The sequence below is a fragment of the Streptomyces hoynatensis genome, from assembly GCF_003626535.1.
In the GTDB taxonomy this organism is placed as follows: domain Bacteria; phylum Actinomycetota; class Actinomycetes; order Streptomycetales; family Streptomycetaceae; genus Streptomyces; species Streptomyces hoynatensis.
This window is the reverse complement of the sequence record NZ_RBAL01000023.1, coordinates 1-95,955: the sequence shown is the minus strand read 5'-3', so window position 1 is coordinate 95,955 and position 95,955 is coordinate 1. Positions and strand designations below refer to the sequence as shown.

Genomic DNA, 95,955 nt, shown 5'->3' with positions numbered 1-95,955 from the left:
CGTCCAGGCCATCATCGCCCTCGCACGCCGACGGGCGAGCGTCCTGTGGGTCCTCCTGCGCGACAACCGGGTATTCACCCCCGCCCCGCCAGTCACGCAGGCGGCTTGACTTCATCATTGAGACTCCCGGTGGGTCGGTGCGGCCGTCGGGACGGCGCCCCGCGCGCGGGGACATGCGAAAGGGCCGTCCGTCCGAACGGCCCGGTGCCTGCGTGAAGGGTGGCCGCTCCTACGTGGAGCGCCACCAGCCCCTGCCCGAGGGGGAGGTCCCCGAGGCGGTCTCCGGGCGGAGCGCCGCGGGAATCCCCGGGAGGAACGCCGAGGCCACCGCCGGGGGAACCGGCGCGGCGAGCGGCGAAAGGGACATGCCCCCATCGTAGCGCCGGGCCACGGCCGGCCGAGCGGGGCGGACGGGCCCGCCCCGCACCGGCGGGCGGATGCCGCCGGGGCCCGCACGCCCGGCGGCCTCCCCGGCGGCCATTCCCGCGCGTGCGGCGGCTACTTCACGGTCAGCGGCAGCAGCTTCTTCCCGGTGGGCCCGATCTGGATGTGGGTGTCGAGCTGCGGGCACACCCCGCAGTCGAAGCAGGGGGACCAGCGGCAGTCCTCGACCTCCGTCTCGTCGAGGGCGTCCTGCCAGTCCTCCCACAGCCAGTCCTTGTCGAGCCCCGAGTCGAGGTGGTCCCAGGGCAGGACCTCCTCGTAGCCGCGCTCGCGGGTGGTGTACCAGTCCACGTCCACGCCCTGCGGCGGCAGGACCGCCTCCGCGCAGCGCATCCACTGCTCGTAGGAGAAGAACTCCCGCCAGCCGTCGAAGCGGCCGCCCGCCTCGTAGACCGCGCGGATCACCGCGCCGACCCGCCGGTCCCCCCGCGAGAGCAGGCCCTCGACGATGCCCGGCTTGCCGTCGTGGTACCGGAAGCCGATGGAGCGGCCGTAGCGCTTGTCCTCCCGGATCCGGTCGCGCAGCTTGGCCAGCCGGGCGTCGGTCTCCTCGGCCGACAGCTGCGGCGCCCACTGGAAGGGGGTGTGCGGCTTGGGCACGAAGCCGCCGATGGAGACGGTGCAGCGGATGTCGCCCGAGCCGGAGACCTCGCGGCCCTTGGCGATCACCTTGGTGGCCATGTCGGCGATCTGCAGGACGTCCTCGTCGGTCTCGGTGGGCAGGCCGCACATGAAGTACAGCTTCACCTGCCGCCAGCCGTTGCCGTAGGCGGTGGCCACGGTCCGGATCAGGTCCTCCTCGGTGACCATCTTGTTGATCACCTTGCGGATGCGCTCGCTGCCGCCCTCGGGGGCGAAGGTGAGGCCGGAGCGGCGGCCGTTGCGCGTCAGCTCGTTGGCCAGGTCGATGTTGAACGCGTCGACCCGGGTGGAGGGCAGCGAGAGGCCGATCTTGTCCTCCTCGTAGCGGTCGGCGAGGCCCTTGGTGATCTCGCCGATCTCGCTGTGGTCGGCCGAGGAGAGGGACAGCAGGCCCACCTCCTCGAAGCCGGTGGCGGCCAGGCCCCGGTCCACCATCTCGCCGATGCCGGTGATCGAACGCTCGCGGACCGGGCGGGTGATCATGCCGGCCTGGCAGAAGCGGCAGCCGCGGGTGCAGCCGCGGAAGATCTCCACGGACATCCGCTCGTGGACGGTCTCGGCCAGCGGCACGAGCGGCTGCTTCGGGTAGGGCCACTGGTCCAGGTCCATGACGGTGTGCTTGGTGACCCGCCAGGGCACGCCGGAGCGGTTGGGCACGACGCGCGAGATGCGCCCGTCGGGCAGGTACTCGACGTCGTAGAAGCCGGGGACGTAGACGCCGCCGGTCCTGGCCAGGCGCAGCAGGAGCTCGGTCCTGCCGCCGGGGCGGCCCTCCCGCTTCCAGGCGCGGACGATGCCGGAGATGTCGAGCACCGCCTGCTCCCCGTCGCCGATCACGGCGCAGTCCACGAACTCGGCGATCGGCTCCGGGTTGAAGGCGGCGTGGCCGCCGGCCACCACGACGGGGTGCTCCTCGGTCCGGTCGGCGGCGCGCAGCGGGATGCCGGCCAGGTCGAGGGCGGCGAGCAGGTTGGTGTAGCCGAGTTCGGTGGCGAAGGAGACGCCGAGCAGGTCGAAGGCGCCGACGGGGCGGTGCGCGTCGACGGTGAACTGCGGGACGCCGTGCTCGCGCATCAGGGCTTCCAGGTCGGGCCAGACGCTGTAGGTGCGCTCGGCGAGGATGCCCTCCCGCTCGTTCAGCACCTCGTAGAGGATCATGACGCCCTGGTTGGGCAGGCCGACCTCGTAGGCGTCCGGGTACATCAGGGCCCACCTGACGTCGCAGGAGTCCCAGTCCTTGACGGTGGAGTTGAGCTCCCCGCCGACGTACTGGATCGGCTTCTGGACGTGCGGGAGCAGGGCCTCCAGGCGCGGGAAGACCGACTCGACAGGCATGTGTGCGCCTTCCGGGACGTATGCGGGTTCTTGCGGTGCTGGACTCCTCAGTGTATGGCGCGTGGCCGCGTCACCCATCCGGGGCCGTATTCAGGCGGAAAGCGAGCGTTTCAGGCGTATCGACTGGAGCAGGCCGATGGCGATCCAGGTGGCGAACATGGCGGTGCCGCCGTAGGAGAGGAACGGCAGCGGGATGCCGGCCACCGGCATGATGCCCAGCGCCATGCCGATGTTCTCGAAGCACTGGAAGGAGAGCCAGGCGACGATCCCCGCGGCGATGATCGTGCTGTAGAGGTCGCTCGACCCGCGGGCGATGCGCAGCGCGCGCCACAGCACCAGGGCGATGAGCAGGATGATGCCCCCGGCGCCGACGAAGCCGAGCTCCTCGCCGGCCACCGTGAAGATGAAGTCGGTGTGCTGCTCGGGCACGAACTGGCCGGTGGTCTGGGTGCCGTGGAAGAGGCCCTTCCCGTACAGGCCGCCCGAGCCGATGGCGATCCTGGCCTGGTTGGTGTTGTAGCCGACGCCCGAGGGGTCGAGCGAGGGGTTGACGAAGGCGCCGAACCGGTCGAGCTGGTACTCGTCGAGGACGCCGAGCGCCCAGACGAGGACGGCGCCCACGACGCCGGCCAGCATCAGGCCGAGGGACCAGCGCAGCGGGGTACCCGAGGCGAGGAGGATGCCGAGGACGATGAAGCTCAGCACCATGGCCATGCCCATGTCGTCGACGACGACCACGCAGAGCGGGGCGCCCGCCAGCGCGAGGGCCTGGAGGATCGCCCGGGTGCCCGGGTACTCGCGGTCCCCGGCGTCCACCTGGTCGGCGAGGATCATCGCCATGCCGAGCACGATCGCGACCTTCGCGAACTCCCCCGGCTGCAGCGTGTACCCGCCGATGGAGAGCCAGGCCCGCTGCCCGTTGATCTCGGTGCCCAGGGGGGTGAACACCAGGGCCATCGCGGCGAGCGACAGGACGTAGACCACGGGCACGGCGCTGCGCAGCCTGTGGTGGCCGAGCCACATGATCAGCACGGCGAGCGCCAGGCCGATGGCGACGTTGACGATCTGCCGGACGAGGAAGAACTCCGGGTCGCCGCCGGTGATGTCGGTCCGGTTGCGGGTGGCGGAGTAGATGAGGACCGTGCCGAGCCCTGACAGGGCGAGGGCCGCGACCATGAGGACCCAGTCGATGCGCCTGGCCACGGAGTCCTTGGCGAGCAGCCGCCGCACGGCCCCGCGGCGCGGGGCGAGGCTGCCGACGGTCAGGGTGTGGACGCTCACCGCGGCACCCCTCCCCCGGCGTGCCGCGGCGCGGGTGCTATCCGGGACCTCCCGCGCGGCCCGGTGCCCGTCACTCGTCCTCCTCGCGGGGCGGGACGATGGTGCCGTTCTCGTCGATGCGCGGCAGGTCCCGGTTGGGCTCGGGCAGCAGCGCGGCGTCCTCGTCGATGCTGCCGTCCGGCTGCACCCCGTAGATCGCCTCCCAGATGTGCCGGACCGCCTCACCCGAGGCGCCGGAGCCGGTGCCCGCCTGGGAGATGGTCATGACGACGGTGTAGTCGTCGGTGTAGGTGGCGAGCCAGGAGGTGGTCTGCTGGTCGCCCGAGGCCTCGGCGGTTCCCGTCTTGCCGTGCAGCTCGATGTCGTTCTGCGGCCAGCCGGCGAACTTCCAGGCGGCCGAGCCGCGGGTGATGACCCCGGCGGTGGCGTCCCGCAGGTCCTGGATCAGCTCGGCGTCGTCGGGGAGCTGCCCGGTGGCCTGGGGCTGGAAGTCCTCGAGCACGGTGCCGTCGGCGGCGATGACGGCCCGCCCGACCTGCGGCTGGTACAGGGTGCCGCCGTTGCCGAGGGCGGCGTAGATCCTGGCCAGCTGGATCGGGGTGACCAGCACGTCGCCCTGCCCGATGGAGAAGTTGAGCATGTCACCGGCGCGCATGTCGGCGCCGTCGGTGCAGTTCTCGCGGGCGACCCTGGCCGCGTAGTCCTCGCGGTCGGAGTCGGCGATCTCGCACCAGGCGTCGCGGTTCTCCTCCCAGTACTCCTGCTTCCACTGCCGGTCGGGGATGCGCCCGGCGGCCTCGTTGGGGAGGTCGATGCCGGTGGTCTCGCCCAGCCCGAACTCGTGGGCCGTGCGGAACATCCAGTCGTCGGGGTGGTCCACGGGGTGCGTGCCGCCGTCGGCCTGCCACTCGCGGTGGGCGAGGCCGTAGAAGACGGTGTTGCAGGAGACCTCGATGGCGCGGCCCATGGTGATCGGGCCGTACGCCTGGGACTCGTAGTTGTCGAAGGTCTGGCTGCCGATGGTGTACGAGGAGGAGCAGTCGTAGGAGCCGTCGAAGTCGTAGCCGGCGTTGACCGCGGCCGAGGCGGTGACCACCTTGAAGGTGGAGCCGGGCGGGCCCTGGCCCTGGATGGCCCGGTTCAGCAGCGGGTCGTCGGAGTCCTCCGCGGTGAGCGCCTGGTAGTCCTCGGTGGAGATGCCGCCGACCCACACGTTCGGGTCGTAGTCCGGGGCGGAGGCCATCGCGACCACGCGGCCCGTGTCGTTCTCCAGCACGACCGCGGCACCCGCGTTGGCCTCGTAGTCGCGGCCCGAGATGCTGTCGTACTGCTGGCGGGCGGTCTCCATGGCGGTGGCGAGCTGGTCCTCCACGACGGACTGCACGCGGGTGTCGATCGTGGTGACGAGGTTGGCCCCGGCCTGGGCCGCCTCCCGCTCGTGCTGGCCGAGCACCCGGCCGAACTTGTCGACCTCGTACTGGGTGACGCCGGCCTGGCCGCGCAGGTAGCTGTCGTAGGTGCGCTCCAGGCCCGAGCGGCCGATCTGGTCGGAGGTCAGCAGCGGGTTGTCGGTGTCCTCGGACTCGGCGACCTCGTCGTCGGTGACCGGGGAGAGGTAGCCGAGGACCTGGGCGGTGCGGGCGCCGTCGGGCGAGGGGTAGCGGCGCACGGCCGTCGGCTCGGCGCTGATGCCGGGGAACTCCTCGGCGCGCTCGCGGATCTGGAGCGCCTGCTGGGAGGTGGCCTCGTCGGTGATCGGGATCGGCTGGTACGGCGAGCCGTTCCAGCAGGGCTGCGGGGTCTCGGCGTCGCACAGCCGGACCCGGTTGGCCACGTCCTCCTCGGACATGCCGAGCAATTCGGCCACCTTGGCCAGCACCTCGGCCCCGTCGTCGGGGAGGCGGCTGAGCTTGGTGCGGTCGGCCGTCACCACGAGGCGCGTCTCGTTGTCGGCGATCGGCACGCCGCGGGCGTCGAGGATCGCCCCGCGCACGGCGGGCTGGACGACCTGCTGCATGTGGTTGCCGGCGGCCTCCGCGGCGAACTCGTCGCCCTGGCGGATCTGCAGGTACCACAGCCGGCCGCCCAGGGTGAGCAGCAGGGAGAAGACCAGTATCTGGATGACCACGAGCCGGATGGTGATCCGGGAGGTCCGCCCCGTCTCCGGGATGTTGGTCACAGGCGCTTGACCCCCTTGATCCGGCCGGCCCTGTTGCGCGCGGACCGGCTGAGCAGTGTGGAGCGTTGCCCGCCGAACCTGCCGCCCTTGCCGTACCGGCTGCGGCGCGGGCTCCTGGGGCCGAGCAGGCCGGAGCCCGCCCCGGCCAGCCAGCCCGTGGCGGACTCGGCGGAGCTGCCGCCGGAGCCGCTCTCGGCGGCCAGCGGGTCGCTCTCCAGCCGCCGGGCCAGGGCCATCATCAGCGGGACGGTGAACGGGGCGAGCAGCAGGTCGTAGATGGTGGCGGTGACGAGCAGGTGGGTGAGCCCGACGTGGCGGGCCGCGGTGTCGCCGACGAGGGCGCCGACGCCCGCGTACAGCAGCGTGGAACTGGCCGCGCCGACCGCGACGACCAGCATCGGCACGGTGGCCGAGCGGTGCTGGCCGCCCTCGGGCCTGGTGAGCCCGGCGGCGTAGCCGACCAGGCACAGCACCAGCGCGTAACGGCCCACGGCGTGGTCGGCGGGCGGGGCCAGGTCGGCGAGCAGCCCGGCGCCGAAGCCGACCAGGCAGCCGCTGACGTGGCCGTAGACCAGGGCGAGGGCGAGGACGGTGAGCAGCAGCAGGTCGGGCACGGCGCCCGGCAGCTGGAGCCTGGCGAGCACGCTGACCTGGACGACCAGCGCGAGGGCGACGAGGAGGGTCGCCAGCACAGTGCGGTACACGCGCATCGGTCACTCCAAGGTGGCTTGGTCGTTCTCGTCCTGGCCCGCGGCCCCTTCGCCGGGCGTGCCGCCTCCCGTGCCGGGGTCGCGCCCGGCGTCCACCGCGTCCCGCCGGTCGAGGGGCGGGACGGTGGACGTTCCGGTGTCGGCCGCCGCGTCCCCGGTGCCGTCCCGGTCCTGCGTCCCGTCGGCGTCCGCGGTGTCCCCGGCGTCGCGCTCCCCGCCGGTCTCCCCGGCGTCCTCGTCCGCGTCGGCGCCGGCGTCCTCGTCAGCGTCCGTGCGGTCCCGGTCGGCGTCGCCCGACGCGTTCTCGGGCCGGGGCGGCAGCACGGAGTCCCGCGGGTTCTCGCGGGGCGGCTCGACGACGACGCCGACGAGGTCGAGCTGCGTGAAGGCGACGTACGGGCGGACCTGGACGGTGCGGGTGAGGTCGCCGTTCGCCCGCTCCACGTTGACGACCTCGCCGACCGGAACGCCGGGCACGAAGGGCTTGTTGCCCGAGGAGCCGAAGGTGACCATGCGGTCGCCGACCTTCACGTCCGCCTGCTGGTTGAGCAGCTGGACGTCGAGTTCGTTGTCGCCGCGGCCGGTGGCGAAGCCGAGCTCCTCGCTGCCCTCGAGGCGGGTGCCGACGGTGAAGCTCGGGTCGTTCGCCAGCAGCACGGTGGCCGTGCTGTCGCCGACGGTGGTGACCCGGCCGACCAGCCCGTCGCCGTTGAGCACGGTCATGTCGCGGGTGAGGCCGTCCTCGCGGCCGGCGTCGATGGTGACCGTCCAGGAGAAGCCCTGGGCGGCGCCGATGCCGATGACCTGGGCGCCGACGATGCCGTACTGCCCGGCACCGGCCGTGCGCAGCAGGTCGTCGAGCTGCTCGAGACGCGAGTCGCGGAAGGACTCGCTGCCCAGGCGCTGCCTCAGTTCGGCGTTCTCGTGCTCGAGTTCCGAGATGCGGTCGTGCCGCTCTCCCGAGTCCCTGATCGCGGCGATGGCGTTGGCCACCGGGTCCACCGCGCCGGCCACGCCCTCCTCGATCGGCCCGAAGAGGGAGGCGGCCGCCTCTCGCGAGCCGTTGAGCGGGGAGTCGTCCCCGCCACGGATGTCCATGGTGATCAACGCGAAGGCGACGCAGACCAAAAGGACGAGAAGCAGCCGGCTCTCTCGGGTGTCCCTCACTGGCGGCGGCCGTGCCTTTCTGGATGGGTCCTTGCTTCTGTGTCGGGGTCCGCAGGGCTGCGCCGTGCGGGGCCCTGGGGGCGGCGGTCCACCGCGCCCGGACCTGGGTGCTCGCGGCGAACCGCCGCGGCCTCAGGCCACGCTCACCGCCGCGGCTGGGCGTCGAGCACCTGTTGCAGGGCCTCGAACTCCTCGACGCACTTGCCCGAGCCGAGCGCGACCGAGTCCAGCGGGTCCTCCGCAATGTGGATGGGCATGCCGGTCTCCCGGCGCAGCCGCTCGTCGAGGCCGCGCAGCAGGGCGCCGCCGCCGGTGAGGACGATGCCGCGGTCCATCACGTCGCCCGAGAGCTCGGGCGGGCACTTGTCCAGCGTGGTCTTGACGGCGTCCACGATCGCGTTGACCGGTTCCTCCATCGCCTTGCGGACCTCGGCCGAGGAGATCACCACGGTCTTGGGCAGGCCGCTGACGAGGTCACGCCCGCGGATCTCGGTGTGCTCGTCCGCGTCCATGTCGTAGGCGGAGCCAATGGTGATCTTGATGCTCTCGGCCGTGCGCTCGCCGAGGAGCAGGCTGTACTCCTTCTTGATGTGCTGGATGATCGCGTTGTCCAGCTCGTCCCCGGCCACGCGGATCGACTGGGCGGTCACGATGCCGCCGAGCGAGATGACGGCGACCTCGGTGGTGCCGCCGCCGATGTCGACCACCATGTTCCCCGTCGCCTCGTGCACGGGGAGCCCGGAGCCGATCGCGGCCGCCATCGGCTCCTCGATGATGTGCACCTGCCGGGCGCCGGCCTGCGTGGAGGCCTCGATGACCGCGCGCCGCTCCACCCCGGTGATGCCCGAGGGCACGCAGACGACCACCCGGGGGCGGGCGAGATAACGCCGCTTGTGAATTTTGAGAATGAAGTAGCGGAGCATCCGCTCGGTGATCTCGAAGTCGGCGATGACCCCGTCCTTCAGCGGACGGACCGCGACGATGTTGCCCGGGGTGCGGCCGATCATCTTCTTCGCCTCGGCGCCGACCGCGAGAATGCCACCGGTGTTGGTGTTGATGGCGACGACCGATGGTTCGTTGAGGACAATCCCTCGACCCCTGACGTACACCAGCGTGTTGGCCGTCCCGAGGTCGACTGCCATGTCACGGCCGATGAACGACATATTGTTCGCCATAGGGATACATCTGGCCTTCCAGCTGGAGCGATTTGTGCGGGAGGTCGGCGGAGGGTGCGATGAACGAGGCGCCTGGAGTCCCTCCCGCTGGACGGGGCGGGCCACCGGGCAAGTGGGGATGCCATCGTATCCACGGCCGGTCGAACACGGAGCGCCGGAGCGCCGCTTTCGCCATTGTCGGCGGAACCCGGCCGACCCTCCATCATGGTGACGTGGCAAACGGGGGACGGGTTCCGCACGATCGACTGTACATACCGCAAAGGGCTCACGCATTCGGGCGGGCCCGCGTGTCCTGACGGCGCGTCAACCCCACTCAGGCGTGTTCGGGAAAGAAGATCTTCAGCTCCCGTTCCGCGGACTCCTCGGAATCCGAGGCGTGAATCAGGTTCTCCCGGACGGTCGTCCCGAAGTCGCCGCGGATGGAGCCGGGGCCGGCCTCGATCGGGTCGGTCTTGCCGGCGAGGGCGCGCATCCCCGCGATCACCCGCTCGCCGCTGACGAGGAGCACCACGCTCGGCCCCGAGGACATGAACTCGATCAGCGGCTCGTAGAACGGCCGCCCGGCGTGCTCCGCGTAGTGGGTCTCCAGCGTGGCCCGGTCCAGGGTGCGCAGCTCCATGGCGCTGATCGTCCAGCCCGCCTTGCGCTCGATGCGGGCGAGGATCTTCCCGACGAGTCCTCTGCCGACCGCGTCCGGCTTCAGAAGGACTACAGTGCGCTGGCTCATGGAGGCGGCTCCTGCGGTGAACGTTGCTGGCGGATGACGGGCGTCACCGGGGTGACGGACTGCCGAACGGGGGGACGCGTCGAGGACCACCGGCCGGCGGGCGCCGCCGTCGCGCCACAAGAAAGGCGAAACGACGGGGGGTCAGCAACATTACCCGGACCGCCGGGGCCCACGTCGCCCGCCCCTCACAACTCGCGGCGACGCCTGAACGACGGCCGCACGGCGCCCGGGTGACGTCCGGGCGAACCCGCCGCCCGCCCTGGAGGGCCGGCCGCGTTCCGCCGGGCCGCCGCCTCAGGAGGGCGCGGAGGAGGGAGCGGCGGCGGCGCGGGCCGCGCGTATCTCGTCGATCTGCCGCCCGAAGTGCACCGAGGCCCACCACAGCCCGGCGAAGACGGCGCCGAGCCCGAACATCACCGGCAGCACGAAACCGGCGGCCACCAGCGCCACCTGCAGCGCCCAGCCGAGCGGCACGCCCACGCGCCGCCCCACCAGGCCGCACAGCAGCAGGCACAGGGCCATGGCCACCCCGCTCACCCACCAGACGGTGCCGGCCGAAAGCCCGTCGGACAGGCGCATCGTGGCCAGCCCGGCCAGGCCGATCACCACGAACTCGCCCGCGAGCGTGCTCGCGCAGAGCGTGCGCATCAGCGTCCACCCCCGAGCAGCAGCCTGGCCTCGCCGACCGTGATCACCGAGCCGGTGACCAGCACCCCGGCCCCGGCGTACTCGTCCTCCTCCTCGGCCAGCGAGATCGCCGCCTCGATGGCGTCGTCGAGCCGCGGCTCCACCTGCACCCGCTCCTCGCCGAACACCTCGACGGCCAGCGCGGCCAGCCGGTCCACGTCCATCGCCCGGTGGCTCGTGTTCCGGGTGACGACCAGCTCGGTGAGGACCGGCTCGAAGGCTTCGAGCATGCCGCGCACGTCCTTGCCCTGGCTGGCGCCGATCACCCCGACGAGGCGGCTGAAGCCGAACGCCTCGGTGACGGCCGCGGCCGTGGCCTGGGCGCCGCCCGGGTTGTGCGCGGCGTCCAGGAGGACGGTCGGGCTGGAGCGGACCACCTCGAGGCGGCCGGGGGAGGTCACCGAGGCGAAGGCGCCCCGCACCACCTCGGGGTCGAGCGGGCGGGCCGGTCTGCCGTCGCCGACGCCGAAGAAGGACTCGACGGCGGCCAGGGCGACCGCCGCGTTGTGCGCCATGTGCTCGCCGTAGAGCGGCAGGAACACGTCCTCGTAGTCGCCGCCGAGGCCGCGCAGCGTCAGCAGCTGGCCGCCGACCGCCACCTCGCGGGAGAGCACGCCGAACTCCAGGCCCTCCCTGGCGACCGTGGCGTCCACCTCGACGGCCCGCCTCAGCACGACGGAGGCCGCGTCGATCTGCTGCTGCGCCAGCACCACCCGGGCGCCCTGCTTGATGATTCCCGACTTCTCCACCGCGATCTCGGCGGGCGTGCCGCCGAGCCGCTCGGTGTGGTCGAGGCTGATCGGGGTGAGCACGGCCACCTGGCCGTCGATCACGTTCGTCGCGTCCCAGGTGCCGCCCATGCCGACCTCGACGACCGCCACGTCCACCGGGGCGTCGGCGAAGGCCGCGTACGCCATGCCCGTCAGCACCTCGAAGAAGGACAGCCGGTACTGCTCCCTGGAGTCGACCAGCTCGACGTAGGGCTTGATGTCCTCGTAGGCCGCCACGAAGCGCTCGGCGGGGATCGGGGCGCCGTCCAGGCTGATCCGCTCGGTGATGGACTGCACGTGCGGGCTGCTGAAGCGGCCGGTGCGCAGCTCGAAGGCGCCGAGCAGCGTCTCGATCATGCGGGCGGTGCTCGTCTTCCCGTTGGTCCCCGTGATGTGGATCGACGGGTAGCCGCGCTGCGGCTCGCCGAGCACGTCCATCAGCGCCCTGATGCGGACCACCGAGGGGTCGAGCTTCGTCTCCGGCCAGCGCTTGGCGAGCTCGGTCTCCACCTCGCGCAGCGCCCGGTCCACCTCCGGGTCCTCGGGCCTGCCCGGCAGGTCGCCGCCGCGCGGCGGGCCCGACTGGGCGCGCAGCGTGCGGCTTCCGGCCTCGATCACGGCGAGGTCGGGGTCGCGGTCGCGCTCCTCGGCGACGATCTCGTCGAACGCCTCGTCGGAGCCGCCGCCCGGCGAGCCGGCGGAGGAGGCGCCGGACGGGTCGCCGGACGAGTGCGCGTCGTACGGGTCGGGGGAGCCGGAGGGGGGGCGGTCGTTCACACCCCCAGTCTACGGAGCGCCGCCGACAGCCCCACCGCGGCCGCCGCCCGGGACCCGCCCCGGGGCGGCGGCGCGGCGGGCGCCCTACGGCAGCCTGGCGAGCTGGGTGCGGATGCGGGAGATGTCCTCCTCGGCCGCGGCCCGCCTGGTCCTGATCTTCTCGACCACGTGGTCGGGCGCCTTGGCGAGGAAGCTCTCGTTGCCGAGCTTGCCCGAGGTCTGGGCCAGCTCCTTCTCGGCCGCGGCCAGGTCCTTCTGCAGCCGCTTGCGCTCGGCCTCGAAGTCGATGGCGCCCGAGAGGTCGAGGGCGACGGTCGCCCCGGCGACCGGCAGGGTCGCGGTGGCGGAGAAGCCCTCGCCGGCCGGCTGGAGGCGCAGCAGGGAGCGGATGGCCTCCTCGTGCGCCCCGAGGGAGGTGCCCGCGAGGTCGAGGGTGGCCGGCACCCGCTGGCCCGGCTGGAGGCCCTGGTCGGCGCGGAATCTGCGGACCTCGGTGACCAGCTGCCTGACGGCGGCGATCTCCTCCTCGGCGGCCGCGTCCCGGAAGCCGGAGTCGCGCGGCCAGTCGGCGACGACCAGGGACTCGCCGCCGGTCAGCGTCGTCCACAGCTCCTCGGTGACGAAGGGCATCACCGGGTGCAGCAGCCGCAGGGTGACGTCGAGGACCTCGCCGAGCACCCGGCGGGTGACCTCGGCGGACCTGCCGCCGGCCGCCGAGCCGGCGAAGACCGACTTGGACAGCTCGACGTACCAGTCGAAGACCTCGTCCCAGGCGAAGTGGAAGAGCGCGTCGCTGACCTTGGCGAACTGGTAGTCGTCGTAGTACGTGTCGGTCTCGGAGATCACCGAGTTCAGCCGGGAGAGGACCCAGCGGTCGGTGGCCGACATCTCCTCGGGCCCCGGCAGCGGGCCGCGGACCGTGGCGCCGTTGAGGAGGGCGAAGCGGGTGGCGTTCCAGATCTTGTTGGCGAAGTTGCGCGAGGCCTGCACCCAGTCCTCGCCGATGGGGATGTCGACCCCCGGGTTGGCGCCGCGGGCCAGGGTGAAGCGGACCGCGTCGGCGCCGTAGGCGTCCATCCACTCCAGGGGGTCCACGACGTTCCCGAAGGACCGGGACATCTTCTTGCCGTACTGGTCGCGGACCATGCCGTGCAGCGCGATGGTGCGGAAGGGCGGCTCCCCCTCCATCGCGTACAGGCCGAACATCATCATCCTGGCGACCCAGAAGAAGAGGATGTCGTAGCCGGTGACCATGACGGTGTTCGGATAGAACTTCGCCAGGCTCTCGGTCTGTTCCGGCCAGCCGAGGGTGGAGAACGGCCACAGGGCCGAGGAGAACCAGGTGTCGAGGACGTCGGTCTCCTGGTGCCAGCCCTCGCCCGCCGGCGGCTGCTCGTCCGGCCCGACGCAGACGGTCTCCCCGTCCGGCCCGTACCAGACGGGGATGCGGTGCCCCCACCACAACTGCCGGGAGATGCACCAGTCGTGCATGTTGTCCACCCACTCGAAGTAGCGGGAGGACATCTCCTTGGGGTGGATGGTGACCCGGCCGTCGCGGACGGCGTCGCCCGCGGCCTTGGCCAGCGGCGCGACCTTCACCCACCACTGCATCGACAGGCGCGGCTCGATGGTCGTGCCGCAGCGGGAGCAGTGGCCGACCGAGTGCCGGTAGGGGCGGGTCTCGGCGACGACGCGGCCCTCGGCGCGCAGCGCGGCGACCACGGCGGAACGCGCCTCGAGGCGGTCCAGGCCCTGGAAGGGGCCGTGCGCGGTGATCACCGCGTTCTCGTCCATGATCGTCAGCTGGGGCAGGCCGTGCCTGCGGCCGATCTCGAAGTCGTTCGGGTCGTGGGCCGGGGTGACCTTGACCGCGCCGGTGCCGAACTCCGGGTCGACGTGCGGGTCGGCGACGACCGGGATGGTGCGGTCGGTCAGCGGCAGCGCGATCTGCCGGCCGACGAGGTGGGTGTAGCGCGGGTCGTCGGGGTGGACGGCGACCGCGGTGTCGCCCAGCATCGTCTCGGCCCGGGTGGTGGCGACGACCACGGAGTCCTCGCCCTCGCCGTACCTCAGCGAGACCAGCTCGCCGTCGTCCTCCTGGTACTCGACCTCGATGTCGGAGATCGCGGTCAGGCAGCGCGGGCACCAGTTGATGATGCGCTCGGCCCGGTAGATCAGGCCCTCTTCGTAGAGCCGCTTGAAGATCGTCTGGACGGCCCGGGACAGGCCCTCGTCCATCGTGAAGCGGTCGCGGGACCAGGCCACGCCGTCGCCGAGGCGCCGCATCTGCCCGGCGATCTGGCCGCCCGACTCCGCCTTCCAGCGCCACACGCGCGCGACGAACGCCTCCCGGCCCAGGTCGTGGCGGGACTTGCCCTCCTTGGCGAGCTGCCGCTCGACCGCGTTCTGCGTGGCGATGCCCGCGTGGTCCATGCCCGGCTGCCACAGCGTCTCGTAACCCTGCATGCGCTTGCGGCGGGTGAGGCCGTCGATCAGCGTGTGCTCCAGGGCGTGGCCGAGGTGCAGGTTGCCGTACACGTTCGGCGGGGGGATGACGATGGCGTACGGCTCCTTGGCGCTGCCGGCGTCCGCCTCGAAGTAACCGCGCTCTACCCAGCGCTCGTACAGCCGCTCCTCTACGTCGGCCGGCGTGTACTGCGTCGGCAGATCGGCTGGGGCGCTGTCTGACCCGTGCGTGGGCGGCTGAGTGTTCTCGGTCACGGCGCTCAGTCTAAAGGCGGAATGTCATGGGTTCGAATCCGTTCCCGGGGGCGCCTGGCCGCCCGGCGGCCCGGTCCGAAAGGATGTGCCAAAGCCCCCGAACCAGCCGCCTCCCGAGGAGTGGTGTCATGAGCAACGACCAGCCAGGTCCCTACGGGCAGCAGCCTCCCCCCGGACCGCCGCCGGGCGGGCCCGGCCCCTACGGCCCGCCGCAGGGGCAGCAGCCGGGCGGGCCGAGCCCCTACGCGCCGCAGGGCGGCGCCCCCGGCGGCTCCGGCTTCGGGCCGCCGGCCCAGGGCGGCGCCTCGCCCGCGCCCGCCGGCGCCTGGGGGCCGCAGCCCCACGGGCAGCCCCCGGCGCAGCCGCCCGCAGGGCCGCCCGCACCGCCCCAGGGCGGCGGCGGGGGCGGAGGAGGCCGCAGGACGGGCATCGTGGTGGCCGCGGTGGTGGCGCTCGCCGCCGTGGTGGGAGGCGCGATCTTCCTCCTCGGCGGAGACGGCGACGACGAGGAGAGCGGCGCGAACGGCGACGCCGGGACGCCCGGCGGCGGCTCCGCAGGCTCCTACACCCTGGTACTGCCCGAGACCTCGGGCGACTTCACGCTGGCCGAGCCGGCGCAGAACGTCTCCGACCTCGACCCCGAGGAGCTGGCGGCGCTGGGGCTCGCCGACGCCAACGGAACAAGCGGCACCTATCTGGGCGGCGTCACCCCCGAGGAGGCCGCGCAGCTGAGCGGCCCCCAGGATCTGGGCGACAGGCAGCTCACCTCGATGAACGTCATCGGCCTGTGGGGCGAGGTCGGCGACCCGGAGAGCGCCATGGACGCGGCCTTCGCCTACGGCGCCGAGCAGGCCCTCTCCCAGCAGAGCGGCCTGGCGCTCCAGGGCGAGCCCCAGCGGGTCACTCCCGACGGGCTGCCGGACGGCGTGGTGATGCAGTGCCAGCTGGCCGCGGGGCAGAACCAGGGCGTCGACATCACGGTTCCGATCTGCGCCTGGGCCGACAGCAGCACGATGGCCCTGACCGTCAGCCTCAGGCAGACCGCCGAGGGCCCCACCCCGGTGGACATGGAGGAGGCGGCGGCCGCCACGGCGCAGCTGCGCGCCGACTCCCTCCAGGAGGCGGGGCAGTAGGCCGTCGCCGGGGGCGGCGGCAGGCGCCGGGGCCCGGACGGATCGCCGTCCGGGCCCCGGGGCCGTGAAGGGAAGCGCGGGCGGCGCTCAGGCCGTCTTCTCGTGCGGCGGCGCGGTGGTGCCGCGCTGCTTGGCCAGCCGGGAACGCGGCACGAGCGTCGGGTTGACGTTGGAGCGGACGACGTCCTCGGTGATGACGACCTGGCCCACGTCCTGCCGGGAGGGCACCTCGTACATCACGGACATGAGGACCTCCTCCATGATGGCGCGCAGGCCGCGGGCGCCAGTGCGGCGCAGGATCGCCTGGTCGGCGATGGCCTCCAGCGCCGGAAGGTCGAACTCCAGCTCGACGCCGTCGAGTTCGAAGAGCCGCTGATACTGCTTCACCAGCGCGTTCCGCGGCTCGACGAGGATGCGGAGCAGGGCCTCGCGGTCCAGGTTGTGCACCGAGGTGATGACCGGGAGCCGGCCGATGAACTCGGGGATCATGCCGTACTTCACCAGGTCCTCGGGCAGCACGTCCGCGAGCAGCGCCGCGCTGTCCCGGTCGTGCTTGGAGCGGATGTCGGCGCCGAAGCCGATGCCGCGGGCGCCCGATCTGGCCCGGATGATGTCGTCGAGCCCGGCGAAGGCGCCGCCCACGATGAACAGCACGTTCGACGTGTCGATCTGGAGGAACTCCTGGTGGGGGTGCTTGCGCCCGCCCTGCGGCGGCACCGCGGCCGTGGTGCCCTCCAGGATCTTCAGCAGGGCCTGCTGGACGCCCTCCCCGGAGACGTCCCTGGTGATCGACGGGTTCTCGCTCTTGCGGGCGACCTTGTCGATCTCGTCGATGTAGATGATCCCCTGCTCGGCCTTCTTGATGTCGTAGTCGGCCGCCTGGATCAGCTTCAGCAGGATGTTCTCCACGTCCTCGCCGACGTAGCCCGCCTCGGTGAGGGCGGTGGCGTCGGTGATGGCGAACGGGACGTTGAGCATCCTCGCGAGGGTCTGGGCGAGCAGGGTCTTGCCCGAGCCCGTCGGGCCGAGGAGCAGGATGTTCGACTTCGCGATCTCGATGTCCTCGTCGCGGGAGGCGCCCTCCGCCTCGTTCGCGCGCACCCGCTTGTAGTGGTTGTAGACGGCCACCGAGAGCGCCTTCTTGGCGTCCTCCTGGCCCACCACGTAGCTCTCGAGGAAGTCGTAGATCTCACGCGGCTTCGGGAGCTCGTTCAGCTCCGAGTCCGGTGACTCCGCAAGCTCTTCCTCGATGATCTCGTTGCACAGGTCGATGCACTCGTCGCAGATGTAGACCCCCGGCCCCGCGATGAGCTTCTTCACCTGTTTCTGGCTTTTGCCGCAGAACGAGCACTTGAGCAGATCGCCGCCATCACCGATGCGTGCCACGAGGTGCTTCCCCTTCGCCTGCGCACCGCCGGGAGACGATGCGCTCATGCTTGCTGAAGACGACGGTACCCTGTCGCCCCGGCGGAATGGCCCCCCTTGACGGGAATCCCCCTGTGCGGGGCCTTCCCGTCAAAAGGGGACGGCCAGTCGTTGTCCTGATGTGTGGTGCCGGTCGCCTGTGTGGGCGTTGTCGTGCAGTGCTGCCGAGTGGTGCCGAGTGGTGCTCGCGCGCGGTGGCGCGGGTGCCGCGGCCGTGCCCGGGCGGTGCCGGGCGCGGCGCCGCGGGCCGCCGCGGGCTGCGGCGGCGGCCTCAGACGGCGGTCGTCGAACGGGTCGTGATGATCTGGTCCACCAGGCCGTAGTCGACGGCCTCCTCGGCCGTGAGGATCTTGTCGCGCTCGATGTCGTCGCGGATCTGCTCGATCGGCTTGGTGGAGTGCTTGGCGAGCATCTCCTCCAGCTGAGTGCGCATCCGCTGGACCTCGCGCGCGGCGATCTCCAGGTCGGACACCTGGCCGCGGCCGGTCTCCGAGTACGGCTGGTGGATGAGGACCCGCGCGTTCGGCAGGGCCATGCGCTTGCCGCGGGTGCCCGCCGCGAGCAGCACGGCCGCCGCCGAGGCCGCCTGGCCCATGCAGACGGTCTGGATCTCCGGCTTGACGAACTCCATCGTGTCGTAGATGGCCGTCAGCGCGGTGAACGAGCCGCCCGGGCTGTTGATGTAGATCTGGATGTCCCGGTCGGGGTCCATCGACTCCAGGCAGAGCAGCTGGGCCATCACGTCGTTGGCGGAGGCGTCGTCGATCTGCACCCCGAGGAAGATCACCCGCTCCTCGAAGAGCTTCGCGTACGGGTCGTACTCGCGCACGCCCTGGGAGGTCCGCTCGATGAAGCGCGGGACGATGTAGCGGGACTCGGCCGGGAGCCGGTCGTAGAGGCCGGAGCCGGGGAAACTGTTCATCAGGTGTCTAACCGCCTTGGGTCTTGGCTGCGATCGGGGCTGGGTGCCGGCGGGGCGCGGCTACGCGCCGGTGCCGCCGCCGCCCGCGATGTCCGCCGCGCTGGTGATGACACGGTCGAGCAGGCCGTAGTCCCTGGCCTCCTCGGCGGAGAACCAGCGGTCCCGGTCGGCGTCCCGCTCCCACTGCTCCTCGCTGACGCCCGAGTGCTGGGCGGACAGCTTGGCCATCTTGCGCTTGGTCCGCAGCAGCTGCTCGGCGTGGATCTTGATGTCGGTGGCGGACCCGGCCAGGCCCGCGGACGGCTGGTGGATGAGGATCTCCGCGTTGGGCAGCGCGTAGCGCTTGCCGGGGGCACCCGCCGTCAGCAGGAACTGGCCCATCGACGCGGCCAGGCCCATGGCGATCGTCACCACGTCGTTCTTCACGTACTGCATGGTGTCGTAGATCGCCATGCCTGCCGTGATCGAACCGCCCGGGCTGTTGATGTAGAGGAAGATGTCCTTGTCCGGGTCGGCCGCCAGGAGGAGGAGCTGCGCCGTGATCCGGTTGGCGATGTCGTCGTCCACCGGCTGACCGAGGAAGATGATCCGCTCGCTGAGCAGCCGGTTGTAGACCTGATCACCGAGGCTGCCGGTCACCGGCTCCGCCATGGCGGAAGGCATCGAGAGCGTCACGTACGTACCCACCTGCTCATTCCGGACGGCCCCGGGCCTCGCGCCCGGCGGCCGTCGCTTGACATCTGCGTTGTACCTACGGACCCTAACGCGGCGTGCCGACAGACCCATCCCGACCAGGGAACTGTTCGCTGTGAGCGCAGGGTCAGGGCCGGGTGGCGCGCGGGGCCGGACGTCCCACGTCCGGCCCCCGGCTGCTCCCGCTCAGTCCTCGGTCCTGCCCTCGGCGCCGGCGGCCTCGCCGCCCGCCTCCCCGGCCGCGGCCTCGGCGTTCCCGGCGGCCTCGTCGCTCTCGGTGGACTCGGCGGCGGCCTCCGTGGCCTCCTCCGCCGCCTCTTCCTCGTCCTCGTCGAGGCGGACCGGCTCGCCGTTGGAGTCCTTGACGGTGACGGACTCGACGACGGCGGCGAGGGCCTTGCCCCGGGTGACCTCGCCGACCAGCATCGGGACCTGGCCGCCCTCGACGACGGCCTTCGCGAACTGGTCGGGGCTCATGCCCGAGGTCTGGGCGCGGCGCATGAGGTGCTCGGTGAGCTCCTCCTGGCTGACGTTGACCTTCTCCTGCTTGGCGACCTCTTCGAGCACGAACTGGGTGCGGATGCCCTTCTCGGCCTGCTCCTTCAGCTCGGCGTCGAACTCCTCGGCCGTCTTCTCCTGGAGCTTGAGGTAGCCCTCCAGGTCCATGCCGAGCTGGGGGAGCTGGTGGTGCTCCAGGTTGTGCTTGCGGGTCTCGATCTCGTCCGCGAGCAGCTTCTGCGGGATCGGCACCTCGACCAGCTCCAGGAGGGCGTCGAGCACCTTCTCCTGGGCCTCGGTGGCCTGCTGGTACTTGCGCTCGTCGATCAGCCGCCTGCGGCTGTCGGCGCGCAGCTCGTCCAAGGTGTCGAACTCGCTCGCGAGCTGGGCGAAGTCGTCGTCCAGCTCGGGGAGTTCACGAGCCGAGACGGTCTCGACCGAGACGGTGACCTCGGCCTCGCGGCCGGCGGCCGAGCCGCCCTTCAGCTCGCTGGTGAACGTCGCGGTGCCGCCGGCCTCAAGGCCGGTGACCGCCTCGTCGAGCCCGTCGAGCATCTGGCCGGAGCCGATCGTGTAGTTCACGCCCTGGGCGACGCCGTCCTCCAGGACCTCGCCGTCGACCTTGGCCTCAAGCCCGATCTTCACCACGTCGCCCTCGGCGGCCGGGCGCTCGACGACCGTGGTGGAGGCGAAGCGCTCGCGCAGCCGCTCGACGGCCTGGTCCACGTCCTCGTCGCCGACCTCGACGGCGTCCACGGTGACCTCGATCCCCGAGTAGTCGGGGATCGTGATCTCGGGCCGGATGTCGACCTCGGCGGTGAACGTCAGCAGCTCGTTGTCCCGCAGTTCGGTGATGTCCACCTCGGGCTGCCCGAGCGGGCTGATCTCACCCTCGGTGACGGCCTCGGAGTAGAACTTCGGGAGCGCGTCGTTGACCGCCTCCTCCAGGACCGTGCCGCGCCCGAACCGCTGGTCGATGATGCGGGCCGGGATCTTCCCCTTGCGGAAGCCGGGCACCTGGACCTGCTGGTTGATCTTGCGGTACGCCGCGTCGAGGCTGGGCTTGAGCTCCTCGAAGGGCACCTCGACAGTGAGCCGAACCCGGGTGGGGTTCAGAGTCTCCACGGCGCTCTTCACGGTCGGTCTCCTTGGGGCTGACATCGGGTTGTTGCGAGGTGTTCCTGGGGGCGCCCCGCAAGCGGGCAGACCACAGGCGCGCAGGCCACTCAAATACTACGCGGTCCGCCGCGCGGTCCCGGACGTGGTCGGGGTGGCCGGATTCGAACCGACGGCCTTCCGCTCCCAAAGCGGACGCGCTACCAAGCTGCGCCACACCCCGTCCTGGCTCACGACGCGACACGTAGCGTACAGCGCCGCGCGCGATCCGGGCGGCGCCGGGTCCACGCCCGCCCGGGGCACCGGCCGCCGCCGGCGTCGAGCCGGGCCGGGGCGGCCGGGGGGAGCATGCGCGGCGGTGAGGAGCGGCGGGGAACGGCGGGGAACGGCGGGGAACGAGGAGGGGGTGGAGCGGTGTGGGAGGGGAACGGGAGCGGAGCCGAGGGCAGTGCGGGGGCCGGACGTCGCCGCCCGCGGCGGTGCGCCGCGGCGCTGCTACGATGCAGTGCGTGCCGGCCGCCGGTCATTCCGTCGGCCCCGGTGGCCTCTCGGCCCTCCGGCTCGCGGGCGTAGCTCAATGGTAGAGCCCTGGTCTTCCAAACCAGCTACGCGGGTTCGATTCCCGTCGCCCGCTCCACTGCTGTTCTTTCCGGGCTTTCCGGGTCTTCCTGGGTCTTTCCGGGCTTCCCTGTCGTCCCGGTTCGGCAGCCGGCTCCGCCGGGGCTTCCCGGCTCTTCCCCTGCGCGGCCCCCACGCACGCGGGCCGGGAGGCGCGCCTCCCCCTCGCGGCGCCCGGCCGGATCTCTCCGCCGCCGCCACGTCTCGCGGCAGCCCTCGCACGCCCGGCTCGCGCGCGGCATTGCGCGCTCCAGGGCGCGGGCGCGCCCTGGAGCCGGCCTGGGCCCCGGCGGCGGCCATACGCAGGGGGCATCGCCGCGCGCCGTGCACCGGCCGTGCGGCGGTCTCGCCCGTCGGCCGACCGCGTGCCGGAGGGGCTCCGGCACGCACCGGCGGGCGCGGGGTCGTGGCCTCCCGCGGGCCGGGGGCGGCCCGCATGTGCCGGTTCTACCGATTTCAGCCGTTACGGGTTGTCCGTGTTGTTGATGGAGTCGTCGACGTCGTTGATGCCGTCGCTCACCGACTGGAGGAAGTCGTTTATGGGGTCGGCGGCGCCGGTCGAGGCGAGCGAGAAGCCGAAGAGGATCGCGACGATCGCGGGGCCCCACCTTATGACGCCACCACGGACCATGAAGAACATGATCACGCCGAACAGGAGGGCCAGCGAGAACGAGATAACCACAACTGATCACACCTTACGGAAGGTTCGCCTCTGCTCCATCAGGGGCTTGACCACGGCCGCCGCACCCCCGCAGAGACCATCGTGCCATCAACTACGGGGGACGGGGAGAGCGGTGACGCTCCGTCCGGATGCGCAGGTGGGCGCTCCCCCATCTCCCGCGCCGGGCCGGACAGTTACCCGCCCGTTAGGCGGCGTGACCGTTCGCGGGCACAATTCACGGGTCCCGGCGGGACGGCGACGATAAAGGTCACAGGTCACACCGGGAGAATCCTTTTACCAAGGAATGGGCGCGAGTTGACCACAACGCGCCCCAGGTGATACGCCCCTTTCATGAGGGGCAAACCACATGATTCGGGACAGTTGTGGGCCCCATTCCGCGGGACCTCGGGTCGTCCACGCCCGCGTTCCCCCACGTCGCAATGGGCCTTGGGGCCGTCTCGAATAGCGCCCGGACATAACGGAGGCGGAATTTACGGATGGCACCGGCGCGTACTATCGTGCGCACAATGTTGCACGTCCGTAATCAAGAGGCCCCCCCGTCCGCGGCGCGGGGGACAGCGGCCGACCCCCCACCGGCAGTCACGGACGGTTCGGCCCAGCTGACGCCGAAGCCGCGCGACCCCTTCTTCGACAACGCCAAGTACCTGGCGATCGTCCTGGTCGCCCTCGGGCACGCCTGGTCCCCGATGCGCGGCGACTCCCAGACGGCGGCGGCGCTGTACCTGTTCGTCTACGCCTTCCACATGCCGGCGTTCATCCTCATCGCCGGGTACTTCTCCCGCGGCTTCACGGGCCGCCCCGACCAGCTCAGGCGGCTCATCACCGGCATCGGGGCGCCCTACCTGGTGTTCGAGGTGCTCTACGTCCTCTTCAAGCGCTGGGGCGACGCGGACCCGGACTACCCGCTCAGCGTGCTCGACCCCTTCTACGTCACCTGGTTCCTGGTCGCGCTCTTCGTGTGGCGGCTCACCGCGCCGGTGTGGCGCATCGTCCGCCGGCCGCTGCCGGTGGCGCTCGGGATCGCCGCGGTGGGGTCCGTGTCCCCGCACATCGGGAGCGACCTCAACCTGCAGCGCATCCTGCAACTGCTGCCGTACTTCGTGCTCGGCCTGCAGCTGCGCCGGGAGCACTTCGAACTGGTGCGCCGCCCCGGGGCACGGGTGGCGGCGGCCGTGCTGCTGCCGGTGGCGCTCGGCCTGGCGTACTGGGCGGCCCCGCACGTCGACGCGGGCTGGTTCTACCGGACCAGCAGCGCCCAGGAGATGGGCGCCGAGCCGTGGGCCGGCGTGCTGCTGAGCCTGGCGCTGTTCGGCTGCGGCCTGCTGCTGACGGCCTGCTTCCTGGCTCTGGTGCCCGGCCGCCGGATGTGGTTCACCGCCCTGGGGGCCGGGACCATCTACGGCTACCTGCTGCACGGCTTCTTCATCCAGGGCTCGCGCTGGTGGGGCTGGTACGAGGCGCCGGGCGCCGACTCCCCGGGCGGCCGGGTGGTGATCACGCTGATCGCCGCGGTGCTGATGACGGCCCTGTGCACCGGGCCGGTCCGGCGGGTCTTCCACTACCTGGTGGAGCCGCGGATGGACTGGGCCTTCACGCACGAGGCGACGCGGGTGGGGCAGCCCGCCGGGCAGGGGCGGGCCGGGTGAGGGCCGCCCCCCGCCCCCGCCGCTCAGAGGCCCGCCGCGCCGTGGCCGGTCAGGTACGCCTCCGGGTCGAGGTCGGAGCCGTAGCCGGGGTGTGACCTGACCTCGAAGTGCAGGTGTGGCCCCGTGCTGTTGCCGGTGTTGCCCGAGTCGCCGAGCACCGTGTCCGCGGTGACCCCCTCTCCCTCCGCGACGCCGATCCGTGACAGGTGGGCGTACAGCGTGTAGGTGCCGTCCTCCATCCGCAGCAGCACGGCCTTGCCGTAGTCGCCGGCGGGCCCGGCCTGTTCGACGACGCCGGGGCCCGCGGCGTGCACCGGGGTGCCGGCCGGGGCGGCGAAGTCCACGCCCGTGTGGTGGCCCGCGGCCCAGGAGCCCGGGGTGCCGTACGCGGCGGAGACCGGGAAGCCGGTCACCGGGGCGCGCCAGGCCCCGGGCCCGGTGACCGGCGCGTCCCAGGGGGTTCCCGCGGCCGGATCGCCGGGCCGGAACCCGCAGCCTGCCCCCTCCGCTGCGGCCTCGCCTGCGGGCGGGAGCGCGGCGAACCAGGGGGGCGCCTCCCACGTGGGGAGCGGCGTGAGCGGCGGCGGTGCGCCCGCCGCGGGCGCCGGGGGCGGGCCCGCCGCCCCCTCCTCCGCCGCCCCCTCCTCCAGCGGCCCTTCCTCCGGCGCGCATCCCGGGTCCGCGGCGGGCGGGGGGAGCGGCGGGGGGTTCCCCGGCGGGGTGGGGGGCGCGGGCGGGCCGAGCAGGCCGAGCGGGTCCGTCGGGTCGAACTCCCCGTCCGGGACGGCGAACGCGCCGGGCGGGGCCACGGGTCCCGGCGGGGCGAACAGGTCGAACGGGCCGGGCGGCACGGCGGCGAGGGCCCCTTCCGCCGGGTCGCCCGGGCCGGCGGGGGCGGGCGGGGCGGCCGCCTCCCAAGGGCCGGGCGGCTGGGGGGCCTCCTCGGGTCCGGCCGGTTCGAAGGGGGCGAGCGGATCGGCCGGAGCGAGCGGATCGGCCGGGGCGAACCGGTTGAACGGAGCCGGTGGCGCGGGGAGTTGATGCGTTGGAGGTCCGAAGGGGCGCGCGAGGGCAGGCCATGCGCCGTTCGGGCCGTGCCCAAGCGGCCCCGGCGGCCCCGGCGGTGCCTGCGCCACGGGGGTGCCGGCCGTCGCGGGGGCGGGCGCCGGTTCCGGGGAGGCGGCGGAGGCGGGGGGCAGGGCGGCGGGTCGCGTTATGAGGAGGGCGGCCAGGAGCGGGGCGCCCACCAGGGACAGGGGCGGGGGAAGGGCGGTCATGCCACCGAGCCAAGGCCACCGGGCGCCGCCCCGCATCCGGCGCCGCGGCCGGCGGGCCGCCGATCGGCCCAGCCGGGCGGCGCCGCGGCGGCGCCCCGCGGCCGGGGCGAAGGCGGCCGGGCCTGCACGGGGGCGCGCGGCGCGCGGGCCACGCCCGGCGAAGGCGATCCGCCCCCTGCGGGTGATCACCCCGGCCGCCCGCCGCGCGTCGGCCCAGGCCGCCCTCCGCGTCACTCCCGGCCGATGAGCAGCAGCGCGCGGTCGTCGTTGACGTCCTTGGCGACCGCCTCGATCAGGTGCCAGGCGGCCCCGCGGAAGCCGGTGGCCACGTAGCGGTCCGCCTCGCCGGTGAGCCGGTCGATCCCCTCGGACAGGTCGCGGCCCGACCGCTCGACCAGGCCGTCGGTGAAGAGCATCAGCACGTCGCCTGGCCGCAGCGTGCCCTTGGCCGGGTGGAACTCGGCGCCGTCGTAGACGCCGAGCAGCGGGCCCACCGCGGCGATCTCCTGCCAGCGGCCGGCGCCCGCGTTGAACTGGACCCCGGGCAGGTGGCCCGCGGACAGCAGCTCGTAGTCGCCGGTGTCCAGGTCGAGCACGAGGTGCACGGCCGTCGCGAAGCCCTCGTCCCAACTCTGCCGCAGCAGGTAGCCGTTGGCGGCGGGCAGGAAGGCGTGCGGCGGGAGGGAGCCGAGGAGGCCGCCGAAGGCGCCGGAGAGCAGCAGCGACCTGGAGGCGGCGTCCATGCCCTTGCCCGAGACGTCGGCGAGCACCACCTCCAGGGTGCGGCGGCCGGGGCCGGTCCTGGTGGCGACCACGAAGTCGCCGGAGAACGACTGCCCGCCGGCCGGGCGCAGCGACATGTCCCGGTGCCAGCCGCGCGGCAGGGGCGGCAGCGCGCTCTGCGCCCTGATGCGCTCGCGCAGGTCGAAGAGCATCGTGCCGCCGCGCCGCCAGGGCACGCCGACGCGGCTGCGGAACTGGGCTATCAGCAGGCCGCTGAGGGCGACGCTCGCGACGACCAGGATGCTGCCGGGGGTGACCGGGTCGGCGACCCTGCCGTCGGCGTCCACGATCACGGTCTCCAGCACGAGCGCCGTGGCCACCACCGCGTACAGGCCGAGGAGGCTGGCCGGGCGGAGCAGCAGGCCGCCGGCGACCAGCGAAAGCACCAGCGACTCGGGCGGGCACCAGTCGGGCCAGGCCACGGTGGCGCCGCCGAACAGCGGCACGGTCAGCAGCAGGGCGGCGAAGGCCAGCCAGTCCGAGCCGTCGCCGCGGAAGTAGTCCACGGCGGAACGGCGCAGGCCGGTGCGGGCGCGGTGCACGGCCTTGCGCGCCCGGTGCCACCGGTCCGCCCTGGGTGCCGTGCTAGTGCCGCGTGCCATGACCTGGGACCCTATCCACCCGTTCGGCGGCGCGTCGAACCCCCGCCGCGCCCCGCGGGGGGCAGGCGTGCGGCAAGGCGCCGAAATTGCGTCGCTCGCGCGGGTGTGCCCTGGTAGTGCTGTGTGCATGACGATCGAATTGCGGGAACTCGGCGAGTCCGACCTCCAGGCGTGGTACCGCGCGGTGGAATGGGCCTTCGGCGGCGTGCTGGAGTCCGAGGAAGAGCGGGCCCTGTGGCGGGAGTTGATCCAGCCGGAGCGGTCGATCGCGGTCTGGGACGCCGACCGGATCGTCGGCTCGGCCAGCGCCTTCCCGCTGCGGATCAACCTGCCGGGCGGGAGGCCGGCGCCCGCGGCGGGGGTGACGATGGTCCACGTCGCGGCCACCCACCGCAGGCGGGGAATCCTGCGGCAGCTGATGCGGCGGGAACTTGACGACTGCCGCGAGCGCGGCGAGCCGCTGGCGGTGCTGACCGCCTCCGAGGCGGGGATCTACGGCCGCTTCGGCTACGGCACGGCGGCGCACGCCCTGCAGGCGGACATCGAGACGGTCCACGTGACCGTCGCGGAGCCGCCGGGGACGGACGGGCTGCGGCTGCGGGTGGAGGAGCCGGCGGCGGTGCTTGACCGCTGCGAGGAGCTGTACGCGCGGCTGGTGCCGGGGCGGCCGGGGATGGTGCACCGGGACACGCGCTGGGCGCGGCTGATGGTGCTCGACCCGCCGGGCGAGCGGGAGGGCGCCTCCGCGCTGCGCTGCGTGCTGGCCGAGCGGGACGGCGAACTCGCCGGGTACGCCCGCTTCGCCCTGAAGCCCTCCTGGGAGGAGACGGTGCCGAAGGGGCGGGTGCTGGTGCGGCACCTGGACGCGGCCGATCCGGCGGCGTACGCGGCGCTGTTGCGCTACCTGTGCGGCATCGACCTGATGGCGACGGTGTCCCTGCGGAACCGGCCGGTGGACGACCCGCTGCTGAGCCTGGTCTCCGACCCGCGCCGCTGCCGCCCGCGGCTGGTGGACCGGCTGCACCTGCGGCTGGTGGACGTCGGCGCGGCCCTGGCCGCCCGGGCCTATGCCGCCGAGGTGGACGTCGTGCTTGAGGTCGCCGACGAGTTCTGCCCGTGGAACGCGGGGCGGTGGCGGCTGTGCGGCGGGCCCAAGGGGGCGGTGTGCGAGCGGACCGGGGACGCGCCGGACCTGCGGGTCTCGGTCCGGGCCCTGGGCGCCGCCCATCTCGGCGGCACCTCGCTTGCGGCGCTGGCGGCGGCCGGGCAGGTGTCCGAGGTGCGGAAGGGCACGCTCGCGCCCGCCGCCACCGCGTTCGGCAGCCCGGTGGCTCCCTGGCTGCCCTTCGGCTTCTGACGCCGCCGCCCACGCTCGCATCAGCACCCCGCCCTCACCGCCCCGACACGCCCCTGGTGAGGCCAGAGCATACGGTCAGCGGCCGACAAACGCGCCAACTCAGCGTGATTCGGCGGAAGTTCGTTTGCCGGGGCGGCTGTTGGGCGCGCCCTGGGCCCCGGGCGGCTGACAGGCGGGGCACCAGAAGAGGTTGCGGGCGGCGAGGGTGGCGGTGCGCACCTCGGTGCCGCACACCAGGCAGGGCTGCCCGGCCCTGCGGTAGACGTAGACCTCCCCGCCGTGGTCGTCCACGCGGGGCGGGCGGCCCATGGCCTCGGGGGTGTGCTCGGGCCTGACGGTGTCGATGCGGTTGTGCCTGGCGCCCTCGCGCATCAGGGCGGCGAGGTCGGCCCAGAGGGCCTCCCAGGCGGCGCGGCCGAGGGCGCGGCCGGGGAGGTAGGGGTCGATGCCCTGCCGGAAGAGGACCTCGGCCCGGTACACGTTGCCGGCCCCCGCGATCACCTTCTGGTCCATCAGCAGGGCGGCGAGGCTGGTGCGGGCGGCGGCGAGGCGGCGCCAGGCGCGTTCCGGGTCGGCGTCGGGGCGCAGCGGGTCGGGGCCGAGCCTGGCGGCGATGGCGAGCCGCTCCTCCTCGGCGACGAGGGCGCAGGCGTTCGGGCCGCGCAACTCGGCGTAGCCCTCGGCGCTCGCGAGCCTGAGCCTGACCTGGCCCACCGGGGCGGGCGCGGTGCCGCTGCCGAAGGCGACCTTGCCGTACAGGCCGAGGTGGATGTGGACCCAGCCGGTGGCCGCCGGGTCGCCGAAGCCGAGGAACAGGTGCTTGCCGTGTGCCTGGGCGGCCGTCAGGGGCAGCCCGTCGAGGAGGGCGGCGCCCTCGGCGAACCTGCCCTGGGGGCTGTCCACCCGCACCGGCCGGCCGCCGCCGAAGGCGGCCTCGAACCGCGCCGCCAGGTGGTGGATGGTGTGGCCTTCCGGCATCCCGCGGTCAGTTCCCGTCGGGCAGCGGGGGCAGGATGCCCTCGGTCTCGTAGGCGGTGAGCATGTCGATGCGGCGGCTGTGCCGCCCGGCCCCCGAGTAGGCGGTGGTGAGGAAGACCGCGACGAAGGAGGTGGCCTCGTCGGTGCTGTGCATGCGGGCGCCGACGCTGAGCACGTTGGCGTCGTTGTGCTCGCGGCCGAGGCGCGCGGTCTCCTCGCTCCAGGCGAGTGCGCAGCGCACGCCCTTGACCTTGTTGGCCGCGATGGCCTCGCCGTTGCCCGAGCCGCCGATGACGACGCCGAGCGCACCGGGGTCGGCCGCGGTGCGCTCGGCGGCGCGCAGGCAGAAGGGCGGGTAGTCGTCGTCCGCGTCGAAGGCGTGCGGGCCGCAGTCGACCGGCTCGTGGCCGTGGCCGGAGAGCCAGTCGATCAGGTGGGCCTTGAGTTCGTAACCGGCGTGGTCGGAACCGAGGTAGACGCGCATGCCCCCGAGTCTGTCATGCGGCTTTTTCTCAGGCCCGCCCGGCCAGGCGCCAGGCGGCGGGCAGGGCGCCCATGGCGAGGGCGGCCTTGAGGGCGTCGCCGAACAGGAAGGGCGTCAGGCCCGCGTCCACGGCGGCCGCGGCCGACATGCCGGTGTCCAGGGCGAGGTAGGTCACGCCGAAGGCGTAGATGACGGCGGTGCCCACGGCCATGGTGCCGACGGTGCGCAGGGCGGTGCGGTCGCCGCCGCGGCGGGCGAGGGCGCCGACGAGGGCCGCGGCCACGGTCATGCCGATGACGTAGCCGAAGGAGGGGGCGCCCGAGCCGGAGGAGCCCTCGGCGAACCAGGGCGCGCCGGCGACCCCGGCCAGCGTGTACAGCAGCATCGACAGCAGGCCGCGGCCGGTGCCGAGCGAGGCGCCGACGAGCAGGGCGGCGAAGGTCTGCCCGGTGACGGGGACCGGGGAGCCGGGGACGGGGAGGGACAGCTGGGCGGCCGCGCCGGTCAGCGCGGCTCCGCCGACGATCAGCGCGGCGTCCCGCACCCGGGCCCTCGGCAGGGTGGCGGCGGGCACGAGGTCGGCGAGAACGGCGGTGCTCATGAGGCAACTCCCTGGCGTGACGAGGCGTTTTGGCCGGCTCCTCGACGTTAGCCGACCCGCCGCCGCCTCCGGCCGTGACGTTCGCGACATGCCCGGGTCCCGCCGGGCCGCCCGCGGGGCCGCCCGCGGAGCGGGGCGGCGCGGGGCAGGCGCGGCTTGTTGCTGATAGCGTGTTATTGCAATCGACTCGCAATTAGTGGAGATGGGCAACGGCATGGCGACGCACCCCACGTACACCCTCCCCGAGCTCCCCTACGACTACGCGGCGCTGGAGCCGGTGATCAGCGGGGAGATCATCGAGCTGCACCACGACAAGCACCACGCGGGCTACGTGAAGGGGGCGAACGACACCCTGGAGCAGCTGGCGCAGGCGCGGGAGAAGGACGCCTGGGCGGCGATCAACGGCCTGGAGAAGAACCTGGCCTTCCACCTCTCCGGCCACATCCTGCACTCGATCTACTGGGGCAACATGAGCGGCGACGGCGGCGGGGAGCCGCTGGAGAAGGACGGCACCGGGGAGCTGGCCGACGCGCTCGCGGAGTCCTTCGGCTCCTTCGCCCGCTTCAAGGCGCAGCTGTCCAAGGCCGCGGCGACCACCCAGGGCTCGGGCTGGGGCGTGCTGGCCTACGAGCCGGTCAGCGGCCGACTCGTGGTGGAGCAGGTGTACGACCACCAGGGCAACGTCGGCCAGGGCGCGGTGCCGCTGCTGGTCTTCGACGCCTGGGAGCACGCCTTCTACCTGCAGTACCGCAACCAGAAGGTCGACTTCGTCGAGGCGATGTGGCGGGTGGTGAACTGGCAGGACGTGGCGGCCCGTTACGCCGCGGCGCGGGAGCGCGCCGCGGGCCTGCTGCTCGCCCCCTGAGCCCGGCGCCCACGGCCGGGCGCACGGCCCCGGGAGGTGCGGGGCGCGGCCGGGCCCGCGGCCGTCCCCGCCCCACGCTCCCCGGCCGCCCGATCGTCTTCTCAGCCCCTCCCGGGGCGGGCGGCGCGGGGCAGGGAGCGGCCCCCGCGCGGAGGCGTCGCGCGGGGGCCCTTCCTTGCTGCGGGGACCGGCGGGCGGGCGCCGGGTGCGCGCACCGGACGCCCGCCGGCGGGCGTCAGTCGAACTGCGGGCCGACGTCCCTGGTCCGCTTGATCTCGTAGAAGCCGGGGGTCGAGGCGACCAGCAGCGTGCCGTCCCACAGGCGGGCCGCCGCCTCCCCCTTCGGCGCGGGGGTCACCACGGGGCCGAAGAAGGCGATCGGGGAGCCGTCCGCGCCAGGCACCGAGATCACCGGGGTGCCGACGTCCTGCCCGACCAGGTCGATGCCCGTCTTGTGCGAGGCGCGGACCTGCTCGTCCCACTCCGTCGAGTCGGCAGCGTCGGCGAGATCCGCGGGCAGCCCGGCCGCGACCAGCGCCTCGGCCAGGGTCTCCTTGCTGTTCTCCCGGCCCTGCGGGTGGAAGCGGGTGCCGATCTCGGTGTAGAGGCGGCCGAGCACCTCGTTGCCGTGCCGCTGCTCGGCGGCGATGCACACCCGCACCGGGCCCCAGCCCGTCTCCATCAACTTCACGTACCGCTCGGGCAGTTCGTTCAGGCGCGGCTCGTTGAGCACCGAGAGGCTCATCACATGCCAGCGGACCTCGACCGGCCTGACCTTCTCCACCTCCAGCATCCACCGGGAGGTCATCCACGCCCAGGGGCAGAGCGGGTCGAACCAGAAGTCGGCAGGCGTCTTCTCCGGCGCTTCGGTCGCCTTGTCGGTCATGAACTGCTCCTCGTCACTACGCGCATGCGGTCGCTGCGGAATTCGGGCCGTTGCCGCGGCAACGCGGCCGGGCCCCCCGGCATTCCGCCCGGCGCCCGGCATTCCGCCCGGCGTCGGCGCCGTCGCGCCACGCCGCCCGAATGCGTGCCGCCGCGGGCCCGTGACATGCTGACACGCGCCCACCGTGATATCAGGCCGCGCCGTTCGGATCTTCGTGGGGCCGCGCCGCCGGCCACGGCACCTCGCGGCCTTGCCGCATCGCGCGCGTACGGACACGTACGAGCTGCGATGCTCCGCCGTGCGAGGCACCGCATCCGACGACGCGGCCTGATCCACGAAGATCCACACGACACGACCTGAGGGAGCGCACCGTGCCAGGAGAGAACCTGACCCGCGACGAGGCCCGCGAGCGCGGGCGGCTGCTGACCGTGCACGGCTACGAGGTCGCCCTCGACCTGCGCTCGGCGACCGGGCCCGCCGGCGGGGACGGCGGGCCGCGCACCTTCCGCTCCACCACCACCATCCGCTTCGCCTGCGCCGAGGAGGGCGCCGCGAGTTTCGCCGACCTGCTCGCGCCCCGGGTGCACTCGGTCACGCTCAACGGCGAGGAGCTTCAGGTCGACAAGGTGTTCGACGGCAGCCGGATCGCGCTGCCGGGGCTGCGCCGGGAGAACGAGCTGGTCGTGGACGCCGCCTGCGCGTACAGCCACACCGGGGAGGGGCTGCACCACTTCACCGACCCGGAGGACGGCGAGGTCTACCTGTACACGCAGTACGAGCCCGCCGACGCCCGGCGCGTCTTCGCCGACTTCGAGCAGCCCGACCTCAAGGCGCCCTACGCCTTCCGGATCACCGCGCCCGCGCACTGGACCGTGCTCTCGAACGGGCGGGAGACCGCCCGCACCCCGCTGGCCGATCCGGCGTACGCCACCTGGGAGTTCGCCGTCACCCAGCCCATTTCGACGTACCTGACCTGCGTGCTCGCCGGCCCCTACCACCACGCGCGCGACCACTACACGCGCGAGCTTCCCGACGGCGGCACCCTGGAGATCCCGCTCGGCGCGCTGTGCCGCAAGGGCCTGGCGCGGCACTTCGACCCCGAGGAGATCTTCGCCCTCACCAAGGCCGGCCTCGACTTCTTCCACGACACCTTCCGCTACCCCTACCCCTTCGGCAAGTACGACCAGGCGTTCGTGCCCGAGTACAACCTGGGCGCGATGGAGAACCCGGGCCTGGTCACCTTCCGCGAGGAGTACGTCTTCCGGGGCCGGACGACCCGCGCCGCCTACCAGGGCCGGGCCAACACCCTGCTGCACGAGATGGCGCACATGTGGTTCGGCGACCTGGTCACCATGGAGTGGTGGGACGACCTGTGGCTGAAGGAGTCCTTCGCCGACTTCATGGGGGCCTTCGCGGTGGTGGAGGCGACCCGCTTCCACGAGGGCTGGATCACCTTCGCCAACCGCCGCAAGGCGTGGGCCTACCGGGCCGACCAGCTGCCCTCCACGCACCCGATCACGGCCGACATCCGCGACCTGCAGGACGCCAAGCTCAACTTCGACGGCATCACCTACGCCAAGGGCGCCGGCGTGCTCAAGCAGCTCGTCGCCTACGTGGGGCGCGAGGCATTCTTCGAGGGCGCCCGCCGCTATTTCGCGCGCCACGCCTTCGGCAACACGCGCCTGGAGCACCTGCTCGCCGTGCTCCAGGAGACCTCGGGACGCGACATGGCGGAGTGGTCCGCGGCCTGGCTCCAGACCGCCGGGCTCAACACCCTCACCCCCGAGCTCGCCTACGACGCCGAGGGCCGCGTCCGCGAGCTGGCCATCCGCCAGACGGCCCCCGCCGAGCACCCCACGCTGCGGCCGCACCGCGTCGCCGTCGGCCTCTACCGGAGCGCGGGCGAGGGCGGGCCGCTGGAGCGCTACCTGCGGGCCGAGGCGGACGTGCGGGGCGAGCGGACCGTGGTGGCCGAGTTCGCCGGCGCCGAGCGGCCCGATCTCGTCCTGGTCAACGACGAGGACCTGACGTTCTGCAAGACCCGCTTCGACCCGGTGTCGCTCGGCACGCTGCGCGGCCGTCTCGGCGACCTCACCGACCCGCTGGCGCGCGCCCTGTGCTGGTCCGCGCTGTGGAACCTGACCCGGGACGCCGTGCTGCCCGCGCGGGACTTCCTCGCCCTGGTGCGGGACTTCGCCGGGCGCGAGACGGAGATCGGGGTGCTCCAGATGGTGCACGCCTGGGCGCGCGACGCGCTCGGCTCCTACACCGCCCCGGCCAGGCGGCAGGCCGCAGGAGGCGAGCTGGCCGCCGCCGCCCTCGCCGAGCTGCGGCGGGCGGCGCCCGGCGGCGACCACCAGCTGGCCTGGGCGCGGTTCTTCGCCGGCTGCGCCGCCACGGAGGCCGACTTCGCGCTGCTCCAGGGCCTGCTTGCGGGCGAGGAACGCATCGAGGGCCTGGAGGTGGACCAGGAGCTGCGCTGGCTGTTCCTCGAACCCCTGGCCGCCGCGGGCCTGGCCGGCGAGGCGGAACTCGCGGCCGAGCTGGCCGGGGACGACACCGCATCGGGCCGGCGCCACCAGGTGCGCTGCCTGGCCGCCCGGCCCTCGGCCGAGGTCAAGGAGCGGGCCTGGGCCGAGGTGGTGGACTCCGACCGGCTGTCCAACGCGCTGGTGGAGGCGACCCTCGACGGCTTCGCGCAGCGCGGGCAGGAACACCTGCTCGCGCCCTTCGCCGAGCGGTACTTCGCGGCCCTGGAGCGGGTCTGGGCGGAGCGCAGCATCGAGATCGCCATGTCCGTCGTCCGCGGGCTCTACCCGCAGCAGGGCGCCGACCGGGGCACGCTCGACGCGACCGCGGCCTGGTTGGTCACCCACCCGGACGCGCCCCCGGCGCTGCGCCGGCTCGTGCGGGAGGCGGAGTCCGACCTGGCGCGGGCCCTGCGCGCCCAGGAGCGGGACGCCGACCCGGCCGGAGTGGGCGACGTTCCCCTCGGATGAGGCGCCGGACGGTCCCGCCGGAGAGCTCTCCGGAGAGCTTTGCCGAATAATTCCGCCGTCTTGTCCCGGTTTGCCGACGGCTCTGTAACGAAGGTGGGGCGGGGGCCGCGGCGGGGAAGTGCCGGGGCATGAACGACGACACTCGCCGCATTCCTCGCCCTCTGCACCAACTCGCCCACAAGCCCCTCCTGGTGATGACGGCCCAGGAACTGCGCGAGCACGGGGTCCCGGCCGCGGCGGCGCACGAGCGGTGCCGCCCCGGCGGGCCCTGGCAGATGCCGCTGCCCGGGGTGTTCCTGCTGCGGCCGGGGCCGCCCACCGCGGAGGAACTGCTGCGGGCGGTGCTGCGCTACGCCGGCGGCCGGGACGGGGAGACGGTGGTCACCGGGCCGGCGGCGCTCGCCCTGCACGGGTTCAGCGGGGTGCCGCCGCTCACCGCCCTGGACCGGGTGGACGTGCTGGTGCCCAGCACCCGGCGGCTGCGTTCCGCCGGCTGCGCCCGGATCGTGCGCACCCACCTCCTGCCCCGGCCGGTGCGGCTGGCCGGCGTGCCGGTGGCGCCGGTCCCCCGGGCGCTCGCCGACGCGGTGGCCGGGGCGCCGGAGGGGCCGGCGGCGGGCCCGCTGCTGCACGAGGCGGTGCGCGGCGGCCACTGCGCGGCGGCGGAGCTGATCGCGGAACTGGCCGGGGCGCGGCTGCTGGACCACCCGCGGATCGCGGGCGCGGTGGACACGCTGCTCGCCGAGGGCCGGGCGGTGGCGGAGGAGCGGCTGCTTGACGCGGTGCGTCTGGGCCGGCTGCCCGACCCGTGCTGGAACGTCGACCTGTGGCTGCCCGGCGGCCCGCGCCTCGGCTCGGTCGACGCCTACTGGCCCGGGCCCGCGGTCGGCGTGCGGATCGACGCCGGGCCGCCGCGGCCCCAGGAACCGGCCGCGCTGCGCAGGCTGGCCGGGCTGGGCGTGGAGGTGGTGCGGCTCACCGCGCGGGCGCTGTGCGCGGACGCCGCGGGCCAGGCCGAGGCGCTGCGCGCGGCGCTGCGGCGCGCCTCGGGGCGGGGCGGGCCCGAGGGGAGGCGGGCGCGGACGGCGGCCTCCCGGCTGGTGGTGCTGCCGCGCTGAGCGCCCGGGAGGCGGCGGGGCCGACACCGGGAGGGGCAGGGGAAATGAGGGGGAATCAGCCGGAACCGGCACACCACACGACGCGCGACACGCAAACGTTACTGACAGGAATGCGACAAGCTCCCGCCCAAGCCCCCCAATACTTTCATCACTTCCGTATGATAACCGGTCATCCTGCTCAGGATTCCCGACAAGGATGCCCATGTCATTGAGACCACCCCACAGACCTCTACGCGCGTCCGCACCCGATGCGTTCCGGCGTGCAGAACCGGACCACGCGCCCCCGTCCCTGCCGCGGACGCTGTCCCGGCTCGCGCTGGCCACCGGCCTCGCCGCCTCCCTCGCGCTCACCGGGGCGCTCCCGGCCCTCGCCGACGGCACGGCGCCGCCCTCCCCGGGGGCCGTTCCCGACAAGCCGCTCGGTGAGAAGTTCGGCACCCGCGACGCCACGCTCCTCGCCCAGGCGCGGGAGAGCGGCGAGCGCTACGTCACGATGATGATCGCCGCGGAGCCCGGCGAGACCGCGGGCGTCGTCGACGCCCTCGACTCCGTCTCCGGCGCCTCGGTCGGCTACACCGAGGACGAGATCGGCTACGTCCGCGTCACCGTGCCCACCAGCCGCGCCGAGGACGCGATCGACACGGCGGGCGGCCTCTCCTCCGTCTACGCCATCGACATGAACGAGGAGATCCAGCTCCCCGACCCCCGCCCCGAGTCGAACGGCGGGCGCGGCGGCCACTCCGGCCGGAGCTACGAGGCCCCGGACGAGGACACCCCCGCGGACAACCCGTACCAGCCCGCGGCCGACACCGGCGCCATCGACTTCGTCGAGGACCACCCGCAGGCCGACGGGCGCGGGGTCACCATCGGCATCCTGGACACCGGCGTCGACCTGGCGCACCCCGCGCTGCAGGAGACCACCACCGGCGAGCGCAAGATCGTCGACTGGGTCACCGCGACCGACCCGATCCTCGACGGCGACGGCACCTGGCGGCCCATGGTCACCGAGGTCTCGGGCGACAGCTTCGCCTACGGCGACCGCACCTACACCGCCCCCGAGGGCGACTACCTGATCAGCACCTTCAAGGAGGCCGTCGCCGTCGGCGAGGTCGGCGGCGACGTCAACCGGGACGGCGACACCACCGACAGCTGGGGCCTGCTGTACGACCCCGAGGCCGGCACCGTCCGCGTCGACCTCGACGACGACGGCGACTTCGGCGACGAGGACGCCCTCCGGCCCTACGGCGAGGACCACCAGATCGGCCACTTCGGCACCGACGACCCGGACACCGCGATCGCCGAGGCCATCCCGTTCGTCGTGGAGATCCGCGAGGACGTCCCGATGGACCCCTACGGCGGCGACTGGGTCGGCCAGACCAGGGACTTCGTCAACATCGGCATCGTCTCCGGCGAGCACGGCACCCACGTGGCCGGCATCACCGCGGCCAACGGCCTGTTCGGCGGCGAGATGCGCGGCGCCGCGCCCGGCGCGCAGCTGGTCTCGGCCCGCGCCTGCACCTTCGCCGGCGGCTGCACGGCCACCGCGCTCACCGAGGGCATGATCGACCTCGTGGTCAACCGCCACGTGGACGTCGTCAACGTCTCCATCGGCGGCCTGCCCGCCCTCAACGACGGCAACAACGCCCGCGCCCACCTCTACACCGAGCTGATCGACACCTACGGCGTGGAGCTGTTCATCTCGGCGGGCAACGACGGCCCCGGCACCAACACCATCAGCGACCCGGCCGTGGCCGACAAGGTCGTCAGCGTCGGCGCCACCATCTCCCGCGAGACCTGGGCCGCCAACTACGGCTCCGAGGTCCGCACCGCCTACGCGATGCTGCCGTTCTCCTCGGCGGGACCGCGCGACGACGGCGGCTTCCAGCCGACGATCTCCGCGCCAGGCGCCGCCATCAACGCGGTGCCCACCTGGCTGCCCGGCGGCCCGGTCGCCGAGGCCGGCTACGACCTGCCGCCCGGCTACGCGATGCTCCAGGGCACCTCGATGGCCGCCCCGCAGGCCACCGGCGCCGCCGCCCTGCTGCTCTCCGCGGCCGGGCAGCGCGGCATCGACCTCTCCCCCGCCGACCTGCGCACGGCGCTCACCAGCTCCGCCGACCCGATCCGGGGCGTGCAGGCGCACGAGCAGGGCGCGGGCCTCATCGACACCGCGGCGGCCTGGCGGCTGATCACCCAGGGCGCCACGGCGCACGAGTACACCGTCCAGGCCCCGGTCGACCAGGCCATGTCCGACTACCTGGAGACCCCGGGCGTCGGCACCGGCGTCTACGACCGCGAGAGCGCCCCCGGCGTCGGCGAGCGGGAGAACTACGAGGTCACCCTCACCCGCACCACGGGCCCCGACCGCCCGGTCCGCCACCGTCTGGAGCTGGTGAACAACGACGACCACACCTTCCGGCTCAGCGGCTCGGGGAGCGTCTCGCTGCCGCTGAACCAGCCGGTGACGGTCACCGTGCAGGCCAGGCCGCAGTCGCTCGGCGTGCACAGCGCGATCCTCACGGTCGACGACCCGGCCACCCGGGGCACCGACCACCAGATCCTCAACACCGTCGTCGTCCCCGAGGAGCTGTCCGGGCCCTCCTTCGCGGTCTCCGACTCGGCACGGGTGCAGCGCAACGCCACCACGTCCTACTTCGTGACCGTCCCCGAGGGCACCAGGACCCTGGAGGTCGCGATGGACGGGCTGGCCGAGGACAGCCAGACCCGGTGGATCGCCATCACCCCCTGGGGCACGCCGGCCGACGACTCCGCGACCAACCTGTGCTACCCGCACTACAACCCGGACAACACCTGCCGTCCCGACCTGCGCTCCTACGCCGACCCGATCCCGGGCGTGTGGGAGATCGAGGTCGAGGCGCGGCGCACCTCGCCCGAGCTGAACAACCCGTACACCGTCACCGCCACCGCACTCGGCGCCACCTTCGACCCCGAGACGCGGACCATCGAGGAGGCCCAGCCGGGCACTCCGGTGCCGGTGGACTGGGAGGTCACCAACGACTTCGCGCCGGTGGCCGGCTCGCTCACCTCGGGGCAGCTCGGCTCGGCCCGCGTCGAGACCGTCGAGATCGCGGACGGCGACGTGCTCACCTACGAGGTGGAAGTCGGCGAGGACGTCTCGCAGTTGGAGGCCGTCATCGGCTCCGCGGCCGACCCGGGCGCCGACCTCGACCTGTACGTCTACGCCGAGGACGGCTCGCTCGTGGGCCAGTCGACCACCTCCTCCGCCGAGGAGGCGGTCCGCCTGGCCGACCCGGAGCCCGGCACGTACACCGTCGAGGTGGACGCGTACGCGGTGCCCGCGGGCAGCACGACCTTCAGCTACCGCGACGCCTACCTCAGCCCCTCGCTCGGCTCCGTCGCGGTCGACGGGGACCAGGTGTTCGAGCTGGGGACCGGCGACTCGGCCGAGGTCCAGGCCGAGGTCACCGTCGCCCAGGCGGCCGCCGAGGCCGGCGAGGGACGGCAGATCTTCGGCGAGGTCCACCTGGTCAACGCGGCGGGCACGGTGACCGGCACCGGCCGCGTCACCATCGAGCACCTCGCCGAATAACCCCGGGGCAGACACCGGGTGGGCGCCGCGGGGACCGGGCGCCCACCCACCGGGCGCCCGGGCGAACCGGGCAGATCCGGCAGGGGCCGCTCCCCCGGGAGCGGCAGGCACCGACCCGCAGGGGCGGGCGGGCGGCTCGCGGCCGTCCGCCCGCCCCTGCGGCGTGGGGCGTGCGAGGATTGCGTGGCTACGCCACGGCTGTCCGCGGACACGACAGGCAGAGACATCAGACAGACGGGAGCACCACGTGCCTGGCACGAATCTGACCCGGGAAGAGGCGAGGCAGCGGGCCCAGCTGCTCAGCGTGGACAGTTACGACATCGCGCTCGACATCTCGGGCGCCCAGGACGGCGGAACGTTCCGCTCCGAGACCACCGTCCGCTTCACCGCCCGCGCGGCCGGGGAGACCTTCGCCGACCTGATCGCCCCCGCGGTGCACGAGGTGGTGCTCAACGGCACCCCCCTCGACCCCGCCGAGGTCTTCGCCGACTCCCGGATCGCGCTGCCCGCGGTGGCCGAGGGCGCCAACGAGCTGCGGGTCGTCGCCGACTGCGCCTACACCAACACCGGCGAGGGCCTGCACCGTTCCGTCGACCCGGTCGACAAGCAGGCGTACCTGTACACGCAGTTCGAGGTCCCCGACGCCCGCCGGGTCTACGCCTGTTTCGAACAGCCCGACCTCAAGGCCACCTTCGCCTTCACCGTGACCGCGCCGGCCGGCTGGCAGGTCATCTCCAACTCCCCCACGCCCGAGGGCGCCGAGGGGCCCGGGGGCACGGTGTGGCAATTCGCCCCCACGCCCCGCATCTCCACCTACGTCACCGCCCTGATCGCGGGCCCCTACCACGCCGTCCACAGCACCTGGGAGGGCGAGGGCCGCAGCGTGCCGCTGGGCCTGTACTGCCGCCCCTCGCTGGCCGAACACCTCGACGCCGAGGCCATCTTCGAGGTCACCAGGCAGGGCTTCGACTGGTACCAGGAGAAGTTCGACTACCCCTACCCCTTCGCCAAGTACGACCAGCTGTTCGTTCCCGAGTTCAACGCGGGCGCGATGGAGAACGCGGGCGCCGTCACCATCCGCGACCAGTACGTCTTCCGCTCCAAGGTGACCGACGCGGCCTACGAGGCGCGGGCGGAGACGATCCTGCACGAGCTGGCCCACATGTGGTTCGGCGACCTGGTCACCATGGAGTGGTGGAACGACCTGTGGCTGAACGAGTCGTTCGCCACCTACACCTCGCTGGCCTGCCAGGCGCACGCCCCCGGCAGCAGCTGGCCCCACGCCTGGACGACCTTCGCCAACCAGCTCAAGACCTGGGCGTACCGGCAGGACCAACTCCCCTCCACCCACCCGGTGATGGCCGAGATCAGGGACCTGGACGACGTCCTGGTCAACTTCGACGGCATCACCTACGCCAAGGGCGCGAGCGTCCTCAAGCAGCTGGTCGCCTACGTCGGCATGGACGAGTTCTTCCGCGGCGTGCGCACCTACTTCAAGCGCCACGAGTGGTCCAACACCACGCTCACCGACCTGCTGACCGCCCTGGAGGAGACCAGCGGCCGCGACCTGTCGGCCTGGTCGAAGGCGTGGCTGGAGACCGCCGGGATCAACGTCCTGCGCCCGGAGATCGCCGTGGACGGCGCCGGGGTGATCACCGAGGCGGCCATCAGGCAGGAGGCGCCGCCGCTGCCCGCGGGCGCGAAGGGCGAGCCGACGCTGCGCCCGCACCGCATCGCGATCGGCCTCTACGAGCTGCGCGAGGGCGCCCTGGTGCGCACCGACCGGATCGAGCTGGACGTGGACGGGGAGCTGACGAAGGTCCCCGCGCTGGACGGCCGCCCCCGCCCCGACGTGCTGCTCCTCAACGACGACGACCTCACCTACGCCAAGGTGCGCCTCGACCCCGACTCGGCCGCCGTCGTGGCCCGGCACCTGGGCGACTTCGCCGAGTCGCTGCCGCGCGCCCTGTGCTGGTCCTCGGCCTGGGACATGACCCGGGACGCCGAGATGGCCACCCGCGACTACCTGTCGCTCGTGCTCTCCGGCATCGGCAAGGAGACCGACATCGGCGTGGTGCAGACGCTGCACCGCCAGGTGGCGCTCGCCCTGGACTCCTACGCGGCCCCCGCCTGGCGCGAGACGGGGCTGCGAACCTGGGCGCAGGCCACGGTCGAGCACCTGCGGGCCGCCGAGCCCGGCAGCGACCACCAGCTGGCCTGGGCCAGGGCCCTGGCGGCGGTGGCCCGCACCGAGGAGCAACTCGCCCTGCTGGCCGGGCTGCTCGACGGCAGCGAGACCATCGAGGGCCTCACCGTCGACACCGAGCTCCGCTGGGCCCTGCTGCAGCGGCTCGCGGCCACCGGCCGGGCGGACGAGCCGGAGATCGCGGCCGAGCTGGCCAGGGACGCCACCGCGGCCGGCGAGCGCCACGCGGCCACCGCGCGGGCCGCCCGGCCCACCGCGGAGGCCAAGGCAGCGGCCTGGGCCGAGGTGGTGGAGGGCGACAGGCTGCCGAACGCGGTCCAGGAGGCGGTCATCGGCGGCTTCGTGCAGGCGGACCAGCGGGAGCTGCTCGCCCCCTACACGGCCAAGTACTTCGCGGCGCTGAAGGGCGTCTGGGAGTCCCGCAGCCACGAGATGGCCCAGCAGGTGGCCGTCGGCCTCTACCCCTCCATCCAGGCCACCCGCGAGACCCTGGAGGCCACCGACGCCTGGCTGGCGACCGCCGAGCCGACCGCGGCCCTGCGCCGCCTGGTCACCGAGGCCAGGGCGGGCGTGGAACGCGCCCTCCGCGCCCAGGCCGCCGACGCAGCCGCCACCTCCTGACCCGGGACCCCCTCCGCCCCGTCCGGGGGCGGAGGGGGATGGGTCACAAGGCCCTCCGGCATTCCCGTGGCTAGGCTCGTCCGCATGGCTGAGTACCTACAGGTGGCCACGGCCACGGAGACCCGCGACGACGCCGTGAAGCTGGCGCAGTCGGTTGTGGCGGCCCGGTTGGCGGCCGGTGCGCAGATCGTCGGTCCGGTGGTCTCGGTGTTCTGGCATCAAGGCGCGTTCGGTACCGGCGAAGAGTGGCAGCTCTTGTTCAAGACCCGCGCTGACCGGTATGCCGCGCTGGAAGCGCACCTGCTGGACCACCACCCATGGAAGAACCCGGAGGTCTCGGCAGTGCCGCTCACCGGGGCAGCGGGGTACTTGCGCTGGATCGACAACACCACCGGGAAGGACGCGGACTGACCCGTCACGCCCTGGCCCGTGCCGTGTACGGACCGTCGGCGCCGAGGAAGTCATGCCTGCGCCGTGGCCGCCTCAACGGCAGTTCCAGCGCCTCGAAGCGGACCTACCACAGCGGGTCACAGCGATAGGCGGACAACACCGGCCAGCTGCTGCATCTCCGGCGTCAGTGTCCGCCGCCGTTCGGTGATCAGCTGCACCACATCCCGCGCGTACCGCTGATGCGAGAACCACTGCGGCGCGTCCTCGTGGATCTTGAGCAGCGTCGAGACCGCCGTGCCATGGCGTCGAGTCCGGGCGTGCGCATGCGCCACGTCCAGCAGATGCCGATTACGCGAGCCGTTGGTGGGGCTCATCTGCATGACACCGACCCGCGCGGACAGGCGCAGTACCTCGTCGGGGCGATCGCACACCATCGCGTACTCGGCACGCTGCATCCTGACGGCGCTCACCGCGAACGTGCGCATGAACCCCAACCGGCGCATCTGATGGGGACGCCCCGCCGCGACTGCCGCGGCCTCCGCCAGCTGCATCATGCCTTCCGCCTCGTCGGGACGGTTGTCCCGCCCGGCCGCGGCAGCGGCACGCAACAGCAGCCAGCCGTACATCGCGAGTTCGGTCGGGGTTGCCCGCGGGAACCGGGGCTCGATCTGATCGGCCCACCGTGTCGCCAACTCGATCACCTCGTTCACCCGGCCGCGGCGCAGCAGCAGCCAGCACCGCAGATCCACCGCGGCGACCGCGTAAGGCGTATCCGGCGCACCTCGCTCTGCTTGCGCCAGCGCCGTCTCGGCCAGGTCGTATTGCCGAGTCTGGGTCATCAGCTGAGCGGTCAGAGCCAGCGTCCTCATGCGCAGCGCAGCACCCTCCGGCGCGAGGCCGGCCAACGCGTGGGTGTCCCGAATGAGCCCGGGCAAGAGGGGCGCAAGGGCGGTGTAGTCAGTGCTGCGATAGATGCGCACTGCTGCTTCCACCCCTTCTTGGATGCCGCGGACCGTCGGAGCCTCGGCGATGTCGGTGGCAGTGTCGGCCAGCGCCTCGCGCACCCCACGCCATTCGGCCGGCGCCGCCGGCGCTTCGCGGTCGTCGCCATCGGTGGGAGCTGAGAGCAACGCGGAGGTCGTGGTTTCGAGGACGCGGGCGAGACGGTGCAGCGTTTCCAAACGAGTGTCCTGGCGCTCTCCCTGTTCCAGCTTCGTGATCAGGGAGTAGGAAACGCCCGAGTGACGGGCGAGTTCCCGCTGCGACAGGCCGGCGAGCTTGCGTGCCTCACGCAGCCTGTCCCCAAGAGAGGCAGACATGGCAGGATGGCTCCGTTCTGTCTAGACACCAGAACGGTACTCCTGACGGGCAGTCGGGAACAGCGAGCGTCCCCGGACGCGCAGCGACCCGGGTACGGGGCCCGCGGGCGCGGCCCGCATCGGGGCCGCCGTATGGGCCCCGCCGCTATGGGCCCGGCACGCGGGTGGTGCGGGTGAGTTCGACGGCGAGTTGGTTCGCGAGGAACCAGGGGGCGGCCGGGTGGCCGTAGGGCAGGTGGCCGTCCTCGCCCGCCGCCAGCCCGCCGCCGGGGTGCGGGGTGAAGGCGCCGCCGAAGACGCCCCACACGCGGGGCTTGCGGGAGCGCACGAACACCGGGTCGCCCAGGTAGGGGCAGTGCTGGGCGGCGAGGAGGGCGCACGGACCGCACACCGGCGGCTTCGTGCACAACAACCCCTCCGGCCAGCCCGGGATGTCGTCGGCCGGGCCGGGGCGGCGCAGTGCGAACAGCCAGCCCTTGCCGTTGCGGTCGGCCGGGCCGCCGCAGACCTGGCAGAGCAGTTCGAGCATGGCGCGCCGCTGCCGGGCGGGGTGCATGGCGCGGTAGTCCGGACGCCCTTCGGCGGGCGCCCGACCGACACGGGCCCACAACACGCCATGCCGGTCCCGGTCGTCTGGCGTCTCGTCCTCGTAGGCCAGCCCCCGGCCATCCCGGCGTACGGTCAGCGCCCCACCGGTGGCGATCAACTCACCACTCCAACGCGCGACATACGGCACGGGCAGCCGCTTCGGCCCCCAGAACAACGGCGTTCGGACGGGGACGGACACGAGTTCAAGTCCTCCGTGGGGCCGCCCTCGTCGAGTGGCGGGACGGCGCGGGATCACCGGCCGCCACCCGCGGCCGGCCACAAGGCATGGCAGGGGCAGGTGCACGGATCGAACGCGATCCCGTTCTGCGGCTCCGGCGGACGCGCCTGTGCCTGGCGGCAGTTCTCGCACCGCCGCCCGGCGCACTGCGGGGAGATGAAGCGGCCCGGGGGCGAAGAGGGAAAGCTGGTGTGGTTCGTCGTCATGGTCGACTCCTCTGGGGACGGAGTGACCCGACGCTAACGATGGGTGACCACGCGACTCCATCCACGAAGCGCGCCCGCCGTTCACCAGCCGCGCACTCAGGGATACGTTCCGTGTCCCTACCCGACGCCGAGCGCGTGCCCCAGGGCCCGCTGCTCCACGGTCAGCGGTCGGCGCCGTGCGCGGCGAGCATCCCGGAAGACGTCCCGGGCGAGCCGCTGATGGCGCAGCCACTCCGGCGCATCCGCATGCAGGCCCGCGAGAATGCCCAGGGCCTCGTCACTGTGCCGCAGCATGGCGTGCGCCTGCGACACCGTCAGCATGTGCCGCCGCCAGTTCCCCGACCCCGACGCCGCGCTGGCCGGCACCCTCTCCGCGAGGCCCAGGGCCCGCCCGGGCTGGTGGGCCACCATCTGGTTCTCGATCGCCTGCAATCCCACCCGCAGCCCGTCGAATCGGTTCCAGCCGTGCAGCCGGACCGCGGGGCGTCCGCCGAGCGCGATCGCCGCCGTGCGGGCCAGCCTCAGGTAGTCCCGCGCTTCCTGCGGCCGGTTGTTCCGCGCCGCCGCCGAGGATGCGCGCCGCAGCAGACGCCCCCACACCCCCAGTTCGTCAGGCCGTGCCCGGGAGATCCGCGGTTCGATCTCCTCCGCGGTGGCCGCCGTCGCCGACTCGGCCTCGTCCAGGCGCCCTTCCCGCAGCAGTGTCCAGCCCTGCGCGCTGATGGCCGCGGCCGCCGCCAGCCGGTCCCCGGCGGCTTCCGCACTGTGAACCGCGTCCCGCAGCGCCACGTGCGCAAGGTCGTAGGCGCGGACCTGCGTGAGGAACCGGCCCGCCATCTGCAGCGCGTCCGCCCGCAGCCTCAGCGCCTCGCGCTGCCGCGGCCCGTCGTCGTGGAAGGCCACCGCCAGCCGGGTGGAGGTGAGCAGTCGAGGCAGGAGCGCGGCAACCCGTGGATAGTCGTCGCCGTTGTAGGCCCCCGACAGAGCCGCCGCGACATCCCTGATCTGCACCAGGTGCGGCGCCTCCCCGGCGTCGATGAGGCCCAGCCCTCCGGACAGAGTCACCGGTGGGGAAATCTCCCGCCGAAGCGGCATCAGGTCGACCGCGTGGTCGTCGGCGTGGTTGTCGGGCGGCAGGGCGGCCGGGTCGAACAGCTGGGCCGTGCGGACGCCCAGGGCCCGGGCCAGCGCGTGGTACGTCTCCAGGCGGGCCGTGCCCCCACCCTCGATCTTCTTGATCACCCCCGGGCGCAAGCCGGCCTTCTCGGCCAGCTTCTCCTGGGTGAGGCCACGCCCGAGCCGAAGGGCGCGAAGCGTGTCGCCCGTTGAGCCATCGCCGTCCATGACGAGCCCCCGTCCCACTTGCCGCCTGCCGCTCATTGCCAGCATAGGACGGGGTTTTGGCGTGCGTGCGGCCTTGCTTGCGGATCACCCGGCAGGGCATTGCGCCGTCGCTGGGGCCGAGGGTTCCCCGCTGTTGGGCAGGCGGCGGCCCTCCGGCCGCGACCCACAGCGCGCTCACAGGCCAGGCCGTGGGCCGAAACGGCGACACCGCGCGCCTTCCCCCCGCAGGCACGACGGCCCGGCGTGCTGCACTGGAGGCCCCGGCATGAGGAGCAGCGTGTCCCTCTGGAAGAACCTCGGCGAACGCACCGTCTACGAGAACCGGTGGATGCGGGTGAACGCCGGTGAACATGGCGGACGTCGAGTTGCCCGACGGCCGGCACCTGGACCACACCGTCATCCGGCTGCGGCCCGTCGCGGTCGCGGCCGTCGTCAACGAGGAGAACGAGGTCCTGCTGCTGTGGCGGCACCGGTTCATCACCGGCGCGTGGGGCTTTGAACTCCCCTCGGGCGGTACCGGCGAAGGCGAGGAGCCGGCGGTCGCAGCGGCGCGGGAGTTCGAGGAGGAGACCGGCTGGCGGCCGGGCCCGATGCGGCTGTTGCTGGCCCTGGACCCGATGCCGGGGATCTCGACGAGCCATCACCGGGTGTACTGGTCGGACCAGGCCGAACGCATCGGCGAGCCCCGCGACGCCTTCGAGTCGGCGCGCCGGGAGTGGGTGCCGCTGGCGAAGATGCACGACCTGATCGCCGACGGCCACGTGCGCTCGGCGACCACGGCCGCCGCCCTGCTGATGCTGTCCCGACGGCGTCTGCCCTGAGGCATCACCCACCCACCCAGGAACCAGACACGACCACAGCCTCCCCACCGTCCCGGGCGAGCCAGGGGCACGATCACAGAACGCCCCACCGCCCCGGGCGGGGTGCGGGGGTGTGGGCCGCCTCGCTCGCCGCAGGCGGGGCAACGGAAAGGGCCCCGACCACAGAACCCGAACCCCACCCACCCGGCCAGGGCCCAGCCGCAGGCCGACGGGCCGCACCGGCGCACAAGGGGGCCGCGGGGACCACCCCGCAAAGGCCCGCCGCCGCAGGCGGCAGGGCCCCGCACCACCGTCGGAGACCTACCGCTTGCGCTCGCTGACCACCACAAGCCCCGCGATGACCGCGAACAGGGCGAGCGGAGCCAGCACGAAAAGACCGATGGTCTCGATGGCGCTCAGCCCCGGGCCGGGGTCGTCGCCGTCGTCCCGGGTGAGGGCGAGGGCGGACGGGGAGGACAGCAGCATGAGCAGCCCGGTGCCGAGCACCACGGCCGCCGCGCGCTTCTTGTTCAGGTTGACCACGGGCTCAGACTAACGAACCCCCTCGGGGCTCCCCGCGACAGCCCCTCCCGCCGCGTCCCCGCCCGCCATCTCGCGCCGCACGGCCCTGGCCAGGGTGGCGAGCCGCACCGAGGAGGTGAGGGCTTCCAGGGGCAGGGGGCGGCCCTCGCCGTCGGCGAGGGGCAGCCGCCAGTTCGGGTACTCGCGCCAGGTGCCTGGCAGGTTCTGCGGGCGGCGGTCGCCGACCGCGTCCGGCAGCCAGATCCCGACCATCCTGGCGGGGGTCCTGGCCAGGAACAGGTGGGCGGCCAGCACCCGCCGCTCCTCGTCCGCGTCCGGCGGGAGCAGGCCGAGCGCGGCGAGTTCGTCCAGCCACTCCGCGTTCTCCGCGTGGACCGTGCGCAGCTCGGCCTCGGCGTCCGCGGTGAGCCCGAGTCGTTCCCTGAGCCTGACGTGCTCGCCGGTCAGCCTGGCCGCGGTGGGCGGCAGGTCGTGCGTGGTGAGGGTGGCCAGGCAGTCGGCGCGCCAGCGCTCGGGGGCGAGCGGGCGCCCCCCGCGCGCCGGGTCGCGTTCGAACCACAGCACGGAGGAGCCCACCAGGCCGCGGTCGGCGAGGTGCTCGCGCACCCCGGGGGCCACGGTGCCCAGGTCCTCGCCGAGGACCACCGCCCCCGCGCGGTGCGCCTGGAGGGCGAGCACCCCGAGCATGGCCTCGGCGTCGTAGGACACGTAGGTGCCCTGGTCGGGGTCGGCGCCCCGCGGAATCCACCACAGCCGGAACTGGCCCATGACGTGGTCGACCCGGATGCCGCCCGCGTGCCGCAGCAGCCCCCGCAGCAGTGCGCGGTAGGGGGCGTATCCGCGTTCCGCGAGCGCGCCCGGCCGCCAGGGCGGCACTCCCCAGTCCTGGCCGCGGGTGTTGAACGCGTCGGGCGGGGCGCCGGCGGACATGCCTGCGGCCAGCACCTCCTGCTGCGACCAGGCCTCGGAGCCGTCCGGGTGCACGCCCAGCGCCAGGTCGTGGACCAGGCCGATCGGCATGCCCGCGGCGCGGGCCGCCCGCTGGGCGCGGGCCAGCTGGGTGTCGGTGAGCCAGGTCAGCCAGCTGTGGAAGTCGATGCGTTCCAGGTGGTCGCCGCGGGCCCTGGCGGTCGCGGCGGAACGCGGGTCGCGCAGGCCGGCCGGCCAGGAGTGCCAGTCGGGCCCGTGCAGTTCCGCGAGCGCGCACCAGGTGGCGTGGTCCTCCAGGCCCTGGCCCTGTTCGGCGAGGTAGGCGCAGTAGGCGGCGTGCCGGCCCGGGCCGAGCGGCACGCCGCGGACGATCTCCAGGGCCTGGCGTTTGAGGGCCCACACGGCGTCCCGGTCGATGGGGGCGCCCTTCTCCAGTACGGCGGCGCGCAGGGCGGCGGCCTGGACGAGCAGCCGGTCGGTGCGCGCGCGTTCCCCCGGCCCGAGGTAGGCGTACTCGGGGATGTCCTCGATCCGCAGGTGCACGGGGTCGGCGAAGCGCCGGTTGCCGGGGCGGTAAGGGGAGGGGTCGGTGGGTTCGCCCGGGGTGCCGGGCACGGCCGCGTGGAGCGGGTTGAGCTGCAGGAATCCGGCGCCGATGGCGTGCCCGGCCCAGGCGGCGAGGTCGGCCAGGTCGACGAGGTCACCCATGCCCCAGGAGCGCCGGGACAGCACCGAGTAGAGCGGCACGAGCAGCCCCATGCTGCGCCCCGGCGGTCCCGGCAGGCGGGCGGGGGCGGCGATCAGGGTGGCCGTGGCGGTGCGGCCGTCGGGCGCCTCGGCGTGCAGGGTGTGGCAGCCCAGGGGCAGCGGGGCGCCCGGGGCGGGCGCCCGCCAGGGCATCTCCCGGCCGTCCTCGGTGGTGATCCGCAGGGTGGTGCCCTCGGGCACGTCGGGGAGCGGGGCGTGGCCGTCGCGCAGGACGACGGTGGGCGGGAGGAGGCGCGGCGGGCCGGCGCCGGGGGGCGCGGCCTCCGGGTCGACGCCGAGGGCGGCGAGCACGGCCCGCACGGTGTCCGCCGGTACCTCGCGGCGGCTGCCCGGCGTGGGCTCGTAGGAGGTGGCGACGCCGTGCGCCGCGGCGAGCCGCGACAGCCGCTCCATCAGATCCCGTTCGGCTCCGCCGTCAGGGGCGGCTCGGCCGCGAGGGGGCCCTCCGCGGTGAGGGGGGCGTGGTCGGCCAGCGGCGGCTCGCTGGTGAGCGGGAGGTCCCGGCCCGCCGGTGCGGCGGGCATCGGGATCAGGGCTGGTTTGTCCGACGCGGCTTCCGTCCTGGTGCCTGTGGCCACGGGGGCGCTCCGTTCGCTGTCGGTGGCGACTCGGTTCTGCTCTACCCAGTGAACGCCACCGCATCCTTCCCCGCGACAGGAAAGCGACGCAGCTCACGCCCGGTTCCGCGGAAGATTTACCGTCGGCCGGCCGACGGCTCCCGATTTCTTTCACCCCCCTCCCGGCCCTCCGGTGCGGGAGCGCGCGCCGCCGGCCGCGGGGCGGCTCAGGCCGGGCGGCCCTCGATCCTGGCCAGCGCGTCGTCCGCGCCGTAGGGCCGCAGATAGGGCAGCCACCGCGGGTCGCGGTGGCCGGTGCCGATGATCCGCCAGGCGAGTCCCGAGGGCGGCCCCGGCTGGTGGCGCAGCCGCCAGCCGAGTTCGGCGACGTGCCGGTCGGCCTTGATGTGGTTGCAGCTGCGGCAGGCGGCGACGACGTTGTCCCAGGCGTGCTGGCCGCCGCGGCTGCGCGGGATGACGTGGTCGACGCTGGTGGCGACCCCGCCGCAGTAGGCGCACCGGCCGCCGTCGCGGGCGAACAGCGCCCGGCGGGTGAGCGGGACCGCGGTGCGGTAGGGGACGCGGACGAAGCGTTTCAGCCGTACGACGCTCGGTGCGGGTATGGCGTGGGTGGCGCTGCGCATCAGGGCGCCGGAGCTCTCCAGGCTCACGGCCTTGTCGTTGAGCAACAGGATGAGCGCGCGGCGGACCGGTACGACGCCGAGCGGCTCGTATGACGCGTTGAGGACCAATACGTGTGGCACGGACGCCCTCCGTTTCCGTCGGCGGCACGTGGCTCGCGCCGTGACGATCTCCCTCAGTGTGTCCCGGCCGCGGCCGGTAGCGCCACCACGACGGGGAAATGCGGCGATTGTGTCGTTCGCCACAGGGCCCCCTCTCCTCTCTTCCTTCCCCCCGCGTATCGGCATCAGCGCCAATTGACCAACGCTTGTTGACAGTAATCGAGGGCCTGGACTAGTTTGCCTACGTGCGTTGACAACCACGGTCGGAAGTCGCAGTGACCAAGGAAGAAGGCAGGACCATGTCCGACATCGAATCGACCCCTCAGGCAGGGGTGGGCGGGGGCAGGCGCTGGCTGGCCCTGGTCTTCATCTGCCTGGCTCAGCTGATGGTCGTGCTCGACGTGACCATCGTGAACATCGCGCTGCCCTCGGCCCAGGCCGATCTCGACTTCTCCGACGGCGACCGGCAGTGGGTGGTCACCGCCTACACCCTGGCCTTCGGCAGCCTGCTGCTGCTCGGCGGGCGGCTCGCGGACTACACGGGGCGGCGCCGGGCCTTCATCATCGGCACCATCGGCTTCGCCGCCGCCTCCGCGCTGGGCGGCGCCGCGGGCTCCTTCGAGCTGCTGCTCGCCGCCCGCGCCCTGCAGGGGGTGTTCGGCGCGCTGCTCGCGCCGGCCGCGCTCTCCCTCCTCGCGGTCACCTTCACGGAGACCCACGAGCGGGCCAAGGCGTTCGGCATCTTCGGCGGCATCGCGGCGGGCGGCGGCGCCATCGGCCTGCTGCTCGGCGGCTGGCTGACGGACGCCTTCGACTGGCGCTGGTGCATGTACGTGAACTGCGTGATCGCCTTCCTCGCCCTCTGCGGCACGGCCCTGCTGCCCAACCCCCGCGCCTCGCACGGGGTCCGCCTCGACCTGCCGGGGGTGCTCCTGGTCACCACCGGCCTGGTCGCGATCGTCTACGGGCTGAGCGAGGCGGAGTCCGAGGGCTGGTCCTCGGGCATGGTGCTGGGCCCGATCACCCTCGGCGTGCTGCTGCTGGCGGCGTTCGCGGTGGTCGAGGCGCGCACGGCCGAGCCGCTGCTGCGGCTGCGGGTGGTGTGGGACCGCACCCGCGGCACCGCCTACCTCTCGGCCGCGATCGCCATGATCGGGATGCTGGGGACGATGTTCCTGCTCACCTTCTACATCCAGATCGTCAAGGGGTACTCCCCGGTGAAGGCGGGCGTCTCCTTCCTGCCGATGACCCTCGCGGTGGCGGTCGCGGCGGGCGGCATCGCCAGCCGGCTGCTGCCCCGGGTTCCGCCCCGGGCGCTGATGACGCCGGGCATGCTGATCTCGGCCTGCGGCCTGACCTGGCTGACCCGCCTGGAGCCCGACTCCGGCTACGCGGAGGTGCCCCTGGTCGGGATGCTGCTGATCGGCCTCGGCATGGGCCTGGTCATGGCCCCCGCGATGAACTACGCGACCCACGGCGTCGGCGCCGAGGACGCGGGCGTCGCCTCCGGCATGGTCAACACCGGGCAGCAGATCGGCGGTTCGATCGCCACCGCCCTGCTCAACACCCTCGCGGCCAACGCGACCACGGACTACATCTCCGACCACATGACCCGGCCGGGCGACCAGGCGGTCCTCCAGGCCGGCCTCGTCGAGGGCTACACCACGGCCTTCGCCTGGGCGGCGGGCATCCTCGCGGTCGGCTCCCTCGTCATCGCGGCCCTGATGAACACCCCGCGGCCGAACCCGGGCGCCCAGGCCGCCGGCTCCGGCGACCCGGTCCCCGTCCACCTCGGCTGAGCGCCTCCCCTTCCTTCCTCCCCTCCTCCCGCCTTCGTCCCCCGGCCGCCCTGGCCGGGGGACGAAGGCGCTTGCGGGGGCGCGGGTGCGGTGCGGGGGCGCATACGGCGGCGCCGCACGCAGCGCCCGTACGCGGGCGCGGCGCGGGGCGCGGTTGCGCGCGGGCGCGGCGTTCGGGCGGTGCGCGGGCGCGGCGTGCGGGGGCGGCGCGGGCGCGGCACCGGTGCCCGGGGCGGCGGGAACGACGCACGCAGGCGGGCGCGGTGGCCGAGCGCGGTGCGGTGCCCGGGTGCGGGTGCGGGGCGTACGGACGCCGGGGCGGCGCGGGGACGGCGCGCGTAAGCGGGCGCGGCGCGCGTACGGGCGGCGTACCCGCGCGAGCGCGGGGCGCGTACGGGCGCGGAGGCGGGCGGCGTACCGGGGCGGCGGCCCGAGTCGGCGGCCCGGGGGACAGCGCGCGTACCGGCAGCGTACCGGCGGCGAGGGCCGCGAGCCGGGGCCGGCGTGCATACGGGCGTGGCGAGAGGCGTGGGCGCCGGCACGTGTACGGGCGCGGCGGCGGGGCGGGGGCGTGGGAAGGCGCGCGTACGGGCGCGGGAGAGAGGGCGCGCGGGCTCGGGGAGGACCCGCGTAGTGGGGAAGGCGCGCGCGGCGGTGGGGCGGGCGCAGGCGCGTGCCGCGTGCCCGGCGCGCACCCGGCGCGTGGACGGCACGCGGACGGCCGCCGAGTTGCCCGCTCGGCGGCCGTCGACGCGCCCCGCTAGGCCGCGGACCCGAGGGGCGCCGTCAGGTGGCGCTGGATGCTGGCCCCGACCGCCTCGATCAGCGTCTCGTAGTCCATCGACGCCACCGGCTCGATCTCCAGCACGTACCGCAGCAGCGCCGTGCCGATGCCCTGGGTCAGCACGAGGCCGGCCCGCGTCTCGATGTCGGGGTCGTCGGGGAACGCCCGGCGCAGCGCGGGCAGCACGTGCTCGTTGAAGCTGCGCTGCACGGAACGGGCCGCCTCGGGGTGGGTGGGCGCGGCCCGCAGCGCCGCCGCCTCCGGCTTGTTCTCGCCCCGCTCCCAGCGGCCGAGCATCGCCCGGGCGAAGCGCCGCCCGATCTCCTCCCGCGGCACCTTGGTGAGGTCCTCCAGGTCGCTGGCGACGCGGACGGTGGCGTCGAACAGGTCGGCCTTGCTGCCGTAGTAACGCATCACCATCGCGGGGTCCACGCCGGCGTCGGCGGCCACGGCGCGAATCGTCGTCTTCTCGTACCCGTCCTCGGCGAACCTCGCCCGCGCCGCCTCCAGGATCGCGCGCCTCGCCGGGGCCGACCGGGGCCCGAAGCGTCGCGGCGGCGCCCAGACCACGTCTTCCACACCTTGGGCATTCTCGCTGTGCTGCATTCCCCCACGATATCAACGCTTGTTGACTTTCGAACGTCTCGAACGCCCGCTGTGCCCTTCGCCACAGGCCCCGGCCTGGGGCGCAACCCCGGCCCCGGCCCTGTCTACGGTTATGCCGTGCGAGACAACTGGGAGTCCTGGGCCACGTCCGGGCTGCGCATCGTGCTGATCGCGCTGCTGGCCTTCGCGGTGCGGTACGTGGTGCGCCGGGCCATCACACGCCTGATCGCGCGGCTCAACCGGGAGGACGGCGGCTCTTCGCGCCGCCCCCCGCTGCGGTCCGGGCTGCTGGTGAACACCGAGCGGCGGCGGCAGCGTTCCGAGACGATCGGCTCGGTGCTGCGCAGCGCCGCCTCCGTGGTGATCCTGGGCACCGCGGCCCTCATGGTGCTGTCCGAACTCGGCGTCGAGCTGGGGCCGTTGATGGCGAGCGCGGGCATCGCCGGCGTGGCGCTCGGCTTCGGGGCGCGCAGCGTGGTGGCCGACGTGCTCAGCGGCATGTTCATGCTGCTCGAGGATCAGTACGGGGTCGGCGACCGGATCGACGCCGGCGAGGCGGTGGGCACCGTCCTGGAGATCGGCCTGCGGGTGACCACGCTGCGCGGCGACGGCGGCGAGGTCTGGTACGTCCGCAACGGCGAGATCAAGCGCATCGGGAACCTCAGCCAGGGCTGGTCCACCGCGACGATCGACGTGGAACTCGACCCGGACGCCAACCTCGACGAGGCCCGCAAGCTGATCGCCGCGGCCGGCGAGGAACTGTCGGGCGCGGCGCCGTGGGACGAGGTGCTGTGGGAGCCGGTCGAGGTGCTCGGCCTGGACTCCTTCACCCGGGAGACGGTGGCGCTGCGCGTCTCCGCCAAGACCCTTCCCGGCCGGTCGGCCGAGGTGGAACGCGAGTTGCGCTGGCGGATCAAGCGCGCGCTCGACGTGGCGGGCCTGAGCCGGATCGAACCGGAGCAGCGGGTGCAACTGCCCACGCAGGCCGCCCCCGCCGCCGCGGAGGACGAGGGCGGCGAGTGAGGGCGCGTCCCACGGACCACCCACGCGACGTGCGGGGTTCCGGGCATGGGCCTGGTGCCCGGTTCCTGGCGGGGTTCCGTGCCGCGCTCCGTGGCTCTGTTGCGGGGCCCCGTGCCGCGGACGGTGGCGTTGGCCGCGGGCGGTGGCGTTGTGCCGCGGGCGGTGGCGTTCGCGCCTGCCCGGCCGAAGGAGGGGCTAGGCCCGGGGCGCGGGGCGTGTTCACAATGTCTCCATGAACGAAACACCGGCCATCCCGGCCACCGCTCCCGCACCCGCCACGCCGGATTCCGTGGTGGTTCGCCGTTACCGTTCCGAGGACGCCTGGGCCCTGGACGACGTGTGCATCCGCACCGGCCACCTCGGCGGCGACGCGCGGGGGCACCTGCCAGAACCGGAGATCCTCCCGGTCCTCTTCGCCGCCCCCTACGCGGCCCACGACCCGGACCTGGTGTTCGTGGCGGACGACGGCGAGCGGCCGATCGGCTACCTGGTCGGCACGGCCGACAGCCCGGCCTACTTCGCCTGGTTCAGGAGGGAGTGGCTGCCCACGGTCGCGGCGCGCTTCCCCTCCCCCGACGCCGAGCCCGGGGTCGGCGACGCGAACCTGCGCGACCTGCTGCACCACCCCGAGCGGATGCTCCACCCCGAGATCGCCGCCGCCTATCCGGCGCACCTGCACATCGACCTGCTCCCCCAGGGCCAGCGGCGCGGGCTCGGCCGCGCCCTGATGGAGGCGTACTTCGCGGCCCTGCGCGAACGCGGCGTGCCCGGCGTGCACCTGAGCATGGTCGCGGCCAACACGAACGCCCGCGCCTTCTACCACCACATCGGCTTCCACGACCTCGGCCCCGCCCCCGACACCGACGAGGTCATCTACCTCGGCCTGCACCTCACCTGAGGCGCCCTTGCCGCGACGCCCAACTACGGATGGGTGACTCAGCCCGAAGCCAGAACCCTGCAACGCAAGCTGAGGAGTGCCCCAGCATGGCTGGTAGCCGTCTGAGGCTGTTGGCAGTCTCGCCGAGCATGGCCAGCTGCCGAAGGCCGCTTTGCCGCCACCTGGAACGGCTGAGGTTCCACGCAGTAGACCAGCTGCGCTCCACGGTTACAGGCATCTCAACGGTGTGGGCGGCTCCATGCTCCAAGTTTGCTACGGCTGTTGCCCAACCCCACCTACAGCTTCATCCAAGAGAGCTGGCTCTTGCACCGATTCGTTGCGATCTCGACCGAAGCGACACAGTTGCCCCTTCATTCGAGACCTACATCCCAAGCCAATTGCACACTATCGATCACCGCCAGGACCATACGCGAAAGAAGAGGCAACTGGTGGGGCCCGCAGGGCGTCGTGTGAAATCCTAGGCACGTACGAGATACCAGGCGGAGCAAGCCTGGCGTCAGTGACGCAAAGAAGGGGCTCTCAGTGATCGAGACCGAGCTGATGGTCGCTGCTAGGCCCAACCGGGCTCAGCGGGCGTGGCTGAACACGGACGGACCCGCAAGCGTCTCGCGAGAGGCGCTTTCAGTTCTGGCAACCGTTCCCCACTGGTGGGAGCGTCGTGCATCGGCTCTGGGAGCCGACTCACCCGAAACGCTCGGTCTTGATCACGTCATAGCTTTTCCAGACGTATTCACTCAAGATGATTTGACGCTGTGTCCAATCAGGGAAGATTTGCTGGACGCCCGGGCAGAGGACCTGGCCAATGCCTATGTGGTCGCTCTGGATGACTCCGTACGCACTAGCGAGGGCCGACACTACACGCCGCCAACCCTGGCGAAAATTCTCTACCAACATAGCACTAAGACGCTCCAGCGCCACCCTGAGGGCCTGATCTGGGATCCGGCTTGTGGCGCGGGGATGCTTCTTTTGCCAGCACTGCGGTATTGGCTACAGAAGCGACGCGATGCACAGCCGGAGATTACTCTTCGAGTTGTGAAATCGGCCATCGGGGGCCGCGATCTCGACGCCTCCGCCGTATGGCTTGGCAATGCGCTTCTTGCTGCTGAGCTACTTCCTACCTGGCTGAGGGTACCGCTGTCACGACGTCGTCCGCTTCCATCACTACTTGAAGTAGGCGACGGACTGACCCCACCTCCTGTACCACCCACGCTCGTGCTCCTGAATCCCCCTTATGGCAGGGTTCGCCTATCCGATAGAGATCGCCAGAAATGGCAACACGTCGTATTCGGACACGCGAATCGATATGGCCTTTTCATGGCTGCGGCTGCCGAAAATTTGGCAGAAGGCGGCGCCCTCTCAGCACTCGTGCCCGCCGGCTGGCTTGGGGGCGCTTATTTCCAGCGACTTCGCTCCTATCTGGCCAGGACAGCACCACTGACTCGACTCACTCACGTTTCCGATAGGGCACGCGTTTTCTCGACCGGAGTCACCCAAGAGACCGTGTTGGCCACCTTCCAAAAGGGAAGCCTCACACGGTCGGTCACATGCGGGCGGGTGAGGATAAACGGTCGCGTCTCGGAGGAAGAGATCGGAAAGGGCAGGCTTCCGGCTGTCGCGGAGCGCCCTTGGTTGCTACCCCGAACTCCAACGGATCCTCCTGTCATTCGGAAGGCCCAGAAAATGACGCAGCGTCTCGCAAATTACGGCTGGTCTATTTCTACCGGGCCACTCGTCTGGAACCGCCGCAAAAGCCAGCTGTCCTCTTTCCCGTCGGATAGTTCCGTGATGATCATCTGGGCAGCAGATCTTGACGGAGGGAGGCTTCATCGCGATAAGACGCGAGACCGGCTGAGATATTTGCATCTCGGGAAAAATGACGAGAAGTTTCTAGTGCTGAATCAGCCTGCTGTTCTTGTTCAACGAACGACCGCTCCAGAGCAGGGGCGGCGGCTATTGGCAGCTGCACTTGACGACAAAACATTGTCCACATGGGGCGGGCGTGTCTCGGTGGAGAACCATGTAAACGTACTCACGTGCGAGACCCCCGGGAGCCTGCTCACACCCCGACTACTGACGGCACTACTGGACTCAGACGCCTTGGACCGCCTCTACCGGTGCCTCACGGGCTCAGTTGCCGTGTCCGCCTACGAACTGGCCGCGCTACCGTTGCCAGGGCCCAAGACGCTGAGAGCCTGGGCAAGCTTGCCCGACGAAGACCTCTCCTCAGCGATCAATGAGGTATATGGTCTGACGCTGTGACATACTCACCAGACGACTGGCCCCTGCCTCCACTGCTCGAGAACCGGAAGGCATACCAAGATCGACTGAGCTTGGTGCTGCCTTCGGAGATCACAGGGATGACCGCGACCGCGAACCCAGCTGCATCAGCCATCGTTTTCGTTGCCATGTATGTCGGCGCCATTGGAGACAACGCACCTATCCGCCCTTCGACTATCACGTGGATGAGCGATGCTGTTGCCGAAAGACGGAAAGACAGCGAAAGACGCGGTTACTACACGGCGGCAATGAAGAAAGAAAAGGACGTCATCAGCTTTTGCGATGCAATCGGCGTCCAACGGGGCCCCATTTGGTATGCAAACAATAGTCGCGAACCTGTACGCGACGAATCAATTGACGCCCTGATCAACAACGGCGCGGTACTCAACATCCGAACACACCTGTCAACCAACTCGCCACTCGCTCGTTACACTCTGGCCCCAGATTTCGCCGCCCTTCTAGTGCCAGAGATGACAGGATCTGCACTTCATGAGGCCATTGCGAAATGGCAAAAGACGCACCTGACTCCGACTGGCCGCCGGAGAGCACAATTGCGTCGCGATCCTGCGCTAAATGATGAGAGCGTGCATGTACATCTACCCGGCGCTGGCATCCGAACACTACATCCCGGGCCCAGCAGCGTAATCCTGAAGGGTGTGGCCGAACAGTTCTCGACCCACCTAAAGCAGCCTAACGTGCTTTTCATTTCTCAACCCGGAGAAAAAGTAAACCTAATCGATGGCCACGCTCTTGAGTCGATGGGCATCACAGTGAATAAAAGCGCTTTGCTGCCCGACTGCCTGATGGCAGATCTCGCTCCCGATCACGATGAAGTGTGGTTCATCGAAGCAGTTTTCAGTGGCGGCGTAATCACGAATGAGCGCAAGGAAAGCCTCCTCGCCTGGGCAGCTTCGCAAGGATTGAGCCCGGAAAGATGCCGTTTCCTCTCGGCATTCGAGTCGCGCACACACCCTGAGGCAAAAAAGGCATTGCCCATGCTGGCCGATGGCACGTTCGCCTGGTTTAATGACGAACCAGAGCATCTGCTAATTTGGGATTCCATCAATCTTGATTGACTTTTTGAGGTACCCCAACCCAGCAGGTTGACATCCTAGGGTCATAGAATAAAAAACACTTTCATTTCCCTGTAGCTGTGCGAGGGCGCAGTCAACTCCGTCGTGTCCAGTCAGGCAATCGTGACCTGCCTCGGGAAGGGCCTCTTGGAGGACCTGATCCGAGGCGGGAGCGATCGGGTCCGAGGAGTCCTGTCCGCCCCGGTCGCAGCCTTGCAGCGGGCAGTGCGGGCGCCATCGTTCACCGGGGGGCAGCCGGTCGGGAGTGGGCCAGCGGAGGCGGCCTGGTGACCGTGGCCCGGGTGACGGGCGGGGAAACGGGGGTTGACCTCGGCGGGAACCGGGCGGCAAGCCCCCCGCGTGATGGCGGGCGAGAGTGGCGGCAAGGGGCAAAGATCGCGATCCCGAGACGATCGTGACCAAAGCCTGTGGCGTCACGAGGCCAGGCGGCATACTTCTGGCCGTGGCCCGTGCCGAATCACGAGGGGGAGGGCCCGCACCGTGACGCATTCGCCGACCGCTCCGCCGACGTCCCCGCCGGCCGCCGCGGCAGCGACGGCACCGCAGGACGGGCCGCCATCCCCCGCGTCCGCGGCCTCCCAGGAGCCACCGCGCCGCTCGCCGTGGGCGTACAAGGCGGGCCAGTTGCGGGCCGCGCTGCGGACCGAGCCGGGCAGGCTGCGGCTGATCGGCGCGGCGATCGCCCTGCTGCTGCTGTTGTTCGGCGGGGTGACCGTCTGGCAGGTGTCCGATCGTACGGCCGCGGCGGCCACCGTCATCGACAGCAGCCAGCCGCTGAGCACCGGGGCCGCCGAGATCTACCGTGCGCTCGTCGACGCCAACACCGCGGCGGCCACCGGGTTCCTGGCCGGGGCGAACGAGGACCCCGACGTGCGGCAGCGCTACGAGGACGACATCGACAACGCGGCGCGGCGGCTCGCCGCGGCGGCGGCCGACAGTTCGGGCTCCGACGAGGCGCAGGAGTACATCACCTTTCTCAATCAGCGGCTCCCGGTGTACACCGGGCTGGTCGAGATCGCCCGCGCGAACAACCGGCAGGGCCTCCCGCTGGGCGGGGCCTACCTGCGCTACGCCAACGAGCAGATGCAGGAGTCGCTGCTGCGCACGGCCGACGAGCTGTACCAGCTGGAGACCAGGCGCTTCGAGCAGGACATGGGCGAGGCCAAGCGGTGGCCGTGGGTGGCCACGGGGGTCGGGCTCGGCACGCTCCTGGTGCTGGCCTGGGCGCAGCGGCGGCACTACCTGCGCACCAACCGGGTGTTCGACCCGGGCCTGCTGGCGGCCACCTCGGCGGCGCTGGTGCTGCTGCTGTGGCTGACCGGCGCGCACGTCCTGGCGCGCTCCGCGCTGAACGACGCGAGCACCGGGGCGGCCAGGTCGCTGAGCGCGCTGAACGGGGCCTGGACCGAGGCGCTGAAGGCCCGCGGCGACGAGAACCTGAACCTGGTCGCCAGGGGCGCGAGCACCGAGTTCGAGGACAGCTACACCGAGCACATGAACACGCTGCTCGGCCCCGACCCCGAGCAGGTCGCCGGCCTGCTCGGCGAGGCGGAGGAACTGGCCGACGACGCCGACGGGCTGGCTCCCGTGCGGGCCGCGGTGGCCGCCACCCAGGAGTGGCGCACGCGCCACCAGGCGGGCCGGGAACAGGAGCTGGCCGGGGCGTACGACGAGGCGGTGGCCCGGGCGATCGGCGGGCCCCACTCCCCCGGGGCGACGACGGGGCAGTCCTTCGCCCAGGTGAACGCCTCCCTCGGGGAGGCGGTGCGGCACGAGCAGGAGCAGTTCACGGCGGCGGCCGACCGCGGGCGCGGGCGGCTCGGCGGCCTGCGGGTCGGGGCGGTGGCGCTTGCCCTGCTGGCGGTGCTCGGCACCGCGCTCGGCGTGGGCCGCAGGCTGGCGGAGTACCGGTGAGGCGAGGGGCCGGAGGCGGGCGTGACGAGTCGGGCCGGGCGGCAACTCCGGTGGAGCGGGCCGGAACGGGAACGCCGGTGGAGCGGGCGGGAGCGGCTAGGCCGGTGCGACGGGCCGGAACGGGAAGGCCGGTGCGACGGGCCGGAACGGGAAGGCCGACGGAACGGGCGGAGGCCGGACGGGCGGAAGTGGGAAGGCCGGTGGGCAGCGTGAGCACCGTGGGAACGCCGGGCGCGGCGGGCGCCGGGGCGCCGGGGGGTGGGCCGGGGGGCCGGGGCGGGCGGCGCCGGGTGCGGCTGCCGCGCGGGCGCGGGCTGCTGCTCGCCGCCGCCGCGCTGGTGCTCGCCGGGACCACCCTCGTGGCGGCGCTGCCGGGCGGCGGGGCCGCGGCCGGGGCCGGTTCCGCCGCGGGGCAGGCCGCGCCGGCCGGGCAGGTGAGCAGCGGGGACGACCTGCCGCTCGCGGGGCCGCAACTGTGCGACGGGCGGCCGGTGGACGCCAGCCTGCCGCCGGCCCGCGACCCGGGCGACGCGGTGGCGGCGATCAGGGCGCGCAACCAGCTGCGGGTCGGCATCGACCTCAACAGCTACCTGTGGGGCTACCGCGAACCGGACAGCACCCGCATCGTCGGCTTCGACATCGACCTGGTGCAGGCCATCGCGGAGGACCTGCTCGGCGAGAACCCCGACATCGTGTACCTGGCCATCCCGACCGCCCAGCGCACCCAGGCCATACAGGAGGGCACCGTCGACATGGTGGTGCGCTCGATGTCCATCACCTGCGACCGCTGGCAGGACGTCGCGTTCTCCACCGCCTACTTCGAGACCGGGCAGCAGCTTGAGGTGCCGCGCAACTCCTCCATCACCGGCTTCGACGAGAGCCTGGACGGGGCCCGGGTGTGCAGCGCGGCGGGCTCCACGGCGAGCCGGCTGCTGCAGGAGCAGAGCCACGGCGCCCAGCTGATCACCCAGCCCAACCACCTCGACTGCCTGGTGCAGGTGCAACTCGGCCTGGCGGACGCCCTGATGACCGACACCGCGCTGGCGGCCGGGCATCTGGCGCAGGACCCCTCGATGCGGCTGGTGGGGCAGCGGCTGACGGACGAGTCGTACGGGGTGGCGATGAACCTCGCCAACACCGACCTGGTCGCCTGGGTGAACGCCGTCCTTGAGGACTACCGCGCCGGCGGCGAGGACAGCCAGTGGCGGCAGTCCTTCGACCGGTGGCTGGCGCCCTACCTGTACGACGGGCGCCGCGACCCGCCGCCCACGCCGCCCGAGCCCGAGTATCTGGAGGGCGGGCTCGTGGACTGAGCCGCCCGGCCCGCCGCCCGGGCGCCCGCGGCGGCGGATGGGGCGAGGGCGGGCGGGGGAAAGATTGCGGTACGAACACAGCAGACAGCAGAGGGGAGAGCGATGGCCCCGGATTCCGGCGGAAAGATGCTCGGCCGGGAAGAGGCCGACCGCGCGCTGGCGCGGCTCGCCGCCGAGCACGAGGCGATCGAGTCGTCCCTGCTCGCGTTGCAGGACCACGCGGGCCGCAGACTGCTCGAAGGCGCCGAGCTGACCGGGATCACCCGGGAGCGCTGGGCCCGCGCCGAGCGGACCGCGGCCTCGCTGTGGGCCTGCTTCGACGCCTTCACCGCGACCCTGGACGCCGCGCGGGAGCTGCGGTCGCGCCGCCGCTTCCCCACCCGCGAGGACCTGACCCGGCTCGGCGAGGTACTCGGCGAGGAGGGCGGCCTGCTCGTCGCCGGGCCGGACGGCAGGCCCGTCGAACGCCTCCGCTGGGCCGAGCTGATCGGGCGGATGAACGCCGGGTACGCCGAGGTGCTCGACGCGGTGATCGCCGCCGAGGCCGTGTGGTCCGCGCTGCCGGCCCGGATAGACATGCTGTCCACCGAGCTGCACCGGCTGCGGGATCTGGCCCACTCGGTGGGCGTGCGGCCCGGCGCCCACCCGGCCGGGGACGAGCTGCGCCGGGTCACCGAGGACCTGAAGGAGCTGCGGGCCGAGGTGATCGCCGACCCGCTGGCGTTCTGGATTCCCGACGGCGGCAGCAGCGCCCCGGGCGGCGGGCGGCCCGACACCGCGCGCTACGACCGCTCGGCCCGCGCCCTGGACGACATCAGGCGCGAGGTCGAGGCCGTCATCGGGGTGCGCAAGGACGCCGAGGAACGGCTGGTGCGGCTGCGTGACGTGCTCTCCCGGGCCGACCGCACGCTGGCCGAGGCGCGCACCGCGCGCGGCGAGGTGCTGGCGAAGATCGCCGCCTCCGAGGTGCCCGCGGTCAACGGGCCGCCGACCGCCTTGCAGGAACAGCTGGCCGCCGCGGCCGACTTCAGGCGCCGCGCCCAGTGGCACCGGCTCTCGCCGCTGCTCGAATCGCTGGAGGAACGCGCCGAGCAGGAGCTGACCAGGGCGCGGGACTCGCTGGCCGCGGTGACCGCGCCGCTCGCGGTGCGGGCCGAACTGCGCGGCCGGCTCGACGCGTACAAGGCGCGGACCGCCAGGTGCGGCAAGGCCGAAGAGCCGCTGCTCGTGGAGCGCTACGACGCGGCGCGGCGGCTGCTGTGGACGGCGCCCTGCGACCTGCGCGCCGCGGAACTCGCGGTGCTGCGCTACCAGCAGGCCGCCGCGGAGGCGCTGGCGGCCGAGGAGCCGGGGGAGCCCGTGGAGCGGAGGTGGCACGCGTGAGCCGGGAACGCGTCGGCCTCTGCCAGCGCCCCGGCTGCCTGGGCGGCTACGAGGACGTGGGCGAGGGCGAGTTGTACTGCGACACCTGCGGGCTGGCCCCCGTGGTCTCCCCGGAGGGCCTGATCGGCGGCGTGGCCACCGGCATCACGGGCCTGCCCGCGGAACTCCTCGGCGAGGGCACCGCGAACAGCGGCGGCAGCCGGCCCTCCTCGCGGTCCCAGTTCTCGCGCCGCTCGGTCTCCGGGCGGCTCTCGCGCGCGGTCTCGGGCAAGCTGTCCGGCCGTTCCGTCTCGGTGCGCAGCTCGCGTTCCGGGACCGGCTCCACCCGCTCGCGGCTCGGGGTGGGCCTGGTGGCGATGCCGGAGGTGCCGCGCCCCGACCCGCTGGCCGCGGTGCTCGAAGACCCCGAGGTGCCCGAGCGGAAGCGGTTCTGCGGCAACAGCGACTGCGGGGCCCCGGTGGGCCGGGCCCGCAACGGGCGGCCGGGGCGCACGGAGGGCTTCTGCACCAAGTGCGGCCACCCGTACTCGTTCCTGCCCAAGCTCCAGCCGGGCGACGTGGTCAAGGACCAGTACGAGATCGCGGGCTGCCTGGCGCACGGCGGGCTCGGCTGGATCTACCTGGCGATCGACCGCGCCGTCTCCGACCGGTGGGTGGTGCTCAAGGGCCTGCTGGACACCGGGGACGAGGACGCGATGGCCGCGGCGATCTCCGAGCGGCGTTTCCTGGCGGAGATCGAGCACTCCAGCATCGTGCGGATCTACAACTTCGTCGAGCACCTCGACCGCCGCACCGGCAGCATGGACGGCTACATCGTCATGGAGTACGTCGGCGGCAAGTCGCTGAAGGAGATCGCCAACGCCAGGCGCACCCCGGACGGCCGCCGGGACCCGCTGCCGGTGGAGCAGGCGTGCGCCTACGGCATCGAGGCCCTGGACGCGCTGGGCTACCTGCACAGCCGCAACCTGCTGTACTGCGACTTCAAGGTGGACAACGCGATCCAGCAGGACGACCAGCTGAAGCTGATCGACATGGGCGCCGTGCGGCGCATGGACGACCACGAGAGCGCGATCTACGGCACCGTCGGCTACCAGGCGCCCGAGGTGCCGGAGCTGGGTCCCTCGGTGGCCTCCGACCTGTACACGGTGGCCAGGACCCTGGCCGTGCTCACCTTCGACTTCCAGGGCTACACGACGATCTACGCCGACAGCCTGCCCGAGCCGGAGAACATCGAGGTCTTCCAGGAGTACGAGTCGTTCTACCGGTTCCTGGTGCGGGCCACCGACCCGGACCCGTGGCGCAGGTTCGCCTCCGCCCGGGAGATGGCCGAGCAGCTGACGGGGGTGCTGCGGGAGGTCGTCGCGGTGAGGACCGGGCAGCCGCAGCCGGCGTTCTCCCAGCTGTTCGGGCCGGAGCAGCGGGTGGTGGACACCGATGTGGTGCCGGGGCCGAGCGGCGTGGTCTCCCGGCTCGGCGTCCGGCAGCCGGGGCGGGCGGGGCGGCGGCGCGGCCGGGCGGCGGCACCCGCCGAGCCCGCGCTGCCGGCCGTGCCGCAGACGGTGCCGCCGGACGTGAAGCAGATCGTGCTGGCCCTGCCGATGCCGCGGGTCGACGAGCGGGACCCGAACGCCGGCTTCCTCGCCGGCCTGGTGGCGACGGCGCCGGCCGACCTGGTCGTCGCCCTGCGCTCGGCGCCCACCGACTCCCTGGAACTCAGGCTCCGCGAACTGCGCGCCTACCTGGAGCTGTCCGCCGGGCCGGCGCTCCCCGAACAGGGGCAGGGCGCCGACCGGGAGGCGGGGCAGGTGCCGGCCAGCGCGCAGGCGCTGGCCGCGGCCAGGGAGCGGCTCGCGGCGCTGAGCGAGCGGCACGGCCGCGACTGGCGCGTGGTGTGGCACCGGGGCCTGACCGCGCTGCTCACCGAGGACTGGGAGACGGCGGCGCTGTCCTTCGACGCCGTCTACGACGCGTTCCCCGGCGAGGTGGCGCCCAAGCTGGCGCTCGCGGTGTGCGCCGAGGTGCTGGGCCAGCTGGACAACGCGGCCGACTACTACGGGCTGGTGTGGACGACGGACCCGAGCCACGTCAGCGCCGGGTTCGGCCTGGCCCGGGTGCGTCTTGCCGCCGGGGACCGCGCGGGGGCGGTGGCGGCCCTGGAGTCGGTGCCGGAGACCTCGGCCCACTACACGGCGGCCCGCGTCGCCGCCGTGCGGGCCAGGCTCCGCCAGCGGGCGGCCAGCGAGGACCTGCTGCCGGATCTGCTGGCGGCGGGACGGCAGGTCGCGCTGCTCAAGGAGGCCGGCCTGGAACCATGGCTGGGTGAACAGCTGTCCTGTGAGGTGCTGGGCTCCGCGCTGGACTGGGTCCTCTCCGCGCCGGCCGGGCCACCCCACCGGCACGCGGATACCCGGCACGACCTGCTGGGCGCTCCGCTGGACGAGAACGGGGTGAGGCGCGGCCTCGAACGCTCGTACCGGCGGCTCGCCCGGCTGGCGCCAACCAGTACTGAACGGACCGAACTGGTGGAGGCGGCGAACCGCTTCCGCCCTAGGACATGGGTGTGACGATGCCGCAGCTCGACCAACTCTCCGCCTGCCCCGGCTGCGGGGAGCCTCTGGAGGACGACGACCGCTTCTGCGGGGTCTGCGGCACGGATCTGCAGGCGGCTGCCGCCGTCGCCCGCACCTCCCCGGCCGCGGCCCACCCGGCGCCTGCCCCGTACCCCGTCCCGCCCGACCCGCGCCGCGCGCGGGCCTTGGGCGAGGAGGAGGCGGAAGCGGCGGAGGACGGGGCCGGGCAGCCGGAAGACCCGGCGGCGCCGGAGGGGCCGGAGTTCCCCGAAGGGGCGGCCGAGCCGGCGGGGGCGGGCGGTCCCGACGGGGACGAGACCGGGGACTACACCCTCGCCGACCCGGCAGACCCGCCCGCCGACCCGGGCTACACGCCCACGGAGCACGACTTCACCCTGCCGCCGCCGCTGCGCGAGGCCGCGCCCGACCCCAGGGCCCGCGACCCCAGGACGCCGGAGGGCCACGCGCCGCAGGCGGCGGGCGCGGCGCCGCCCGCCGCGGCCCCCGAGGCCGGGGAGGCCCCCGAGGCCGGGGAGGCGCCGAGCGCGCCGCGCGACCCGCGCACCCCGCACGCGCCCACCCCGAACGCGCCCGCCCCGCACGCCTCCCACGCCCCCAGCGGGCCCAACGCGCCGAACGCGCCGAACGCGCCCAGTGCCCTGCCCGATCCGCGGGCCTCGGTGCCCCCGCCGCCCACCGGGCCGCCGTTCACGCCCACGCCCGCCCCGGCCGCCGCGGCCGAGGCGGCCGCCGCGCCCGACCCGCGCACCCAGGCCGCGCCGCCCCGCGAGGCGGCCCGCCCGCTGTGCGTGGTGTGCGGCGTGGGCGAGGTGGACGCCGAGGGCTACTGCGGCGAGTGCGGGCGCGCCCAGCCCGGCAAGCGGGACCACGTGGAGCGGGCCCTCGGCGGGGTGGCCGCGGTCAGCGACCTCGGGCTGCGCCACCACCGCAACGAGGACGCGTTCACCGTCTCCGCCACCGCCCTGCCCGACGGCTCGCCCGCGGTCATCGCCGTGGTGTGCGACGGGGTCTCCTCCTCCACCCGGCCGGACGAGGCCTCCGCCGCCGCGGCCGAGGCCGCCATGGAGTCGCTGCTCGCGGCGCTGCCGCGGGGCGTCTCGGGGCAGCAGGCCACCCACGACGCGGTGCTCAGCGCGGCGGCCGCGGTCAGCGCGCTGGCGGAGGGCGTGGAGCCCGAGCCGGGCCGCAACTCCCCCGCCTGCACGATCGTCAGCGCGGTCACCACGGGCCGCACCCTCACCGTCGGCTGGATCGGCGACAGCCGCGCGTACTGGGTGCCGGACGAGCCGGACGCCGCCCCCGCCAGGCTCACCGAGGACGACTCCTGGGCCGCGCAGATGGTCGCCGCCGGGCTGCTCAGCGAGGCCGAGGCGATGGCCGACCACCGCGCCCACGCCATCACCGCCTGGCTCGGCGCCGACGCGCAGGAGGTGGAGCCGCACACCGCCTCGTTCAAGCCGGACCGGCCCGGCGTGATCATCGTCTGCACCGACGGGCTGTGGAACTACGCGGAGACCGCCGAGGAGATGGCGCAGGTCGTGCCGGCCGAGGCCCGCTCGGCCCCGCTGCCCACGGCGCGGCAGATGGTGCGGCACGCCCTCGACTCCGGTGGCCACGACAACGTGACGGTCGCCGTCATCCCCTTCCCGCCCGAGGTCGGCCGCGCCGAGACGGCCTGAACGCGCCGCGTCCCGCCACGCCAGGGCGTGGCGGGACGCGAAGGCCCGGCGTTCCGGGGTCAGATCCCCTTCGGGTGCCAGACCGTCTTGGTCTCCAGGAAGGACCTGAGGCGGGCGAGCCCCGGGGCCGCCTGCCAGTCCTCGTCCGGGTCGGGGCGGTGCAGGCGCTTGAGGGTGTGCGCGGCGGCCACCTCCAGGTCACGCGCCTCGTCCGGGGCCGCGCCGGTCAGGTCGAGGGCGTTGACGTCCTGGTGGGCGGCGAGCGGCGGGCCGAGTTCCGCCGGGTCGCCGGACAGGATGTTGACCACGCCCGCCGGCAGGTCCGAGGTGGCGAGCACCTCGGCGAGGGTGAGCGCGGGCAGCGGACGGGGGTGCGAGGTCACCAGCACGGCGGTGTTGCCGGTGGCGAGCACGGGGGCCAGCACCGAGACGAGGCCGAGCAGAGCCGAGTCGCGGGGCGCCAGGACGGCCACCACCCCGGTCGGCTCGGGAGTGGAGAGGTTGAAGTAGGGGCCGGCCACGGGGTTGGCGCCGCCGCCGATCTGCGTGATCTTGTCGGTCCAGCCCGCGTACCAGACCCAGCGGTCGATCGTGGCCGCGACGAGGCGGGCCGCCTCCTCCGTGGTGACGCCCTCCGCGGCGGCGACCTCGGCGGCGAACTGCTCGCCGCGGGACTGGAGCATCTCCGCGATGCGGTACAGGATCTGCCCGCGCAGGTAGGCCGTGGCCCCCGACCAGCGGGGGAAGGCCCGGCGCGCGGCGACGACCGCGTCCCTGGCGTCCTTGCGCGAGGCGAGGGGTGCGTTGGCCAGCCAGCGGCCGGTGTGGTCGGTCACGGCGTAGGTGCGTCCACTCTCCGAGCGGGGGAACGCGCCCCCGAGGTACAGCTTGTACGTCTTCAGCACGGCCAGCGGCCCGGGCACGGCGGCCGGCGCGGGCGCGGCGGCCTCCCCCGCGGCGGCGCGCGCGGGCTTCGCGGCCCGCGCCGCCTTCCCCGGGGCCTTCCCGTTCCGCGCGGTCCCGGGCTTCGTTTCGGGCTTCGTCCCGGGCTGTGTCTCAGGCTTTGTCTCAGGCATTGAGGTACGCCTCCAGTCCGTGCCGGCCGCCCTCCCGGCCGTAGCCGGACTCCTGGTAGCCGCCGAAGGGCGAGGTGGGATCGAACTTGTTGAAGGTGTTGGCCCAGACGACGCCGGCCCGCAGCCTGTCGGCCATCCACAGGATGCGGGAGCCCTTCTCGGTCCAGATGCCGGCGGACAGCCCGTAGGGGGTGTTGTTGGCCTTCGCGACGGCCTCCTCGGGCGTGCGGAAGGTCAGCACCGACAGCACGGGCCCGAAGATCTCCTCGCGGGCGATCCGGTGCGCCTGCGAGACGTGCGTGAACAGCGTCGGCGCGAACCACCAGCCGGTCTCGGGCAGTTCACAGGGGGGCGACCAGCGCTCGGCCCCCTCCGCCTCGCCGGCCGCGGCGAGCTCGCTGATGCGGGCGAGCTGCGCGGCGGAGTTGACGGCGCCGATGTCGGTGTTCTTGTCCAGCGGGTCCCCCACCCGGAGGGTGCGCATCCGCTCCTTCAGCGCGGCGACCACCTCCTCGGCCACCGACTCCTGCACCAGCAGGCGCGATCCCGCGCAGCACACGTGGCCCTGGTTGAAGAAGATGCCGTCCACGATGCCCTCGACGGCCTGGTCCACCGGCGCGTCCTCGAAGACGATGTTCGCCGCCTTGCCGCCCAGTTCCAGGGTGAGCCGCTTGCGGCTGCCCGCGACCGTGCGGGCGATCTCGCGGCCGACCGCGGTGGAGCCGGTGAAGGCCACCTTGTCGACGCCGGGGTGGGCCACCAGGGCGGCGCCCGCGGCGCCGTCGCCGGTGAGGATGTTGACCACGCCGCGCGGCAGGCCGGCCTGGACGCAGATCTCGGCGAACCTGAGCGCGGTCAGCGGGGTGGTCTCGGCCGGCTTGAGGACGACGGTGTTCCCGCAGGCCAGCGCGGGGGCGACCTTCCAGGCGAGCATCAGCAGCGGGAAGTTCCAGGGAATGACCTGCCCGGCCACCCCCAGCGGGCGCGGCCGCGGCCCGAATCCCGCGTGCTCCAGCTTGTCCGCCCAGCCGGCGTAGTAGAAGAAGTGCGCGGCCACCAGCGGCAGGTCCACGTCCCGCGACTCGCGGATCGGCTTGCCGTTGTCCAGGGACTCCAGCACCGCCAGCTCCCGGGACCGCTCCTGGATCAGGCGGGCGATCCGGAAGAGGTACTTGGCGCGTTCCGCCCCCGGCAGCGCCGACCAGGCGGGGAAGGCCGCCCGGGCGGCGGCGACGGCGGCGGCCACGTCCTCCTGGCCGGCCTCGGCCACCTCGGACAGCGCCTCCTCGGAGGCGGGGGCGACCGTCTTGAACACCCGGCCGTCCGCCGCGGGACGGAACTCGCCGTCGATGAACAGCCCGTAGGAGGGGGCGAGGGCGGCCACCGAAGCGGACTGCGGGGCCGGGCTGTAGGCGAAGGGGTTCTCCGCCCGCGGGGCGGGCGTGGGTTCAGGCGTGGGTTCAGGCATCAGTTCAGTCCACCGTCACGTAGTCGGGCCCGGAGTACGAGCCGGTGCGCAGCTTGTGCCGCTGCATCAGCAGGTCGTTCAACAGACTTGAGGCGCCCAGGCGGAACCACCGCGGCGTCAGCCAGGCGGGGCCCACGGTCTCGTTGACCAGCACGAGGTACTTCACCGCGTCCTTCGAGGTGCGTATCCCGCCCGCCGCCTTGACCCCCACCTGGCGCCCGGTGGCCGCCAGGAAGTCCCGCACCGCCAGGAGCAGCAGCAGGGTGTTGGCCGGGGTGGCGTTCACCGCGACCTTCCCGGTCGAGGTCTTGACGAAGTCGGCCCCCGCCAGCATCGCCAGCCAGCAGGCGCGCCGGATGTTGTCGTAGGTCACCAGCTCCCCGGTCTCCAGGATGACCTTCAGGTGCGCGTCGCCGCACGCCTCCCGGATCGCCGCGATCTCCTCGAAGACCGCCAGGTAGTCGCCGGCGAGGAACGCGCCGCGGTCGATCACCATGTCGATCTCGGCGGCGCCCGCCGCCACGGCCGCCCTGGTGTCCACGAGCTTGGCCTCCAGGGGGGCGCGCCCCGAGGGGAAGGCGGTGGCCACCGAGGCCACGGCGACGCCGGTGCCGCGCAGCGCCTCCACCGCGGTGCCCACCAGGTCCGGGTAGACGCAGACCGCCGCCGCCCTGGGCACCGAGCGGTCGGTGGGCTCGGGGCCCGCGGCCTTGGCGCACAGTGCCCGCACCCTGCCGGGCGTGTCGGCGCCCTCCAGGGTGGTGAGGTCGATCATGGAGATCGCCGTGTCGATCGCGAAGCCCTTCGCCGACTCCTTGATCGACCGCGTGCCCAGCCGGGCCGCGCGCTCCTGGAGGCCGACCGCGTCGACGCCCGGCAGGCCGTGGAGGAAGGCGCGCCACGCCGCGTTGCTCGCTCCCGGGCCGGGGAAGGTCGCTGTGTCAGGCACGGGAACCCCGCTTCTCTATCGTCACGTTGAGGATCAGCGCGACCACGAGGATGAGCCCGGTGACGACCATCTGGAAGAAGGAGTCGAGGCCCATCAGGTTGCACAGGTTGCGCACGACGGACAGCAGCAGCACGGCGACGAAGGTGCCGAGCACGCCGCCCCGCCCGCCGAAGAGGTTGGTGCCGCCGAGCACGACGGCGGCGATGGCGTCGAGTTCCAGGCCGTCGAACGCGGTGGGCTGGCCGATGGTCAGCCGCGAGGTCAGCAGGACCCCGGACAGCGCCGCGAGGGCGCCGGAGATGGCGAAGACGGCGGTGATGACCCCGCGGACCGGCAGTCCGGAGAGCCGGGCGGCCTCCTTGTTGCTGCCGACCGCGTAGACGTACTCGCCGAAGGTGGTGCCGCGCAGCACCAGCGCGGCCAGGATGGTGACGCCGAGGAAGATGAGTCCCGCGATGGGGATGGTGCCGATGAACCCGCCGCCGATGAGCTGGAAGGTGTGCGACTGGTCGGCGTTCACGGGTTCGCCGTCGGACAGCAGGTAGGCCAGGCCCCGGATGGCGGTGAGCCCGGCCAGGGTGGTCATGAACGCCGGCAGCGTCAGGTAGGCGGACAGGCCGCCCATGATCGCGCCGAAGCCGGCCCCCGCGGCCAGGCTGATGAGCATGGCGAGCACGTAGTTCATGTCGTGGTCCATCAGCAGGGCCACGGTCATCCCGCCGAAGGCGGCGACGCTGCCCACCGACAGGTCGATGCCCGAGGTCAGGACGACCAGGGTCATGCCGATGGCCACGATGCCCGTCAGCGCGGACTGCTGGAGGAGGTTCGACAGGTTGCGGGTGGTGAGGAACTCGGGCGCCAGCACGCTGGCCACGGCGCACAGCACCAGGAAGACGAGCACCAGGTTGAACTTGACGACGAGTTCGGCGCCACGGCCGCGCAGCAGTGCCCTGGCCGCTTCGGCGGGCCCGGAGCCGCCGGGCCCCGTTCCCGCCGCGGACGGCGCTGCCTGCCAGGCCGTCTTCGGCCCGGAGGATGGTGTGGTCATGGTGTTGCTCCAGAATCGGGGGACGTTCCGGTGATGACGGTGTGGGCGATGTCGCGCTCGGCGGTCGTGCGCGGGTCGAAGCAGGCCACGTTGCGGCCCTCGTACAGCACCCAGACGAGGTCGGTGTTGGCGGTCAGCTCGGTGAGTTCGCTGCTGGCGAGCAGCACCGCGACGCCCTCGTCGGCGAGCTTCCTGACCTGCCGGTAGAGATCGGCCTTGGCCCCCACGTCGAGGCCGCGGGTCGGCTCGTCGAGCAGCAGGACGCGCAGGCCGCCGCGGCTGATCCACTTGGCCAGCACCACCTTCTGCTGGTTGCCGCCCGACAGCTGTCCGACCAGCTGGTCGGCGGAGGCGTGCCGCACGCCGAGCCCGGACAGCGCGTCCGCCGAGGCGCGCCGCCCGGCGCGGCGGGGCGCCAGCCACGGCGGCCGGCCCAGCGAGGCGATGCCGGCGTTGCGGCCGACGGAGAGGCCGAGCATCAGGCCCTGTTCCTTGCGGCTCTCGGGCACCAGCGCCAGGCCGGCCCGCACCGCGGCGGCCGGGCTGTGCAGCCGCACCTCGGCGCCCGCGAGGCGCAGCGAAACCGCCGCGTGCCCGTCGCCGAACAGGGACCTGAGCAGGGTGGTGCGGCCCGCCCCGCCGAGCCCGGCGAGGCCGACGACCTCGCCGGCCCGCACCTCGATGCCCTGCACGTCGATGAGTCCCTCGCGGTGCACGCTGCGGATCTCCAGCAGCGGCGGGCCCTCGGGCCGCGGGCGGTCCACGGTGCCCACCAGTTCGCGGGACTCGCCGATCATGTCGGAGACGAGTTCGGCCGCGGTGGTCTCGGCGAGCTCGCGGACGGCGACCGTGCGGCCGTCGCGCAGCACGGTGGCGCGGTCGCCGATCTCCATCACCTCGTCCATGCGGTGCGAGATGTAGATGACGGAGCGGCCCTCCGCGGTGAGCGAGCGGACCAGCGCGAACACCTTCCGCAGGTCCTCCTCGCCGAGGGTGGCCGAGGGCTCGTCCATCACGATGATCCGCGCGTCGCTGGTCAGCGCCTTGGCGATGGCGGTCAACTGCTGGGCCGCGATGGGCAGGTCGCGCACCTTGGCGGTGACGGGGAAGTCGCCGCCGACGCGGGCGATGGCGGCCCTGGCGAGTTCGATGCGCCGCCTGCCGCGGACGATCGGCCCGCGGGTGGGGGCGCGGCCGAGCAGCAGGTTCTGGGCGACCGTCAGGTCGGGGACCAGGTCGAGTTCCTGGTAGATGACCGCGATGCCGGCGGCGAGCCCCTGCTGGGGGCTGGAGAGGGAGACGCGTTCGCCGTCGATGAGGATCTCGCCCTCGTCGGGCTGGTGCGAGCCGGCGAGCACCTTCATCAGGGTGCTCTTGCCGGCGCCGTTCTCGCCGAGCAGGCAGTGCGTCTCCCCGCCGCGCACGGTCAGTTCCGCGTGGTCGAGGGCGCGGGTGCCCGGGAAGCGTTTGACGATGCCGCGCATCGTCAGCCGCGGCGGCCGCGGGGCCGGGGCGGCCGCCCGCGCGGTCCCGGTGCCGTCCGCCCTCCGTGTCTCGTGCGCTTCGTTCATGGTGCGCTCACCGGTCCTCGCAGGCGTCGGGGTCGAGTAGATGGGAAGCGGTGTAGTCGTCGGTGACGAGGGTGTTGCACAGGCCGCTGGTGACCACGGCGGCGCACACCGCGTGCTTGGCGACGCCGGAGACGACGGCCACGGAGACGGGCCGTGCGCGCAGCACGTCCAGCGGCACGCCCAGCGTTCTGGCGTCGAGTTCCGGGTCGACGACGCGCCCCGCGGCGTCGATGAACCGGCCGGCGACGTCGCCGACGGCGCCGGCCTCGGTCAGCCTGGCGAGGTCGTCGGCGCCCAGGTAGCCGGAGCCGACCAGCACCGAGTCCTGGTCGACCCCGCCCGGGCTGAACAGGGCGGTGTCGGCCGCCGCCGCCTGCGCCAGCACCTCGGCCACGGCGGGGTCGCCCTCCAGCAGCCGCCGGGTGGCCTCCTGTTCGACGATCGCCGGGGTGGGCAGCACGGTGACGGTGCCGCGGCCCTGGTGCGCGATCCGGCTGGCCATGTCCTGGGCGGAGCTGGGGCGCAGGGAGCGGCTGAGTCCGCCGTTGATCTGCACCACGTGGACGCCGTTCGCCCAGCCGGGGACAAGCGAGTGGGCGAGCCGGTCCAGCGTGCGGCCCCAGGAGACGCCGAGCAGCCGCGGCGAGGGCCGCAGCCTGGCCAGGTAGTCCGCGCCCGCCTCGGCGACCCTGGCCCGCAGGGCCTCGTCGTCCTCGGCGGCGGAACTGGCCACCACGACGGCGTCCCGCAGCCCGAAGGTCAGGGTCAGCCGCTCCTCCAGGTCCCGCATCCGGGTCTTGGGGTGCAGCACCTCGATCCTGACGATGCCGGCCTCCCGCGCCTCCGACAGCAGGCGGCCCACCTTCCAGCGGGTGAAGTGGAGTTCCTCCCCGATCTGTTCCTGGGTGCGGTTGTGCTCGTAGTACAGGACGGCGACCCGGTAGAGCAGGTCGAGGTCGGGCGCGCCGGTCATGGCCGCCTGCCCGCGGGGGAGGAGCCCAGGGCCCGGTCGGGCGCGCTGAGCCGGTGCGCCACGGGCCGGGTGGCCTCGGTGGCCAGCAGGTAGTCGGCGTAGCCGCGCTCGTAGCGGTCCTGGGTGCCGGGGTCGGGCTCGACGAGTTCGAACTCCGGGGCGAAGGCCGCGGCCAGCTCGTTCAGCCGTGCCGCGCCGCCGCCGACGCCGGCCGCGGCGATGACCGCGCAGGCGCGCAGCGTCAGGTTGCCGCCGCGGACCAGGCGCAGCGGCCTGCCCACGGCGTCCGCGGTGGCGCGCAGCCACAGCGGATTGTGCCTGATGCCGCCGGAGACGAACACCTCGTCCACCGGCACGCCGCCCGCGACGAACGACTCCAGCACCTGCCTGGTGCCGTAGGCGACTCCTTCGACCGCCGCCCGGTAGACCTCCTCGGGCAGCGTTCCGGCCGTCAGGCCGAGGACGGCGCCGCGCAGCCGCGGGTCGCGCAGCGGGGTGCGGTTCCCCATGAAGTAGTCCAGCACGACGAGGCCGTGGTCGCCCGGGGGCAGCGCGGCGGCCCGCGCGATCAGCTCGGGGAGCCGTTCCCGCGGGCGGCCGAGCAATTGCTCGCCGACCCAGGTCAGCACGGAGCCCGAGGTGACCTGGCCGCCCTCGATCAGCCAGCGGCCCCGGCTGAGGGCGTCCGGGTAGGGGCCCCACACGGTGGGCGGGAAGACGGGCTCGTCGATCTCGGTGACGAACGCGGTCGAGGTGCCGGAGACGACGGACACCCGGCCGGCGCGCGGCCCGCCGACGGCGAGCAGCGAGAGGTGGGCGTCGATGCCGCCCGAGGAGACCACGGCGGCCTGGGCGATGCCGAGTTCCTCCCTGGCGGCCGGGCCGAGCGGGGCGATGGGGTCGCCCACGGGGACGATGCGGCCCGGCAGCTTCTCCCGCAGGTCGGGCACCCCGAACGCGGCGTACAGGTCCTCGGGGAGGCCCCCGCCCAGCGGATCGTGGTTCCACTTGCAGACGGCGTTCATCTGCGAGCCGGCCCACTCGCCGGTCAGGCGCCACACGAGGTAGTCGACCGCCTCGGTGATGCGCGCGGCGGCGCGGTACGTGTCCGGTTCGTGCCTGGCCAGCCACATGGCCTTGGGCACGAGCCATTCGACGGCGTCGCCGCCGCCCGCGTACCGCAGCACCGGATGCGTGCAGGCCGCGGTGTCCGCCGACTCCACGCTGGCCCGGCTGTCCATCCACAGCAGCGCCGGGCGCAACGGGCGGCCCGCGGCGTCGAGTACGGCCACGGTGGAGGCGGTGGTGGCCACCGCCACCCCGGCGAGGGGCGGGGCGCCTGCCGCGGCGTGCGCCGCCCGCGTCGCGGTCACCACCGCGCCCCACCAGTCCTCCGGGTTCTGCTCCGCCCAGCCGGGGCGCGGGTACGAGGTCGGGTAGCCGCTGGCGCTCTCGCCCAGCAGCGTGCCCTCCGGCCCGTACACCGCGACCCTGGCGCTCTCGGTGCCGAGGTCGATGGCGAGCAGCCCGGGGGCGGCGCCGGCGCCGGCGGTCACGGCCGTTCCCCGCCGGGGAGGAAGAGGACCTTGGAGCTGAAGATCGACCGCTCGCCGAGCTGGTGCAGGGTGGTGGGCAGCGCGTCGAGGCCGAGCTCGTGGGTGATCATGAACTTCCAGCGCAGCCGCCCGTCGTGCATGGCCGCCGCCGCCACCCGCCACTCCTCGCCGGGGAAGGGGGCGGAGAAGGAGTTCCACGCGCCGTGCAGGGAGACCTCGCGGCGCAGGAAGCTGCTGAAGGACACCTTCGGCAGGACCACCGGGTCGTGGGGTATGCCGATGAACACCGCCTCGCCGTGGCGGGCGGCCAGCGAGACGGCCTGGTCGGCGGTCGCGGGCACCCCGGCGGACTCGACGACGGCGTCGTAGCCGTCCCCCGCCAGCTCGCGCGCCTGCTCGGGGGTGGTGGCCGTGTGCGTGGCGCCGGCCTCCAGGGCCATGGCCGCCTTCTGCTCGCTGACGTCCACGGACAGCACCTCGCTCGCGCCGGACAGGCGCGCCCACTGGATGGCGAACAGGCCGATGGGCCCGGCGCCGATGACCGCGACGCGGTGGCCGAGGCGCAGCTTGGTCCGCCAGACGGCGTGCAGCGCGATGGCGGCCGGGTCGAGCATGGCGGCGGCGCGCGGGTCGAGGTCGGCGGGCAGCACCATCAGGTTCCCGGCGGGGACGGTCACGTACTCGGCGTAGGCGCCGGGGCGGCGGCTCCCGAAGTAGTCGTAGTCCTCGCACAGGCTGAAGTTGCCCTGGGCGCAGGAGGCGCACCGGCGGCAGGGGATCAGCGGCGGCACGGCCACCAGGTCGCCCTCGCGGACGGTGCCCGCGGCCGCCACCTCCTCGCCCAGCGCGACGACGTGCCCGGCGAACTCGTGCCCGCAGATCAGCGGCAGGTGGTACGAGCCGCCCTCGCGGAGCATGCGCGCGATGTCGGAGCCGCAGACGCCGCAGGCGGCGACGCGGACCAGTGCCTCGTCCGGCGCGGGTGTCGGCACCGGGACGTTCTCGGTGCGGATGTCGCCCGGGGCGTGCAGCACCGCGGCTCGCATGGTCTCCGGCATGATCGTGTGTTTCCTTTCGTGGTCCGTGGCCCGTGGCCCGGTGGGGCGGGCCCGGGGACGTGTGCGGGAGCTGCGCGGCTGGTTACTCGGTGGCGCCCGAGGCGAAGACGGTGTCGCCCACGAGGTCGGCCGAGTTCTCGTCGTCGACCAGCGCCGTGCCGGCGTCGATCTCCGCCTCGACGTCCTCGCCGTGGCCGAGGGCCACCGCGGTGTCGACGGCCTTCTGGGCCAGCACGATGGGGTCGTTGAGGGCGGTGGCCAGGTACTGGTCGCCGCCGTCGATCGCGTTGACGGCCTCCATCAGCCCGTCGATGCCGGCCACCAGCACGTCGTCGCGGCCGTTCTCCCGCAGCACCTGGAGGGCGCCGAGCGCCATGTCGTCGTTCTGGGCGAAGACGACCTTCACATCCGGGTTGGTCTGGATCAGGTCCTGCATGGCGGTGACCGCCTCGGAGCGGATGTAGTTGCAGTAGGGGCCCTCGACGATCTCGACGCCCGGCGCATCCTGGAGCGCCTCGTGGAATCCCGCGCCCCTGTCGCGCGCCACCGCACCGCCCGCGTCGCCGCGGATCTCGATGATCTTGCCGCCGTCCGCGCCGAGCTCCCCGGCCACCCGCTCGCCGACGAGCCGGCCCATCTCCTCGTTGTCGCGGCCCACTTGGGCAGTCGCCCCGTCCGGCACCGGCCGGTCCACGGTGACGACCTCGACCCCCGCCGCCTCGGCGGCGGCGAGCCCGGCCCTGACGCCCTGCGGGTCCACCGGGTTGACGAGCAGGATGTCGACGCCGCGGGTGATGAGGTCCTGGATGTCGTTGTTCTGCTTGGCGACGTCCCCGTCCGCGTCGGCAAAGGACAGCTCGGCCCCGGCCTCCTCGGCCGCCTGCTCGGTGCCGTCGCGCAGCTGGACGTAGAAGGGCGACTGCTGGGTCGCGAGGCTGAATCCGATGGACACGGGTCCGTCGTTGTCCGCGTTGTCCTTGTTTCCGTCACCGCCCGGGGTGGTGGACACCGAGCAGGCGGCCAGCGCCATAAGGCTCGATATCACGACACATGCGCTGAAGACGCGCTTCGCCTGCATATGGCCTCCTGAGGTCGTTCTGGGCGAGGACGATAGGGCCGGAAACGCGCCGGAGACAACGGATGCTGGTTTTTTTGCTCGTGTGAGCAGAGCGGGGGGCCTCAGGCGAGCGATTTGCTCGCGCCAAGCAGTGAAGGGCTGACGCTGCGTGGACGGTTGCCACGGAGCGTGGGCGCGTCCGCACGTAGGGTGGGAGGCGGGTTTCGAGCATGTGACCGCGAGGCGTCGCGCCCGCCGCCCGCGCATTTCCCAGGCGTTTCCCTCGCGTTTCCCTGACTCCTCCCGGCGGGCCGGCGCCCGGGGCCGGGCGCCCCGGGACAGGCGGGGACGCGAGAGGGCCCGCCGCGGGTACTGTTCCGCCGGCGCCACCGGACGGCCGCCGGAGACCGCCGAAGACCGCCGACGACCCCCAACGGCCGCGGAAACACCGCAGAAGAGGGGCCGGAGAAGGACCGGGCGGACGGCAGGCGGCCGAGGTGCGGCGCCCGCCGGGCCGGCGGGACGTCCCGGGAGAGCCGGCCGGAGAGGGCGGCGCCCAGGCCCCGCCCCGGGCCGCCCCCGGAGTGACCCCGGGCACACAGCCCTGGACAACACCCCACGCCCGGCACCACCATCAGCAGAATCGGAAGTCGAGCGAACGAGTGACGACGTGACGTAAGGGGAGGCAGTCACATGCCGACATGCCCGAACGGCCACCAGTCGGTGGCCGACGAGTGGTGCGAGGTGTGCGGCCACCGCATGCTCTCCCCCGCCGTCGCCCCTCCGCCTCCGCCGCCCCCGCAGGGCTTCCCCGGCCAGCCGGGCGCCCCGCAGCCGCCCGCGGCCGGCGGCTGGTCCCCGCCGCCCTACCCCGGCTCGGCGGACGCCGAGCCCCCGGCCCCGGTGGGCTACCAGGGCCCGGGCGCCCCGACGCAGGCGTTCCCCGGGCCGCAGCAGTCCGGCGGCTACCCGGGCCACCCCGGCCCGCCCGGCTTCCCCGAGCCGGGTCCCGCGACCGCGCAGATCCCCCCGGTGGGACCGGGCGGCGGGCCGATGGGGGGCCCGATGGGCGGCCCGCCGCAGCTGTGCCCGCAGTGCCGCACGCCGCGCGAGGGGCAGGCCCCGTTCTGCGAGGAGTGCAGGTTCAACTTCCTGACGAACTCCCCTACGACGTACCTGCCGCCCGCCCCGCAGCAGCAGGGCCCGCCGCCCGGCATGGACCAGCCCATGTACGGCCGGCCGCAGGCGCCCGCGCCGCCGCAGCCGACCGGCGACTGGGTGCTGCCGCCGCCCGGCGGCCCGCTGCCCCCGCAGGGCCGGCAGCCCGCGCCGCCGCCGTACCCCGGCCAGCCTGGCCCGGGTCACCCCGGGGCCCAGGGGCATCCGAACGCCGGCGGCCCCCCGCAGCCCGGGGGCACCGGGAGCTGGGTGGTGACCATCGGCCCCGACCCGGAGTACTTCCAGGCAATGATGCGGCGCTCGGGCCCCGAGGCGGCCCAGCTCCAGCTGCCCGCCTACGCCCCGGAGCAGCAACTCCCGCTGAACGGGCCGCAGGTGACCATCGGCCGCCGCCGCCAGTCCACCGGGGAGTCGCCCGACATCGACCTCTCGCGCCCGCCCGAGGACCCGGGCGTCTCGCACCAGCACGCCATCCTGGTCCAGCAGCCCGACGCCTCCTGGGCGGTGATCGACCAGGACTCGACGAACGGCACCACGGTCAACATGGCCGAGGACCCGATCCAGCCGTTCGTCCCAGTGCCGCTGCGGGAGGGGGACCGGGTGCACATCGGGGCGTGGACGACCCTGACCCTGTATCGAAACTGAGTTCCCAGGTGCGACTACTATCGCACGCGTGACAGACGACACAGCCGCTATCGCGGTCGAGGGACTGCGCAAGCGGTACGGGGATGTGCAGGCCGTGGACGGGGTGACGTTCGAGGTCCGCCGTGGCGAGTTCTACGGCATCCTCGGACCGAACGGCGCGGGCAAGACGACCACCATGGAGATGATCGAGGGCCTGCGCGAGCCGGACGAGGGCAGCGCCAGGCTGCTCGGGCAGCCCTCCTGGCCGCGCGACCCGGCGCTGCTGCGCCGCATAGGCGTGCAGCTCCAGGCCTCGGCGTTCTTCGACAAGCTCACCGCGCGCGAGCAGATACACACCTTCGCCGCGCTGTACGGCGTCGGCACCGAGCGGGCGGACGCGATGCTGGAGAGCGTCGGCCTGGCCGAGAAGCGCGATGTTCGCGACAACAAACTGTCCGGCGGCCAGGCCCAGCGCCTCTCCATCGCCTGCGCCCTGGTCCACGACCCGGAACTGCTCTTCCTCGACGAGCCGACGACCGGCCTCGACCCACAGGCCAGGCGCAACCTGTGGGACCTGCTGCGGCAGATCAACTCCGCGGGCCGCACGGTCGTGCTCACCACCCACTACCTGGACGAGGCGGAGACCCTCTGCGACCGGGTGGCCATCATGGACGCCGGGCGCATCCTGCGGGTCGGCCGGCCCGCGGACCTCGTGGCGGAACTCGGCGTGCACAACCTGGAGGACGTCTTCCTCCAGCTGACCGGACGGGAGTACCGCGAGTGACCGCCTTCCGCTCTCTCTCCCGGGCGATGACGCTCGGCCTGCTGCGGGACCGCACGGCGGTCTTCTTCACGCTGCTCTTCCCCCTGTTGTTCCTCGCCCTCTTCGGAGCCCTGTTCCAGAGCGACTCGCTGACCAAGTCCACCTGGGTCCAGGTCGGCGACGTCGCGGTGCTCGACGACATGCCGGACGAGGAGCTGGCGGCGCTGTCCGACGTGCTCACGCTGGTGAAGTCCGCCGACCGCGAGGCAGCCCTGGAGGACGTGCGGCAGGGCGACGCGGACGCGGCGGTCTGGGAGGAGGACGGCCGCATCGAGATGCGGTACTCGGCCGCAGACGCGACGACCGCGGGCACCGTGCAGGGCCTGATGCAGTCCATCGTGCAGAGCGCCAACGTCGCCGCCACGGGGCAGCCACCCGCCTTCGAACTGGCCACCGACCAGGTCGAGGACAAGTCCGTCAAGCCGATCCAGTACCTGACCCCCGGCCTGCTCGGCTGGGCGATCGCCCAGGGCGCGGCGTACATGTCGGCCTTCACGCTCGTCAACTGGCGCAAGAAGCGCATCCTCAGGCGGCTGTGGCTGGCGCCCGTCAGCCCCGGCACGGTGATCGGGGCGCGGGTCGGGGTGAGCCTGGCGATCGCCTTCCTCCAGGTCGCCATCTTCGTGGGCGTGGCCTGCATCCCCTTCTACGGCCTGCACCTGACCGGCTACTGGTGGCTCGCGCTGCCGCTGGTGGCCACCGGGACGCTGGCCTTCATGTCGATCGGCCTGCTGATAGGCGCCTGGGCGAAGACGGAGGAGGCCGCCAACGGCGCGCTCCAGCTGGTCATCCTGCCGATGGCCTTCGTCTCCGGCTCCTTCTTCCCGAACGACGCGATGCCCTCCTGGCTGCGGACCCTCTCCAACATCCTGCCGCTCAAGCACCTGACGCAGGCCCTGCAGGACGTGCTGAGCCGCGGGCAGGGCTGGGGCGCCGCGCTGCCGACGCTCGGCGGGCTGCTGCTGTTCGCCGCCGTGCTGACCGCGCTCGCCTCCCGCCTCTTCCGCTGGGACGACGCGTAACGCCCGCAGGGCGCACGCCCACCGCGCCGGCCCCGGGGAACTCCCCCCGGGGCCGCGGCTTGTCCGGAGGCGCGCGGCCCTCGCCGGCGTGAAAGCCGGGGCGCGCGGCCCTCGCCGCCGCCCCGGGGGGGTGAGCCGGCCGGTCAGCCGGGGGTGTTGACCATCGAGGCGGCCGCGTAGACCAGGTAGTCCCACAGCTGCCGCTCGTGCTCGGGGTCGAGCCCCAGCGCGTCCACCGCGTGCCGCATGTGCCGCAGCCAGGCGTCGTGCGCGGCCCGGTCCACGCGGAAGGGCGCGTGCCGCATCCGCAGCCGCGGGTGCCCGCGGGTGTCGCCGTAGGTGCGCGGCCCGCCCCAGTACTGCATCAGGAAGAGCCGCAGCCGCTCCTCGGCCGGGCCCAGGTCCTCCTCCGGGTACAGCGGCCGCAGCACCGGGTCCTGGGCAACGCCCTCGTAGAAGACGCGGACGAGCTTGGTGAAGGTCTCCTCGCCGCCGACCTGCGCGTAGAACGACTGCTCCTCGGTCACTCCCCCATGGTCGCAGACGCCCCGGAAAGCGCCGCAGGCTCCCCGGGGCGCGGCCGGCACCGGGGAGCCGCGCCCGGGCCCGCACCCGGGGACCGGCCCGGGGCGCGGGCCCGGGCGGCTACGCGGCGCCGGTCAGCCGCTCCGGCCGGAACATGCCGATGGGGTGGGCGGTTTCGCCGGTCAGCGCGAGATCGGCCAGGATCTCGCCCACCACGGGGGCGAACTTGAAGCCGTGCCCGGAGAAGCCGCAGGCCACCGTCACCGCGGGGTGCCGCGGGTGCGGGGCGATCACGAAGTGCTCGTCGGGCGTCGTGGTGTACATGCAGGTCGCCGCGCGCACCAGCCGCCCCGGCAGGCCGGGCAGCCTGGCCCCGAGGTACGTGGCGAACTCCTCGATCTCCTCCGGGTACACGGTGCGGTCGATGGTGTCGGGGGTGCACTCGGCCCCGCTGCGGAAGAACGCGCCCTTCACGCCGCCCTCGGGGCCGTCGATCGCGGGAAAGCCGTAGATCTGCGAGCCCGTGGGGTCCTCCCAGATGTAGATCGGGTGCCGCTCGGGCAGGTAGGGGCCGACCCCGCCGGCCGGCTGGAACCAGAACATCAGCTGCCGCTCCACGCGCAGCGGCAGCCCCAGGTCGGCCAGCAGCTCGGGGGCCCAGGCGCCCGGGCATATCACCAGGTGGTCCGCGGCGTAGCTGCCCTCCGCGGTCCGCACCTCGACCCCGCCGCCCGGCAGCGCCCGCCAGCCCGCGGCGGGTTCCCCGAACCGCAGCTCCGCGCCGGCCGCCGCGGCCAGCTGCAGCTGCGCCCGCACGGTCTCCTCGGGGCGCACCAGCCCGGCGCGCTCCTCGTACAGCCCCACCACGTCCTTCCCGGGCGCGAAGGCCGGGAAGCGGCGGCGGATCTCGGCGGCGTCCAGCAGCTCGTGCGGCAGGTCCCACACGGCGGCCGAGTGGCGGCTGCCGGCCACGGCCGCGCTGTCCTCGCGGCCCAGCATCAGCCCGCCGCAGCGCAGCATGATCTCCCGGCCCGTCTCCCGCTCCAGCCGCTCGAACAGCTCGTAGGAACGCAGCAGCAGCGGCACGTACCCGGCGCCCTCGAAGTAGGACTGGCGCACGATGCGCGAGCCGCCGTGGCTGGAGCCGTGGGCGTGCGCGGGGGTGAACCGCTCCAGGCCAAGGACCCGGCTCCCCCGGGCCGCGAGCCGGTCGGCCGCGGCACTGCCCATCGCCCCCAGGCCCAGGACGATGACGTCGTACGCCCGGGCGGCACCCGGGGAAGCGGCTGAGGTCATGGGGATTCCCTGCCTTTCTCTCTCGTGCCGGTTTCCTCACCGGCCCCCGAAGGCCACGGCGGCCGCGGGGGCCCTGACGGCCGCCGGGACCGCGACGGGCCGCGCGGCCCCGACGGCCGCGGGGGTCAGCGCGGGGTGACGCTCAGGCCGGGCAGCCCGGCGCGGCGCACCGCCGTCGAGCCCAGCGGCGTGCGAAGACGCAGCCAGGAGCCGCAGGCCAGCACCGCGAGGGGCCCTGCGGCGCGCAGGAGGCCGAGGGCGTGGGCGGCGTGCACGGCGCGCAGCGGCAGCGGCGTGCCCGGCAGCGTCCGCGACCAGATCTCCTCGGCGAGGGCGTCGAGGGCGGCCCTGGTGCGCTCGCCCGCCGCCAGGGCCTCGGTGCGCGCGCGGAACTCGGCCACCACCGCGCCCGCCGCCTCCCGCACCCGCTCCGCGGCCGGCTCGCCCAGGGCCCGCCAGCCGCCGCGCGGGGGCAGCAGCCCGGCCCAGGCCGGCCCCGTCACCTGGCCCGGCACGGTGAACTCGCCCCGCTCCACGTCGATGGCCTCGGCCAGCTCGCCCGCCGAGACCGTCACGTCCAGCCGGGCCGGGGCGCGCAGCAGGCAGGGCCGCACGGCGATGACCTCGAAGCGCGCGGGCCTGGTGAAGACCGCCACCACCTCGCCGTCGGCCTGGAGCCTGGCCGCCGCCGCCCGGTCCCAGCGCAGCTGCCTGGCCAGGAAGGCGGCGAGGTCCCCGGCGTCCTGGGCCGCGGCCAGGCTCAGGGTGCGGGGCGAAGCGTCGGCGGTCATGCGGCGGACGCGCTCCCCGCCTCGTCGTCGCAGTACCGCGTCAGGAAGGTCCGCTCCTCCTCCGTCAGCCGCCGCGGGCGGGCCTTCTCCAGGTCGTAGGGCACGATCACCGTGGAGGCGCGGGCGAAGAGGGTCTCCTCGTCCCGCACCTCGTAGGCCACGGTGGCCGAGGCACCGCCCAGCTTGGCCACCCAGATCTCGATGGCGACCGGCCGGTGCCGGTGCACCAGCGGACGCAGGTAGTCGATCTCGTGCCTGGCCACGACCGAGCCCCCGGTGAACGCGCCGGGCGAGGCCGCCTCGCGCGCCAGCCGGAACATGAAGTCGATCCGCGCCTCCTCCAGATACCTGAGGAAGACGACGTTGTTGACGTGCCCGAAGGCATCCATGTCCGACCAGCGCAGCGGGCACTGGAACACGTGTCGCACGGGTCAGCCCCGGGTCAGTTTCTTGTGGGTGGTGCGGTGCGGGCGGGCCGCCTCGGGGCCGAGCCGCTCGATCTTGTTCTTCTCGTAGGACTCGAAGTTGCCCTCGAACCAGAACCACTTCGAGTTGCCCTCGTAGGCCAGGATGTGGGTGGCGATCCGGTCCAGGAACCACCGGTCGTGGGAGACGACCACGGCGCAGCCGGGGAACTCCAGCAGCGCGTTCTCCAGGGAGGAGAGCGTCTCCACGTCCAGGTCGTTGGTCGGCTCGTCCAGGAGCAGCAGGTTGCCGCCCTGCTTGAGGGTCAGGGCCAGGTTCAGCCGGTTGCGCTCGCCGCCGGAGAGCACGCCCGCCATCTTCTGCTGGTCGGGGCCCTTGAAGCCGAAGGCGCTGACGTAGGCCCGCGAGGGCATCTCGACCTGGCCGACGCTGATGTGGTCCAGGCCGTCCGAGACCACCTCCCACAGCGACTTCTTCGGGTCGATGGTGGCGCGGGTCTGGTCGGCGTAGGAGATCTTCACCGTCTCGCCCACCCGGACCGAGCCGGAGTCGGCCGGCTCCAGGCCGAGGATCATCTTGAACAGCGTGGTCTTGCCCGCGCCGTTGGGGCCGATGACGCCGACGATCCCGTTGCGCGGCAGCGTGAAGGACAGGCCGTCCACCAGCACCTTGTCGCCGAACGCCTTGCCCAGCTTGTCGACCTCGACGACGATGTTGCCCAGCCTGGGGCCGGGCGGGATCTGGATCTCCTCGAAGTCCAGCTTCCTCGTCTTCTCGGCCTCGGCGGCCATCTCCTCGTAACGGGCCAGGCGGGCACGGGACTTGGCCTGGCGGCCCTTGGCGTTGGAACGGACCCACTCCAGCTCGTCCTTCAGCCGCTTGGCGCGCTTGGCGTCCTTTTGGCCCTCCACCTTCAGGCGGGCCTGCTTGGTCTCCAGGTACTTGGAGTAGTTGCCCTCGTAGGCGTAGGCCCGGCCGCGGTCGAGCTCCAGAATCCACTCGGCGACGTTGTCCAGGAAGTACCGGTCGTGGGTGATGGCGACGACGGTGCCCTGGTACTGCGACAGGTGCTGCTCCAGCCACTGGACGGACTCGGCGTCCAGGTGGTTGGTCGGCTCGTCGAGCAGCAGCAGGTCGGGCGCTTCGAGCAGCAGCTTGCACAGGGCGACGCGGCGCTTCTCGCCGCCGGAGAGGTTGGTGACCGGCCAGTCGCCCGGCGGGCAGCCGAGGGCGTCCATGGCCTGCTCCAGCTGGGCGTCCAGGTCCCAGGCGCCCGCGTGGTCGAGCTGCTCCTGGAGCTTGCCCATCTCGTCCATCAGCTCGTCGGTGTACTCGGTCGCCATCTGCTCGGCGATCTCGTTGAACCGGTCGAGCTTGCCCTTGATCTCGGCCACGCCCTCCTGGACGTTCTCCAGGACGGTCTTCGACTCGTCGAGCGGCGGCTCCTGGAGCAGGATGCCCACGCTGTATCCGGGGGTGAGGAAGGCGTCGCCGTTGGAGGGCTGCTCAAGCCCGGCCATGATCTTCAGCACCGTGGACTTGCCCGCGCCGTTGGGGCCCACGACACCGATCTTGGCTCCCGGCAGGAAGCTCAGGGTGACGTCGTCGAGGATCACCTTGTCGCCGTGAGCCTTGCGCGCCTTGCGCATGGTGTAGATGTACTCAGCCAAGAGAAACCGTCCGGCAGCTCAGTCAGGGTCATGGGGCAGCGGTTCCCATCCTGCCGCATGTCCCTGCCAGGGCGGAAACCGGTAACGGCCCGGGCAGCGCGAAGGGGCGGGCCCCTCGGGCCCGCCCCTTCGCGGTGGGTGACGGGCGGGTGTCCCCGCCCGTCACCCGGATCGCCGGCCGGTGACCGGCGCGGAGCCGCGGCCCCGCGCCGGATCAGCGCGCCGGATCAACCGTGTCGCGGCCTGCTCACTCGCCCGCGCCGGCGTTCGCGCCCCGGCGGCGGATGAAGAAGACGCCCGCGCCGCCGACGACCAGCAGCGCCACGGCGATGCCGGTGATCATGACCGGGTTGCTGCCGCTACCGGTCTCGGCCAGGTCGGTGTCGTCGCCCGAGCCACCGGTGCTGTCGGTGGAGGGCTGGTTCTCGGCCGGGGTGGGCGTGCCCGTGTCGGCGCCGCAGTCCAGCACGCCGGTGAACTCGAACGGCTGGGCGCCCTCGACGGCGTTGGCCACCGTGATGTCGTACTCCTGGCCCTGCTCGACCGGGACCACGATCGACTCGGAGCCGCCCGGGGCGACCTCCTTGCTCTCGCCGTTCAGCTCGAAGGTGTAGGGCACGTCACCGTTGTTGGTGGCGGTGACCTTCACGCCGCCCTCGTCGCAGACCTCCTCGGCGTCCACCGCGACGGACGGGTGGCCCGCGCTCGCCCAGGTGGCGGTGGCGGTGGAGCTCACCGACACGTCGGAGGAACCGGCCAGGATCATCGTCTGGGTCTGCTGGTCGACGCCGGTGAAGGCGCGGCCGACCGGGACGGAGGAGGTGGCGGTGGCGGTCAGCGAGGCGCCGCCGTCGGCCGCGTCGGCCGGGACGCTGAAGTACACCTCGTCACCGTTGGCGACGGGGGTGTCCTCGCCGATGGCGTTGCCGTCCGCGTCGACCAGGGTCACGCCCTGCTCGGCGGCGGCCGCGTCGGGCACCACGGTGACCGACTCGGCGGTGGTGTTCACCGTGACCGGGCCGACGGTCTGCCCGGGCTGGCCGGAGACCGCGTTCGGGGACAGCGTCAGGGAGGGGCTGGGCTCCTCGATGTCCTGGGCGTTGTCGAGCAGCCACTCGGTGAGCTTGGCGCCGTCCTCGTCGGCCGGCTCGGCCTCGATGCCGTCGGACAGGTGCCAGATGGCGGCCTGGGTGGCGGCGGCGGCCGTGTTCTCGGTCAGGTGGCCGGCCCCGGACTCCTCGGCCAGCTGGTCCAGGTCGGAGACCACGGGGAAGGAGTTCTGCAGGATCCACTGGATCTTGCCGGCGTCCGGGTTGCCGGCCAGCGTCGAGGAGTCCCAGCCGGTCTCCTTGTAGTGCGCGTTGCCGGCCGTGCTGGTGTTGAAGTCGATGCAGTAGGTCTGGATCGTCCCGCCGTCCTCCACGTTCATCGTGAACAGGCCGCCGGGGATCGAGTCGTGGTGGCCGCCGGCGACGTACTCGACCTCGGCGGCGATGTCCAGGCCCCCGAGGGTCGCCAGGGCGCCCCCGTCGTGGGGGGCCTGCGGGTTCTCGTCCGCCGCGGCCGAGCCGGCGGCGGCTATCGCGCCGGCCGTGAACAGGCCGGTCGCCAGGGCGGAGGCCGCAAAGCGGGCAGCGGCCCGCCTGCGCGCAAGAGTCATGGTGTGTGTCCCCTCCACGAGATCACAAGGCGCAGCCGCATCGGAGAGCGGCGCGCTCATCAATTTCCCCGTGTGTATGGGCGATCGTAGAGAGGCGGTTCGGTGAAGTCCCCACCGGTACCCCGACTTACACATTCCGAAGTCGAATCGTTACCTCGCGCGGTGCGACAGGTCGGCGGAACGGCACGCAACGCGGGCCACAGCGGGCGACCGGGGGCAACAGCGAGATCCCGCACATGACTTCGGCAAGGGACGCCGGGGGCGTTATGGGGCGAGTCGGGCCAATCAGCGGACGGTGGCGGGCAGTTCGGCAGCCCCCTCGGGCGAGGCCGCGATGACGTACCGCTCGCGCACCTCCCGGTACCGGAGCATCTCCGCGGCCACCGGCTCCAGTACGTGGGTGTGCCCGCGGTCGGCCGCCAGCCGCCGCAGCCGCCACTCCTCCTGCTGCCCGCAGGCGTGCGCCGGGCCGCGCGCCGCCATCCGGCAGCCCCAAGCGAGCAGCGGGCCGCCCACCGAGCCGCCGAGCAGCAGCGCCACCGGCAGCCAGCGGTCCACCACCGGCTGTCCCAGCACGGCCATCAGCAGCCAGCACACGCCGAGGAGTTGGGCCGCCAGCAGCACCGCCTGCCCGACCCCGGCCGCCGCCCACCAGCGCGGCCTCGGCAGCCGCTGCCTCGGCTGCTCGGCCAGCGCCGACTCCAGCGCCCGCGGCAGCGCCGCCGCCCCGCTCCAGGCGGCCTCCCGCACCGCCTTCGCCCAGGGCTCGGGCAGCCCCTCGGCGGCGTCCGCGGCCAGCCGCCGCACCGCCTGCTCGACCACCGGCCGCGACACGGGGGGCGGCCCGCCGGTCCGCAGCCTGCGGGTGGCCAGCGCGGGCGGCTCCCCGCGGCGCTGCGCCTGCCGCGCGGCCAGCCGCCGCGCCGCCTGCGCCCAGGGCGTGCCGCAGGCCCGGTCCGCGCGGCGCAGCCAGCCGCGTTCCGCGGCCTGTCCCGCGGCCGGGGCGCCCACCGCGACGGCGAGCCGGTCCTCGAACTCCTCCCTGACCCGGGCGGTGAGGCCCGCGGGCGCCTCGGCGCCGTCCGCGACGTACAGCGGCCCCAGTTTCCTCGCGACCCCGTCCACGTCGGCCGCCAGCCGCCTGGCCGCCGCGGTCCGCGCCGCGACCAGTTCCGCCACGGACTGGCGCAGTTCGGCCACGCCCTCCCCGGTGAGCGCGGAGACGGCGAGCACGCCCGCGCCCGGCTCGCCGTGCTCCCCGAGCGCCACCCCCCGCTCGTCCAGCAGCCGCCGCAGGTCGTCGAGGACCTCGTCCACCGCGTCCGCGGGCAGCCGGTCCAGCTGGTTGAGCACGATCAGGCTGACGTCGGCGTGCCCGGAGAAGGCGCACAGGTAACGCTCGTGCAGCAGCGCGTCGGCGTACTTCTCCGGGTCGACCACCCAGATGACGGCGTCGACCAGGGACAGCAGCCGGTCCACCTGCTCGCGGTGGGCGCCCTCCACCGAGTCGTGGTCGGGCAGGTCGAGCAGGATCAGGCCGCGCAGGCCCGGGTCGCCGGCGTGCGCCCGGCGGCGGCCCCGGCTCGGGACGCCGAGCCGCTCCAGCAGCCCGTCGGGGCTGTCGCTGCCGTCGCGGGTGGTCTCCCAGGTGCAGGCCACGGCGGTCGCGCTGGTCGGGCGGCGCACCCCGGTCTCCGAGAGCTGGGCGCCGGCCAGGGCGTTGAAGAGGGTCGACTTGCCGCTGCCCGTCGCCCCCGCGATCCCGACCACGGTGTAGGTCTGCGGCAGCCTGCCCCTGGCCGCGGCCTCGTCGAGCACGCGCCCCGCCTCGGTGAGCGCCTCCTCGTCCAGCCGGGTCCTGGAGAGGCCGATCAGCTCCCGCAGCGCCTCCAGGCGGGCCCGCAGCGCGTCCCCTCCGGTGCGGCCGTCCTCGGCCCCGGCCGCGGCTCCGGGGGCGGGCGCGCCCCCGGCCTGCGCGGCGGACGTGGACCCGGCGGTCCCGGCCCGCGCGGCGGGGGCGGCGGCGTTCCTCAGGGTGGCGCTTTCCGTCATCGCATTCCTCCTGGGCTGCTGATCAGGCTGTGCTTGGCGTGCACGGCGGACAGGGCGGCGACCAGCTCCACCTGGGAGTGCGGGCTGATCTCCAGGTCGTGCAGGGGCGCGCCCCGGCGCTCGCGCTCGGCGGTGAGCGCCCGCGTGACGCAGCCGGTCAGCTCCCGCCCTCCCTGCTCGCGCAGCCGGGCCGCGGCCCGCGAGCCGAGCGAGCCGGCCAGGGTCTGCTGGGCGACGCTCCCCGCCCTGCCGCCGAGCAGCGCGACCGTCAGCAGGGCGACGGTCTCCGCCTCCTCGGCGGGCCTGGGCCGTCCCTTGTGCGAAGAGCCGCCGAGCCACACGGAGTTGCGCACCTCCTCGGCCAGCTCCTCCAGGCAGCGCCGCAGCCTGCGCACCAGCACGCCGACCCGCTCCCCGACCTCCGCCGGGGAGTCGAGGCCGCCCTCGGGCGCGCCCGGCTCCTCGCGCCAGGCGACGGTGACGCGTTCGTCGGCGGCCGCGACCTGCTCCACGAGCAGCCAGGTCAGCGCCTGCCCGAGGGCGCCGATCAGCTCCTCGGCGCTGGAGTCCTCCGGGAAGGCGAGCCAGTGGGCGCGGGCCTGACCCGCCAGCAGCCCGCCCTCGGCCAGGCAGGCCCGCACCCGGCGCTCCGCCTCGGCGTAGGACTCCTTCAGCCGCTGGTCCAGGCGGACCGCGGTGGCGTACTGGGCGGCGCCCGCCCCGGCCAGCGCGGCCACCCGGGACCGCAGCGAGGCGATGGTGCCGGCGGCGGTGCGGGCGGAGCACTCGGCCCTGGCCACCGGGTCCTGGGCGCGGCGGGCCAGCCAGCGCCGCAGTTCGGCCACGGCGGTGGCGGGCAGCAGGCCGGAGCCGCCGCCGGCCGACTCGGGCAGTTCGGGCACGGTGAAGCGCGGAACGTCGGCGAGCCCCGACTCCTCCAGCAGGGCGTCGTAGTGCCGGGCGACCTCGGCCGCGATCTGGTGCGGCACCCGGTCCAGGACGGTGGCGAGCGTGACCCCGTACTCCCGGGCGCTGCGCAGCAGGTTCCAGCCCATCGCGTCGGCGTAGCGCCCCGCGGTGGTGACGAGCACCCAGATGTCGGCGGCGCAGATGAGGTCGGCGGCCAGGTCCCGGTTGCTCTCCACCAGCGAGTCGACGTCGGGGGCGTCCAGCAGGGCGAGTCCGGCGGGCAGCGAACGGGTGACCTGCAGGGCCATCGTCCGCTGCCCCTCCTGCGGCGGCGCGGGCTGCTGCTCCCCGTCCTGACGGGGCATCCAGACCCGGCCCAGCTGCGGCAGCACCCGCCGCCCCGCGAACCAGTGGTAGTCGTCCGGGTGACAGACCAGCACGGGAATGCGGGTGGTGGGCCGCAGCACTCCCGCCTCGGTGACCCGGCGGCCGACCAGCGAGTTCACGAGGGTCGACTTCCCCGCCCCGGTGGAGCCCCCGACGACGGCCAGCAACGGCGCGTCCGGCTGGCGCAATCTGGGCAGCAGATAGCCGTCCAGCTGGGCGAGCAACTCGCCACGCGACCGGCGGGCACGTTCGGCGCCCGGCAGTTCGAGCGGGAAGCGCGCGGCAGCGAGACGCTCCCGCAGTCCGGTCAGCGCGTCTAGCAGTTCGGGCCGTGCGTCCATGATCGCCACATGCGCAGAATGCCCAATTTCAGGCTATTTCCAAAGCATATTCCACCGAACGCGCCCCATTCCGGGCAGCCGCCACCACCCCGCGGCATAACAACTGCGCAACATGCCACGAACGAGGCATCAAAACCGGTGCGCGCCTCGCACCCGCCTGCGATTATCGGGGCTGCTTCACTGGATCTCCACACGAGGGTGTTGCCGTGAAGCAACCGGGACGAACCCCCCGAAGCCCTATCCTGTGCCCGGCGAGGTCACCGAGGGGCCGCCGTCCCACGCCAGACCATGACCGGCCCCCGTAGCTCAGTGGATAGAGCAGGTGCCTTCTAAGCACTTGGCCGCAGGTTCGAGTCCTGCCGGGGGCGCCACCTTTCCCCCCAGCGTTTCCGCAGGTCAGCGGGTGTGGCGCGGGGTGCTTCCCGGCGGCGGCGCGGGGCGCGGCACCACTGGCTGGCGGCCGGTTATGTCCGGTTGGTACCGGGGGGCTGCGGGTGTCCACGGTGAAATGGCGTTGAAGTTTGGCGAGGGCGCCGCGGCGTCGAGGGCCAGCCCGGTGAGATCCTGGGCCGCCTCGATGCGGCGCTGGAGGTCCTCCCGCTGTCCGGACAGGCAGCGGGCGTAGGTGGACAACAGGACCGGCACGCTGTTGCCGGCCCACTCGGCCACCTGGGCCGGCGGGATGCCGTTGTTCAGCCATCCGGTCAGACAGGGGTGGCGGAGGTCGTAGACCCGTTTGCCCAGGGGTGAGTCGTACTCCGTCTCAGTGAGCGCCGGTCCTCGGCGCCTTCCGCCGGCAGCGGCGCGTCGTCCGCGGTCGGGGCCACGGCTTCCTCGGGGCGTGGTCCGGCGTGGTACAGGGTCACGAAGAACGCATGAAGCCGGTGAACGCATCAAGCCGCTCGCCACCCCGGGACGTTGCCGAGCGCGGGACGTCCGCGCAGACCACGCCCTGAGTGGCAGTGCCGTCCGTGAACAGCTGGGTCTGCGGCCACACGACCGCAGACCCGGCTCCAGGCCCGGTTCGCCTGCCCCAGGCGGACGCGTTCCACCGATTGCGGCAGCCGAGGGCATTACCAGGCAGCGTTCACCGCGACAAAGCGCTAGCCGCAGGCGCCGCACCAATAGGCGCCGTTGCCCTCCGCCAATCCGAGATTGTCGTCTCCCTGTGTCTTATCGGAGAAGCTTCCCGCTTCCGTGAGCATCGGGGGTGCATAGACCTCCCGTTGTGCCTCCACAGCCCGTTCCTCGCTCATCGCCACTACCTCCCGGTGGCACGACACATCCGTCGTACGATGACCTACCCCAACCCCTCTGGGAGAAGGGTTTGTTCACCCGAAGTGGTGACATCCGCCGCGTAAGCCATCGCCTCGCCCGTCCGGGCCGCGGCTCGCGGTTGCCGGTCAATCTTTTCGGCCCCGCGCTCAGAGGCGTGCGCGGACCCCGGCCGTGACCTACGTGCGAACGGCCCGCGCGGGGGCCTCCCCCGCGCGGCGTTCCAGGGCCGTCATCAGGACGGCGGGCAGGGTGGCGATCGCCGTAGCCGCCAGGACCCACCCGAAGGTGGCGCCGAACGCGTCGGCCTGGCCGGACGGACTGCCGCCGGCGTCGTCGAGGCGCTGCTGAAGCACGACGACGAACAGCGCCGCGCCCAGTGAACCGCCCACCCGCTGAAGCATGTTGAGCTGTGGCGTGGCGTCCTCGACCTGCGCCGGGGTCAGGGCCCGGAACGCCGCTGTCATGGCAGGCATGCCGGCCATGCCGATGCCGAAGCCGCGGACCACCATCGCCAGGCTCAGCGCCCCGTAGGAACTGTCGGCGGAAACGAGCATGAAGGGCACGGTGGCCGCCATGCAGACGGAGCCGCCCACGACCGCGGTCAGACTGCCCATCCGCTCGAAGAGCCGCCCCGACAGCCACATCGCGATTGCCGCGCCGACGCCCTGGGGGGCCAGCAGCATGCCGGTGCCGACCGCGTCCTCGTGCCGGACCAGCTGGTAGTACAGCGGCATCAGGATCATGCCGCCGAAGATGGCCGCGCCCATGGCGAAGGTGACGAAGGCTGCCGCGCTGAACACCATGTTCCGGTAGAGCCGCAGGTCGAGCAGGGGGTGCGGCACGCGCAGCGCCCACCAGGCGAAACCGGCGGTGAGGGCCAGCCCGGGTACCAGGGGCAGCAGGGCTCCGGAGGCGAGCAGCGTGCCCTCGTCTCCGGCCCGGGCCAGACCGTAGGTGATGCCGACCACGCCGGTGGAGACCATGAGCAGCCCGGGAACATCGAGCGCACCCGCGTGCACCGTTCGGTCGCGGCCGAGCAGGCGGAGCGCCAGGCAGAGCGCCGCCAGGCCGATCGGCACATTGATCCAGAAGATCCACCGCCACCCGGCGTGGTCCAGGAGCAGTCCGCCGATGGTGGGACCGACGACGGGGGTCAGGAACATCGGCACGCCGATGGCGCTCATCACGCGGGCCACTCCCTGCCGGCCGGCCGCCGTCACCAGGATCGTCTGCCCCACGGGCATCATCAGTCCGCCACCGATGCCCTGCGCGACGCGGAAGACGATCAGCGCTTCGACGTTCGGGGCCAGTCCGCAGAGCACCGAAGCCAGGGTGAACACGCCGAGGGCCGCGGCATAGATCCGCCGGTGGCCGAACCGTCTGGCGAGCCAGGCCGAGACCGGCGTCACCGCGGCCAGGGCCAGCAGATAGCTCGTCACCACCCACTGAAGGGTGCCGAGGGAGACGCCGAAGTCGAGAGACAGCCGCCGGAGGGCCACGTTGACGACGGTGGCATCCAGAAATGCGAGGACCGCGCCCGGAAGGACGACCAGGCCGGGCGCCCAGGTCCGAGGAGCGGCAGCGGGACGCGGAGCGATCCAGGAAACTGCTGATCGACGCTGCACTGGACGAGTTCGCCGCCCACGGCCCGGCGGGCTCCCGGGTGCAGGACATCGCCGAACGGGCAGGCGTCAACAAGCAGTTGATCAACTACTACTTCGGCGGCAAGGACGGCCTGTACCGCGAACTCCTGCGCGTCTGGGCGGAGAGCGAGGCCCTGTTCGCCGACGAGAACGCCTCCCTGGCGGAGATCGCCGTCCAGTACTTCGAACGCGGGCTCGCGGACCCCCGGCCCATCCGCCTCGTCCTCTGGCGCGGACTGTCCGGCGACGAACAGCAGTTCCCGGAGGAGACGGCGGCGGTCAGCGCCGACCTGGACCGGCTGGGACATGCCCGCACGCGAGGAGAGATCGCCGAGGACCTGGACCCGGGATTCCTTCGGCTGGCGCTCATGGGAATGATCATGACTCCGATCGCGCTGCCGCAGCTGGCCCGGCACGCCTACGGCCTCGACCCCCGCTCGCCGGAGTTCCGGGACCGGTACGCCGAGCAGCTCCGCCGCCTCGTCCGGCACCTGGCCGGAGCCCAGGACGCACCAGAGGAACCGGCGGCCCGGCCGGAAAACGATCGTCCGCAGGCCGGGAAACGTTCGTCAACGAGTCGCGGCAGCCGGTCCGGGCAGACAGCCGGGTAGAAGTGGACGGCGCCGGTGAGCGGTGCAGGCTGACGGGGCATCCGGTGACCTCGGCGGGCCCCCGGCGGGCGGCCGGTCCCCTGTGGCCCCGGCACCACATGTGCCGCGTGGCGTGTGCCGTGTCGCGTGGCGCCTCGCGTGTGCGGCGTCATGTGGCGCCGATGCGGGAGCCGGTGCGGCGGTGCGGCGGTGCGGTGGTGCGGTGGTGCGGTGGTGCGGTGGTGCGGTGGTGCGGTGGTGCGGTGGTGCGGTGGTGCGGAAGCGGTGGGCGGCTTACGTGGCCGGTGATTGCCCGGCTGCGGGTGCGTGCGGATGCGGGAGTAGAGGCGGCTGCGGGGGGAGGGGGCGGCTCCCGGATTGCCGTCGCGGTCACCGGCGGGTCTTGCGCGCGGCGCCCGGTGCCGGGGGGCGCGCGGATGAACGTGGCTCGGGGACGGCCGGCCGTCCCCGGTTCAGGTGGCGCGCAGCTGCTGCCGCGT

General features: G+C 73.2%; 72 protein-coding genes, 3 tRNA genes and 1 pseudogene. 26 read left to right on the top strand and 50 right to left on the bottom strand.

The genetic code is table 11. The annotated features are described in order from the left end of the window. Nucleotides 1–229: 229 nt before the first annotated feature. The 11 genes from D7294_RS32085 to D7294_RS27360 form a co-directional block, all read right to left on the bottom strand. Entirely contained in the window at nt 230–367 is a 138-nt protein-coding gene (locus D7294_RS32085; RefSeq protein WP_158674703.1) for a hypothetical protein, read from the bottom strand. A gap of 131 nt (nt 368–498) precedes the next feature. Next, the gene (locus D7294_RS27405; protein WP_120684474.1) at nt 499–2,421 is read right to left on the bottom strand and encodes a TIGR03960 family B12-binding radical SAM protein; all 1,923 of its coding nucleotides are present in this window, start codon (nt 2,419–2,421) and stop codon (nt 499–501) included. A 90-nt stretch (nt 2,422–2,511) separates the two neighbouring features. Continuing rightward, nucleotides 2,512–3,702: a rod shape-determining protein RodA gene (gene rodA, locus D7294_RS27400; RefSeq protein WP_241562662.1), complete on the bottom strand. Its 1,191-nt coding sequence runs from the start codon at nt 3,700–3,702 to the stop codon at nt 2,512–2,514. 70 nt (nt 3,703–3,772) lie between these two features. Beyond that, nucleotides 3,773–5,881, bottom strand: coding sequence for a penicillin-binding protein 2 (gene mrdA, locus D7294_RS27395; RefSeq protein ID WP_120684472.1), 2,109 nt, complete (start codon nt 5,879–5,881; stop codon nt 3,773–3,775). Continuing rightward, complete coding sequence (gene mreD, locus D7294_RS27390) at nt 5,878–6,591, bottom strand: rod shape-determining protein MreD (protein ID WP_120684470.1); 714 nt, start codon at nt 6,589–6,591, stop codon at nt 5,878–5,880. The genes mrdA and mreD overlap by 4 nt, the downstream gene beginning before the upstream one ends. A 3-nt stretch (nt 6,592–6,594) precedes the next feature. Next, the gene (gene mreC / locus D7294_RS27385; protein ID WP_241562661.1) at nt 6,595–7,758 is read right to left on the bottom strand and encodes a rod shape-determining protein MreC; all 1,164 of its coding nucleotides are present in this window, start codon (nt 7,756–7,758) and stop codon (nt 6,595–6,597) included. A gap of 143 nt (nt 7,759–7,901) precedes the next feature. Next, a complete protein-coding gene (locus D7294_RS27380; RefSeq protein WP_120684468.1) occupies nt 7,902–8,921 on the bottom strand; it encodes a rod shape-determining protein in 1,020 nt (339 codons plus the stop codon). 325 nt (nt 8,922–9,246) lie between these two features. Continuing rightward, a complete protein-coding gene (ndk, locus tag D7294_RS27375; protein WP_120684466.1) occupies nt 9,247–9,660 on the bottom strand; it encodes a nucleoside-diphosphate kinase in 414 nt (137 codons plus the stop codon). Nucleotides 9,661–9,954: 294 nt separating this feature from the next. Continuing rightward, complete coding sequence (locus D7294_RS27370) at nt 9,955–10,308, bottom strand: DUF4233 domain-containing protein (protein WP_120684464.1); 354 nt, start codon at nt 10,306–10,308, stop codon at nt 9,955–9,957. Then, a complete protein-coding gene (gene folC / locus D7294_RS27365) occupies nt 10,308–11,894 on the bottom strand; it encodes a bifunctional tetrahydrofolate synthase/dihydrofolate synthase (protein WP_120684462.1) in 1,587 nt (528 codons plus the stop codon). The genes D7294_RS27370 and folC overlap by 1 nt, the downstream gene beginning before the upstream one ends. Before the next feature lie 84 nt (nt 11,895–11,978). Further along, the gene (locus D7294_RS27360) at nt 11,979–14,615 is read right to left on the bottom strand and encodes a valine--tRNA ligase (protein ID WP_120684460.1); all 2,637 of its coding nucleotides are present in this window, start codon (nt 14,613–14,615) and stop codon (nt 11,979–11,981) included. A 128-nt stretch (nt 14,616–14,743) separates the two neighbouring features. Between D7294_RS27360 and D7294_RS27355 the strand changes: the two genes are divergently transcribed. Further along, nucleotides 14,744–15,748, top strand: a complete 1,005-nt coding sequence (locus D7294_RS27355; protein WP_120684458.1) for a hypothetical protein — start codon at nt 14,744–14,746, stop codon at nt 15,746–15,748. Nucleotides 15,749–15,835: 87 nt separating this feature from the next. On the opposite strand, the gene clpX is transcribed toward D7294_RS27355, so the two are convergent. From clpX to D7294_RS27330, 5 genes are all read right to left on the bottom strand, one after another. Then, entirely contained in the window at nt 15,836–17,134 is a 1,299-nt protein-coding gene (gene clpX / locus D7294_RS27350) for an ATP-dependent Clp protease ATP-binding subunit ClpX (protein WP_120684456.1), read from the bottom strand. Nucleotides 17,135–17,444: 310 nt separating this feature from the next. After that, the gene (locus tag D7294_RS27345; RefSeq protein ID WP_120684454.1) at nt 17,445–18,095 is read right to left on the bottom strand and encodes an ATP-dependent Clp protease proteolytic subunit; all 651 of its coding nucleotides are present in this window, start codon (nt 18,093–18,095) and stop codon (nt 17,445–17,447) included. A 60-nt stretch (nt 18,096–18,155) separates the two neighbouring features. Further along, nucleotides 18,156–18,770, bottom strand: coding sequence for an ATP-dependent Clp protease proteolytic subunit (locus D7294_RS27340; protein ID WP_277751120.1), 615 nt, complete (start codon nt 18,768–18,770; stop codon nt 18,156–18,158). 204 nt (nt 18,771–18,974) lie between these two features. Further along, the gene (tig, locus tag D7294_RS27335; protein ID WP_120684452.1) at nt 18,975–20,423 is read right to left on the bottom strand and encodes a trigger factor; all 1,449 of its coding nucleotides are present in this window, start codon (nt 20,421–20,423) and stop codon (nt 18,975–18,977) included. 125 nt (nt 20,424–20,548) lie between these two features. Then, nucleotides 20,549–20,625, bottom strand: a tRNA-Pro gene (locus D7294_RS27330). A 340-nt stretch (nt 20,626–20,965) separates the two neighbouring features. On the opposite strand from D7294_RS27330, the gene D7294_RS27325 reads away from it, so the two are divergent. After that, a tRNA-Gly gene (locus D7294_RS27325) sits at nt 20,966–21,039 on the top strand. A gap of 444 nt (nt 21,040–21,483) precedes the next feature. Here D7294_RS27325 and D7294_RS27320 read toward each other — a convergent pair. Continuing rightward, nucleotides 21,484–21,702, bottom strand: coding sequence for a hypothetical protein (locus tag D7294_RS27320; RefSeq protein ID WP_120684450.1), 219 nt, complete (start codon nt 21,700–21,702; stop codon nt 21,484–21,486). 506 nt (nt 21,703–22,208) lie between these two features. Here D7294_RS27320 and D7294_RS27315 point away from each other — a divergent pair. Continuing rightward, nucleotides 22,209–23,348: an acyltransferase family protein gene (locus D7294_RS27315; RefSeq protein WP_120684448.1), complete on the top strand. Its 1,140-nt coding sequence runs from the start codon at nt 22,209–22,211 to the stop codon at nt 23,346–23,348. A gap of 23 nt (nt 23,349–23,371) precedes the next feature. Here D7294_RS27315 and D7294_RS27310 read toward each other — a convergent pair whose 3' ends face one another. Both D7294_RS27310 and D7294_RS27305 read right to left on the bottom strand, forming a co-directional pair. Beyond that, nucleotides 23,372–24,199: a M23 family metallopeptidase gene (locus tag D7294_RS27310; protein ID WP_120684488.1), complete on the bottom strand. Its 828-nt coding sequence runs from the start codon at nt 24,197–24,199 to the stop codon at nt 23,372–23,374. Nucleotides 24,200–24,855: 656 nt separating this feature from the next. Then, entirely contained in the window at nt 24,856–26,010 is a 1,155-nt protein-coding gene (locus D7294_RS27305) for a PP2C family protein-serine/threonine phosphatase (protein ID WP_120684446.1), read from the bottom strand. 127 nt (nt 26,011–26,137) lie between these two features. On the opposite strand from D7294_RS27305, the gene D7294_RS27300 reads away from it, so the two are divergent. Continuing rightward, nucleotides 26,138–27,367, top strand: a complete 1,230-nt coding sequence (locus tag D7294_RS27300) for a GNAT family N-acetyltransferase (RefSeq protein ID WP_120684444.1) — start codon at nt 26,138–26,140, stop codon at nt 27,365–27,367. A gap of 99 nt (nt 27,368–27,466) precedes the next feature. On the opposite strand, the gene D7294_RS27295 is transcribed toward D7294_RS27300, so the two are convergent. The 3 genes from D7294_RS27295 to D7294_RS27285 are packed head-to-tail and all read right to left on the bottom strand — an operon-like array spanning nt 27,467 to nt 29,430. Further along, nucleotides 27,467–28,345, bottom strand: a complete 879-nt coding sequence (locus D7294_RS27295) for an Fpg/Nei family DNA glycosylase (protein WP_120684442.1) — start codon at nt 28,343–28,345, stop codon at nt 27,467–27,469. Nucleotides 28,346–28,352: 7 nt separating this feature from the next. Continuing rightward, entirely contained in the window at nt 28,353–28,829 is a 477-nt protein-coding gene (locus D7294_RS27290; RefSeq protein ID WP_120684440.1) for a ribose-5-phosphate isomerase, read from the bottom strand. Nucleotides 28,830–28,857: 28 nt separating this feature from the next. Next, nucleotides 28,858–29,430, bottom strand: a complete 573-nt coding sequence (locus D7294_RS27285) for a biotin transporter BioY (protein ID WP_120684438.1) — start codon at nt 29,428–29,430, stop codon at nt 28,858–28,860. 214 nt (nt 29,431–29,644) lie between these two features. On the opposite strand from D7294_RS27285, the gene D7294_RS27280 reads away from it, so the two are divergent. Further along, the gene (locus D7294_RS27280; RefSeq protein ID WP_120684487.1) at nt 29,645–30,295 is read left to right on the top strand and encodes a superoxide dismutase; all 651 of its coding nucleotides are present in this window, start codon (nt 29,645–29,647) and stop codon (nt 30,293–30,295) included. Between the two features lie 235 nt (nt 30,296–30,530). Here D7294_RS27280 and D7294_RS27275 read toward each other — a convergent pair whose 3' ends face one another. Then, the gene (locus D7294_RS27275; protein WP_120684436.1) at nt 30,531–31,181 is read right to left on the bottom strand and encodes a mycothiol-dependent nitroreductase Rv2466c family protein; all 651 of its coding nucleotides are present in this window, start codon (nt 31,179–31,181) and stop codon (nt 30,531–30,533) included. 371 nt (nt 31,182–31,552) lie between these two features. Here D7294_RS27275 and pepN (D7294_RS27270) point away from each other — a divergent pair, with 371 nt between their 5' ends. The 5 genes from pepN (D7294_RS27270) (at nt 31,553) to cutA (ending at nt 42,107) form a co-directional block, all read left to right on the top strand. After that, nucleotides 31,553–34,180, top strand: a complete 2,628-nt coding sequence (gene pepN, locus D7294_RS27270) for an aminopeptidase N (protein WP_120684434.1) — start codon at nt 31,553–31,555, stop codon at nt 34,178–34,180. Between the two features lie 128 nt (nt 34,181–34,308). Next, nucleotides 34,309–35,298 (top strand): hypothetical protein, encoded by a 990-nt coding sequence (locus D7294_RS27265; protein WP_120684432.1) that lies wholly within the window; start codon nt 34,309–34,311, stop codon nt 35,296–35,298. A gap of 202 nt (nt 35,299–35,500) precedes the next feature. Then, on the top strand, nt 35,501–38,869 hold the full coding sequence (locus D7294_RS27260) for a S8 family serine peptidase (RefSeq protein WP_120684430.1): 3,369 nt from the start codon (nt 35,501–35,503) through the stop codon (nt 38,867–38,869). Between the two features lie 247 nt (nt 38,870–39,116). Next, on the top strand, nt 39,117–41,696 hold the full coding sequence (pepN, locus tag D7294_RS27255; protein WP_120684428.1) for an aminopeptidase N: 2,580 nt from the start codon (nt 39,117–39,119) through the stop codon (nt 41,694–41,696). 84 nt (nt 41,697–41,780) lie between these two features. Then, nucleotides 41,781–42,107 (top strand): divalent-cation tolerance protein CutA, encoded by a 327-nt coding sequence (cutA, locus tag D7294_RS27250; protein WP_120684486.1) that lies wholly within the window; start codon nt 41,781–41,783, stop codon nt 42,105–42,107. 116 nt (nt 42,108–42,223) lie between these two features. Here cutA and D7294_RS27245 read toward each other — a convergent pair whose 3' ends face one another. The 3 genes from D7294_RS27245 to D7294_RS27235 form a co-directional block, all read right to left on the bottom strand. After that, nucleotides 42,224–43,405, bottom strand: a complete 1,182-nt coding sequence (locus D7294_RS27245; protein ID WP_120684426.1) for a helix-turn-helix domain-containing protein — start codon at nt 43,403–43,405, stop codon at nt 42,224–42,226. 145 nt (nt 43,406–43,550) lie between these two features. After that, nucleotides 43,551–43,961, bottom strand: a complete 411-nt coding sequence (locus tag D7294_RS27240; protein ID WP_120684424.1) for a hypothetical protein — start codon at nt 43,959–43,961, stop codon at nt 43,551–43,553. Between the two features lie 593 nt (nt 43,962–44,554). Beyond that, complete coding sequence (locus tag D7294_RS27235; protein ID WP_120684422.1) at nt 44,555–45,781, bottom strand: helix-turn-helix domain-containing protein; 1,227 nt, start codon at nt 45,779–45,781, stop codon at nt 44,555–44,557. Nucleotides 45,782–46,046: 265 nt separating this feature from the next. Here D7294_RS27235 and D7294_RS27230 point away from each other — a divergent pair. Beyond that, nucleotides 46,047–46,602: pseudogene (locus tag D7294_RS27230) on the top strand (NUDIX hydrolase). Nucleotides 46,603–46,902: 300 nt separating this feature from the next. Here D7294_RS27230 and D7294_RS27225 read toward each other — a convergent pair. The 4 genes from D7294_RS27225 to D7294_RS27215 form a co-directional block, all read right to left on the bottom strand. After that, nucleotides 46,903–47,124 carry a hypothetical protein gene (locus tag D7294_RS27225; RefSeq protein ID WP_422070748.1) on the bottom strand — a complete coding sequence of 74 codons (222 nt, stop codon included), beginning with the start codon at nt 47,122–47,124 and terminating at the stop codon, nt 46,903–46,905. 9 nt (nt 47,125–47,133) lie between these two features. Further along, complete coding sequence (gene malQ, locus D7294_RS27220; RefSeq protein WP_120684420.1) at nt 47,134–49,215, bottom strand: 4-alpha-glucanotransferase; 2,082 nt, start codon at nt 49,213–49,215, stop codon at nt 47,134–47,136. Then, the gene (locus D7294_RS31665; protein WP_147450920.1) at nt 49,215–49,400 is read right to left on the bottom strand and encodes a hypothetical protein; all 186 of its coding nucleotides are present in this window, start codon (nt 49,398–49,400) and stop codon (nt 49,215–49,217) included. Before D7294_RS31665 ends, malQ begins: the two co-directional genes overlap by 1 nt. A 206-nt stretch (nt 49,401–49,606) precedes the next feature. Further along, nucleotides 49,607–50,143, bottom strand: coding sequence for an HNH endonuclease (locus D7294_RS27215; protein WP_120684418.1), 537 nt, complete (start codon nt 50,141–50,143; stop codon nt 49,607–49,609). A 278-nt stretch (nt 50,144–50,421) separates the two neighbouring features. Between D7294_RS27215 and D7294_RS27210 the strand changes: the two genes are divergently transcribed. Continuing rightward, a complete protein-coding gene (locus D7294_RS27210; protein ID WP_120684416.1) occupies nt 50,422–51,921 on the top strand; it encodes an MFS transporter in 1,500 nt (499 codons plus the stop codon). A gap of 760 nt (nt 51,922–52,681) precedes the next feature. On the opposite strand, the gene D7294_RS27205 is transcribed toward D7294_RS27210, so the two are convergent. Continuing rightward, nucleotides 52,682–53,311: a TetR/AcrR family transcriptional regulator gene (locus tag D7294_RS27205; RefSeq protein WP_120684414.1), complete on the bottom strand. Its 630-nt coding sequence runs from the start codon at nt 53,309–53,311 to the stop codon at nt 52,682–52,684. A gap of 117 nt (nt 53,312–53,428) precedes the next feature. Between D7294_RS27205 and D7294_RS27200 the strand changes: the two genes are divergently transcribed. From D7294_RS27200 to D7294_RS27155, 9 genes are all read left to right on the top strand, one after another. Further along, entirely contained in the window at nt 53,429–54,334 is a 906-nt protein-coding gene (locus D7294_RS27200) for a mechanosensitive ion channel family protein (RefSeq protein WP_241562660.1), read from the top strand. A 232-nt stretch (nt 54,335–54,566) separates the two neighbouring features. After that, nucleotides 54,567–55,232, top strand: a complete 666-nt coding sequence (locus D7294_RS27195) for a GNAT family N-acetyltransferase (protein ID WP_120684412.1) — start codon at nt 54,567–54,569, stop codon at nt 55,230–55,232. 522 nt (nt 55,233–55,754) lie between these two features. Then, nucleotides 55,755–57,491, top strand: a complete 1,737-nt coding sequence (locus D7294_RS27190; RefSeq protein WP_120684410.1) for an Eco57I restriction-modification methylase domain-containing protein — start codon at nt 55,755–55,757, stop codon at nt 57,489–57,491. A gap of 98 nt (nt 57,492–57,589) precedes the next feature. Next, complete coding sequence (locus D7294_RS27185; RefSeq protein WP_147450919.1) at nt 57,590–58,585, top strand: BsuBI/PstI family type II restriction endonuclease; 996 nt, start codon at nt 57,590–57,592, stop codon at nt 58,583–58,585. 498 nt (nt 58,586–59,083) lie between these two features. After that, the gene (locus D7294_RS27180) at nt 59,084–60,517 is read left to right on the top strand and encodes a hypothetical protein (RefSeq protein WP_241562659.1); all 1,434 of its coding nucleotides are present in this window, start codon (nt 59,084–59,086) and stop codon (nt 60,515–60,517) included. A gap of 209 nt (nt 60,518–60,726) precedes the next feature. Beyond that, a complete protein-coding gene (locus D7294_RS27170; protein WP_277751119.1) occupies nt 60,727–61,830 on the top strand; it encodes a glutamate ABC transporter substrate-binding protein in 1,104 nt (367 codons plus the stop codon). 102 nt (nt 61,831–61,932) lie between these two features. Continuing rightward, nucleotides 61,933–63,213, top strand: coding sequence for a hypothetical protein (locus tag D7294_RS27165; RefSeq protein WP_120684404.1), 1,281 nt, complete (start codon nt 61,933–61,935; stop codon nt 63,211–63,213). Further along, the gene (locus D7294_RS27160; RefSeq protein WP_422070747.1) at nt 63,201–65,777 is read left to right on the top strand and encodes a serine/threonine-protein kinase; all 2,577 of its coding nucleotides are present in this window, start codon (nt 63,201–63,203) and stop codon (nt 65,775–65,777) included. The genes D7294_RS27165 and D7294_RS27160 overlap by 13 nt, the downstream gene beginning before the upstream one ends. A 2-nt stretch (nt 65,778–65,779) precedes the next feature. Beyond that, nucleotides 65,780–67,483: a PP2C family protein-serine/threonine phosphatase gene (locus D7294_RS27155; RefSeq protein WP_120684400.1), complete on the top strand. Its 1,704-nt coding sequence runs from the start codon at nt 65,780–65,782 to the stop codon at nt 67,481–67,483. Between the two features lie 59 nt (nt 67,484–67,542). Here the strand turns inward: D7294_RS27155 and D7294_RS27150 are convergent, their stop codons facing one another. From D7294_RS27150 to D7294_RS27110, 9 genes are all read right to left on the bottom strand, one after another. Continuing rightward, complete coding sequence (locus tag D7294_RS27150; RefSeq protein ID WP_241562657.1) at nt 67,543–68,406, bottom strand: aldehyde dehydrogenase family protein; 864 nt, start codon at nt 68,404–68,406, stop codon at nt 67,543–67,545. Between the two features lie 145 nt (nt 68,407–68,551). Continuing rightward, nucleotides 68,552–70,027 (bottom strand): aldehyde dehydrogenase family protein, encoded by a 1,476-nt coding sequence (locus tag D7294_RS27145; protein WP_120684396.1) that lies wholly within the window; start codon nt 70,025–70,027, stop codon nt 68,552–68,554. A gap of 4 nt (nt 70,028–70,031) precedes the next feature. Then, on the bottom strand, nt 70,032–70,976 hold the full coding sequence (deoC, locus tag D7294_RS27140) for a deoxyribose-phosphate aldolase (RefSeq protein WP_120684394.1): 945 nt from the start codon (nt 70,974–70,976) through the stop codon (nt 70,032–70,034). Next, the gene (locus D7294_RS27135) at nt 70,969–72,024 is read right to left on the bottom strand and encodes an ABC transporter permease (RefSeq protein WP_120684392.1); all 1,056 of its coding nucleotides are present in this window, start codon (nt 72,022–72,024) and stop codon (nt 70,969–70,971) included. Before D7294_RS27135 ends, deoC begins: the two co-directional genes overlap by 8 nt. Beyond that, nucleotides 72,021–73,595 (bottom strand): sugar ABC transporter ATP-binding protein, encoded by a 1,575-nt coding sequence (locus D7294_RS27130; protein WP_174248457.1) that lies wholly within the window; start codon nt 73,593–73,595, stop codon nt 72,021–72,023. The genes D7294_RS27135 and D7294_RS27130 overlap by 4 nt, the downstream gene beginning before the upstream one ends. A 7-nt stretch (nt 73,596–73,602) precedes the next feature. Next, nucleotides 73,603–74,568, bottom strand: coding sequence for a sugar-binding transcriptional regulator (locus D7294_RS27125; protein WP_120684390.1), 966 nt, complete (start codon nt 74,566–74,568; stop codon nt 73,603–73,605). After that, nucleotides 74,565–76,124 (bottom strand): FGGY-family carbohydrate kinase, encoded by a 1,560-nt coding sequence (locus D7294_RS27120; RefSeq protein ID WP_158674702.1) that lies wholly within the window; start codon nt 76,122–76,124, stop codon nt 74,565–74,567. The genes D7294_RS27125 and D7294_RS27120 overlap by 4 nt, the downstream gene beginning before the upstream one ends. Beyond that, entirely contained in the window at nt 76,121–77,182 is a 1,062-nt protein-coding gene (locus tag D7294_RS27115) for a galactitol-1-phosphate 5-dehydrogenase (RefSeq protein ID WP_206619574.1), read from the bottom strand. Before D7294_RS27115 ends, D7294_RS27120 begins: the two co-directional genes overlap by 4 nt. 82 nt (nt 77,183–77,264) lie before the next feature. Beyond that, on the bottom strand, nt 77,265–78,227 hold the full coding sequence (locus D7294_RS27110; RefSeq protein WP_241562656.1) for a substrate-binding domain-containing protein: 963 nt from the start codon (nt 78,225–78,227) through the stop codon (nt 77,265–77,267). A gap of 705 nt (nt 78,228–78,932) precedes the next feature. Here D7294_RS27110 and D7294_RS27105 point away from each other — a divergent pair. Genes D7294_RS27105 through D7294_RS27095 form a run of 3 tightly spaced genes read left to right on the top strand, consistent with a single transcriptional unit; the run spans nt 78,933 to nt 81,887 of the window. Then, nucleotides 78,933–80,063: an FHA domain-containing protein gene (locus D7294_RS27105; RefSeq protein ID WP_120684384.1), complete on the top strand. Its 1,131-nt coding sequence runs from the start codon at nt 78,933–78,935 to the stop codon at nt 80,061–80,063. Between the two features lie 28 nt (nt 80,064–80,091). Beyond that, a complete protein-coding gene (locus D7294_RS27100) occupies nt 80,092–80,826 on the top strand; it encodes an ABC transporter ATP-binding protein (protein ID WP_120684382.1) in 735 nt (244 codons plus the stop codon). After that, a complete protein-coding gene (locus tag D7294_RS27095) occupies nt 80,823–81,887 on the top strand; it encodes an ABC transporter permease (RefSeq protein ID WP_120684380.1) in 1,065 nt (354 codons plus the stop codon). The genes D7294_RS27100 and D7294_RS27095 overlap by 4 nt, the downstream gene beginning before the upstream one ends. Before the next feature lie 143 nt (nt 81,888–82,030). Here D7294_RS27095 and D7294_RS27090 read toward each other — a convergent pair whose 3' ends face one another. From D7294_RS27090 to D7294_RS27055, 8 genes are all read right to left on the bottom strand, one after another. After that, nucleotides 82,031–82,414: a globin gene (locus D7294_RS27090; RefSeq protein ID WP_120684378.1), complete on the bottom strand. Its 384-nt coding sequence runs from the start codon at nt 82,412–82,414 to the stop codon at nt 82,031–82,033. A gap of 118 nt (nt 82,415–82,532) precedes the next feature. Continuing rightward, on the bottom strand, nt 82,533–83,708 hold the full coding sequence (gene solA, locus D7294_RS27085; protein ID WP_120684376.1) for an N-methyl-L-tryptophan oxidase: 1,176 nt from the start codon (nt 83,706–83,708) through the stop codon (nt 82,533–82,535). Between the two features lie 125 nt (nt 83,709–83,833). Then, entirely contained in the window at nt 83,834–84,499 is a 666-nt protein-coding gene (locus D7294_RS27080; RefSeq protein WP_120684374.1) for a DUF8010 domain-containing protein, read from the bottom strand. Further along, nucleotides 84,496–84,927: an acyl-CoA thioesterase gene (locus D7294_RS27075; protein WP_120684372.1), complete on the bottom strand. Its 432-nt coding sequence runs from the start codon at nt 84,925–84,927 to the stop codon at nt 84,496–84,498. The genes D7294_RS27080 and D7294_RS27075 overlap by 4 nt, the downstream gene beginning before the upstream one ends. A 3-nt stretch (nt 84,928–84,930) precedes the next feature. Next, nucleotides 84,931–86,595: an energy-dependent translational throttle protein EttA gene (gene ettA / locus D7294_RS27070; RefSeq protein ID WP_120684370.1), complete on the bottom strand. Its 1,665-nt coding sequence runs from the start codon at nt 86,593–86,595 to the stop codon at nt 84,931–84,933. Between the two features lie 247 nt (nt 86,596–86,842). After that, the gene (locus tag D7294_RS27065) at nt 86,843–88,255 is read right to left on the bottom strand and encodes a thioester domain-containing protein (protein WP_120684368.1); all 1,413 of its coding nucleotides are present in this window, start codon (nt 88,253–88,255) and stop codon (nt 86,843–86,845) included. Nucleotides 88,256–88,540: 285 nt separating this feature from the next. Further along, entirely contained in the window at nt 88,541–90,307 is a 1,767-nt protein-coding gene (locus D7294_RS27060) for a GTPase (RefSeq protein WP_120684366.1), read from the bottom strand. Next, nucleotides 90,304–91,944, bottom strand: coding sequence for a dynamin family protein (locus tag D7294_RS27055; RefSeq protein ID WP_120684480.1), 1,641 nt, complete (start codon nt 91,942–91,944; stop codon nt 90,304–90,306). The genes D7294_RS27060 and D7294_RS27055 overlap by 4 nt, the downstream gene beginning before the upstream one ends. 295 nt (nt 91,945–92,239) lie before the next feature. Between D7294_RS27055 and D7294_RS27050 the strand changes: the two genes are divergently transcribed. Next, nucleotides 92,240–92,315 (top strand) — tRNA-Arg (locus D7294_RS27050). Nucleotides 92,316–93,047: 732 nt separating this feature from the next. Here the strand turns inward: D7294_RS27050 and D7294_RS34050 are convergent. Together D7294_RS34050 and D7294_RS27035 are read right to left on the bottom strand one after the other, a co-directional pair. After that, nucleotides 93,048–93,200, bottom strand: a complete 153-nt coding sequence (locus tag D7294_RS34050) for a lasso RiPP family leader peptide-containing protein (RefSeq protein ID WP_147450918.1) — start codon at nt 93,198–93,200, stop codon at nt 93,048–93,050. A 198-nt stretch (nt 93,201–93,398) separates the two neighbouring features. Then, nucleotides 93,399–94,721 carry a DHA2 family efflux MFS transporter permease subunit gene (locus D7294_RS27035; RefSeq protein WP_241562655.1) on the bottom strand — a complete coding sequence of 441 codons (1,323 nt, stop codon included), beginning with the start codon at nt 94,719–94,721 and terminating at the stop codon, nt 93,399–93,401. 23 nt (nt 94,722–94,744) lie between these two features. On the opposite strand from D7294_RS27035, the gene D7294_RS27030 reads away from it, so the two are divergent. Continuing rightward, the gene (locus tag D7294_RS27030) at nt 94,745–95,476 is read left to right on the top strand and encodes a TetR/AcrR family transcriptional regulator (protein WP_120684362.1); all 732 of its coding nucleotides are present in this window, start codon (nt 94,745–94,747) and stop codon (nt 95,474–95,476) included. Nucleotides 95,477–95,955: the final 479 nt, after the last annotated feature.

What these genes read in the sequence shown, in the direction of transcription:
- D7294_RS32085 (WP_158674703.1), bottom strand. Translation starts at nt 367, where the DNA reads ATGTCCCTTTCGCCGCTCGCCGCGCCGGTTCCCCCGGCGGTGGCCTCG.
- D7294_RS27405 (WP_120684474.1), bottom strand. Translation starts at nt 2,421, where the DNA reads ATGCCTGTCGAGTCGGTCTTCCCGCGCCTGGAGGCCCTGCTCCCGCAC.
- mreD (WP_120684470.1), bottom strand. Translation starts at nt 6,591, where the DNA reads ATGCGCGTGTACCGCACTGTGCTGGCGACCCTCCTCGTCGCCCTCGCG.
- D7294_RS27380 (WP_120684468.1), bottom strand. Translation starts at nt 8,921, where the DNA reads ATGTCGTTCATCGGCCGTGACATGGCAGTCGACCTCGGGACGGCCAAC.
- ndk (WP_120684466.1), bottom strand. Translation starts at nt 9,660, where the DNA reads ATGAGCCAGCGCACTGTAGTCCTTCTGAAGCCGGACGCGGTCGGCAGA.
- D7294_RS27370 (WP_120684464.1), bottom strand. Translation starts at nt 10,308, where the DNA reads ATGCGCACGCTCTGCGCGAGCACGCTCGCGGGCGAGTTCGTGGTGATC.
- D7294_RS27355 (WP_120684458.1), top strand. Translation starts at nt 14,744, where the DNA reads ATGAGCAACGACCAGCCAGGTCCCTACGGGCAGCAGCCTCCCCCCGGA.
- D7294_RS27345 (WP_120684454.1), bottom strand. Translation starts at nt 18,095, where the DNA reads ATGAACAGTTTCCCCGGCTCCGGCCTCTACGACCGGCTCCCGGCCGAG.
- D7294_RS27315 (WP_120684448.1), top strand. Translation starts at nt 22,209, where the DNA reads ATGTTGCACGTCCGTAATCAAGAGGCCCCCCCGTCCGCGGCGCGGGGG.
- D7294_RS27305 (WP_120684446.1), bottom strand. Translation starts at nt 26,010, where the DNA reads ATGGCACGCGGCACTAGCACGGCACCCAGGGCGGACCGGTGGCACCGG.
- D7294_RS27300 (WP_120684444.1), top strand. Translation starts at nt 26,138, where the DNA reads ATGACGATCGAATTGCGGGAACTCGGCGAGTCCGACCTCCAGGCGTGG.
- D7294_RS27295 (WP_120684442.1), bottom strand. Translation starts at nt 28,345, where the DNA reads ATGCCGGAAGGCCACACCATCCACCACCTGGCGGCGCGGTTCGAGGCC.
- D7294_RS27290 (WP_120684440.1), bottom strand. Translation starts at nt 28,829, where the DNA reads ATGCGCGTCTACCTCGGTTCCGACCACGCCGGTTACGAACTCAAGGCC.
- D7294_RS27285 (WP_120684438.1), bottom strand. Translation starts at nt 29,430, where the DNA reads ATGAGCACCGCCGTTCTCGCCGACCTCGTGCCCGCCGCCACCCTGCCG.
- D7294_RS27280 (WP_120684487.1), top strand. Translation starts at nt 29,645, where the DNA reads ATGGCGACGCACCCCACGTACACCCTCCCCGAGCTCCCCTACGACTAC.
- D7294_RS27275 (WP_120684436.1), bottom strand. Translation starts at nt 31,181, where the DNA reads ATGACCGACAAGGCGACCGAAGCGCCGGAGAAGACGCCTGCCGACTTC.
- D7294_RS27265 (WP_120684432.1), top strand. Translation starts at nt 34,309, where the DNA reads ATGAACGACGACACTCGCCGCATTCCTCGCCCTCTGCACCAACTCGCC.
- D7294_RS27260 (WP_120684430.1), top strand. Translation starts at nt 35,501, where the DNA reads ATGTCATTGAGACCACCCCACAGACCTCTACGCGCGTCCGCACCCGAT.
- cutA (WP_120684486.1), top strand. Translation starts at nt 41,781, where the DNA reads ATGGCTGAGTACCTACAGGTGGCCACGGCCACGGAGACCCGCGACGAC.
- D7294_RS27245 (WP_120684426.1), bottom strand. Translation starts at nt 43,405, where the DNA reads ATGTCTGCCTCTCTTGGGGACAGGCTGCGTGAGGCACGCAAGCTCGCC.
- D7294_RS27240 (WP_120684424.1), bottom strand. Translation starts at nt 43,961, where the DNA reads ATGCACCCCGCCCGGCAGCGGCGCGCCATGCTCGAACTGCTCTGCCAG.
- D7294_RS27235 (WP_120684422.1), bottom strand. Translation starts at nt 45,781, where the DNA reads ATGGACGGCGATGGCTCAACGGGCGACACGCTTCGCGCCCTTCGGCTC.
- malQ (WP_120684420.1), bottom strand. Translation starts at nt 49,215, where the DNA reads ATGGAGCGGCTGTCGCGGCTCGCCGCGGCGCACGGCGTCGCCACCTCC.
- D7294_RS27210 (WP_120684416.1), top strand. Translation starts at nt 50,422, where the DNA reads ATGTCCGACATCGAATCGACCCCTCAGGCAGGGGTGGGCGGGGGCAGG.
- D7294_RS27205 (WP_120684414.1), bottom strand. Translation starts at nt 53,311, where the DNA reads ATGCAGCACAGCGAGAATGCCCAAGGTGTGGAAGACGTGGTCTGGGCG.
- D7294_RS27195 (WP_120684412.1), top strand. Translation starts at nt 54,567, where the DNA reads ATGAACGAAACACCGGCCATCCCGGCCACCGCTCCCGCACCCGCCACG.
- D7294_RS27185 (WP_147450919.1), top strand. Translation starts at nt 57,590, where the DNA reads ATGACCGCGACCGCGAACCCAGCTGCATCAGCCATCGTTTTCGTTGCC.
- D7294_RS27165 (WP_120684404.1), top strand. Translation starts at nt 61,933, where the DNA reads ATGGCCCCGGATTCCGGCGGAAAGATGCTCGGCCGGGAAGAGGCCGAC.
- D7294_RS27155 (WP_120684400.1), top strand. Translation starts at nt 65,780, where the DNA reads ATGCCGCAGCTCGACCAACTCTCCGCCTGCCCCGGCTGCGGGGAGCCT.
- D7294_RS27145 (WP_120684396.1), bottom strand. Translation starts at nt 70,027, where the DNA reads ATGCCTGAACCCACGCCTGAACCCACGCCCGCCCCGCGGGCGGAGAAC.
- D7294_RS27135 (WP_120684392.1), bottom strand. Translation starts at nt 72,024, where the DNA reads ATGACCACACCATCCTCCGGGCCGAAGACGGCCTGGCAGGCAGCGCCG.
- D7294_RS27130 (WP_174248457.1), bottom strand. Translation starts at nt 73,595, where the DNA reads ATGAACGAAGCGCACGAGACACGGAGGGCGGACGGCACCGGGACCGCG.
- D7294_RS27125 (WP_120684390.1), bottom strand. Translation starts at nt 74,568, where the DNA reads ATGACCGGCGCGCCCGACCTCGACCTGCTCTACCGGGTCGCCGTCCTG.
- D7294_RS27115 (WP_206619574.1), bottom strand. Translation starts at nt 77,182, where the DNA reads ATGCCGGAGACCATGCGAGCCGCGGTGCTGCACGCCCCGGGCGACATC.
- D7294_RS27105 (WP_120684384.1), top strand. Translation starts at nt 78,933, where the DNA reads ATGCCGACATGCCCGAACGGCCACCAGTCGGTGGCCGACGAGTGGTGC.
- solA (WP_120684376.1), bottom strand. Translation starts at nt 83,708, where the DNA reads ATGACCTCAGCCGCTTCCCCGGGTGCCGCCCGGGCGTACGACGTCATC.
- D7294_RS27080 (WP_120684374.1), bottom strand. Translation starts at nt 84,499, where the DNA reads ATGACCGCCGACGCTTCGCCCCGCACCCTGAGCCTGGCCGCGGCCCAG.
- D7294_RS27065 (WP_120684368.1), bottom strand. Translation starts at nt 88,255, where the DNA reads ATGACTCTTGCGCGCAGGCGGGCCGCTGCCCGCTTTGCGGCCTCCGCC.
- D7294_RS27060 (WP_120684366.1), bottom strand. Translation starts at nt 90,307, where the DNA reads ATGACGGAAAGCGCCACCCTGAGGAACGCCGCCGCCCCCGCCGCGCGG.
- D7294_RS27055 (WP_120684480.1), bottom strand. Translation starts at nt 91,944, where the DNA reads ATGGACGCACGGCCCGAACTGCTAGACGCGCTGACCGGACTGCGGGAG.
- D7294_RS34050 (WP_147450918.1), bottom strand. Translation starts at nt 93,200, where the DNA reads ATGAGCGAGGAACGGGCTGTGGAGGCACAACGGGAGGTCTATGCACCC.
- D7294_RS27030 (WP_120684362.1), top strand. Translation starts at nt 94,745, where the DNA reads ATGCGAGGACCGCGCCCGGAAGGACGACCAGGCCGGGCGCCCAGGTCC.